Source organism: Herbidospora yilanensis (genome assembly GCF_001570565.1).
GTDB classification, from domain to species: domain Bacteria; phylum Actinomycetota; class Actinomycetes; order Streptosporangiales; family Streptosporangiaceae; genus Herbidospora; species Herbidospora yilanensis.
In genome coordinates, this window is record NZ_BBXE01000021.1 from 169,775 (window position 1) to 252,257 (window position 82,483).

80 protein-coding genes, 2 tRNA genes and 1 pseudogene (1 of these 83 only partly in view) are annotated in these 82,483 nt (G+C 70.5%); 32 read left to right on the forward strand and 51 right to left on the reverse strand.

What is annotated here, in order from left to right:
* A protein-coding gene (locus AW273_RS15950) for a methyltransferase domain-containing protein (RefSeq protein ID WP_198168167.1) crosses the window boundary here: on the forward strand, nt 1–878 show its 3' portion. 193 nt of this gene lie to the left of the window's left edge; the window shows 878 of its 1,071 coding nt (coding positions 194–1,071); the start codon falls outside the window, past its left edge; its stop codon occupies nt 876–878.
* Here AW273_RS15950 and AW273_RS15955 read toward each other — a convergent pair whose 3' ends face one another.
* Nucleotides 879–1,508, reverse strand: a complete 630-nt coding sequence (locus AW273_RS15955; RefSeq protein ID WP_062349098.1) for a response regulator — start codon at nt 1,506–1,508, stop codon at nt 879–881.
* Entirely contained in the window at nt 1,505–3,409 is a 1,905-nt protein-coding gene (locus AW273_RS15960; protein WP_062349099.1) for a sensor histidine kinase, read from the reverse strand. The genes AW273_RS15955 and AW273_RS15960 overlap by 4 nt, the downstream gene beginning before the upstream one ends.
* A 244-nt stretch (nt 3,410–3,653) precedes the next feature.
* Between AW273_RS15960 and AW273_RS15965 the strand changes: the two genes are divergently transcribed.
* Nucleotides 3,654–4,487, forward strand: a complete 834-nt coding sequence (locus AW273_RS15965; RefSeq protein WP_062349100.1) for a CPBP family glutamic-type intramembrane protease — start codon at nt 3,654–3,656, stop codon at nt 4,485–4,487.
* Here AW273_RS15965 and ftsH read toward each other — a convergent pair.
* From ftsH to AW273_RS15980, 3 genes are read right to left on the reverse strand one after another with little or no spacing between them, the layout of a single operon-like run.
* Nucleotides 4,457–6,400 (reverse strand): ATP-dependent zinc metalloprotease FtsH, encoded by a 1,944-nt coding sequence (gene ftsH / locus AW273_RS15970; RefSeq protein WP_232327447.1) that lies wholly within the window; start codon nt 6,398–6,400, stop codon nt 4,457–4,459. The two genes, AW273_RS15965 and ftsH, sit on opposite strands and share 31 nt — an antisense overlap.
* Nucleotides 6,401–6,427: 27 nt before the next feature.
* Entirely contained in the window at nt 6,428–6,922 is a 495-nt protein-coding gene (locus tag AW273_RS15975) for a DUF1269 domain-containing protein (protein ID WP_062349101.1), read from the reverse strand.
* 56 nt (nt 6,923–6,978) lie between these two features.
* Complete coding sequence (locus AW273_RS15980) at nt 6,979–7,770, reverse strand: hypothetical protein (RefSeq protein ID WP_062349102.1); 792 nt, start codon at nt 7,768–7,770, stop codon at nt 6,979–6,981.
* 221 nt (nt 7,771–7,991) lie between these two features.
* On the opposite strand from AW273_RS15980, the gene AW273_RS15985 reads away from it, so the two are divergent.
* Nucleotides 7,992–8,984 (forward strand): DUF3616 domain-containing protein, encoded by a 993-nt coding sequence (locus AW273_RS15985; protein WP_062349103.1) that lies wholly within the window; start codon nt 7,992–7,994, stop codon nt 8,982–8,984.
* Here the strand turns inward: AW273_RS15985 and AW273_RS15990 are convergent.
* Nucleotides 8,975–9,667, reverse strand: coding sequence for an aminoacyl-tRNA hydrolase (locus AW273_RS15990; protein WP_062349104.1), 693 nt, complete (start codon nt 9,665–9,667; stop codon nt 8,975–8,977). The genes AW273_RS15985 and AW273_RS15990 overlap by 10 nt on opposite strands.
* A complete protein-coding gene (locus AW273_RS15995; protein WP_062349105.1) occupies nt 9,664–10,938 on the reverse strand; it encodes an MFS transporter in 1,275 nt (424 codons plus the stop codon). The genes AW273_RS15990 and AW273_RS15995 overlap by 4 nt, the downstream gene beginning before the upstream one ends.
* 72 nt (nt 10,939–11,010) lie before the next feature.
* Here AW273_RS15995 and AW273_RS16000 point away from each other — a divergent pair, with 72 nt between their 5' ends.
* Nucleotides 11,011–12,006 (forward strand): GlxA family transcriptional regulator, encoded by a 996-nt coding sequence (locus AW273_RS16000; protein ID WP_062349106.1) that lies wholly within the window; start codon nt 11,011–11,013, stop codon nt 12,004–12,006.
* On the opposite strand, the gene AW273_RS16005 is transcribed toward AW273_RS16000, so the two are convergent.
* From AW273_RS16005 to AW273_RS16030, 6 genes are read right to left on the reverse strand one after another with little or no spacing between them, the layout of a single operon-like run.
* A complete protein-coding gene (locus AW273_RS16005) occupies nt 11,961–13,502 on the reverse strand; it encodes a fused response regulator/phosphatase (RefSeq protein WP_062349107.1) in 1,542 nt (513 codons plus the stop codon). The genes AW273_RS16000 and AW273_RS16005 overlap by 46 nt on opposite strands.
* A complete protein-coding gene (locus AW273_RS16010; RefSeq protein ID WP_062349108.1) occupies nt 13,495–15,135 on the reverse strand; it encodes an ATP-binding response regulator in 1,641 nt (546 codons plus the stop codon). The genes AW273_RS16005 and AW273_RS16010 overlap by 8 nt, the downstream gene beginning before the upstream one ends.
* A complete protein-coding gene (locus AW273_RS16015; protein WP_062349109.1) occupies nt 15,132–16,094 on the reverse strand; it encodes an ATP-binding protein in 963 nt (320 codons plus the stop codon). The genes AW273_RS16010 and AW273_RS16015 overlap by 4 nt, the downstream gene beginning before the upstream one ends.
* Nucleotides 16,082–16,480 (reverse strand): ATP-binding protein, encoded by a 399-nt coding sequence (locus AW273_RS16020; protein WP_062349110.1) that lies wholly within the window; start codon nt 16,478–16,480, stop codon nt 16,082–16,084. The genes AW273_RS16015 and AW273_RS16020 overlap by 13 nt, the downstream gene beginning before the upstream one ends.
* Nucleotides 16,477–16,842, reverse strand: a complete 366-nt coding sequence (locus AW273_RS16025; RefSeq protein ID WP_062349111.1) for an STAS domain-containing protein — start codon at nt 16,840–16,842, stop codon at nt 16,477–16,479. Before AW273_RS16025 ends, AW273_RS16020 begins: the two co-directional genes overlap by 4 nt.
* Nucleotides 16,842–17,681 carry an STAS domain-containing protein gene (locus AW273_RS16030; protein WP_062349112.1) on the reverse strand — a complete coding sequence of 280 codons (840 nt, stop codon included), beginning with the start codon at nt 17,679–17,681 and terminating at the stop codon, nt 16,842–16,844. Before AW273_RS16030 ends, AW273_RS16025 begins: the two co-directional genes overlap by 1 nt.
* A gap of 132 nt (nt 17,682–17,813) precedes the next feature.
* Here AW273_RS16030 and AW273_RS16035 point away from each other — a divergent pair, with 132 nt between their 5' ends.
* Nucleotides 17,814–18,158: an STAS domain-containing protein gene (locus tag AW273_RS16035; RefSeq protein ID WP_062349113.1), complete on the forward strand. Its 345-nt coding sequence runs from the start codon at nt 17,814–17,816 to the stop codon at nt 18,156–18,158.
* On the opposite strand, the gene AW273_RS39335 is transcribed toward AW273_RS16035, so the two are convergent.
* On the reverse strand, nt 18,112–18,291 hold the full coding sequence (locus AW273_RS39335) for a DUF6203 family protein (protein WP_369409041.1): 180 nt from the start codon (nt 18,289–18,291) through the stop codon (nt 18,112–18,114). The two genes, AW273_RS16035 and AW273_RS39335, sit on opposite strands and share 47 nt — an antisense overlap.
* A 52-nt stretch (nt 18,292–18,343) precedes the next feature.
* Nucleotides 18,344–19,279: pseudogene (locus AW273_RS16040) on the reverse strand (helix-turn-helix domain-containing protein); the annotation flags it as partial.
* Nucleotides 19,280–19,350: 71 nt separating this feature from the next.
* On the opposite strand from AW273_RS16040, the gene AW273_RS16045 reads away from it, so the two are divergent.
* The 4 genes from AW273_RS16045 to AW273_RS16060 all read left to right on the forward strand — a co-directional run bounded on the left by AW273_RS16045 (nt 19,351) and on the right by AW273_RS16060 (nt 21,507).
* Nucleotides 19,351–19,812, forward strand: a complete 462-nt coding sequence (locus tag AW273_RS16045; protein ID WP_083949813.1) for a rhodanese-like domain-containing protein — start codon at nt 19,351–19,353, stop codon at nt 19,810–19,812.
* A 390-nt stretch (nt 19,813–20,202) separates the two neighbouring features.
* Nucleotides 20,203–20,275, forward strand: a tRNA-Ala gene (locus AW273_RS16050).
* 320 nt (nt 20,276–20,595) lie between these two features.
* Nucleotides 20,596–21,243, forward strand: a complete 648-nt coding sequence (locus AW273_RS16055) for a hypothetical protein (RefSeq protein WP_062349115.1) — start codon at nt 20,596–20,598, stop codon at nt 21,241–21,243.
* A gap of 72 nt (nt 21,244–21,315) precedes the next feature.
* On the forward strand, nt 21,316–21,507 hold the full coding sequence (locus AW273_RS16060; protein WP_062349116.1) for a hypothetical protein: 192 nt from the start codon (nt 21,316–21,318) through the stop codon (nt 21,505–21,507).
* 65 nt (nt 21,508–21,572) lie between these two features.
* Here the strand turns inward: AW273_RS16060 and AW273_RS16065 are convergent, their stop codons facing one another.
* On the reverse strand, nt 21,573–22,250 hold the full coding sequence (locus AW273_RS16065; RefSeq protein ID WP_062349117.1) for a class I SAM-dependent methyltransferase: 678 nt from the start codon (nt 22,248–22,250) through the stop codon (nt 21,573–21,575).
* 392 nt (nt 22,251–22,642) lie between these two features.
* Here AW273_RS16065 and AW273_RS16070 point away from each other — a divergent pair, with 392 nt between their 5' ends.
* On the forward strand, nt 22,643–24,370 hold the full coding sequence (locus AW273_RS16070) for a hypothetical protein (RefSeq protein WP_062349118.1): 1,728 nt from the start codon (nt 22,643–22,645) through the stop codon (nt 24,368–24,370).
* Nucleotides 24,371–24,720: 350 nt separating this feature from the next.
* Here the strand turns inward: AW273_RS16070 and AW273_RS16075 are convergent, their stop codons facing one another.
* Both AW273_RS16075 and AW273_RS16080 read right to left on the reverse strand, forming a co-directional pair.
* Nucleotides 24,721–25,536, reverse strand: a complete 816-nt coding sequence (locus AW273_RS16075) for a DUF4240 domain-containing protein (protein ID WP_062349119.1) — start codon at nt 25,534–25,536, stop codon at nt 24,721–24,723.
* 20 nt (nt 25,537–25,556) lie between these two features.
* On the reverse strand, nt 25,557–26,597 hold the full coding sequence (locus tag AW273_RS16080) for a helix-turn-helix transcriptional regulator (RefSeq protein ID WP_083949799.1): 1,041 nt from the start codon (nt 26,595–26,597) through the stop codon (nt 25,557–25,559).
* Nucleotides 26,598–26,660: 63 nt separating this feature from the next.
* Here AW273_RS16080 and AW273_RS16085 point away from each other — a divergent pair, with 63 nt between their 5' ends.
* Entirely contained in the window at nt 26,661–27,764 is a 1,104-nt protein-coding gene (locus tag AW273_RS16085; RefSeq protein ID WP_062349120.1) for an epoxide hydrolase family protein, read from the forward strand.
* A 5-nt stretch (nt 27,765–27,769) separates the two neighbouring features.
* On the opposite strand, the gene AW273_RS16090 is transcribed toward AW273_RS16085, so the two are convergent.
* A complete protein-coding gene (locus tag AW273_RS16090) occupies nt 27,770–28,108 on the reverse strand; it encodes a hypothetical protein (RefSeq protein ID WP_062349121.1) in 339 nt (112 codons plus the stop codon).
* A gap of 76 nt (nt 28,109–28,184) precedes the next feature.
* Nucleotides 28,185–28,712: a hypothetical protein gene (locus tag AW273_RS37900; protein ID WP_198168168.1), complete on the reverse strand. Its 528-nt coding sequence runs from the start codon at nt 28,710–28,712 to the stop codon at nt 28,185–28,187.
* Between the two features lie 147 nt (nt 28,713–28,859).
* On the opposite strand from AW273_RS37900, the gene AW273_RS16100 reads away from it, so the two are divergent.
* The 3 genes from AW273_RS16100 (at nt 28,860) to AW273_RS16110 (ending at nt 34,204) form a co-directional block, all read left to right on the forward strand.
* On the forward strand, nt 28,860–29,918 hold the full coding sequence (locus AW273_RS16100) for a sensor histidine kinase (RefSeq protein ID WP_198168169.1): 1,059 nt from the start codon (nt 28,860–28,862) through the stop codon (nt 29,916–29,918).
* A 38-nt stretch (nt 29,919–29,956) separates the two neighbouring features.
* Nucleotides 29,957–30,571 (forward strand): response regulator, encoded by a 615-nt coding sequence (locus tag AW273_RS16105; RefSeq protein ID WP_062349182.1) that lies wholly within the window; start codon nt 29,957–29,959, stop codon nt 30,569–30,571.
* A gap of 291 nt (nt 30,572–30,862) precedes the next feature.
* Nucleotides 30,863–34,204, forward strand: coding sequence for a 3-keto-alpha-glucoside-1,2-lyase-like domain-containing protein (locus tag AW273_RS16110; protein WP_062349124.1), 3,342 nt, complete (start codon nt 30,863–30,865; stop codon nt 34,202–34,204).
* Between the two features lie 124 nt (nt 34,205–34,328).
* On the opposite strand, the gene AW273_RS16115 is transcribed toward AW273_RS16110, so the two are convergent.
* The 4 genes from AW273_RS16115 to AW273_RS16130 all read right to left on the reverse strand — a co-directional run bounded on the left by AW273_RS16115 (nt 34,329) and on the right by AW273_RS16130 (nt 39,407).
* Nucleotides 34,329–37,019, reverse strand: a complete 2,691-nt coding sequence (locus AW273_RS16115) for an RICIN domain-containing protein (RefSeq protein ID WP_062349125.1) — start codon at nt 37,017–37,019, stop codon at nt 34,329–34,331.
* A gap of 255 nt (nt 37,020–37,274) precedes the next feature.
* Nucleotides 37,275–37,616 (reverse strand): hypothetical protein, encoded by a 342-nt coding sequence (locus AW273_RS16120; RefSeq protein ID WP_062349126.1) that lies wholly within the window; start codon nt 37,614–37,616, stop codon nt 37,275–37,277.
* Nucleotides 37,613–38,557, reverse strand: coding sequence for an ADP-ribosylglycohydrolase family protein (locus tag AW273_RS16125; protein ID WP_062349127.1), 945 nt, complete (start codon nt 38,555–38,557; stop codon nt 37,613–37,615). Before AW273_RS16125 ends, AW273_RS16120 begins: the two co-directional genes overlap by 4 nt.
* 121 nt (nt 38,558–38,678) lie before the next feature.
* Nucleotides 38,679–39,407, reverse strand: a complete 729-nt coding sequence (locus AW273_RS16130; RefSeq protein ID WP_063909976.1) for a tyrosine-protein phosphatase — start codon at nt 39,405–39,407, stop codon at nt 38,679–38,681.
* A gap of 181 nt (nt 39,408–39,588) precedes the next feature.
* Here AW273_RS16130 and AW273_RS16135 point away from each other — a divergent pair, with 181 nt between their 5' ends.
* From AW273_RS16135 to AW273_RS38635, 5 genes are all read left to right on the forward strand, one after another.
* Entirely contained in the window at nt 39,589–40,257 is a 669-nt protein-coding gene (locus AW273_RS16135) for a class I SAM-dependent methyltransferase (RefSeq protein ID WP_198168170.1), read from the forward strand.
* Nucleotides 40,258–40,279: 22 nt separating this feature from the next.
* Nucleotides 40,280–41,746, forward strand: coding sequence for an ATP-binding SpoIIE family protein phosphatase (locus AW273_RS16140; protein WP_062349128.1), 1,467 nt, complete (start codon nt 40,280–40,282; stop codon nt 41,744–41,746).
* Between the two features lie 18 nt (nt 41,747–41,764).
* A complete protein-coding gene (locus AW273_RS16145) occupies nt 41,765–42,259 on the forward strand; it encodes a hypothetical protein (RefSeq protein WP_062349129.1) in 495 nt (164 codons plus the stop codon).
* Nucleotides 42,260–42,412: 153 nt separating this feature from the next.
* On the forward strand, nt 42,413–43,147 hold the full coding sequence (locus tag AW273_RS16150) for a coiled-coil domain-containing protein (protein ID WP_062349130.1): 735 nt from the start codon (nt 42,413–42,415) through the stop codon (nt 43,145–43,147).
* Nucleotides 43,148–43,322: 175 nt separating this feature from the next.
* Nucleotides 43,323–43,457 carry an ATP-binding domain-containing protein gene (locus AW273_RS38635; protein ID WP_269750245.1) on the forward strand — a complete coding sequence of 45 codons (135 nt, stop codon included), beginning with the start codon at nt 43,323–43,325 and terminating at the stop codon, nt 43,455–43,457.
* On the opposite strand, the gene AW273_RS16155 is transcribed toward AW273_RS38635, so the two are convergent.
* The gene (locus AW273_RS16155) at nt 43,438–43,641 is read right to left on the reverse strand and encodes a ferredoxin (protein WP_062349131.1); all 204 of its coding nucleotides are present in this window, start codon (nt 43,639–43,641) and stop codon (nt 43,438–43,440) included. The genes AW273_RS38635 and AW273_RS16155 overlap by 20 nt on opposite strands.
* Nucleotides 43,641–44,852, reverse strand: coding sequence for a cytochrome P450 family protein (locus tag AW273_RS16160; RefSeq protein ID WP_063909977.1), 1,212 nt, complete (start codon nt 44,850–44,852; stop codon nt 43,641–43,643). Before AW273_RS16160 ends, AW273_RS16155 begins: the two co-directional genes overlap by 1 nt.
* Nucleotides 44,853–45,015: 163 nt before the next feature.
* On the opposite strand from AW273_RS16160, the gene AW273_RS16165 reads away from it, so the two are divergent.
* Complete coding sequence (locus AW273_RS16165) at nt 45,016–45,588, forward strand: DUF3885 domain-containing protein (protein ID WP_062349133.1); 573 nt, start codon at nt 45,016–45,018, stop codon at nt 45,586–45,588.
* A 108-nt stretch (nt 45,589–45,696) separates the two neighbouring features.
* Here the strand turns inward: AW273_RS16165 and AW273_RS16170 are convergent, their stop codons facing one another.
* The 5 genes from AW273_RS16170 to AW273_RS16190 all read right to left on the reverse strand — a co-directional run bounded on the left by AW273_RS16170 (nt 45,697) and on the right by AW273_RS16190 (nt 53,412).
* The gene (locus tag AW273_RS16170) at nt 45,697–49,473 is read right to left on the reverse strand and encodes a type I polyketide synthase (RefSeq protein ID WP_062349134.1); all 3,777 of its coding nucleotides are present in this window, start codon (nt 49,471–49,473) and stop codon (nt 45,697–45,699) included.
* 20 nt (nt 49,474–49,493) lie between these two features.
* Nucleotides 49,494–50,537, reverse strand: coding sequence for a ketoacyl-ACP synthase III family protein (locus tag AW273_RS16175; protein ID WP_062349135.1), 1,044 nt, complete (start codon nt 50,535–50,537; stop codon nt 49,494–49,496).
* Nucleotides 50,537–50,788, reverse strand: coding sequence for an acyl carrier protein (locus AW273_RS16180; protein ID WP_062349136.1), 252 nt, complete (start codon nt 50,786–50,788; stop codon nt 50,537–50,539). The genes AW273_RS16175 and AW273_RS16180 overlap by 1 nt, the downstream gene beginning before the upstream one ends.
* Nucleotides 50,785–51,822, reverse strand: a complete 1,038-nt coding sequence (locus tag AW273_RS16185; protein WP_063909978.1) for a ketoacyl-ACP synthase III family protein — start codon at nt 51,820–51,822, stop codon at nt 50,785–50,787. The genes AW273_RS16180 and AW273_RS16185 overlap by 4 nt, the downstream gene beginning before the upstream one ends.
* A gap of 288 nt (nt 51,823–52,110) precedes the next feature.
* Nucleotides 52,111–53,412, reverse strand: coding sequence for a cellulose binding domain-containing protein (locus AW273_RS16190; RefSeq protein ID WP_062349138.1), 1,302 nt, complete (start codon nt 53,410–53,412; stop codon nt 52,111–52,113).
* A gap of 468 nt (nt 53,413–53,880) precedes the next feature.
* Between AW273_RS16190 and AW273_RS16195 the strand changes: the two genes are divergently transcribed.
* Both AW273_RS16195 and AW273_RS16200 read left to right on the forward strand, forming a co-directional pair.
* Nucleotides 53,881–54,102, forward strand: a complete 222-nt coding sequence (locus AW273_RS16195; RefSeq protein ID WP_083949804.1) for a hypothetical protein — start codon at nt 53,881–53,883, stop codon at nt 54,100–54,102.
* A 150-nt stretch (nt 54,103–54,252) separates the two neighbouring features.
* Nucleotides 54,253–55,377, forward strand: coding sequence for a trypsin-like serine peptidase (locus AW273_RS16200; RefSeq protein WP_439648636.1), 1,125 nt, complete (start codon nt 54,253–54,255; stop codon nt 55,375–55,377).
* A gap of 3 nt (nt 55,378–55,380) precedes the next feature.
* Here the strand turns inward: AW273_RS16200 and AW273_RS16205 are convergent, their stop codons facing one another.
* The 3 genes from AW273_RS16205 to AW273_RS16215 all read right to left on the reverse strand — a co-directional run bounded on the left by AW273_RS16205 (nt 55,381) and on the right by AW273_RS16215 (nt 59,545).
* Complete coding sequence (locus AW273_RS16205) at nt 55,381–56,988, reverse strand: ABC-F family ATP-binding cassette domain-containing protein (protein ID WP_062349141.1); 1,608 nt, start codon at nt 56,986–56,988, stop codon at nt 55,381–55,383.
* A gap of 60 nt (nt 56,989–57,048) precedes the next feature.
* Entirely contained in the window at nt 57,049–58,671 is a 1,623-nt protein-coding gene (abc-f, locus tag AW273_RS16210) for a ribosomal protection-like ABC-F family protein (protein WP_062349142.1), read from the reverse strand.
* 406 nt (nt 58,672–59,077) lie between these two features.
* Complete coding sequence (locus AW273_RS16215) at nt 59,078–59,545, reverse strand: hypothetical protein (protein WP_062349143.1); 468 nt, start codon at nt 59,543–59,545, stop codon at nt 59,078–59,080.
* Nucleotides 59,546–59,925: 380 nt separating this feature from the next.
* Between AW273_RS16215 and AW273_RS16220 the strand changes: the two genes are divergently transcribed.
* The 4 genes from AW273_RS16220 (at nt 59,926) to AW273_RS16230 (ending at nt 62,147) form a co-directional block, all read left to right on the forward strand.
* Nucleotides 59,926–60,279, forward strand: a complete 354-nt coding sequence (locus AW273_RS16220; protein ID WP_157555842.1) for a hypothetical protein — start codon at nt 59,926–59,928, stop codon at nt 60,277–60,279.
* 557 nt (nt 60,280–60,836) lie between these two features.
* The gene (locus AW273_RS16225) at nt 60,837–61,499 is read left to right on the forward strand and encodes a neutral zinc metallopeptidase (protein ID WP_157555843.1); all 663 of its coding nucleotides are present in this window, start codon (nt 60,837–60,839) and stop codon (nt 61,497–61,499) included.
* Between the two features lie 25 nt (nt 61,500–61,524).
* Nucleotides 61,525–61,785 (forward strand): DUF1697 domain-containing protein, encoded by a 261-nt coding sequence (locus AW273_RS36270; RefSeq protein ID WP_083949805.1) that lies wholly within the window; start codon nt 61,525–61,527, stop codon nt 61,783–61,785.
* 122 nt (nt 61,786–61,907) lie between these two features.
* A complete protein-coding gene (locus tag AW273_RS16230) occupies nt 61,908–62,147 on the forward strand; it encodes a hypothetical protein (RefSeq protein WP_157555844.1) in 240 nt (79 codons plus the stop codon).
* A gap of 423 nt (nt 62,148–62,570) precedes the next feature.
* Here the strand turns inward: AW273_RS16230 and AW273_RS16235 are convergent.
* Nucleotides 62,571–62,643, reverse strand: a tRNA-Ala gene (locus AW273_RS16235).
* 376 nt (nt 62,644–63,019) lie between these two features.
* Between AW273_RS16235 and AW273_RS16240 the strand changes: the two genes are divergently transcribed.
* Nucleotides 63,020–63,679 (forward strand): slipin family protein, encoded by a 660-nt coding sequence (locus tag AW273_RS16240; RefSeq protein WP_062349147.1) that lies wholly within the window; start codon nt 63,020–63,022, stop codon nt 63,677–63,679.
* Here the strand turns inward: AW273_RS16240 and AW273_RS16245 are convergent.
* Both AW273_RS16245 and AW273_RS16250 read right to left on the reverse strand, forming a co-directional pair.
* Nucleotides 63,665–64,129, reverse strand: a complete 465-nt coding sequence (locus AW273_RS16245) for a DnaJ family domain-containing protein (RefSeq protein WP_062349148.1) — start codon at nt 64,127–64,129, stop codon at nt 63,665–63,667. The two genes, AW273_RS16240 and AW273_RS16245, sit on opposite strands and share 15 nt — an antisense overlap.
* A complete protein-coding gene (locus AW273_RS16250; RefSeq protein ID WP_062349149.1) occupies nt 64,126–64,908 on the reverse strand; it encodes a MarR family winged helix-turn-helix transcriptional regulator in 783 nt (260 codons plus the stop codon). The genes AW273_RS16245 and AW273_RS16250 overlap by 4 nt, the downstream gene beginning before the upstream one ends.
* 62 nt (nt 64,909–64,970) lie before the next feature.
* Here AW273_RS16250 and AW273_RS16255 point away from each other — a divergent pair, with 62 nt between their 5' ends.
* The 3 genes from AW273_RS16255 to AW273_RS16265 are packed head-to-tail and all read left to right on the forward strand — an operon-like array spanning nt 64,971 to nt 67,625.
* Nucleotides 64,971–65,582 (forward strand): hemerythrin domain-containing protein, encoded by a 612-nt coding sequence (locus AW273_RS16255; protein WP_062349150.1) that lies wholly within the window; start codon nt 64,971–64,973, stop codon nt 65,580–65,582.
* A complete protein-coding gene (sigJ, locus tag AW273_RS16260) occupies nt 65,579–66,442 on the forward strand; it encodes an RNA polymerase sigma factor SigJ (RefSeq protein ID WP_062349151.1) in 864 nt (287 codons plus the stop codon). The genes AW273_RS16255 and sigJ overlap by 4 nt, the downstream gene beginning before the upstream one ends.
* 22 nt (nt 66,443–66,464) lie before the next feature.
* A complete protein-coding gene (locus tag AW273_RS16265; RefSeq protein WP_062349152.1) occupies nt 66,465–67,625 on the forward strand; it encodes an FAD-dependent oxidoreductase in 1,161 nt (386 codons plus the stop codon).
* Between the two features lie 115 nt (nt 67,626–67,740).
* On the opposite strand, the gene AW273_RS37905 is transcribed toward AW273_RS16265, so the two are convergent.
* The 11 genes from AW273_RS37905 to nadD form a co-directional block, all read right to left on the reverse strand.
* Entirely contained in the window at nt 67,741–68,463 is a 723-nt protein-coding gene (locus AW273_RS37905) for an alanyl-tRNA editing protein (RefSeq protein WP_083949806.1), read from the reverse strand.
* Complete coding sequence (locus AW273_RS36275; RefSeq protein ID WP_083949807.1) at nt 68,354–69,772, reverse strand: CynX/NimT family MFS transporter; 1,419 nt, start codon at nt 69,770–69,772, stop codon at nt 68,354–68,356. The genes AW273_RS37905 and AW273_RS36275 overlap by 110 nt, the downstream gene beginning before the upstream one ends.
* 123 nt (nt 69,773–69,895) lie before the next feature.
* Complete coding sequence (locus AW273_RS16280) at nt 69,896–70,468, reverse strand: SRPBCC family protein (protein WP_062349154.1); 573 nt, start codon at nt 70,466–70,468, stop codon at nt 69,896–69,898.
* 30 nt (nt 70,469–70,498) lie between these two features.
* A complete protein-coding gene (locus tag AW273_RS16285; protein WP_198168171.1) occupies nt 70,499–70,891 on the reverse strand; it encodes a hypothetical protein in 393 nt (130 codons plus the stop codon).
* On the reverse strand, nt 70,888–71,238 hold the full coding sequence (locus AW273_RS16290; RefSeq protein WP_062349185.1) for a hypothetical protein: 351 nt from the start codon (nt 71,236–71,238) through the stop codon (nt 70,888–70,890). Before AW273_RS16290 ends, AW273_RS16285 begins: the two co-directional genes overlap by 4 nt.
* Before the next feature lie 195 nt (nt 71,239–71,433).
* Entirely contained in the window at nt 71,434–72,528 is a 1,095-nt protein-coding gene (locus AW273_RS16295; protein ID WP_232327450.1) for a carboxylate-amine ligase, read from the reverse strand.
* 39 nt (nt 72,529–72,567) lie between these two features.
* Entirely contained in the window at nt 72,568–74,352 is a 1,785-nt protein-coding gene (locus AW273_RS16300; protein WP_062349157.1) for an ABC transporter ATP-binding protein, read from the reverse strand.
* Entirely contained in the window at nt 74,349–76,010 is a 1,662-nt protein-coding gene (locus AW273_RS16305; RefSeq protein ID WP_232327453.1) for an ABC transporter ATP-binding protein, read from the reverse strand. Before AW273_RS16305 ends, AW273_RS16300 begins: the two co-directional genes overlap by 4 nt.
* A gap of 105 nt (nt 76,011–76,115) precedes the next feature.
* Nucleotides 76,116–76,757, reverse strand: coding sequence for a histidine phosphatase family protein (locus AW273_RS16310; RefSeq protein ID WP_062349159.1), 642 nt, complete (start codon nt 76,755–76,757; stop codon nt 76,116–76,118).
* Nucleotides 76,754–77,155, reverse strand: a complete 402-nt coding sequence (gene rsfS, locus AW273_RS16315; RefSeq protein WP_030454810.1) for a ribosome silencing factor — start codon at nt 77,153–77,155, stop codon at nt 76,754–76,756. The genes AW273_RS16310 and rsfS overlap by 4 nt, the downstream gene beginning before the upstream one ends.
* 80 nt (nt 77,156–77,235) lie before the next feature.
* Entirely contained in the window at nt 77,236–77,835 is a 600-nt protein-coding gene (gene nadD, locus AW273_RS16320; RefSeq protein ID WP_062349160.1) for a nicotinate-nucleotide adenylyltransferase, read from the reverse strand.
* Between the two features lie 65 nt (nt 77,836–77,900).
* Between nadD and AW273_RS16325 the strand changes: the two genes are divergently transcribed.
* Nucleotides 77,901–78,920 carry a M48 family metallopeptidase gene (locus AW273_RS16325; protein ID WP_083949808.1) on the forward strand — a complete coding sequence of 340 codons (1,020 nt, stop codon included), beginning with the start codon at nt 77,901–77,903 and terminating at the stop codon, nt 78,918–78,920.
* Here the strand turns inward: AW273_RS16325 and AW273_RS16330 are convergent.
* From AW273_RS16330 to AW273_RS37235, 3 genes are all read right to left on the reverse strand, one after another.
* Nucleotides 78,917–81,100 (reverse strand): protein kinase domain-containing protein, encoded by a 2,184-nt coding sequence (locus AW273_RS16330; RefSeq protein ID WP_232327454.1) that lies wholly within the window; start codon nt 81,098–81,100, stop codon nt 78,917–78,919. The genes AW273_RS16325 and AW273_RS16330 overlap by 4 nt on opposite strands.
* A 115-nt stretch (nt 81,101–81,215) precedes the next feature.
* Nucleotides 81,216–81,599, reverse strand: a complete 384-nt coding sequence (locus AW273_RS16335; protein ID WP_030454814.1) for a DoxX family protein — start codon at nt 81,597–81,599, stop codon at nt 81,216–81,218.
* Nucleotides 81,596–81,751 (reverse strand): hypothetical protein, encoded by a 156-nt coding sequence (locus tag AW273_RS37235; protein ID WP_157555845.1) that lies wholly within the window; start codon nt 81,749–81,751, stop codon nt 81,596–81,598. Before AW273_RS37235 ends, AW273_RS16335 begins: the two co-directional genes overlap by 4 nt.
* Before the next feature lie 86 nt (nt 81,752–81,837).
* Here AW273_RS37235 and AW273_RS16340 point away from each other — a divergent pair, with 86 nt between their 5' ends.
* Nucleotides 81,838–82,482, forward strand: coding sequence for a LuxR C-terminal-related transcriptional regulator (locus tag AW273_RS16340; protein ID WP_062349162.1), 645 nt, complete (start codon nt 81,838–81,840; stop codon nt 82,480–82,482).
* The last annotated feature ends 1 nt before the right edge of the window (nt 82,483 follow it).

The window sequence follows — 82,483 nt, forward strand, 5'->3', positions numbered from 1 at the left end:
CGCGCGGCCGGCCCACGTCGTCGTCGACGCTGCCGGGACTGGTGCTGAACATGTTCCGGCACGCCCGCATCGGCGCGGGCGACCGCGTGCTCGACGTCGGCACGGGCAGCGGATACGGCACCGCGCTGCTCTGCCGGCTGCTGGGCCACGGCCGCGTCACCTCGATCGACGTCGAACGCCGTCTGGTCGACGTGGCGACGGCCCGCCTCGCCGAGCTGGGCCACCGGCCCCAGATGGTGAACGGCGACGCCACGACGCCGCTGCCCGGCGAGTACGACCGGATCGTGGCCACCGTCGCGGTCCGGCCGATCCCGGCGGCGTGGCTGGCGGCGCTGCCGACCGGCGGCCGGTTCGCCACGACGATCACGAACACCAGCCTGATCGTCACCGGCGTCAAGACCCCCGACGGTGGCGCGGCCGGCCGGGTCGAGCGCGACTGGGCGATGTTCATGACCACGCGTACCGGCACCGACTACCCGCCCCGCCTGGCCGGGCGGGTGGCGGCGGCCCGGGTGGCCGAGGGCGATGAGGTGACGACCGCCCGGTTCCCGATCCTGAACCTCATGGACGCGTGGGAGATCCGCAGCATGCTGGAGGTCGGCGTCCCGGACATCGAACACGTCCACACCGAGGACGGCGGCGTCCGGACGGCCCTCATGGTGCACGAGGACGGATCGTGGGCCCGCGCCGAGTCCGCCGGAGGCGAGCCGGCCACGGTCCACCAGGGCGGGCCGCGGCGCCTGTGGGACGAACTCGACCGGGTGCGCGATTACTGGCTCCAGCACGGAGCCCTGCCCCTCTACGGCGCCGAGGCCGCGGTCTCCCCCGACGGGACGATCCACCTGAGGCGGGGACGGTGGTCGGCCACCATCGGGTGATCAGGTGCCGAGTCCGGCCTGCCTGGCCCTGACCACCGCCTGGGCGCGGTCGGCCACCTGGAGCTTGGCGAAGACGCTCGTCAGGTGGTTCTTCACGGTCTTCAGGCTGAGGAACAGCGCCCTGGCGATCTCGGCGTTGGTCTTGCCGTTGGCCAGCAGGTCGAGGATCTCGCGCTCCCGCTGGGTCAGCTCGGGGAAGGGACCGGTGCCGGGGCCGGTCGTCAGGAAACGACGGATGCGCCTGGCCACGGCGGGGCCGTAGACGGCCTCGCCCCTGGCGACCGCGCTGACGGCGGCGAGGAAGTCCTCGCCGCCCGTTCCCTTCAGCACGTAGCCCCGGGCGCCGGCGCGGAGCGCGGCGAAGACCGACGCGTCGTCCTCGGACATGGTCAGCACCAATACGCCCAGGTCGGGGCGCTGGTCGACGAGGCGCCTCGTGGCCTCCAGGCCGCCCACGCCGGGCATCACGAGGTCCATGACGACGACGTCCGGGTTCAGGGACAGCGCGAGCTCGACGGCCTCCTCGCCGTCGGAGGCCTCCCCGACGACCTCTGCGCCGCCCACCTGCTCCAGGAGGGCACGCAGGCCGTGTCTGAGGAGGGGGTGGTCGTCGGCGAGGAGTACTTTCACAGCGGGAGCACCGCCTTCACTGTCGTGCCGTTCGTCGAGGTCCGGCGCAGGGTGCCGCCGAGTTCGGCCGCCCGCTCGCGCATGCTGCCGCTGCCGACTCCCTCGACGAGGGGGTCGGGCAGGCCGCAGCCGTCGTCGGTGACGGTCACCGTCAATTGTCCGTCCTCGGCGGTCGCGCTGATGTCGATGTGGTCGGCCCGCGCGTGCTTCAGGGAATTGGCCAGCGCCTCCTGGACGATCCGGTAGGCCGCCACCTCCACCGCCGCCGAGAGTTCCGGCAGGTCGCACACGGTGACGGTGACCTGGGGGCCGATCGTGTCCAACGCCAGGTCTTCCAGCGCGCCGGCCAGTCCGAGTTCGTCCAGAGCCGGTGGACGCAGGCCCTGGACGATCCTCCGGACGTCCGCGACCAGCGTCTGGGTCAGCTCGCGCACGTTCCTGACCTCCTCGCCGGGGGTCGCCGCCTCGATGAGGTACAGGCCGATGCCGATCGCGGCCAGCCCGGGGCCGAGGCCGTCGTGCAGGTCGCGGCGCAGGCGGCGGCGCTCCTCCTCGCGGGCCTTGACCAGGTCGGCGCGTGACTCGCGCACCTCGCGCGCCAGCCGGGCCGCCGCCAGCGCGACCGCCAGGTGCCGGGCCAGGTCGGTGAGCACGGCCAGGTCGGCACGGGACAGCGGCTCCCCCGGCGAGCGCGGGGCCGCTCTCAACTCGCCCTCGTGGCGCCCGCTCGCCGTCAGGGGGAGCTGTACGGCTCCGCCCACCCTCCGGCCGGTCTCGGACACGGTCACCCCGTCGGCCGACACCACCGCCACCCACGGCAACCGCAGGGTCGAGGCGACCGTTTCGGCCGCGTCGTCGAGGAGACGGGTGGGGTCGGCGGCGGCCTCAAGGCGTACACCCAACTGGTTGAGCGCGGTGACCGGGTCGCCGCGGTGGCCGAACAACCACCGGCCCACCGCCTTCTGCAGCGCGGCCCGCAGCGGCGCGAACGCGACCGCGACCACGGCGGTGGCGACGAGGGTCTCGGTCGAGGCCACGAGCGCGTGGGCGGTGGCGACGACGCCGAGGTAGACAGCCAGCAGCAGGCCGGTGAGAAGGGTGTAGACGACGGTCCGGCGCAGCAGGACCTCGATGTCGAACAGCCGGTAGCGGAAGATCGAGACGGCCGTGGCGACGGGGACGAGCGGCAGCGCCACGGCCAGCAGCGCCACCCCGATCTGCGGCTCGGCGGCCAGCAGGGAGTCGGCGATCACCGCCGCCACGAGGGTCACCACGGCCGCGAAGACGGGCAGCAGCCGCCGCAGGTCCCGCCGCAGCCGGGTGGCCAGCGCCGCCGCGCCGCCGATGCCCAGGACCGTCACGACGACGGCGAAGGCGGTGCTGACGTAGGGATCGGTCGCGACGAGGCCGACGGGGTTCGGGCGCTCGCTGCCCCAGACCCAGATGTGGTCGCGCAGCATGAGCACGGCGTGCAGCCCCACGAGCGCGGCGATCATGAGGCCGGCCGGGAGGCGCCAGCGCCTCGACGGGAGGCGGCCGTCGGGCAGGTAGAGCGGAAGCAGCAGCAACGACCCGAACCCGGTCAGGAACACCCAGTTCGTGATCCAGCCCGCGACGAGGGTGCCGGGCCAGCCGTGCGCCTCCCCGAAGGCGGCGTAACCACCGGCCAGCGCCTGGAGCGCGAGCCCGGCGCCGCCGAGGCAGAAGAGCCAGCCGACCGGGTGGCGGGGGCGGGCGGTGACGATGAGCGCGCCGGTCAGGGGGTAGGTGAGACCGACGATGGCGTCCAGGACGAGGTAGTCGGTGTCGGCGTGCTCGACGCCGGCGGTCAGGACGACACCGACGACGACGGCGGCCGCGCAGAGCACGGGCACGATCCAGGGCCATCGGACGGTCGGCATGCGCCAATTGTCAGGGATATCCGCAGGTGAGGGAATGGGACCAGGGTCCCGTGGACCCCGGGACCCTGGGCGCTCCGAGGTGCGCTCGGCTGGGGAGTGCCGCGGATTCAATGCGCGGCCGGCTGCGGACTTCTCCGAACCTGAAGGTGCGGCCCGACCCACGCCGATCCGACCGCATGTCCGGGACTCTGACGGGACCGTGCGTTCAGGCGGCCGGGACCGGCGGCCGCGTCTGCTTGCTTCCGTGAAAACCGATGTATCCCGGCAGCTCACCACGTTCGCCGTCGTCCTGCCCGTCCTCGTGCTCCCCGCCGTCGCCTTCGCCGTCTCCCAGGGGGTCGACCTCGACCACATCGGGGAGGCGCCGATTCTCGTCCAGCTCGCCCTCTACGGTCAGGCGCTCGCCCCGGCGATCGCCGCCGCCGTCGCCTTCCGGGGGCGCGGGTTTCCGTGGGGGTTCGTCAAGGTCCCGCCGAGGACACTGCTGGCGGCCTGGGCGATCCCCGTCATCGGGGTCGGCCTCGCCTACGGCACGGGATGGCTCACCGGGCTGGCCTCGTTCGGCGCCGACGGGCTGCCGATGCCGCCCCTGCTCCTCGTGGTCGTGGGGCTCGTTCCCGGGCTGGTCCCGTATCTGGTGCTGGCGCTGGGCGAACAACTCGGGTGGAGTTCGTTCCTCGTCACGCGGCTCGGGGAGCGCCACTCCGCCGACGTCGTCGCGGTCGTCGTCGGGGTCGCGTGGGCGCTGTTCCACGTGCCGCTGATGCTGTTCGTGCCGGGGGCCGTGGAGCCGGGCGTGCCGCTGGCCTACGCGCTGCTCTGGTTCACCGTGCAGACGATCGTGCTGGCGTTTCCGCTGGTCTGGTTCCGGCTCCGGACCGGGTCGATCTGGCCGGTGCTGGTCGTGCACGCCACGCTCAACGCCGCGACCTACTTCGTCGGGCAGGCCATGACCCAGCCGCGGTCTCCCTGGCTGCTGGGCGAGGGCGGGGTGCTGACGACCGCCGGGCTCGCCGTGGGGGTGGCGGTGACCGCGCGGTGGTGGCGTCAGTCGCGGGTCAGCCCGGCCGCGGCGTAGGCGTCGGCCTCGTCGAGGGTCTCCTGGTCGAGCAGGGCCGCGACGATGCCCTCCAGGCGGTGGCGGTTGTCGGAGATGAGGCGCTGCGCGTCGGCGTAGCACTCGTCGACGATGCGCCTGGCCTCGTCGTCGACGGAGGCCAGGGTGGCCGACGCGGCCTGCGGCGGGCCCTCGGTCGGGAGGATGGTCAGCGGGCCGATCAGCGGGGACATGCCCCAGCGGCCGACCATGCCGCGGGCGATCGAGGTGACCTGTTCGAGGTCGTTCTCGGCGCCCGTGGTCACGATGCCGAACACCACCTGCTCGGCGGCCATGCCGCCCAGCGCGCCGGTGATGCGGCCGCGCAGGTAGCGCTCGTCGTAGGCGTACCTGTCGTCCTCCGGGGTCGACAGGGTCACGCCGAGGGCGCGCCCACGGGGGATGATGGAGATCTTGCGGACGGGGTCGGCGCCCGGCAGCAGCATGCCCAGGAGGGCGTGGCCCGCCTCGTGGTAGGCGGTGCGGGTGCGTTCCTCCTCCGGCATCACGATGGCGCGGGCCGTGCCGAGCTGGAGCTTCTCCAGGGCGTCGGCGAAGTCGGCCGGAGTGACGGCGTTGTGGCCGCGGCGGGCGGCCAGCAGCGCGGCCTCGTTGACGAGGTTGGCGAGGTCGGCGCCGGTCATGCCGGGTGTGCTCTTGGCGATGGCCGGGAGCTGCACCGCCGGCGACAGCGGCACGCCGCGGGTGTGGACGCGCAGGATCGCGATGCGGCCCTGCTGGTCGGGGGGCGCGACGACGATGTTGCGGTCGAAGCGGCCGGGCCGCAGCAGCGCCGGGTCGAGGACCTCCGGACGGTTGGTGGCGGCGATGACGATGACGCCCTCGTTGCCGGTGAAGCCGTCCATCTCGGTCAGGACCTGGTTGAGGGTCTGCTCCCGCTCGTCGTGGCCCCCTATGGTCGAGGCTCCCCGGGTCCGCCCGATGGCGTCGATCTCGTCGATGAAGACGATCGACGGGGCCACCTTCCTGGCCTCGTCGAACAGCTCCCGCACGCGGGAGGCGCCGACGCCGACGATCATCTCGATGAACTCCGAGGCGCTGGCCGAGAAGAACGGCACGCTCGCCTCTCCGGCGACCGCCCGCGCGAGCAGGGTCTTGCCGGTGCCCGGCGGGCCCGTCAGCAGCACGCCCTTCGGCAACTTGGCCCCCAGGCGGCGGTACTTCCCCGGCTCCTTCAGGTAGTCGACGATCTCGACGAGCTCGTTCTCGACCTCGTCGATGCCGGCGACGTCGCTGAAGTCGACCCGGACCTTGCCGCTCTCCACCGGTTTGGCCGCGCGGTTGCGGCCGATGCCGCCGAAGCCGCCGCCCCCGCCCATCATGTTGCCGGCCCGCCGCATCAGCCACACCCACACGCCCGCGAGCAGCAGGATGGGCAGCAGGGACAACACCAGGTTCCAGAAGGTGCCGCGCTGGTCGTCGGCGGGTTCGGCCTGGATGGTCACGTTCTGCTGGCTGAGCTGCTGGAAGATCTGTTCCTGGTTGGCGAAGACCGGCACCACCGTGGAGAACTTGGTGAAGGTGTCGCCCTGCTTGTCGCCGGGGATCGGCTGCGCCTTCTTCAGGTCGCCCTGGATGGACAGGCCGGTGGCGTAGATGTCCTTGACGTTCCCGCCGTTCACCTGCCGGGCGAACTCGGTGTAGGAGATCGTCTGCCGGGGCTGGCCGTCGAAGAACGAGCTGACGATGAAGAAGGCCGCGTAGGTGAGCGCCATGGTCAGCGCGAACCGCCACCAGTTGATCTTCGGGCGGTTCGGCTTGGGCGGGGGCAGTCCTTCGGACCGCCAGGGCTTCGCCTCGTCCCCGCTCTTCTCGGGACGGCTGTCCGGGCGGTCGCGGTCGCCCTCCCGGAAGTCGTTCGGCGGCTCACCCACGTCGGCTCCTCGGCTCGATGGCAGGCGTCAGTGGTGGCGGGCCGCCTCGATGGCCTCCTTGAGCTGGTTCTCGGCCTCCTGCGTCAGGGACGTGTGGATGATGCGGCCGCCCATGGGCGCGACCTGGGGCAGCACCTTGTCGCGGGTGCTGTCCTCGACGAGCAGGAACAGGGCGGCGCCGCCCGGCTTGAGGCCTTCGGCGACGTCCTTCATGAACTTGTCGTCGACGCCGATGTCGGTCTTCGCGCCGACCAGGGCGCCGGTGGCGGCGCCGACGGCCGCGCCGACCAGCGGCATGAAGAAGATGAGGCCGATCAGGCCGCCCCACAACGCGCCGCCGGCCGCGCCGGTCGCGGCCATGTTGACGGCGGGTTTCATCTTGATCTTGCCCTCGGCCGTGTGCTCGACGATGGCGGCGTCGGTGAGCGTGATCAGGTGCTCCTGCTGCAACTGGAACAGCTTGTCCCTGACCTTGACGGCGGTACCGAGGTCGTCATACGCGATGGCGATCAACGTGGCCATGATGGAACTCCCCCCGAAGTCCGGATAGGGGGATATTTCCCCAGATGGGACCCCGTCTAAAGCACCTTGATCTTGCTCATCACCGTATTGATGTCGCGGTAGCTCTTCTTCTGGCTGTCCGGGACGCTGATGAAGACCAGCGCGGGCTTGGCGCCGGGCACGTCCACGAGGGCGATCGCGGCGGTCGACTTCCGCTTGTCACCCTTGATCGTGTAGTTGACGTCGTAGCCGAGCACCCAGGCCGGGCGGTCGTCGATCTCGGTCAGGTCGGCGGACGTCCACTTGATGGTGGCGCCGGCCGGGTGGTGGTTGAGCGTCCACCGGGCGGCCAGGAAGGCGGTGTCCTTCAGGTCGTCCTGCACCTCGATCGGCACCGGGCAGGAGACCAGCAGGCCCCGGTAGGCCGAGCCCTTGACCTTGGGCAACTGCTGGCGGGACGCGAACGGCGAGGCCGAGGCCAGATCCCAGTCGCCGGCGAACCGGGGGAAGGCCACGCCCGAGCGCTCGTCCTTGATCGAGCCACGGATCTTGCTCGCCTTGCCCGCGAAGGTCCGCAGCTTCTCTTGGCCGTCGGGGAGTTCGGGGACGCGGGGGTCGTCGAGCGCGTCGGTCATCGCGGTCGACAGCGGGCTGACCGAGGGGGACGGCGACGGGCTCGGGAGCACCGGCGAGGGCGAGGGCGGGGGCGGGGCCGCGGTCGTCGCGGCGACCGTGACGGGGTCGGCCTTGGGGGCGGGCGCGGCGGCGGCCTCACCGGGCTCGTCGCGGGTGACGACCACCGCGGCGGTCACCACGCCCACGGCGGCCACGACCGTGACGACGGCGGCGGTCCGGTAGACGAGCCGCATGGGCAGATCGCCCAGACCTTTGGTCGACGGCGGCGGTGGAGGGTCCGGGATCGTGATCTTCGGTAACGGGCTGGTCTCCGCTTCCGCCGCAACGTACGAAGGAGTGGCCTTCGTCCCATAGTCCCCAGGTGGCACGTCGGCGAGCGTACGGCAAATCACGGCAATTGGGGTGCGATAGCCATCACACTTCGGGAACGAGGTTTGCGGCTCATAATGACTGGGTGCAGGTAGAGCTCCGGTTCGCCCCGGGATCGGCGATCCATCACGATCTTTCCGCCGTGCGACAGGACGGCCGGTGTCTCTGGGTCGCCGGAGACGAGTGGGCGGGGGTCGAACGCCTCACGTGGCGCGACGGCGCCTTCCAGGATCACCGGACGTTCCGGCTGGCCGAGTTCGTCGACCTGCCCGCCGGTCCCGACGAGGAAGCCGACATCGAGGGCCTGGCCCGCGCCGACGGCTGGCTCTGGGCCGTCGGCTCCCACAGCCTCAAGCGCAAGCGGGTGAAACCCGGCCAGAACGGCGACAAGGCCCGCAAGCGGCTGGCCACGGTCGTGCGCGAGGAGAACCGCTTCGTCCTGGTACGCCTCCCTCTCGTCGACCGCGACGGCCTGCCCGTACCGGTGCTGAGAGACGGCACACGGCGAGCCGCCATCCTGAGCGGGCCGGGACGCAACCTGGCCGACATGCTCGAACACGACCCCCACCTCGCGCCGTTCCTGCGGCTGCCGGGCAAGGACAACGGCGTCGACATCGAGGGCATCGCGGTCATCGGCGAGCGCGTGTTCGTCGGCCTGCGCGGGCCGGTCCTGCGCGGCTGGGCGGTCATCCTGGAGATCCGCCCCGAACCCGACCCCCACGACGGGAGCCGGTTGCGCTTCGCGCCGGTCGGCGACGCCCGTTACCGCACCCACTTCGTCGACCTCGACGGCCTGGGCATCCGCGACCTGTGCCCGATCGGCGAGGAGATCCTGATCCTGGCCGGGCCCACCATGACCCACGACGGCCCGGTGAAGATCGTGCGCTGGACGCCCGGCAACGGCTTCGCCGACCCGCCGATCCACGTCGCCGACCTCACGACGGGGGTCGGCGACGACCGTCCCGAGGGTCTGGCGCTGCTGGGCAACGGGCAACTGATGATCGTCCACGACAGCCCGTCGCCCCTGCGGCTGACGCCGGAAGGGGTCTGGGCCGACGTGCTGACCGTTCAGGGGTGACGCAGCGGGCCCCGGCCCGCCGGGCGGAAGCCGCCCTCGCGCAGCCACGGCGCGGTGGCGACGACCGTCACCGAGCCCGGCGCGATCTCGGTGAACCCGGCGTCGCGGACGGCCGGCAGGTCGGCCTCGGCCAGCTTGGCCCAGTCGTAGGGGCTGGCGGTCCGGACCGAAACCGCGAACCCGATCTCCCGCCAGGCCGCCCGGTCGGACGGCCCGGTCGCCCACCACGCGAGCTGGGCGGCGTGCCCGGCCTGGGCCATCGCCTTGCCTGCGGTCATCTCCAGGTGGGGGTTGATCCACAACACGCACGGCGCGCCGGGAGGCCCCGGCGGCTCGGGGTCGTCGAGGTCGGTGCCGGACACCTGCAGCCGCGACAGGTCTTTGGGCCAGCCGTCGAGCGGGATGGGCGGGTGGACGCGGACGAGAGCGGTTCCGGCGGTCACCGTCTCGCCGGGGAGCTGGAGCACCCGCGTCCATTCGGCGCCGCGGGCCCGGCGGACCACCTTGCGGATGCCCTGGCTCTCCCAGCCCCTGACGGCCTGGGCCCATTCGCCCTCGCCGCCCGATCGGTGGTCGTCGACCATGCGAAGCACGGCCAGCGCGGCGGCTTCAAGCGCGTCGGTACGCCGTGGCGGGGTCGCCCGTTCGATCCGGACCACCAGCGGCAGCACGTATTGGCTCACCTGCCAATACTGCCAGCCCCGCGCGCGATCCGTATCGACATGACGGCGGCGAGCGCGCAGAGCCCGCCCGACACGTACCAGGCGAGGTCGTAGGTGCCGAGGTGGTCGCGGGTCACCCCGGCCAGGGTCGCCGCGAAGGCCGCGCCGATCTGGTGGGAGGCGAAGACCCAGCCGAACACGATCGGCCCGTCGTCGCCGTAGATCTTGCGGCAGAGCGCCACCGTCGGGGGGACCGTGGCCACCCAGTCGAGGCCGTAGAAGACGATGAACACGATCATGCTCGGGTGGGCGGAGTCGCTGAACAACTGGGGCAGGACCAGCAGCGACGCGCCCCGCAGGGCGTAGTAGACGCCCAGCAGCACCCGCGCGTCGACGCGGTCGCTCAGCCAGCCCGACAGGATCGTCCCGGCGATGTCGAAGATCCCGATGACGGCCAGCAGCGACGCCGCGACCGGTTCGGCCATGCCGTGGTCGTGGGCGGCCGGGATGAAGTGGGTGCCGACCAGCCCGTTGGTCGACGCGCCGCAGATGGCGAACCCGCCGGCCAGATACCAGAACGACCGGGTCCGGGCGGCCTCGCGCAGGGTCCGCAGCGCCCGCGTGGCCGGTCCGACCGTGGCGGGGACGGGGGGCGGCGGGGGCTCGGTGGCGCCGTACGGAAGCAGCCCGACGTCGGCGGGGTGGTCGCGCAGCAGGAAGAAGACCAGCGGCACCACCGCCAGCGCCGAAGCCGCCACGACCAGCGCGGCGGTCCGCCAGCCGCTTCCCTCGACGAGCAGCGCGAGCACCGGCAGGAAGACGAGCTGCCCGGTCGCGCCGCCGGCGGTCAGGATGCCGGTCACCAGGCCCCGGCTGCGCACGAACCACCGCTGGGTCAGCGTCGCGGCGAAGACCAGCGCCATCGAACCGGTGCCCAGCCCGACGAGCACGCCCCAGCAGAGCACGAGCTGCCAGCTCGCGGTCATGAAGACGGTCACGCCGCTGCCGAGGGCGACCAGCGCGAGGGCGTAGGTGACGACCCTGCGCATGCCGAAGCGGTCCATCAGGGCGGCGGCGAAGGGGGCGGTCAGGCCGTAGAACATCAGGTTGATCGACACGGCGAACCCGATGGTGCCGCGCGACCAGCCGAACTCGTCCTGCAGCGGCGTGATGAGGACGCCGGGCGTGGCCCGGAACCCGGCCGCGCCGATGATCGCGATCAGGGCGATGCCGCCCACGATCCAGGCCCGGTGCACGCGTGCGGGCCGGGTCTGCCCCCGAGTGATGGTCATGCCGGACATCCTGCCGAGCGGGCCTCGAACGCCACTAGTGGCCGATAAGCCAATATGTGAAAGAATCGGGCCATGCCTCATCGTGTGGCCATGCTGGTGCTCGACGACTTCGCGACCATGGACGTCGGCGTCCCCGGGCAGTTCTTCGGCATCGCCGAAGACGCCGACCGCCGGCGACTCTACGACGTCAAGACGTGCACGCCCGACGGCGGGCCGGTCCGCTGCGCCGCCGGGTACGCCATCGTGCCCGACCACGACCTGTCGCTCCTCGACGACGCCGACACGGTGATCGTCCCGGGTATCCACGGCGGGCCCCCCTTCGAGGGCTCCCTCGACCCCGGCGTGGCCGAGGCGCTCAGGGCGGTGGCCGGGCGCAAGCGCATCGTGTCGATCTGCACCGGCGCGTTCGTGCTGGCGGCGGCCGGGCTGCTCGACGGGCGCGCGGCGACCACCCACTGGCGCAACGCCGGCCGCTTCCGGCGGCTCCACCCCCGCGTGCTGCTCAACCCCGAGGTGCTGTTCGTCGACGACGGCGACATCCTCACCTCGGCGGGCGTGGCGGCCGGCACCGACCTGGCCCTGCACATCATCCGGTCCGACTTCGGCACCGAGGTCGCCAACCGGGTGGCCCGCCGCTGCGTGACCGCGCCGTTCCGCGAGGGCGGCCAGGCCCAGTTCATCGAACGCCCGCTGCCGCCCGCCCAGGGGGCCTCGACCGAGTCGACCCGGGCCTGGATGTTGTCGCGCCTGGCCGAACCGCTCGACCTCAACGCGCTGGCCGCGCACGCCCGGATGAGCGTGCGCACCTTCACCCGCCGGTTCCGCGAGGAGACCGGCCTGTCCCCGGCCCGCTGGCTCAACCGGCAGCGTGTCGAACACGCCCGCCAGCTCCTGGAGACGACCGGGCTGCCGGTCGACGAGGTGGCCCGGCAGGCCGGGTTCGGCACGGCGGTGTCGCTGCGCCAGCACCTGCACGCGGCGGTCGGGGTCTCCCCCATCGCCTACCGCCAGACCTTCCGGCCTCAGGCCGCCCTGCGCAGCACCACCAGCGCGACGTCGTCTTCGTGATCGGGGCGCATCATCGCGTCGATCACCCGGTCGCAGTAGGCCTCCAGGTCGTCTTCGACGGTGCCCGACAACTCCTGGAGACGGGCCATGCCGTCTTGGATGGTCAGGTCACGGCGCTCCACCAGCCCGTCGGTGACGAGCACCAGCGCCTCCCCCGGTTCGAGGGTGAACCGCCCCTCGCCGGGCCGGTGCAGGCGGGCGCCGAGCAGCGGTCCGGGCATGCTCAGATAGTCGGTACGCCGCTTCGAGACCAGCAGCGGCGGCAGGTGCCCCGCGTTGCACATCACGATCTCGCCGGTCGACGGGGTGAGCAGCAGCAGCGCCACGGTGGCCAGCTCACGCGGCAGGAACCGGAGCATCAGCAGGTTGACCTGCCGCAGGATCTCGTCGAGCGGGTGGCCCTCGCTGGCGTAGGCGCGCACGGCGTGCCGGATCTCGGCCATCACGGTCGCGGCGTGCAGTGAGTGGCCCATCACGTCGCCGATCGCGACCATGAGCTTGCCGCCGATCTCGATGACCTCGTAGAAGTCACCGCCGATCTCGGCCTTGGCGCTGGCCGGGACGTATCGGGCGGCCAGCTCGACCCCCTCGACCTCGGGCAGCGATCGGGGCAGCAGGGCCCGTTGCAGGGTGAGCGCGATGCGCCGCTCCTCGTCGATCGAGCGCAGCGCCTCGACCGCCAGCGCCACCCCCATCGAGAACTGGCTGAGCACATGGGCGTCGTCGTCGCCGAAGGCGAGCGCCGCCTCGACGAGCACCCCGACCGGCGGCCGTCCCTGGACCCGGGCCAGCGCCACCTTGACCTCCTCCGCCGCGACCGACGGCGCCAGCACCCCGGCCCAGTCGGACCCGGGGGTGGTGCGCATCGTCGGGCCGCGCGGCACCCCGCCCGGGTCGAGCAGCGGCGAGTCGGCCGCGACCATCCCGTCGTGGTCGCGGATGACGTAGCGGCTCCCCGTCTCGGTCGGCGCGAAGACGGTGGCGGGCCCGCCGAACATCCGGAACGCGCCCTCGGCCGCCGCGCGGAGCAGTTCGTCGAGGGTGCCGGCCATGTTGATGGCCAGAGTGGTGTCGGAGAGCCCGGCCAGCCGCCCGGCCAGGCGCTCGGCCTGGCGGCGGGCGCGGGCGTACCGGAGGGTCGCGTTGACCGTCGCCAGCAGCACCTCGGGTTCGACCGGTTCGACGAGGTAGCCGTCGGCGCCGCGCGCGAGGCCCTGGGTCCGGTCGCCGACCTCGACCGCCGAGGCGGTCAGGTGGATCACCGGCACGGCCGCGCTGACCGGATCGGCCTTGATCCGCTCACACACCTCGAACCCCGACATGTCGGGCATGCGGACGTCGAGCAGCACCAGGTCGGGCAGCGACTCCTTGACCAGCCTGAGCGCCTCACCCCCGGAGGCGGCCTCGACGACCGCGTATCCCGAGTGCTGGAGCCAGGTCGAGATGACGTAGCGGTTGGCGCTGATGTCGTCGACCACGAGGATTCGTTCAGGCATCGCGTCTTCCGATCTCGCCGACCGCCCGGAGCAACTCCCCCCGGGTCAGGCGCGACTTGTCCAGGGCCACGCCGTCGATCCCGCCCGTGTCGGCCGAGGTGACCACGATGACGGGCGTGGCGGCCAGGCCGGGGTCGGCGCGCAGCTCCCCGATGACCTCCTCGCCGCTCAGGCCGGGCATGCGCAGGTCGAGCAGGAGCAGGTCGGGACGGGCCCGCCGCACGGCCGCCAGGGCGGCGTAACCGTCGGCGGCGTCCTCGATCTCCTCGGCGACCCCGTGGAGGAGGCCGCGCAACATGGTGCGGAAGGCGGCGTCGTCGTCGGCGACGACCACCCGGCCCAGCCGGACGCGGTCGAGGCGCGGGAGGCGTACCTCGAAGACCGTGCCCTCCCCCACCACGCTGTGGACCGACATCTCGCCCCCGAGGACGGCGACCAGGCTCCGGGCGTAGGGCAGGCCCAGGCCGGTGCCCGTGACCGAGGTCTGCATGGGGCCTCTGACCTGGTGGAACTCCTCGAAGATGCGCTCGATCTCCTCGGCCGGGATGCCGATGCCGGTGTCGGAGACCCGCAGCAGCACGTGGTCGCCGTCGGCGTGGGCGCCGACCCTGACCTCGCCGCGCTCGGTGAACTTCAGCCCGTTGGTGAGCAGGTTGCGCAGCACGTGGGTGAGCATCAGCTCGTCGGTCTGCAGGATCTCCACGCCGTCGGGGTCGTCGACGACCAGCGTGACCCCCTCGCGCGCCATCGGCCGCAGCGTCTCCCTGAGGCGGCGCAACACGCCGCGCAGCGACACGTCGACGACCTCGGGTTCGAGGCGGCCCGACTCGGCCTTGGCCAGGTCGAGCAGCTCGTTGACGAGGTTGAGCAGGTCGCGGCCCGACTCGCGGATCAGCTCGGCCTGGCGGCGCTTCTCGTCGTCGAGGGGTTCGCCGAGGTCGAGCAGCATGCGGGCCAGGCCCAGGATCGAGCTGGCCGGGGCGCGCAGCTCGTGGCTGACGTTGGCCAGGAACCGGGTCTTGGCCTCGCTGGCCTCCCGCAGCCGGGCCGACTTGTCCTCCAGCTCGGCGTAGAGGGCCACCACACCCTGGTTGGTGCGTTCGAGCTCCTCGGAGAGCTGGGTGTAGAGGGCCATCACGCCCCGGTTGGTCTCCTCCAGCTCGTCGCGCTGCGACTGGACGTCCTCCAGCGCCGCCATGAGGTCGTGGTTCTGGGCGCGCAGCTCGTCGAGCGGGCTCGTCTTGGCCAGCCCGGCCAGCCGGGCGCGCAGGTCGCGCAGCCACTCGCCGGTGTAGCGGCCGGGGGGCAACCCCTTGCTCAGGATGACGTCCTCCCCCTCGCGCGAGACTTCGTCGACCAGCCGGGCCGCCGCGGCGAAGCCCGGGGCGGAGGGGCTGAGCGGACCATAGCCCCGGACCCGCACCCGCAGGGGACCGTCGATGGAGAAGGCTATTCTCGCGCCCCCCGCATGGGTGAGCACCTCCCGGCCGACCTCGCTGAGCGCGGTCGCCAGGCGCACCTGGTCCTGCTGGTCGAGTCCGGCCGCGTCGGCCACCACGCGGGCGCGCTGCCGCAGCGTGAACACGTCGCCCTCGCCCCTGACCTCGATCGACAACAGCTCGCCGGATGTCATGACGGCATCCTGGCGACCAGCACACCGGCGTCGTCGCGGCGGACCCCGAGATCACGCAGAAGGGTGCCGGCGATCACCAGGGGCCGGCGGGTGACCAGGCCCGGGTATTCGCCGAAGGTCCAGCGCTGCCGCAGTCCGTCGGTGTGCATGACGATCAGTGCCCCGGGAGGAAGGGGGTAGTCGTACTGTCTGACGGCCGCCGCGCGGTGCCCGGCGATGCCCGGCAGGGAGGTCAGTCCGCGGTGGTCGCCCCGGTGGACGAGCGTCGCCGCGATGTTCCCCAGCCCGGCGAAGGTCAGCGTGCCGCCCCTGGCCTGCGCGACGGCCACGGCCACCCCCCGGGTGTGCGAGATCTCGCCGTGGACGTGCTTCACGAGCTGGGCGGGCGGCCCGGCGGGGGCGTCCTCGAAGGCCCGGACCGCCGCGACCGCCGCCGAGGCGGCCAGCGGCCCGTGCCCGAGCCCGTCGCAGACCATGAGGGTGAACGCGTCGTCGTCGGCACGCCAGGCATAGGCGTCGCCGCCCGCGTCCTCACCCGGCATCGGCCGGGTCAGGCCCGCCACCTCGAAGGGGCCGTCCTCCCCGATCCTGACCGCGAAGACGGTGCCGGACCCCGGCCGCGAGTAGACGTCGGACCAGTCGGAAAGGCGCCTGATGGCCCCCAGCCCGATGCCCAGCCCGCCCCGGCTCGACAGCCCCTCGACCGGCGGCGGGTCGAAGCCCGGCCCGGAGTCGACGGCCACGATCTCGACGTGCCCCGTGCCCCGGCGGACCAGGACGGTCCCGCTGCCCGCGTGCCGCCACACGTTGGCGGCCAGCTCGGCCGCCACGATGGCGACCTCGGCGACCCGCTGCTCCGGCAGCCCGGCCGCCGCCGCCCGGTCGACGGCCGCGCGGCGGACCGCGCCGACCGCGCTCTCCTCGGTGACGTCGATCCAGACGTCGGTCAGCGGGCCCACTTGACCACCGTCACGGTGGTCCCGTCACCGGGCGCCGTCTCGATGGCGAACTCGTCGACGAGCCGGCGGGCCCCGCCGAGCCCGAGCCCCATGCCCGAGCCGCTCGTGAAGCCGTCGGTCAGCGCCTGCGCGACGTCGGCGATCCCGGGGCCCTTGTCGCGGAAGACCGCCTTCACGCCCTTGCGCAGACCGTTGTCGACCTGCTCCACGAGGGCGCCGCCGCCCCCGCCGTAGGTCAGGGTGTTGCGGGCCAGCTCGCTGGCCGCCGTCACCAGCTTGGTCTGGTCGACCAGCGACAGCTTGGCCTGGACGGCCGCCGCCCGCACCGCCTGACGGACCCGGACGACGTCGGCGTCGCCGGAGATCGGAAGTTCCTGCGCGGTCATCTCGCCGTTCCGCGGGCCGAGCTCAGCAGCCGCATGCCACGCTCCACGTCGAGCGCCGTCTTGATCCCGTCGAGGGAGAGCCCCAGCTCCACCAGGGTGATCGCGACCGCCGGGCGCATGCCCACGACGACCGTCTCGGCGTCGAGCACCCGCGACAGGGCCGCGATCGTGGCCAGCATCCGGCCGGTGAACGAGTCGACGATGTCGAGCGCGGTGATGTCGATCACGACGCCCCGCGCCCCGGTCTCGACGATCCGGTCGGCCAGGTCCTCCTGGAGCGCGATGACCATGTCGTCGCGCAGGTCGACCTGGATGGAGACCAGCAGCATCTGCCCGATCTTCAGGATCGGAAGGCGTTCCATCACAGGCCGCGCTTGGACATCTCGGCGGTGACGTCGACCCCGATGCGGCCGAGGGCCAGCAGCAGCGCGTCGGCCAGCGTGGCCTTGGTGGCGATGTCGCCGAACTCGATGCCGAGCGCCACGATCGTCTGCGCGATCTGCGGGCGGATGCCCGAGATGATGCACTCGGCGCCCATCAGCCGGGCCGCCACGATCGTCTTCAGCAGGTGCTGCGCGACCTGCGTGTCGACCGCGGGGACGCCGGTGATGTCGATGATCGCGTACTCGCTGCCGGTGTCGACCAGCGTCTGCAGCAGCTTCTCCATGACGACCTGGGCGCGCGCCGAGTCGAGCGTGCCGACCAGCGGCAGCGCGACGACGCCCTGCCACAGCTTGACCACCGGGGTGGCCAGTTCGAGCAGTTGCTCGGCCTGGTTGGAGATCACCTCTTCACGGGTCTTCGCGTAGCTCTCGAAGGTGAACAGCCCGAGCTCGTCGATCACGTCGGAGAAGGCCGTGAACTCCGGTCCGGTCCCGACCGAGTCACGCACCGCCTTCTTCAGCGCGAACACGCTGATCGCCGTCTCACGCGGACTGAACCCCTGCAGGGCCCGCCCCCGGGACAGGTCGACAAGCAGCGCCCGCACCTCGCCGTAGGCAGCCGAGCGGGTGTCGGCCCCGTCGGCCGACGCCACCGCCGACAACACGGCGTCGAGGATCTCCCGCAGCTCCTTGTCGAGCTCGATCTCCGAGATCCGCCCGCGCAACGACGCCGCCACGTCGGCCCGCCAACGGCGGACGAGATCGTCCTCCGCCGCCCGGCACCTATCGATAAGGTCACCGAAGGGTTCCGAGGTCATGTGCCCTCCAAGTCGTACCGGATTCGCATTATTCGCGACCCCCACCCTAGAGAAGTCGCCGGTACTGCGACATGTTTCAGATTAGAGGCCTCCCTGTGGTAGGTCTTATGCGGTTACGAACAGAGGGAGATCATGGACAACCTCCGGGTTCACGTGGCTCCGTCGGGGGCCTATGCCGTGATCACCGTGGCCGGGGACGTCGACGCCACCACCACAGGACAACTGCAGCAGGCCGTCACCCGTGCCCGGGAGATCTCGGCCCACCTGGTGCTCGACCTGGCCGAGATGACCTTCATGGACAGCGCCGGCATCCGCGTGCTCCTCGACGCCTTCCACCACACCCAGACCCAGGGCGGCAGCGTCGCGCTGACCGGCCCCCGGCCCTCACCCCGGAAGGTGATGGAACTGGTCGGCCTGGCCGACCACATCCCTATCTACGACTCGCCCGCTGAGGCTGTCGCCGCCGGCCCGGTCTGAACCGGGCGTTCTCCTCGGCCTCCCGGGCCTTCCGGCGACGCCGGCCGAGGAACCAGCCGGCTCCGAGAACCGCGATCCCCAACGGGGTCTTCGACAACCAGCGGGTCACGAACACCTGCAGAATTCTCTTCATACTGACCGCCCCTGCCCGGGATTTCCGCAGGTAGGCCCGACGACGACAGATGGAACGCCCTCCGGTACGCCGAGGGCGAGGTCTTCATCGCGCGGGTGAAGTGGTGGCGGAAGGTGACCGGGCTGTCGAAGCCGCAGGCCGCCGCGATCTCCTCGACCGGCGTCGTGGTGCCCTCCAGCAGGGGCAGGCTGGCGGCGACCCGCTGTCCGATGACCCATTTGAGCGGGCTGGTGCCCGACTTCCGGGCGAAGTGACGCAGGAACGACCGCTCCGACATGGCGGCCTGCCGCGCCATCTCCCGCACGGAGATCGGCCCGGCCAGCCTGGTGAGGGCCCACTCCATGGCCCGGCCGACGGCGTCCTCCTCGGTCGGGGTGACCGGCGTCTCGATGAACTGGGCCTGCCCGCCCTCCCGGTGCGGCGCGACGACCAGGCGGCGGGCCACCGCGTTGGCGACCGTGGGGCCGTGGTCGGTCCTGACCAGGTGGAGCAGCAGATCGAGCCCCGCCGCGCTGCCCGCGCTGGTCAGCACGTCGCCGTGGTCGACGTAGAGCACGTCGGGAGTGACGGTCACGGCCGGGAAGCGGGCCTTGAGCAGGGGGGCGTACCGCCAATGGGTGGTGGCCGTGCGCCCGTCGAGCAACCCGGCGGCGGCCAGCGCGAAGGCTCCCGAGCAGATCGAGACGACCCTCGCCCCTCGCCGGTGAGCCGAGCGGACGGCCTCGACGAGGGCCGGGGAGACGTCGCACCGGACGTCGCGGACCCCGGGGATGACAATGGTGCCGGCCCGTTCGAAGGCGTCGAGGCCATGGGAGGGCGTCATCGTGAAACCGCCGACCACACTGAGCGGACCGGGCCTCTCGGCGCAGACGGTCAGGTCGTACCACTCGACGTCGTCGGGCCGGGCCACACTGAAGATCTCGACGACGCAGCCGAGCTCGAATGGGGCCATGCCGTCGAAGGCCAGGACGGCGACACGATGCGACATGACGGGATATTAGCGGAAAGGGGCGTTTCCGCCACTGCCGCCCGATGGGGAGGTGGGCCAGGCTTGGCGGCATGTCAGCGATTCTGCGTACCCCCGCCGCCTCCCCCGCCGTGGCGTTCGCCCACTTCGCGGCCCGGCTGGCCGTCGAGACCGACGTGGCCGACGTCGCCCGCGACCTGGCCGAGGGGGTGACCGGCGTCGTCGTGGTCGACGTGCGGAGCCCTGAGAGCTGGGAGCAGGGACACGTTCCCGGCGCCGTGCACATCCCCGTCAGCGAGATCCCCTCGACGACGCTGCCGTTCGAACAGACCGTCGTCGTGTACTGCTGGGGGCCCGGCTGCAACGGGGCCCAGCAGGGCGGGGCCGCCTTCGCGCGGCTCGGATACCGGGTGAAGGAGATGATCGGCGGGTTCGAGTACTGGGCGCGGGAGGGGTACCCCGTACAACTCGGGGACGGGACGGTCGTGAACCGGGAGGTGGATCGGCTGGTGGGTCCTTCACCTCAGGGTGCCGAGCGTCCGGTGAGGGCGTAGGGGCGGTCGGGAGCCTGTCCCATGGGGCGGAAAGGTGGTCATGGCGTGGCTCTTGAAGTCGTGTGACACGGGCAGGTGCTTCCACAGGTTGGGGCTTGCGATGTCGGCATGGGTTCCCCCCTCGGATCACGTGCATGCCGGTTTGGCCGGCGACACGGGTGGAACCCTGCGGGGCCGGTGGAACACCGGTCCCGCGGGGACGTCATCGCTTCGGTCGGGGCTCTGGGGTTCTCGCCTGCGCGGCGGGGTGTCGGCCGGGCACAGGCCGAGAACGGGGGCCGGAGCTTGGGGGAGAGATGGCCTCGACTTGACGACGACCAGGAGGGCCGGCGGGGGCGCTTCCACGTCCCAGGCACCCTCCCCCGTCCGATAGACTCTTCTCACACCTTCGGGGCTATAGCGCAGCTGGTAGCGCACCTCCATGGCATGGAGGGGGTCAGGGGTTCGAATCCCCTTAGCTCCACCCAAGGTTCGCTACTCGAACACTGCTCATCTAGAGCGGTGGCGAGTAGCGCAGTAGGTCCATTGACGGCGGTGTCTTCCGAGACACCGCCGTTTCTGTTTGCCCGGGTGACGTGAAGGAACGGCGCGATGGGTCTGTAGGTGCGTCGGATACGACGGCCGGACCTTCGAACTTCTCGCGAACGTTGAAGTGGCCCAGAGGCGCACGCCCGACCGTTCCGCCAAACGGCCCACCACAACCGCTCGGTCACGGCCGTTGCACACCCGTAGAGCACCTGCCCGTCGAACCCGCGTGGGCAGGATGGACAGAGAGGATCGACCTTGCCCACCGAGAGCGAGGCTCACTACACGGACCTGTCTAAAATCGGCGAATTCGGCGACCTGACCATCACCTGGTGCCGTGCCGTTTCGGCCGATTCCGTGATCGGCGCGATTGGCGGCGCCGTCTTCGATGTCTCCTCAAACGATCTGGGTGGCCTGATAATCGAGTCGGTCAAAGACCTGATGGATGGCCGACTGCCCAGGTTCATACTCCTGGCCGAAGAATCTCCCTGGTTCCTCTTGGTGGAGTACAGCAGAAGCAGAACACTCGAGGCGCTTGAGCTACTTTCCGACGACGAGGCCATCTGCCTGACCGCCAATGAATTCCTCGTCCGAGGCGACCTCCACTACGCCCGAGGTGGCGTGCGCCTGTGTACGTTCGTCTACGGAGGTGACGTCCGAGGCGATACGGCCGCCATTGAGGACCATCTCGATGGCCTGTTCAATCTGCACGAGAGATATGCCGACATAGACAAGGGTCTCGTGCCGGGCGAACAGTTCCTGGATGACTGGCGTGTCCACGCCCTCATCCTGATGGAGCGGATCACCGGAATCCGCCTGTCGGCCGAACTGCTGAATCGCGAAAGCGCGCTCTATCGTTTCCGGGAATGGGATGACCCGCCCCAGGGAGGAAACATCGGTAATTGATCCGGACCACGGCCTTCCGCCGGGAGATCAGGCGAAGCTGCCGGGAGAGCACGCCTGTTCCGCGGCCTCTGGGTGGAGAGCGACGATCCGGTGGAGGTGGCCCGGTCGCTCGGGTGGATCCGGGCTCGGCGCTGCTATGCCCTGACGCCACGCACCCGGCAGGACTTCGCCGTCTGCCTGCAGGAGAGCGGCGACCTCACCGTGCCGCTGCCCGCACGGGCGGCACGCGCCGGTTGCGGCCTCGAACTCCGTGAATACCAGTGATCCCGGCGGGCGTCGGTCAGGTCTCTCCATGTATCTGCCGCGCCATGACCCAGTCGCCTGGGGTGTCACTTCGGTCGTGCGGTGAACCAGGTGAGCTCGTCGTGTACGAGCCAACGGTCGAAGCGCAAGTCCGCGGCATCGAGGTCTGCCGCCAGTTCGTCCTCGATGATGGGGTGACGACTGAAGGTGTGCGTCCAGATTTGGTCGCCGACGTGGTAGTCGGCGACCACGTTGACGCGGGCTCCATTCCGGTGGACCTCTCTGAGGACGAGCCGGATGCCGTCGTGCGTGCGCTCGGACGGTTCCACGGTCTCGAACCAGCTCGGGTCGGTCTGCTGGACGATGGCGACGCCATCGGGTCCCAGGTGTCGTCGACAGGTTTTGAGGAATTCGCGCCGTTGCTCGGGATCGGTGTTGATCATGGTGCTGGCGAGCAGGACGGCATCGAAGACGCGGCCAAGGTCCAGGCCTTCGATCCGCGCCGCCACCGTGGGCAGGTCAGGGATGCGTGCGAGCATGGCCGGCGACTCATCGACGCCCACGACCGGGTGCCCGAGTTCGGCGAGAGGCCGCAGAATCCGGCCGGTACCGCAGCCGAGCTCCAGAATCGACGCGCCCTCCGGCACGGCGCCGTGGACGATCGATGGCTCGCCCATCGGGGGAAGGAGGCTGTAGAACTCGACAGAGCAACCGTCCGGCGTGATCACACCGGGGCCCGAGCCATGGTTGGTGCTCATCGCCATTCGTGACCACGATTCCTCTCAGCGAATCCCGTGTGCGGTGTGGCGTCTCGGTTCCGAAATGATTAAACACCATCCACAACCGACATGATGGGCGGCCGGAACGGCAAAGACATTCAGGGGCACCCTCGCCGAAGTGTGACCCCAGTGCAGTGAGCCTTTTCATCCTCTGTGGCGGGTGGGCTGGTCACAGCGTGATCGCGATGCCGAAGTTTGCCCCATGACATAGCGAAGCCCAGCCGGCATCAGACGGCTGCTCATCGTGCGGGCGAACCCTCACATTCTTGGGGGCGATGGGACGTTGATTGCTTCCAGATCGCAGGGTGCGGGGCCGTAGACTCCGGCAGTGAACGCCGACGACTGGCCGTTGCGCGTCCTCGCGGGTAGGAGATCGTATGCAGGACCGTTCAGACTCGATCGAGCCCGCCGAGCCCGAGGAAAATGGTCAGACCGATAACGGTGGATCACCTGTGGAGGATGGTCCGACGCCCGACCCAGATATCGATGCATCCGCGGTCTTAGCGGAGGTGCTCCCAGGGGTTGCCATCGTTTTTGGTGAAGTCCCGGCGGAGCTCAAACGCGGACTGATCGACTTTGGGCTCGTGCCGATCGCCGACCGTAAGCGGATCTCCGCAGCCCTCGCTGCGATTGGTAACACTGCGACCGTGGTCGGTCACCTCGGAAACGCATTTGCGGGCGCGCAGGGGATCTACAGAATCAGTGACGCGACACTTGCTCTCCTGAAGGCAGGAGGAGCGCTCGCCGTCAAGGACGGTGCGAACCTGGGAGCAGTGATGTCCTCGGGGCGCATCGTCGCTCAAGCCCGCTTCATCCCCTTGGCTTCGGTGAGCACGGTGCAGACTTTGGCCGCGATCGGGCCGGCGCTGGCCATGATCGCCCTTCAGATGCAGCTGGGTGAGATCTCTGGCTTGGTAAAAGCCAACATCGCGCTGACGACCCAGGTACTCACGGATATCCGCCACGGGCAGTGGGCCGAACTGACTGCGCTCGTCGCCACAGTCGATGAGGTGGTCGAGCAGGCGCGAGCAGTCGAATCGGTCCCGACTTCCCTGTGGGATACCGTCGCCGGCAAGAAGGCGGACCTGCGTAAGCAGCTCGACCTCTACCGGCTGAACGTCGGAGGGCACATCCGGCAGATCCATGGGCTCGACACGCGTGGCCGCCGTGAATATCTCGAGACGAATGCCGAGGCGATCGTCTTCGACAGCAACGCCCTCCTGTCGTCCGTCAAGGCGTGGATCGGTTATCAGGCGCTCCACGCCGCGAGGGCGAGAGCCGCCGGGCCTGAAGATGCCGGAGAGGCTCGGCTCGTCGAGGACATCGCGCGCCGGACCGGCAAGGAGCTCGAGTCTGTTCTCGCCGAGACGGCGAACCTCGTCGACTCGCTCACGCGGGAGTTACGCATCATCGTCGAGCTTCCCGGCCGCGCCACCCTTCCACTGCCGGGAAAACGGAAGGACGCGAGTTCGGCCCGCTTGACCTCCGCGCTGATTCTCGCGGCGATCGAGCCCCTCGCCGACGCACTTCATCCGCCAGCCCCTCCGCTGGAGGCTCCGGACGTCGTCTGCGCGTCCGAATCAGTGGCGCTGGAACCGTACCTTCGCATTTTGCAGTGGTTTCTTGAGGACGGTGAGACCCTGCGTGTCCTCGGCTTCCCCGATGAGCCCGACGCTCCCGACACCTTTTCGGCGATCGTCGGCGGAGTGAAGGGAATCTTCGCGACTACGACGGCGAAGTCACTTGTCGCCGTCACCGATCGCCGCATCATCACGGGCCGGACAAACGCGTTCCTCGAGCAGGGCGAGATTTGCCAGGTCATCCCAATCGACCAGGTGCGATACGTTCGGGTATCGATCTCACAGGAAAGAAGCACACGCTCGATGATCGACCTCATCACCCGCGAGGAGAACATCAAGTGGCTCTTTCCCACCGATATAGATAACACTCGAATAAATGCGCTCGCCGCCGTGCTCGCCGAGTCAATGGCAATTCCAGATGTCGAACGCGATGCACTCAAACGGCAGCGCCACTCCCCCATCGAGGCGGAAAAGAAGGGCGAGAGTATTCCTACGGACCCAACCGAACTCGAAACCACGGCCTGAGATGCAGCATTTTGTCGCCCAGCGATCGCTTTGTGGACAGCGCCTGCGCATGTCACGACGGCTCAACGCGACACCCAGAGCTGCAACAGAGTGTTCGAGTAGGCGAGCGCTAATTCCACGGGCTAATGGATGACTCGCGGTTGTCGGCCTTCGGGACGAACTGTTACGGGCCATTTTCCCTCTTGCATCGACCGGGACGACCCTCCTAACCCCAAATAAAAGATAGCTTCGCCCTCCTCGCGCTCCCCTGGTGCGCATTCACGCCCCTTGCTTAGCTCCGGCCCTCCCACTCCCCGGACAGGCCTCGCTTCACTGCAATTTGATTCTCAGGCTTGGTGCAGGGTGGCGTTTTATGCATGAGTGCTTGCCATATGCCACGCGAGATCCTGCGCGCGGCATATGACGGAGCGCTGGGGAGAGGTGCAGCCGCGCCATCGCCACGCGGTTCCGCGACGCCGGGCGAATGACACGTTCAGCTCTGGCGAAAGAAATCGTGTCCGTCGGGAATGGACGGTTCGCGGGAGGCGGCGGGCGAACTCCGCGTCATCCTCGAAATCCCAGTCCTCGCCATGAGGGATCGAGGGGTAGGGCGTCTCGATACCGGGAAGCAAGGGGAACCTTCCGTGCACTCCCCTGGATTCCACGCGGTCATACAGGTCGTCGCGTCCGGTCACTTTTTCATATGCGCGATAGGCGACGTACTGCATCAGCTCGAATGAGGGATGTTCGTCGTCGGTCCACGGATCACTGCGGTTCTTGGTGATCCTGACCAGCCGGAACGCTCGTTCCCTCGACCAGGATGTGCGCCGGTGGCCGTAGAAGTAGACGTGTTCCAGTTCCAGGACATGCCGGACCTGCGGGAGATCGATCACGGCGTCCGGATCGTCGGCGACGGTCTCGAAGGCGTCGCGGCCCAGGCTGATCAGCCAGGAGACGGCATATTCGAACCCGTGGGTCCCTGGCCTGCCCAAGGTCGACCAGCATGTCGCCCACATGTCGTATGAGCAGGCGCGATCGGCCATCGCGATCCACCAACACGTGAAGTCGACCATCTCTTCGACGGGAAGGGCGGAGAGGCGGTCTTCCAGGAGACGGAGTCGTTCGGCGCGGGTCGTGGACTCGCGGGCCGAGAGTTCGATCAGGTCCCAGAATCCATTGACGTCCATGGAACGGAATTGTGGGCCTGCTACGAGCCCCTCGTCGTGTCACCGGGCGAACCCTCCGGTGCGGGCTCCGCCCCTCGCGTTCCCTGGCCGGGCCCCTGAAGCGGCCTCTCCCCGCCGACCGCTGCCCGAGTGAACCGGGCGGCCAGCGTCCGCAGGTATTCGATCAGTTCCGGTGGTTCGGCCACGTCGAAGTCCAGATCCAGCAGTCCGAGGTGGACCGCCAGCGTCTGGATGCTCTCGGCGCCCGTGTCCAGCACGCACCTGTCATCGTCGATCGCCTCGACGACTCCGACAGCCGGATTGATCCGTTCCGTCACCACCTCAGCGGCCGCGTGCACGACGACCCGGGCCCGGTGCCGCCACGCAGCCGAGGAAACCCCCCGCGCCACATAGCTGGCCGCGCCGCCCTCCGGCGGGTCGCGGGGCGGGAACCGCGGCCCCGTCGGGGTCCGGGGAGTGAGCCGGTCGACCCGGAAGGTCCGCCAGTCGTCGCGGTCGACGTCCCACGCGACGAGATACCACCGCCGGCCCCACGACACGATCCGATGGGGCTCCACGCCGCGCAGGGTGCTCGACCCGTCGTGGGCGCGGTAGTCGAATCTCAGTCGTTCCCGGTTCCGGCAGGCGGTGGCCAGGGTGGCCAACACGGTGGGGTCGACGGTCGGGCCAGGGCGGTCGGCGGGTACCGGTTCGGTCGACGCCCGTAGCGCGTCGACGCGGTGCCGCAGGCGGGACGGGAGCACTTGTTCCAGTTTGGCCAGCGCGCGGGCGGAGCTCTCCTCCATGCCGCCTACGGCGGTGCGCAGGCCGATCGCGACGGCGACGGCCTCCTCGTCGTCGAGGAGCAGGGGTGGCATGGCGGCGCCCGCGCCGAGGCGGTAGCCGCCGTCGGTGCCTCGGCTCGCGTGGACGGGGTAGCCCAGGTCGCGTAGGCGTTCGACGTCGCGGCGGACGGTGCGGTCGCTGACGCCCAGGCGGTCGGCGAGGTCGCGGCCCGGCCAGTCGCGCCGGGCTTGCAGGAGCGACAGCAGGCGGAGCAGGCGTGCCGAGGTTTCCAGCATGGACGCCACTCTGCCGGCCCTTCCGGACAGAGGTTGACCGGAAGGCTCCGTAGCGTTGCGGTCATGAGCGAAGAGATCATCCCCTTCCGGATCGACATCCCTCAGGCCGTCCTCGACGATCTCCGCGACCGGCTCGGCGACACCCGGTGGCCGGACCAGATCCCCGACACCGGCTGGGACTACGGGGTGCCGGTGGCCTACGTGAAGGAGCTGGCCGAGCGCTGGCGGCACACGTACGACTGGCGGAAGTGGGAGGCGAGGCTGAACGCCCATCCGCAGTTCACGACCGAGATCGACGGGCAGAAGGTGCATTTCCTGCACGTCCGCTCCCCGCATACGGACGCGCTGCCGCTGGTGCTCACCCACGGCTGGCCGGGGTCGGTCGTGGAGTTCCTCGACGTGATCGGGCCGCTCACCGAGCCGCCGGCCGGGCAGCAGGCCTTTCACGTGGTGATCCCGTCGCTGCCGGGGTTCGGGTTCTCCGGCCCCACCCGGGAGCGGGGGTGGAACCGGTTCCGTACGGCGAAGGCGTGGGCCGAGCTGATGCGGCGGCTGGGCTATGACCGGTACGGCACCGCCGGCAACGACGCCGGGTCGCTGGTCGCTCCCGAGCAGGGGCGGATCGACCCCGAGCACGTCGTCGGCGTGCACGTCACGCAGATCTACTCGTTCCCGTCGGGCGATCCCGCGGAGTTCGCGAAGCTCACGCCGGAGGACCGGGAGGCGCTCAAGGTGCTCTCGTGGTTCCGCGACAACAAGATGTCGTTCAACATCCTGCACTCGCAGCAGCCGCAGACCCTCTCCTACGCCATCACCGACTCGCCCGCCGGGCTGCTCGGCTGGCACGCGCAGCTCATGGGCGAGGACCTCGACCCCGACTTCGTGCTCACCAACGTCATGCTCTACTGGCTGACCGGCACGGCCACCTCGGCCACCCGCTTCTACTACGAGGACGCCAGGGCCGAGGCGCCGGCCGGGCCGACCACGGTGCCGATCGGGCTGGCGATGTTCAAGGGCGACTTCGTGTCGATGCGCACCTTCGCCGAGCGCGACCACGAGGACATCCGGTCGTGGCACGCCTACGAGGAGCCCGCCGGGCACTACGCGGCGCACCTGGCGCCGGAGGTGCTCGTCCAGGATCTCCGGGGGTTCTTCGGGGGGTTGTGAGCGGGTCAGTTCTGGATCTCGATCGGGCCCTCGTCGAAGACGGTGATGTCGGTGACGATGGGGATCGGATGAGGCCAGTCCACGTTGACCACGAAGGTCACGCCCTGGTTGGCGTCCCAGGGCGGGCCGTGGGGTGCGATGTTGGAGACCGTCACGTTGGCGGAGCCGATGAAACGCTGGTGGTTGGCGTCGGCGAAGCCGCCGTGCGCGTCGGGGTCGGACTCCGGGATGTACTCGCTGGCGGCGACGTGCACGATCGAGTTGACGTTGATCGCACCCCAGTTGAAGTTGAGCGGGACCCGTCCCTTGAGCGGTCCCCAGTACTTGCGGATGTGCTGTGGCATGCCGTGTCCAATCTGTTGCCGCTGTGGCACCGAGACTGGCGGGAACGACGATGTCCGCGCATGAGTAGGGCCCTGCTCAATCGGGCGTGACGACCTCCCCGACGTCGGCGCCGTACACGGGCGCCTTGCCCAGCCGCTGCACGACCACCAGCCAGAAGACCCCGACGACGATGCCGCCGCCGAGCTGGGAGAGCGGGACCTCGCAGGCCCACACCACCGGCAGGGCGGCGGCGAGGTGGCGGGGGAACCGCCCGGCCCGCCAGAGGGTGACCGCCATGACGACCGACCCGGCCAGGACGGCCAGGTTGGCGGGCACGGCGACGTACGGGAACCAGGAGAAGTCGGCGCCGTTGACGTTGGACGAGGTCGCGCCGAACGCGAGCAGCAGATGGCCGGCCACGACGGCCCATGGGCCCCTGGCCCCGAAGCGGCGCAGCTCCAGCAGTCCGGGGATGCTGAGGACCAGACCGGCCGCGAACAGGCCGAGGATCAGATGTTCCTCGCCGAGCACCCGCGGGTCGGCGTCGAACGGGCGGACGGCCTGGAAGACGCCGGAGACGGCCATGGCCAGCGCGGCGGCGAGAGTGGAGATTCTTACGATCACCCCGGCGACGCTAGAGAACGGGCCGTCCCGGGCGAATCGGCCGCCGGTCGCCGACGGGTACATCCGTGGGCTGAGGCCCGTACATCCCCGGGTGGACATCGGGACACGAACCCCCAGAACACCCCGAATCCTGGATACCTTTTGTCCGTGCGACGCTCGTTGATGCCCGTGGCGGCGGCCGGTCTCGCCCTGTGGGCGGTCGCCGAGGCGATCCCGCTGGGCTGGGTCGCGATCGGGTTCGCGCTGGTCACCACGGTGCCGGTGGCGCTGGGCCGGAAGGCGCCGCTGCCGGTGCTCGGCGTGGTCGTGGCCGCGCTGCTGCTGCGGGCCGCGACGACCGACGCCGTGCCGGCCACCGTCGCCCCGTTCCCCTCGCTGCTGATCCTGGCGTTCTGCGTGGCGTTGTCCGCCGGCAGCCGGCCGGTGGCGGTCGCCGGATGGGCCGTCGCCGTGGGCGGGATGGCCGGGGCGATCACCTTGCGGTACTACACCGCGCCGCCCGACTTCGCCTCGTCCATGATCATGGTCTTCTTCGTCACGGCCGCCTGGGCGGCCGGGCTGCTGGTCGCGCACCGCGAGGCGCGGGCGGTGGAGAAGGCGCGGTCCGCCGTCGCCGAGGAGCGCCTGCGCATCGCCCGTGAGCTGCACGACGTCGTCGCCCACTCGCTGTCGATCATCGCGCTCAACGCGGGCGCCGCCCGCGAGGTCGCGCCGGAGAAGGCGGGCCCGCACATGGACGTCGTCGCGGAGACCGCGCGGGCCGCGCTCGGGGAGATGCGTCAGCTCCTGTACGCCCTGCGCACCGACGACCATCCCGCCCGCGACCCCCAGCCGTCCCTCGACCAGCTTCCCGACCTGCTCGACCAGGCCAGGGCGGGCGGCCTGCCGGTGACGTTCGAGGAGCAGGGCGACCGGCGCGTGTTCCCGGCGGGCCTGGAGCTGACGGCCTACCGGATCGTGCAGGAGGCGCTGACCAACGTGCGGCGGCACGCCGGCCCGGCGGCGACCCGGGTGCGCGTCGGCTACGGCGAGCGGCTCGACCTGGAGGTGGTCAACGCCCCCGGCACGTCCGGCCCGCCGAACCCGCCGGGCCACGGCCTGATCGGCATGCGGGAACGCGCCCGCCTCTACGGCGGCACCCTCCGGGCGGGCCCGGAGGACGACGGCGGCTACGCCGTGCGGATCTCCTTCGAGGTGGACCGGTGATCCGCGTCCTGGTCGCCGACGACCACGCGCTGGCCCGGATGGGCCTGACCGCGATGCTCGCCGCCCAGGCCGACCTGGAGGTGGCCGGCGAGGCCGCCGACGGGCTCGCCGCCGTCGAGGAGACCCGGCGGCTCCGCCCGGACGTCGTCCTGATGGACATCCGGATGCCCCGCCTGGACGGCATCGAGGCCACCCGCCGCGTCCGCGCCCTGCCGCACGCCCCCGCCGTGCTGGTCCTCACCACCTTCGACCTCGACCAGTACGTCTACGACGCCCTCCGCGCCGGAGCGGGCGGCTTCCTGCTCAAGGACGCGCCCCCGAGCCGGCTGGCCGAGGCGGTCAGGACGGTCGCCGAAGGCCAGGCCCTGCTGGCCCCGGCGGTGACGAGGCGGCTGATCGAGCGTTTCCTGACCGTCCCGGAGCGGGACACCGAGGTCCTCGACCGGCTCACCGACCGGGAACGCGAGGTGCTGACCCTCATCGGCCGGGGCCGCTCCAACGCCGAGATCGCCGCGGACCTCTGCGTTGCGGAGGCGACCGTGAAGACCCATGTGTCCCGCGTCCTGATGAAGGCCGGGCTGCGGGACCGGGTCGCTGCGGTGGTGTTCGCGTACGAGCAGGGGCTGGTCAGGGTCGGCCCGAAGACCTCCTGACGGAGCCCCTGACCGCGAGGGAGGCGCAGTCGCCCAGACGCGTCTGAATGTGGCTTCGTAAGGCCGACGTCGTGCGCGCGGCGCTTCTGCCGACAAGGTCACAACTTTTGTCGATCTGGGCAAAAGGCTATGGGCAAGTCGACGATCAAGCCCTATATTACGGCGCAGAGCAGCATTGATACGCCCGTGTTACAGCAACCGGCACCCGCCGTTTCAGCCGGCCATATCGGCGGTGCCGTAACCCCCCTGCGCCGCCCTGACCGCGGCTCCCTCATCGAGATGGGACTGGCCATGCGGAAAATACCCCTGTTATCCGTCTCAGTGCTCACCGCGCTGTCGTGCCTCGTCGTGCCCGCGCAGGCGCGGGCGGCGGTGCCGCCGCAGCAGCCGGGTGTCACCCTGCGGACCTATGACGTCCAGGTCGAGTTGTCCAAGCTCTGCACGCTCAAGCCCGGCCAGACGCCCAACGTGGACAAGCTGATGCCCACGATCGACTGGACGTCCGACGCCGACTTCGGGCTGACCGACATGTTCGTCACCGAGGTCGTCGGCAACATCTCCGTCGCCACCGCCGGGACGTACGAGTTCCGGCTCACCAGCGACGACGGCTCCCGGCTGCGCATCGACGACACCGTCGTGATCACCAACGACGGGCGGCACGGGGCGATCGCCGTGGACGGCACGATCAACCTGACCCCCGGCTACCACGCGCTGCGCATCGACCACTTCGAGCACCTGTACGGACAGCAGCTCAAGCTGGAGTGGAAGCCCCCGGGTTCCTCCCAGTTCACCCTCGTGCCGAACTCGGTGCTGAGCACCGACGCCGACGTCGTGCGGGTCACCGGCCCCGGCCGCAAGGAGTGCGAGAGCGGCGCCGACTCCCCCGGCGACGGGCTGCCGCTGACGTCGGTCCACCCCGACTTCACCCTCACCGACCTGCGGCCGAACGGGTTCCAGCCGCAGGTGAGCGCCATGGACTGGCTGCCCGACGGCCGGCTGGCCATCGCCACCTGGGGCGGCTCGGAGAACCGGCTCGGCGAGGTCTACCTGCTCGGCAACGTGACCGGCGCGACCTCGGCGGCGCAGGTGACCACGAAGAAGATCGCCAGTGGGCTGCAGGAGCCCATGGGCATCAAGTACGTCGACGGCAAGCTCTACGTGTCGGAGAAGTCGCGGCTGGTCGAGCTGAACGACACCAACGGCGACGAGGTCGCCGACAACCTGCGGACCGTGGCGACCTGGCCGTTCGGCGGCAACTTCCACGAGTTCGCGTTCGGGCTGCTCTACCGCGACGGCCACTTCTACCTGAACCTGTCCGTCGCCATCAACTACGGCGGCGCGACCACCGACCCCCAGCCGGCCGCCAACCGGGGCACCGCCATCAAGGTCAACAAGGACACCGGCGCGGTCGAGTACATCGCCGGAGGCCTGCGTACCCCCAACGGGCTCGGCTGGGGTCCGAACGACGACCTGTTCGTCATGGACAACCAGGGCGGCTGGTTGCCGGCCTCGAAGCTCGTGCACGTCAAGCCGGGGCGGTTCTTCAACCACTACACCAACCCCGACGGCCGGTTCGACAACAACGTCGTCACCAAGCCCGTGCTCTGGCTGCCGCACAACGAGATCGCCAACTCCCCCAGCACCCCGCTGCTGCTGAAGGAGGGCCGGTTCGCCGGGCAGATGTTGTTCGGCGACGTCACGTACGGCGGCATCCAGCGCGGCTACCTGGAGAAGGTCAACGGCGAGTACCAGGGCGCGGTCTTCCGCCTCACCCAGGGCCTCGAAGCGGGCGTCAACCGCATCAGCATCGGGCCTGACGGCGCCATCTACGCCGGCGGCCTCGGCGCCGGCGGCAACTGGGGCCAGCCGGGCAAGCTCAACTACGGCCTGCAGAAGCTGACCCCCGGCGACGAGAAGGCCTTCGACATGCTGCGGATGCGCGCGATCGCGGGCGGCTTCGAGCTGGAGTACACGCAGCCCCTCTCGGACGAGACCGCCGCGTCGCTGGCGACCAAGTACCAGATCACCCAGTGGCGGTACGCCGCCGCCTCCACCTACGGCGGCCCCAAGGTCGACGAGGAGCCGCTGACCGTCACCTCCGCCGACCTGTCCTCCGACAGGAAGAAGGTCACGCTGAAGATCACGGGCCTCAAGGCGGACCGCGTGGTGCACCTGCGCTCGCCGCGCCCGTTCGCCTCGGCGTCGGGCCGGCCGCTGTGGAGCACCGAGGCCTGGTACACCCTGAACACGCTGGTCGACGGCCCGGAGACCGACACCGTCTACGAGGCCGAGAGCGCCTCGCACAGCGGCGGCGCGAACCTGGCCACCGACCACCTGAGCTACACGGGCAGCGGCTTCGTCGCCGGATACGGCAACCAGGGCGCGGCCACGCAGTTCGCCGTGACCGTCCCGAGAGACGGCACCTACCACGTCGGCCTGCGCTACTCCAACGGCCCGAACCCGGCGCCCGGCAACAAGTCCGTCAGCGTGTACGTCAACGGCACCAAGATCAGGCAGGTGCCGCTGCCCAGCACGGTGACGTGGGAGCAGTGGGCCACCCGGGTCGAACCGCTGACGCTCACCGAGGGCACCAACCTCATCACCTACAAGGTGGACAGCGGCGACACGGGCCACGTCAACCTCGACAACATCACCGTGGCCGCGCAGCGCGTGTTCGAGGCCGAGAACGCCACGCTGGCCGGCGGCGCGAAGGCGAACAAGGACCACCCGGGCTACACCTACAAGGGCTTCGTCGACGGCTACTGGAACGAGGGCGCGAGCACGTCGTTCTCCGTGTGGTCCGACACGACCGGCCCGCACAACGTCGGCCTCCGCTACGCGGCCGACACCGTCAGGTCGTTGAGCGTGTACGTCAACGGCGAGAAGGTCAAGCAGTCGCGGCTGGCCTCCTCGGGCGGCTGGAACTCCTGGGCCGTCCAGACGGAGCAGCTCAACCTGGTCCGCGGCACGAACCAGATCACGTACAAGTACGACTCCGGCGACGGAGGGAACGTCAACCTCGACCACATCTCGGTGTCGCTCGCGCAGCGGATCACGCTGTTCGACGGGTCGAACCTGGCGGCGTGGGAGAAGCGGGCCGGCGGCCAGGCCACCTGGCCGATCGCGAACGGCTCCGTCGAGTCCCTCGGCGGCGACATCCGCACCCGCCAGACGTTCGGCGACTTCAAGCTCCACGTCGAGTGGCTGGTGCCCAACTACCCGCCGGAGGTCACCGGCCAGCAGCGCGGCAACAGCGGCGTCTTCCTCCAGGAACGCTACGAGGTCCAGGTCCTGGAGTCCTCGGGTGACCCCGCGCCCCTGATCAACGGCGCGGGCTCGATCTACAACAAGCGCGCGGCCTCCAGCAACAGGGCCACCGCTCCCGGGACGTGGCAGACCTACGACATCACCTTCCGCGCCGCCCGCTACACCAGCACGGGAGCCAAGGTCGACAACGCCCGGGTGACGGTCGTGTGGAACGGCGAGGTGGTACACGACAACGTGTCCGTCGACGGCGGCACGGGCGACCACATCGCGGAGAGCGTGGCGTCGGGCGGCATCCGCCTCCAGGACCACGGCGACGCGGGCGAGAACCCCCGCTTCCGCAACGTGTGGATCGAACCCGTCTCCTGACGTGACGTCGGTTTAGCCACCGCAGAACAGAAGGGGCTCCGGTCTGACCGGAGCCCCTTTTTTCCTGCGGCAGGCCGCGGACGGCCCGGGAGTGACCGTCCGCGGCCCGGTCTTGAAGATCACCTCAGTTGCGCAGGCTCCACTGCTGGTTCGGGCCGCCGTTGCACGCCCACAGGATGATCCGCGTGCCGTTGGCGGTGCCGCCGCCGAAGGCGTCGAGGCAGAGCCCCGACTGGACGCCGGTGATCGTCCCGTTGGAGTTGACGTTCCACTGCTGGTTGGTCTGGTTGTTGCAGTCCCAGATGATCACCTGGGTGCCGTTGGTCGTGCCCTGGCCCGAGGCGTCCAGGCACTTGTTGCCGAACACCTGCAGCTGCTTGCCCGAGGTGTACGTCAGCCGCTGGTTGGTGCCGGTGCCGCAGTCCCACAGCTGGGCCTGCGCGCCGTTGGTCGCCGAGCCGCCGGTGATGTCGACGCAGCGGTTCGACTGGGCGCCGACGATCTGCTGGCCGCCGCCGCTGCTCCCGCCGCTGCCCTGCCGGACGAGCGACGCCGACGCCGCCGAGCGGTTGCCCTGGGCGTCCACGACGAAGAGACGGTATTCGCCGTTGGTGGTCGGCACGCCGATGGACGTCGCGGTGCCGCCCGCCCTGGTCATCGTGGCGCCGGCGGTGAAGGTCGTGGTGCCCGCGGGGGCCAGCCAGACGCTCTTGGACGCGTCGCCGGTGCTGCGGATGGGGATCGAGGTCTGGCCGCTGCCGGTGTACGTGCTGGCGGGCAGGACGTAGTCGGGCAGGGACAGGTTGCTCTGCGGGATGATGCCGCGGTAGGCGTCTTCGAGGCCGGAGTTCACGGCGATGTTGTAGGCCGGGGCCGGCCAGACGTAGTCCGACGACACGAGGATGTCGTGGATCGTGCTGTTCGGCAGGTTCTTGTTGGAGACCTTGTTGATCGGCCCGTAGGTCTGCGTGATGCTCAGGTCGTGCTTGCGGCCGAAGTCGTCGGAGTTGACGAGCCACGTGATGTTCTTGTCCACGCTCAGGACGTTGTCGCGGAAGACCATGTTGCCCGAGCCCTCGTCCGGGTGCAGCCCGTACTTGTGGCCGGACGGGACGCCCTGCATGTAGTTGTTGGTGATCGTGGTTCCCGGCTGGTTGCCCAGCGTGTAGACGGGAGCGGTGTCGCTCAGGCGCTGGACCGTGTCGATGAAGTGGTTGTGGCTGATGGTGTTGTTCTTCGCCGTGGTCGTCGGCCGGTTGGGCGCGATCGACCCTGACGAGCCGTCGAAGTTCCACCATCCCCAGCCGAGCGTGACGCCCGACCACGGGGCCTTCTCGATGCGGTTGCGCTGAACGGAGAGGCCGTCGGCGAAGTAGGCCGAGATGGGGCTGTGCCCGTAGAACAACACCGCGCTGTCGTAGAGGTAGTTGTTCTTGATCTCGATGTTCTTGGGCGCGCCCTCGACCGCCACGGGGTACTTCTCGCGGTTCGACGAGGTGTAGTCGCCGATGTAGACGTGCTGGGGATGGCCCACGACGACGGCCGATCCGGCGACGTCGTTGGTGTAGTTCCCGATGAGCTGCGAGTTCACCACGTCGTTGGCCATGGTGATGCCGTCGACGCCGGTGTGCTGGATGCGGTTGTTCTGCAGGAGCAGCCCGTCGGCGTTCTCGATCTGGATCATGCCGGGCGCCATGTCCACGTTGCGGTAGTAGTAGGCGTGGAAGTTCTGCTTCGCGTAGGCGAGCGCGCCGAGGTTGCCCTGCTGGGCCTGCTTGAGCACCGAGCCGGCCACGTTGAACAGGTTCCAGTCGGAGTGCTGGACCGTGAGGCCCGAGAAGGTGATGTTCCGGGCGCGGGCGCTGGTGGAGGTGCCGGCGACCTTGATGAGGGTCGTCACGTTGTTCGGCGCGACCACGCTCGCGGTCGACATGTTCTCCGCGCTGGCCTTGTAGTAGTACAGCGTCTTGGTGGTCTTGTCGAAGAAGAACTCACCCGGCTGGTCGAGGAACTCGTAGGCGTTCATGACCTTGTGGGTGCCGCCGACCTGCGCGTTGCCGTTGAAGGCGCCCTGCGCGATGGCCGCGCCCGGCTGCTGGAACGTCGCGATGCGGTTCGAGCCGTCGGAGGTGACCGTGCGGACGCCGACGATCGCGGTGGTCCAGGTCGTGCCGGTCTCGATCTCGATGTCGTCCTGGTTGGTCGCCACGGCGGGGAAGTCGTTCAGGCTGTACCGCGACCCGGCGCACTGCGAACCCGACTCCCACGCCCACGACGCCTGGCCGGCCGTGATGTTGTAGGTGCCGGTGCACCCCCCGGAGCCGATGGTCTTCGAGGCCATGAACACGCGCTTGTCGTTGACGTAGAGCGCGCGGAGCTTGTTGCTCCGGTTCAGCGGGGCCTTCCAGATGTTGCCGCTGTGCTGCGTCCAGCCCGTCACCGGGACGCCGCCGGTCAGGATCGGCGTCTCGTTCTGGTAGGCGGCGTAGATGACCCGGTAACCGTTCGTGCCGGAGTCGGCCGGCGTGAAGTCGATGGTGCCGCTGACCGAGTACGTCCCGCCGCGCAGGTAGACGTAGATGTCGCCGGTCATGCTGGAGTTCACCGTGCGGACGACGTCCCTGGCCCGCTGGAGGGTCTTGAACGGTGACGCGATCGTGCCGGGGTTGGAGTCGTTGCCGTCCGGGGCGACGTAGTAGGTGGCCTGGGTCGCCGCCGAGGCCACCCCGCCCGTCAAGCTCGGGAGCACCACGGCGGCGGCGAACACCGCGAGCGCCGCCAACACCTTCCCGGTGGTGGATAAGACTGACTTCACGCTCTTTTCCTTTCGCTGGTTCATCACCTGTCGCGAGGTCGTCCGCCCCGTGCCACGCCGACGAAGAATCCGCAGCAGATGGAATGTGGTCACCTGACATCCCAAACGTATGACGTATGCCGACTGACGTCTGAGGTAATGTTGCATCAAGAGGGCTGTCTGGCAACAGTGGTGAAATCGCCCGCGTGAGGGATCAGCCGCGTTGCGGGGAGGGCCGCCGGCGCCGATGAAACTTTCACGACGGCCGGCTCCGGTTCAGTAGCTGTCGCTCCAGCGGTACCACGGGCCCTGGATGTGCTCGAACGACGAGGCGACCGCCGGGTCGGAGTCGTCGACGGGTCGGCGCACCGGGCTCCAGACATAGCCGTAGGGGTCCACGTGCGGCCCGTCCTCACCCACGACGCAGTGGACGCGGTCGCCGTCGCGGTAGACGGACTCGAACTCGACCTGGCCGACCTTCCGCGGGCGGAGACCGTCCGGCCCTGCGGTCCGGGCCACCCGCTCCATCTCGGCGAAGGACCGCACGACGCGTTCCTCGAGAGCGGCCCCGCAGGCCACCAACGTCATCATCGCCGCGCAGACGACCGCCTTTCTCATGGTGAGATCGTCCGGCTTCGCAGCCCTTGACCGAGCCCGTCGGCGAGGTCCAGGAGTTCCGGTAGGCGCAGCGTCCGGCCGCCGCTCCCGGGGAGGGGGACGTGCAGGAGCGCCGTCCAGCGGGCGGGGATGGCCTGCAGGCCGTAGACGGCTCCGGCCAGGGCGCCGGTGACCGCGGCGACGGTGTCGGTGTCGCCGCCCAGGTTGATCGCGGCTCCCACGGCCGCCTCGTAGCCGGTGGTGGTGCGCAGGGCCCACAGGGCGGAGCCCAGGCACGGCCAGACGGCGCCGTTGAGCTCCGTCGCCCGGCTCGGGTGCCACTCCGCGGCCGTGACCGTGGCGTATCGGTCGCGGTGGGCGGGGTGGACGGCGGCGAGGGTCCACGGCAGGTCCCGGAGCGGGTCGGCGCCGGTCAGGGCCACGCGCAGCAGATCGTGGAAGACGGCGACGCCCTCCCCTGCCGCCGGGTCGCCGTGGGTGAGGGCGGAGAGGCGACGGCCTGCGTCCATCGTGGCCTCGCGGCCGGCCGGGGCGAAGTAGACCGCCGAGGTCGTGGCCCGCATGAGGGAGCCGTTGCCCGCGGCGCGAGGGCTGGTGCGGTAGTGAGCCGCGGCGGCCTGGTCCCAGGGCAGGTCGCGGGTCAGGACGTCTTCGGTCTGCAGGCCGATGTCCTTCGGGTCGTCGGCGGCCCAGCGCCGGAACCGGGCGAAGACGTCGGGAAGGTCCAGGCCGCCCCGTTCCAGCAGCGATTCGGCGACGTGGAGGGCCATCTGGGTGTCGTCGGTTGCCTCGCCGGGGTCCCAGCCGCCGCCTCCGCGCATCTCGTTTCCGCCGCCCGGGGCCGGGAACGCGCCCGGAGGGCCGAACTCGAAGGGGGCGCCGAGGGCGTCGCCCACCGCCGAGCCGACGATCGCGCCGGCGACGCGCTCCCTGCGATCCATCTGTAGCGCCCTCCACCGGTTTCGCACATGATCCCCCATCATCATCGCCACCTCCCGCCGGTCGGCGGATCGAATGGCGGCGTGAGGTTCTTCGTCGCGCAGGTGGCCCGGGAGCGGCGGGTCACACCCGGGTGAGGCGGGTCTTCAGCGCCCGCACGTCATCGGGGTCCATGCCTCCCGCCAGGAGGTACCTCTCCGCGTCGAAGCCCTTCAGGGCTTCGTACACGGCGGCTCTCAGGGTCGTCCCCTTGGCGCGGAGGATCTGCTCGATCTCCGCCGTCTGGTCGTCGATTCCCAGGGCCGCGTAGAGCGGGACCAGCCGTGGTGTGCTCTCCTCGTAATCGGCCGCGATCGCGTCCCGGGTGACCCCGGCCAGCGACAGCAGCAGCATGACGATGAGCCCGGTCCGGTCGCGTCCCAGGCCGCAGTGGACCAGCACGCCGCCTTCCGGCGCCCGGGCGACCGCGGTCGCCACGGCCACGCACTGGGCGGGCTTGGACTCCAGGAAGTACCGGTAATAGAGCGGCGACCCGTCGAGCTCGTTGTCGCGGATGTGCCGCCAGACCTGCTCGTCGGCCATGTCGTCCAGGTCGATCCTGATCGTCATGAGACCGGGAGGCCGGAGGTCCGGCGAACAGGACTCGCGGAGGTCGACCACGGTTCGTACTCCATGGGCCACCGCGGCCGACCACCCGGCCGCCGTCAGGCGTTCGGGATTGTCCGAGCGGACCAGCGCGCCGAACGGTGTTTGGCCGCCGTCGTGAAGTGGGAGACCTCCCAGGTCTCTCGTGTTGTGACAGCCTTCCCAGGACAGATGGCGCACGAAGGGTCCTTTCACGTCAAGAGGCATTGCCGACCATAAACCGACATTTATCTGACTCGCAGCATTGACGTGCCCGACACGTCAAGTCAACCTTGTTATCGCAGGTCGCTTGCGTGAAATGTCAATTTAACGCAGATATATCTTGACTTGTGAGCCAGGAGGGCCTATCACTTGGTGGGCAGAAGTCGGCGATCTCCCATATGGCGGCATGATGACAACTGAATCCGGTTCGGCTCAAAGTCGCGACGAATACCGGGCTATGCAGGCCGAGGCGTTCAACCGCATCGGGTCACGGTACGACGACGCCTTTCCCCACAAGGAGGGGCAGATCGCTGCCGGGGAGTGGCTGATCAAGCAGCTCCAGCCGGGCGCCCGCGTGCTCGACGTCGGATGCGGCACCGGAGAGCCGACCGCCAAGCAGTTCGCCGACGCGGGTTGCGAGGTCACCGGGATCGACATCTCGCCCGTCATGCTCGACCTGGCGCGCAAGAACGTGCCCGAGGGGACGTTCCTGGAGCGCGACGTCACCGAGATCGACGCGTCGCTCGGGCGCTTCGACGCGGTGGTGGCGTTCTTCTCGCTGCTGATGCTGCCGCGGGCCGACATCGCGACGGCGTTGCAGAAGATCCACGACGTGATCGTGCCCGGTGGGCTGCTGGCGCTTAGCATGGTCGAGATCGACCTCGACGACGTGCCGTTCCAGTTCCTCGGCGCTCCCGTCCGCGTCACCGGTTACCTGCGTGAAGACCTGCGGGCCCTGGTCGAGGAGACCGGGTTCACCGTGGTCGTCGAGACCGACATCTCCTACGCGCCGGCCACCACGCAGGCGCCGCCGGAGATCCAGCTCTTCCTCAACTGCCGGCGGAACCAGTTCTGAAAGACACAGTGACTCAGACACAGTGATCGACACCGAGGGTCTGGCTTTTCTCGGTGACACGGCACGGGCGATCGGTGACTGCCTCGATCCGGAGCAGGCCGCACGGCTGCTCTGCGAGGCGGCCGTGCCCCGGCTGGCCGACGCCGCCGCCGTCTACCTCGACGGGGGTGCCGTGCACCGGCTCGATCCGCGGGGGCGGCTGCCCTCGCGCTGGTCGGGCGATCCGGCGGCCACGGTTCCCGAACTGGTGGGCGGACGACTGCTGACCGTGCCGCTGCGGGCCTATGGCGAGGCCATCGGGTGCGCGGTGCTGGCGCGGGATCGTGAACGCGGCGAGTTCGACCAGGACGACGTGCTGGTCATCGGGCAACTGGCGGTTCCGGTGGCGCTGACGATCTTCCACGGGCGATTACACCGCCGGCAACTGGAGACGCTGGAGATCCTGCAACGGGGGATCCGGCCCGGGCAGCCTCCCTCTCTGCCCGGTCTGGAGATCGCGTTCCGCTACCAGCCCGCCGCCGCGCGCGTCGGCGGCGACTGGTTCGACGTCATCCCGCTGCCCGGCTCCCGGGTGGCCCTGGTGGTCGGTGACGTCATGGGCCACGGCCTCGACGCGGCAGCGATCATGGGGCAGTTGCGCATAGCCGTACAGACACTGGCCTCTCTGGACCTTCCGGCCGAGCAGGTGCTGCAGTCGCTCGACGAGATGGCGCAGCGGCTGGCCGCCCAGACGATCACGACCTGTGTCTATTGCGTGTACGACCCCGTCCTGCGCCGCTGCACCATCGCCAGCGCCGGTCACCTGCCCCCGATCCTGGTGAGCGCCGACGGCAAGGCCGAGGTGCTCCAGCCGCCCGCGGGCACCCCGATCGGGCTCGGGCGCAACGCGTTCGAGACGGTGGAGATCGCGGCCGACGACGACAGCATGCTCGTCCTCTACACCGACGGCCTGGTCGAGGAGCGCGGGGAGGACATCGGCGTCGGGGTCGAGCGCCTGCGGCGCGGGCTGGCCGGAGTGCGGCCGGTCGAGGAGGTCTGCGCGAGCGTGGTCCCGGCCGCGCCGGCGCGCGACGACGTGACCATGCTGGCGATCCGGTTCACCGGCATCCCCAGCGACGACGTCGCCCAGTGGCTGCTGGAGCCGCAGGCGCAGACCCCGGCGCGGGTGCGCGGGCTGGTGCGGCGCACGCTGGCCGGATGGGGGCTGCACACCCTCATCCCGACGGCCGAGCTGCTGGCCTCCGAGCTGGTCACCAACGCGGTGCGGGCGACGGCCCGGCCGATCACGGTACGGCTGCTGCGCACCGACAGCCTCCTGTGCGAGGTGAGCGACGACGACCACCGCCTGCCGAGGCTGCGCGAACCCGGCCGCTACGACGACGACGGGCGCGGCCTGTTCGTGGTGAACCAGCTCGCCGACCGATGGGGCACGAGCCGCGTGGCGGGCGGGAAGACGGTCTGGTTCAGTCTTGCGGTGAAGGGGATCTGATCGCGCCATCATGTACGGGTGAAGCGCCTGACCCGGCTCGTCCGCGACGAGAACCTCGACCTCTACCTACTCGGGCTGGTCGCGCTGGCGTTCACCCTCCTCGGTGTCGTCGGGCTGGCCGAGACCTCGGTGCTGATCTCGGCGACCCTGGCGCTGCTCGCGATGATGGTCGACCCCGACGACGAGCCGGTCATCGCGGCGGCAGCCCTGATCGGCTACAGCGGCTCCGATCCCGCGCTGCTGGCCGGGCGCATCCGGGGCGTCCTGGCCGAACTCGACCATCTGCGCTCGCTCACCGGGGGGAACCTGGAGATCCGGCTGACCCGCCACGTCCCCACGGTGGGCCTGCAGGTCATCGACGGCGGGTACGTCTGCGCGCAGCGCTTCGAATACCGTCCCCCGGCCGAGAGCGGGCCGATCCTGGCGCTGGAGCCACGCGACGGCCTCTGGTTCCACCGCTTCGCGGCCGAGGCCGAACGGATGTGGGACGACGGGGTCCCCTGGCCCGGATAGTCAGGGCAAGGTCCTGCTTACCCAGGGCACCCGCCTCGTGACCGTGGACGCCGATGGTGTATGGGTTCTGCGACGAAACTGGTACTGATTCCCCACTCGATCTGAGTACGAAAACGGTGCTGGGGAGCGCGCCGATGGAAGATCCTTTAGGGCATGAAATGGTGGATTTTCCTGGTTTCTCTGACTTTCGCGATATTCGCCGCCTGGTTGACCTTCTCGACCGGCGTGGCCCCCAGCACCGTCCTGGCGATCGGCGTCGGCGCGGTCAGCCTGATCTGGTTGCTGATCCTGCTGACCGTGCCGTGGAACCTGTACTTCTCGGCCCGCCGGGTCGTCCACGAGACCAGGTTGTCGCGGGAGCGCGGCATCGAGGTGCCGCAGGCCCGTGAGGACGAGGCCCGGGGCATCGCCAAGCGCATGTTGCGGCTGGCGGTGCTCGGGCATGTGGTCTCGGCGGCGGTGATCGCGGTGGTCACGTACTTCTCCGGGGAGTACGTCGGCTACTACTTCTCCGGCTTCTACCTGCTGGCGACCCTGTTCCGGCCCACCGGCGCCTACCTGACCCACCTGAAGGACCGGGTCGGCACGCTGATGGAGGAGCTGCACTACCCGCGCCAGGACGTGGCGACGCTGCGCAACGACGTCAAGGACCTGGTCGAGGCCCGGACCACGCTGGAGGCCTCGATCGAGACGCTGACCGAGGAGCTGCGGCAGGTGCGCAACGAGCTCGCGGCGGCCCGGTCGGTCCTGGAGGACGCCGACCACGACCTGAACCGGCGGATCACGACGATGACCAGGAAGTTCGACGAGACCGTCGACGGGCTGAGCGACAACCAGGAGCTGATCACCGGCCTGAAGGCCTTCCTCCGCCTGGTGCGCGCCGGCTGACGGCCGGCATGGGTGGGCGGGGGCCGACATCGGCGAAGAGCTCCGGCGGGCCGCCGGGAGTCATCCTGACCAGACGGCCGTCGACGGCCTGGTCGGCGTCATCGCCCCGCCCGGCCGGACCGAGGCGCTGGAAGGGAGCGGCGCGATCGTCGTCGCCGCTCCCGACGCCCGGGGGCTGGAGTTCGACACCGTGCTCGTCGTCGACCCCGCCGCCGTCGAGGCCTACCGCGAGTCGGGCCCCAGGGATCTGTACGTCGCCCTCACCCGCGCCACCCGGCAACTGATCGTCGTCACGCCGGCCGCAGGCTGATCGCCTCGCGCGGGCAACACTCCGCCACCTCCTCCGCCAGGGTGATGTCGTCCGGATCGGTCAGCTCCCCCGTGGTCACGGCGGCGACGTGGTCGGCCCCGAGGGTGAACAACCGCGGCGCGGTCGCCGAGCAGAGCCCCGTGCCGAAGCACAACGCCCGGTCGACCTCCAGACGCCGGCCCATCAGAGGATCACCGGCAGCGCGCGGTAGTCGTTCAGCGCCCAGACCTCGTGGCGGCGCACCTCGTCACGCGGGATCGCCAGCCGCAGGCCCGGGAACCGCCCGATGAGCGTGGCCAGGGTCATCTCACTGATCAGCCGGGCCGCGGCCGCGCCGAGGCAGTTGTGGATGCCGTGGCCGAGCCCGAGATGCCGCACACCGGTCCGGGTGAGGTCGAGCCGGTGGGGGTCGTCGAAGACGCCGGGGTCGCGGTTGGCCGCCGCGACCATGACCATGACCGGCTCCCCCGCGGCGATGACCTGGTCGCGGATCCGGACGTCCTCGGTCGGGAACCGCCAGGGCGTCGAGGCGACCGGCGACTCGTAGCGGAGCAGCTCCTCGACGCCCGTTCCGGCCAGGATCGCCGGGTCGTCGACGACCAGTTTGAGCTGGCCGGGATGGTCGAGCAAAGCGAGCATCGCGTTGGTGAGGAACATCTTGGTCGTGCCGACCCCCGCGATGATCATGATGATGACCATCGCGTCGAGCTCGTCCTGGGTGATCCGCCCCTCCTCGTCGGCGGCCCGGATGAAGGCGGAGGTGAGATCGTCGCCCGGCTCGGCCCGCTTCAACGCGACGAGGTCACGCCCGTAGGCGATGATGCGCTCCCGCGCGCCGGGGATGCGCGGGAAGTCGGCCGGGTCGGTCGAGATGAGCAGATCGACGTCGCCCGCGAGCTGCTCCCGGCGCTCCAGCGTGAACCCGAGCCGCGTCGAGATCACCTGGGAGGGGATCAGCGCCGCGAACTCCGCGACCAGATCCCTTTCCTGGCCCGCCGCCCAATCTTTCATGGTCTCGTCGACGATCCGCCGGACGTCCTCCCGCCACCGGTCGACGCTGCGCGGCGTGAACGCGCTCATGGCGCACCGGCGCACTTTGGTGTGCTGGGGCGGGTCGAGCCCGGGAATGGTCTGGGAGAGAACCGTGCCCGCGCTCACGGAGAGCCCGGACGCCTGGAATTCGGCGCTGCCGCGCCACTCGGCCGTGCTGAAACGGGTGTCGCCGAGGATCGCCATCGCGTCGTCATACCTGGTCACGACCCACATGGGCACGTTTCCGACGGGGAAGACGTATCGGTGGACGGGGGAGTTCGCCCGCAACCAGTCGAGCACCGAATAAGGGTCACGGAAATAGTCGGGACTGAACAACTCGAATGGGACGACCGTATTCGACATGCGGTTTCCTTTACGTTGATCAGGTCGCCCGCATCGTACATTCGAAATTTCGCCCCGAGAACTCAGCGGACCGAGAACTGAAAACAGCCGAACACGACCGCCCTGACGTGCACGACCGCGACCCCGTCTCCGGATCTCCCTTTCGCCCTCCTACGCTGGCCCGGTGACGTGGACGTGCGTGCTCGACTCCTGGCCGGAACTCACCGCGACCTGGCGGGCGAACCGGCCGGAGTGCCTGCCGGTCGCCTATGAGCTCAAGTGGGCGTGCCGCCCGCGATGGGTCCGTTTCCACAGCCCGCCCGAATCCAAGCGCTACCCGGACACAGAGGACGAGTACGCCATCCTGCTCAACCGGCACGAGACCGTGTTGTCGGAGCTGTTCGGCGACCAGGACGTCTACGTGATCACCACCGCCTTCACGGACGAACCCTCGTTCGGCGAACCCCTGCGCCATCCCGAGCCGGTCGCCCTGAACCCCGGGGCGCGACTGTGGATGACGGTCACCGACGACGCCCCCGACGAGGAGTTCCCCTCGTACTCCCATCTGCTGGTGACCCGGCGGACCCGGCGTCCGGGTTCCCTCGACGCCCTGCTCAGGGCCGTGGCCGACGACGGCATCGGCAACGTCATGATCACCGACCTGGACATGCGGCGCGTGTTCCACCCCTACGACGGCGGCGCCGACCGCATCCTGGAGGACTCCGCGACGAGGGCCGGCCTCAAGGCCTGTAGATGACCCGGCCACTGGCGGCCACCCTCGGCGAACCGTTCCCGGGCAGGTCGGAGAAGGAGCTCACGCTCAAGTGACGGGCCCGGAGGGATCGAACCCCCGGGCCGCCGCTTCTCAGCCTCCGAACACGGGCACGATCTCGGGCTCCCTCTTCGCCTCCGGTACGGCCGCCAGGAGGAGTTCCACCAGGTGGTCCGCGATGGCCGAGATGGTCGGCTGCTGCCACAGCAGGGTGGCCGGCAGGCGGCAGCCGAAGCGCTTCTCCAGGCGGCGGCGGACCATGATGGTCATCACCGAGTCGAGCCCCTGCTCGACCAGGGGACGCCGGACCGACAGATCCTCCGGCCCCAGTCTCATCACGGTCGCGATCTCCGCCCGGATCTCCGGCAGCACACGTTCGCGCAGGTCCTCCGGCGCCACGCCGGCGAACGACTCCGCCGGGCCTCCGAGGTCCTCGTCCGCCTGGAGGGGGGCGTCGATCACCGGGTAGCGCAGGCCCGTCAGGTGACCCACCACCCGGCCGTCCACGTCGGCGATGACGGCTCTCGCGGTGTCCTCCGCGGACGGGTCCACGGCGGCGTCGATGATCACCGTGGTGGGGGGTGTGCCGGTCAGCACCATCTCGTCGATGTGGACGACCATGCGCAGCACCGGATCACCGGGGAAGACGCAGGGGGCGACCGACATCACCGCGTCCAGGGCCGGGGCCCAGCTCCGCGTGCCGTCGGTGCGGACCGTCGCGCGGAGGGCTCCGTCGCCGCCGAGGAGCGTCTCGATCGTCCAGTCGAAGCCCGTCGAGGGGACGCCGACGGTGGCCAGGCGCTGGTGCACGAAGCCGGGGTCGATCGGGGTCAGCGCGTCGGCGTCCGGCAGGACGTCGGGCTTGACCTGGCCCGGGGCGGCCACGTTCGCGGTGACGTGGACCAGCCAGGCGGGTTCGGGCTCGCCGGGGGCGGCGGGGGTGCGGGCGGCGAGCCGGACCGAGGGGGGTTCCAGGACGACCTGGATCTGGCGGCGTTCCGCCGTCATCAGGGGGTGCATCATCTCGACGTCGGTGAGGGTGACGTCCTCGTCCTCGGCGGCGTGCAGGAACGTGTTGACCAGCACGGCGGCCGGCACGATCTCGACGCCGTTGAGGGCGTGGCTGCCCGGGTAGGGGCGGTTGGCGTCCTGCACGCTGGTCCGCCACACCCGGGTGCGGCTGCCCGCGAGGGAGGTGCCGGCGCCGAGCAGGGTGTAGGAGTCCACGTCGTGGCCGCGGTTGTCGGTCTCGGTGTACGACTCGCGCCAGTGGCGGCGGTGCTGCCACGCGTACGGCGGCAGGTCGGCCAGGCCGCCCGACGGCTGCAGCCGGGTCCAGTCGACGTCGACGCCGTGGCAGTGCGCGGTGCCCACCGAGGCGAGGAAGGTCGGCAGCTCCGGCTGGTTGCGGCGCAGTGACGTGCCGACGAAGACGTCCTCGAAGCCGTTCTCCGAGAGCGTCTCGGTCACCGAGTGGGCGACCACCGGGTGGGGGGAGATCTCCAGGAACACGCGGTGGCCGTCCTGCGCGGCGGCCGTGGTGGCGGCGGCGAGCCTGACGGGGTCGCGGAGGTTGGCCGCCCAGTACGCGCCGTCCAGGACGGCGGTCGAGCGGGGGTCGGCCAGCGCGGTCGTGTACATCGGGATCTTCGCCGGCCCGAACGAGAGGTCGGCGACCCCGGCGGCCAGCGCGACGGCCAGCGGCGTCATCTGCGGGCTGTGGAAGGCGACGTCGGAGGCGACCCGCCGGGTCACGATGCCCTCGGCCGGCCAGTCGTTGAGCACCTCCTCGACCGCGTCGACGTCGCCCGACAACACGGTGGAGCCGGGGGCCGACGAGATCGCGGCCACCAGGTCGGCGCGGTCGGCCAGCCGGTCGGCCGCCTCCTCGAAGGACAGGTCGACCATGACCATGGCCCCCTTGCCCTCGGCCTGGCGCAGCAGCGCGGAGCGGCGGCAGATCAGGCGGGCGCCGTCGGCGACGCTCATCGCGCCGGCCGTCACCGCGGCCGCGAGTTCGCCGACGGAGTGGCCGATGACGGCCGCCGGGGTGACCCCGTGGGCGGTCCACAACCGGGCCAGGCCGAGCTGCATCACGAAGATCATGGTCTGGACGCGGTCGATGGTGTCGAGCTCGCCGTCGGTCAGGACCTGGCGGGGGGAGAAGCCGATCTCCTCGACGAAGATCGGGTCGATCTCGTCGACCAGGGACGCGAACTCCGGCACGCCGAGCAGTTCCCGTCCCATGCCGCGCCACTGGCAACCCTGCCCGGAGAACACCCAGACCGGCCCGGGGCCGAGGTCGGGCAGCACGTCGCCGGTGATGACCGACTCGGCCGGCACGTCGTCGGCGAGCCGGCGCAGCCCGGCCGTCAGGTCGTTCCGGTCGGCGCCGAGCACGACGGCGCGCCGGGGCAGGTGGGTGCGGCGCAGCGCGAGCGTGTGCCCGGCCGAGGCCAGGTCGGCGCCCTTGTCGAGGTGGTCGGCGAAACGGCCCGCGTACTGCCGCAGCGCCTTCTCCGAGGCGGCCGACAGCGGGAACAGCCGCTCTCCGGTCGTCTCGGCCTCGGGGGTCTCCGGGGCGGCGGGGGCCTGTTCGAGCACGATGTGGGCGACCGTGCCGCCGTAGCCGAAGCTGGAGACGCCCGCACGGCGGGGGTGGTCGCGGGCCGGCCACTCCGACTGCTCGGTGACCACGCGCAGGCCCGAGGTCTCCCACGGGATGGCCGGGTTCAGGCTGGTCAGCACGTTGGGCGGGATCGAGCCCCGGTGGAGGGCGAGCACCGCCTTGATGACGCCGGCGATGCCGGCCGCGCCTTCGAGGTGACCGATGTTCGACTTGACCGAGCCGATGAGGCACGGGTCGCCGGGGGGCCGCCCGGTTCCGTACACGGCGGAGAGCGCGCCCGCCTCAAGGGGGTCGCCGAGCCGGGTGCCGGTGCCGTGGGCCTCGATGTAGTCGACCGTGGAGGGCGCGACGCCCGCCTGCTTGCAGGCCCGGTTCATCACGTGTTCCTGGGCCTCGCCGCAGGGGGCCATGATGCCCTGGGTGTGGCCGTCCTGGTTGACGGCGCTGCCGATGACGAGGGCGAGGATGCGGTCGCCGTCGCGCCGGGCGTCCGACAGCCGCTTGAGCACGACCACGCCGACGCCCTCGCCCCGGCCGTAGCCGTCTGCCGAGGCGTCGAACGACTTCGACCGGCCGTCGGGGGCCAGCGCGCCGGCCGTGCCGAGCGTGAGGGTCTGGCCGGGGGTGACCACCAGGTTGACGCCGCCCGCGAGGGCGACGTCGTTCTCGCCGAGCCGCAGGCTCTGCGCGGCCAGGTGCAGCGCGACCAGCGACGCCGAGCAGGCGGTGTCGATCGCCATGCTGGGCCCGCGAAGGTCGAGGGAGTAGGAGATGCGGTTGGCGACGGCGCAGGTCGCGGCACCGATCCCGGTCCACGCCTCGATCTGGGGCAGGTCCTCCAGGAGGCGGGCGCCGTAGTCGCCGGTGCAGACGCCGACGAACACGCCGGTGTCGGTGCCGCGCAGCCCGTGGGGCGGCAGGCCGGCGTGCTCCAGTGCCTCCCACGCGGTCTCCATCAGGATCCGCTGCTGGGGGTCCATCAGTTCCGCCTCGCGGGGCGACAGGCCGAAGAACTCCGCGTCGAAGCCCTCGATGTCGTCCAGGAAACTGCCGTGACGCACGGCGTCGCGCAGCGCGGCGGCGTTCTCGGGGCTCCGGTTCTCGTCCCGGCGCCAGCGGTCGGCGGGCAGCGGCCGGGTCGTGTTCCGGCCGGCGCACAGCAGGTCCCAGAACTCGTCCGGTGAGTGGACGTCGCCGGGAAGGCGGCAGCCTATCCCGATCACCGCGACTGGTTCGACCATCTGCGTTGGTTCCCTTCGGTTCAGACCCACGGAGGATTGTCAACGATCTTGATCACGGCGCTGGAGACGGTCACTCCCGGCCCGGTCCCGAGCATCAGCAGGTGGTCGCCGGGAGCCAACTGGCCGGTCAGCAGCAGGTGGTCGAGGGACAGAACCTGGTCGCTGGCCCCGCAGTGGCCGATGGTGCGGCCGTAGTCCCAGGTCGAGCGGGACATGGGCAGGTCCAGCATGGTCATGCAGCGCTGTTCGACGATCTCTTCCGAGTAGTTCATGAACGCCACCCGGGTGAGGTCGGCGGGTTTGATCCCGCTCTCGTCCAGGGCACGCTCGACGACCTCCATCAGCGCCCGCTGGATCTTGAACAGCGCCGCGGTGGCCTCGCCCTTGGACATGACCTGCTGGCGGAACTGCTCGTTCCTGGCCGCGAAGCTCATCTTGCGGCCGACCGTGACGCCCGGCGGGAACAAGGGCTCGCTGCCCCGGTGCAGTTCCTCGGCCTCGGTCACCGTCGTCGTGCAGACCGACGTCAACCGGGCGAAGCCGGGCTCCCTGGTGAGCACGAGCGCGCTGGCGGCGTCGCCGCCGATGTAGCCGGGGCCCATCCGCCACCGGTCCATCAGCGGGGTGCCGTAGTTGTCGGCGGCGACCAGCAGGGCGGCCCGCCGGCCCGGCACGGCGGCCAGGTGGCCGGCCGCGAGTTCCAGGGCGAGGAACATCCCGTTGCAGCCCTGCCGGATCTCGGTGGCCAGCACGTCGCCGCCGACGAGCTGACGCTGCAGGTAGGAGTGCGGGGGCCAGCCGTCGGGTCCCTGGTGCCAGGAGGAGGCGTACAGGAGGAGGCCGACGTCGGCGGGCGCGCGCCCGCTGCGCTTCAGCGCGCTGCGGGCCGCGTGCAGGGCCATTTCGGGCGCCGGTACGTCGCCCGCCACCACCGCCCCGGCCAGGTTGTGCAACTCGGCCTCTTCGGCCGGGTACCACCCCTTGGCCACGGCCTTCTCGACGCTGACGACGGTCCGGGGGACGAAGGCGCCCACCCCGCCGAGGTACGTGTCCGCGTAGCGCATCAGACGGTTTCGAGCTCTCTGACCATGGCCGCGATGGTCACGACGTCCTGGAAGTTCTCGGAGTCGAGCTTGGCGGCGGGGATCGGGACCCCGACGTCCTTGCGGAGGAAGTTCAGCAGCCGCGCGGTGCGCAGCGAGTCGAGCAGGCCCGACGTGAGGAGCGGGGTCGTCTCGTCGACGACGATGTCGTCGCCGTCCTGGACGAGGTTCTCCTGGATGAAGTCGACCAGTCTCCGGTTGAGGTCGGTCATGCGCGCGGCCCTTCCTTGATGACCTTGAACACCGCGGCGGCGCAGGACGTCCCGGAGCCGAACCCGACCATGAGCAGATGGTCGCCGGCCACGAGACCGCCGGTCGCGAGCAGGTGCTCGAAGGCGATGAACTGGTCGACCGCGCCGCAGTGGCCCACGCGCCGGCCGTAGTCCCAGGTCGTCTGGTCCTCGTCGATGCCGAGCCAGGACATCTGGCCGTCGAGGTCCTCGCGGCGGCCGTGCGGCAGCGCCACCTTCGTGATGTCCGACAGTCCGATGCCGGCTTCGTCGAGGGTCTGCTCGACCTGCTGCATCATCGTCTTCTGGATCGTCAGGTGGATGCCGGTCCCCTGCTTCTTGAGCAGCCGCTGGCGGAACTCCTCGTGCCGGTCGCCGAAGCTCAGGCCGACGCCGACGGTGGCGTCCGGGGGGAAGAGGGGGTAGGCGCCGTCGTTGACCGCGTCGGCCTCCGGGATCACGGTCGCGTTCACCGACAGGAGCTGGGCCATGCCGTGGTCCTTGCCGAGGAGGAGCGCCGCGGCGGCGTCGCCGATCAGCGCGCCGGGGGTCATCCGCCAGCGGTCCACCAGCGGGGTGCCGTGGTTGTCGGAGGAGACGACCATCGCCGTCTGCCGTTCCGGCAGGGCCATCAGGTAGCTCGCCGCGAGCTCCAGCGAGCTGATCATCCCGACGCAGCCGCTGCGGATCTCGAACGCGGGCACCGGCCCGCCGAGGAGGTGCTTCTGCAGGTAGTGCTGGGGCTGCCAGCCGTTCGGGCCCTGGTGCCACACCGACGGGTAGAGCAGCAGGTCGAGTTCCTTCGGGGACGACTCGCCCCAGCGCTCGTAGGCGTCCACGACCGCGAGCCGCGCCATTTCGGGCGCCGGCATGTCACCGGCCACCGCCGCGCCGATCTGCCGGAACTTCTCGGCCTCCTCGGCCGGATACCAGCCTTCGTGGACCGCGTGCTCGACGCTCACGCTCTCCGGCACGTAGACACCGAGACTCCTGACGAACATGTTGGGTGTACGCACACGTCCCCTAACTCATGAAAGGAAGCGTCCGAATTAATCGCGGGCCCGGGATATCACGCACCTCGGCCGTTCAGCGAAAAAGGCGGGAAATGGGCCGGCGGGCCGCCAGGGCAACACTAGGGGCGCGCCCTCGGATAAATCAATGATTCTGGTCGGCGACATTCCGTTAGCTGAACCCGACAGTACGTGTTGAGTTTCGGAAATGCGTCCGCGACTTCACGACGTGGTTTTTCCGAAATCAAAGGGCGCCGGGCCGTCGCCATTCGGGTCGGGCCCGGCGGGATCGTCTCAGGGCACTCGCGTGCAGACGATGTTGTTCATCTTGAACTGGGCGGGAATGGCGTTCGTGCCGGTCGCGGTGGCCGCGAAGCCGAAGCTCTGGCTGTTGTTGTTGGGGCCGATGTAGGCGTTGTGGCCGGCGTCGCGGGCCGTCACCTGGTTGCCGACCTGGGTCACCGTGGCGTTCCAGGCGCTCGTGATCTGCTGGTTGCCCGACCAGGTCCACGTCACGGTCCAGCCCTGGACGGGGCTCGCACCGGTGTTCTTGACCACCACGCTGCCGTTGAAGGCGCCGTTCCAGGCGCCGGTGGAGTAGGTCACCTCGCAGGCGTTGCCCAGCTTGAGCCCGCTGCGCAGCCACGTCGTGAAGTTGGGCCAGCTCGGGTTCAGCGTGCCGGTGCTGACGGTCTCGCCGCAGTTCGCGGTGGTGCGGACGGTCTCGTTGCCGTACTGGGCGGGGTCCATGATCTGGACCATCATGTGGTCGGCCGCCGGGACCGAGACGAACGTGGCGTTGCCGCACTGCGCCTTGATCCGGTTGAAGAGCAGCACGCTCTGGCCGTGCGGCACCAGGAAGTCGGCCTGGCCGTGCAGGAACAGCAGCGGCGGATCGTTGGCGTCGACGTAGGTCATCGGGTTGGCGGCGGCCACCGCGGCCGGGCAGGTCTGGATCGGGCAGCCGACCAGCAGCGACTCCGGCGAGGCGGGCGAGTCGTGGTCGAGCCCGCCGGTCGGCAGGTTCTGCGCGTTCATCTGCAGGAAGTCGGTCGGCGAGTAGAAGGCCAGGCCTGTGCTCACCGCGCTGGAGACGCCGGTCGTGCCGAGCGTGCCCTCCAGCGCCGCCACGCCGCCCGAGAAGACGGCCATCTGCGTCAGCCAGGCGCCCGAGGAGTCGCCAGCCATCGCGAAGCGGTTGGGGTCGAGCTGGTAGGTGGCGGCGTTGGCGCGCAACCAGCGGATGGCCGCCTTGATGTCGTGCACCTGCGCCGGGAAGATCGCCTGGGCGCTCGACCGGACGTTGACACCGGCCACCGCGAAGCCCAGCGGGTTGAAGATCGCCGCGATGTCGGCCGCCCCGGGCTTACTGTCGTCGCTGGTCCACGCCGAGCCGCTGTGCCAGATGATCAGCGGCCGGGGCGTGATCCCGGTGGACGGAAGGTGAAGGTCCAGCAGGTGCCCCCTGCTACCGGCCGGCTGTGCGGGCGCGTAGGCGATGTCGGAGATCACCTGCGCGTGAGCCGGCGGCGCGAGGGCCACCGACACGCCAAGGACGGCCAGCATGGTCATCACCATGCCGGCGACCGTGGCCATATGTATTCGAGCTTGCATAGTGCGACTCCGGTCGGTCGGATGATCGCCGCTCCCCCGGCAGCGACGTCCTGCACGAGTGTCGCGGCTTCCATCGATATGGGCGGGGAGACGATATGACACATAAGTCGCGATGGTCAAAACTTTCTTAACCCGTTTTTCATAGCGGCATGAACCGGACCATACGCATCGACACGGCGCGAAGACGTACAGATCATGCATGCGCTGCACGGCCCGTCGGATACGCACCTGCGAGGCCCTTCAAGGCCGCCGTGTACGGAATTGGACAGCCCCCGGAAAGTAATATCTGTTTCACCGAACGTGAATGCGCGCGAACAAACGCCACTTCAACGCCCCCGCCGATGAAACTTTCACGGCGGCGGCCGCCCCGATTCAATCGTGACAATTCTCCCTAACGCGGGGTGAGTGATAATGTCCGCCGTCATGATCTCCACAGTCACAGGAGGACGAATGCGAAAGGCACGCGCTGTTCTCGTCTCGGCCGTCGTGGTTCTCGGAGCGTCCGTGCTGATCGGCTCCACCCCGGCCCACGCCGCCGACCGGTTGTCCGGCGTCTTCAGGACGTCGGCCGAGTGCGAGCGGATCGGCGCCCACGGCATCGCCCAGGGCTGGTGGGACGACTACTCGTGCGTGTGGGAGGGCCGCTACCGCTACTACTTCCTCTACGCGTGACCCGTCACGACGACCGGTAGCGGCGGTGCCGGGAAGGGCACCGCCGTCATCTGAACGGCGGAAGCCGGGTCCCCCTCCAGGCGGACGACGTCCGTTCAGCATGATCCCTAGGTTTCGTCGCGTCCACGTCGCGCGTTCCGAAGGGCCATCGTGTTGAGAAACTCGGCATTCGCCGTCGGCATCGCACTCTCCCTGCTGATCTCCGGTCAAGGAACGGCCGCGGCCACCGGCGGGTGGGCGGCCGACACCCTGGCCGCCGGCCCCGCCGAGGCGGTCGCGGTCGCCGGTTACTGGAGCGTCGGCAACGGGGCGGCGCTGCGACGGGCCACGGCCTTCGGCCCCGGAAACCTCCGGCCCGCGTTCACCAGGACCGGCCCCATCGTCCCCTCCGGCGAACAGGGCACGGTCGAGCCCGGACACGAGGCGGGTTACGAACCCCCCGCCGAGAGCCCCGGCACGGTCACCCACCCCAAGACGGTCGGCAAGGTGTTCTTCGTCGACCACGAAGGCCGGGAGCGCTGGTGCTCGGCCACCTCGGTCGAGTCGGCCCACCGCAACGTGGTCGCCACCGCCGCCCACTGCGTCCACGACCCCACGCGGGTCGGCACGCCGATGGACAAGTGGGTGTTCGTGCCCGCCGCCTACACGGGCAAGACGCCCTACGGCGTCTACGTCGGCATGCGGGCCTGGACGCACCACGATTACGACACCGCCGGGGACCTGGACGCGGACTACGCCTTCGTCAACGTCTACGACGGCGTGCGCCTGACCGCGATCACGCAGGTCACCCCGGCCCAGTACGACGCCCACACCGGCCCGAAATGGATCCAGGGCGGCCTTTACCACACGGCCGCCGCGCAGAACGTGGGCCGGCTCGGCGACGTCGTCGGCGGCCAGGGCCTGCGGTACAACACACGCCCGGACGCCGAGGTCTACACCTTCGGCTACCCCACGGGCGACTACAGCGGCGAGTCGATGAGGTACACCTACGGCCGCCTCTCCTCCCGGTACGTCACGGCCGACCCGGCCACCAACAACGCGGACTCCCATGTCGGGGTGTTGAGCGGCTGGGCGGCGGGCGGCGACGGCGCGCCGATGCTGGGGTCGTACAACAACCGGCTCCGCGCCGGATACCTCCACGGCGTGGTCGGCCTCTTCGTCGACCAGGACCGCGACGGCAGGTACGACCTGATGACCTCCGCCTACTTCGACGGCGGCACCGCCGAGGTCTACCGCAGAGCCGCCGAGGTCGCGACCGGCCCGGTGACGGGCTGAGGTTCACAACCGGAGCTCACCGCCCGGCCAGCGGGACCGCAACCACCGGTCGTGGCTGGCGACCACGATCGCGCCGGGTCCGGTGCCCAGCGCCTCCTCCAGCTCGTCGCAGAGCCGGGGAGAGAGGTGGTTGGTCGGCTCGTCGAGCAGCAGCAGCTCGGGCGGGTCGGCGACGAGCAGCGCCAGGGCGAGCCGCCGGCGCTGGCCGACCGACAACTCCCCGACCCGCCGTCCGAGGTCGCGGGGGCCGAGCAGGCCGAGGGAGTCGAGCGGCACCGACGCGGCACGCCCGGCGCCGAGTGCCTCCTCGTAGGTCTCCCGCACGGTGCGGCCGGGCCGGTCGAACTCGCTGTCCTGGGCCAGCAGGCCGACCCGCAACCCACCCCGCCGCCGCACCTCGCCGTGGGCGTCCAGCCGCCCGGCCAGCACCGCGAGCAGGGTCGACTTGCCCGCGCCGTTCGGCCCGGTGACCAGCAGCCGCGCGGTGGCCGGCACGTCGAGGCGGTCAAGCGTGAGCCGGCCGGGCACGTGGACGCCGCGCAGCGACACCAGGATCCCGTCGGCGGACTCGGTGGCGAGCGCGGCGACGCGGAACCTCAGCGGCTCCGGCGGCGCGGGGACCTGGTCGCGCTCCAGCTCGGCGAGCCGCCGAGTCGCGTCGCGCACCCGCCGGGAGATCTGGTTCTGCACCCGGCCGCTGGTGTGGCCGTAGCCCATCTTCTCGTTGTCGCGCCTCACACCGCCTGGCGCGACCTGGTGCGCGGTGACGGCGGCCGCCCGGCGCAGCGCGGCGAGCTCCTCCTGCTCCTCGGCGAAGCGCCGCTGCCACCGTCGCCGCTCCGCCCGCTTCTCGGCCTGGTAGGCGCTGTAGTTCCCGCCGTACCGGACGGGCCCGCCCACCGCGGGATCGAGGTCGATCAGGTCGGTGCAGACCGCGTCGAGGAACGCCCGGTCGTGACTGGCCACCACGACGACGCCCGGGAGACCGCGGAGTTGCTCCTCCAGAAAGGCCGTCGCCGCGTCGTCGAGATGGTTGCTGGGCTCGTCGAGCAGCAGCGCCGAGGGCCGCCGCACCAGCAGCGCGGCCAGCGCGAGCCGCCCCCGCTGCCCGCCGGACAACGACCCGAGCGCACGATCGGGCCGCACACCCCCGAGGCCGAGCCCGTCGAGCACGATCGCGGCCCGCCGGTCGGCGTCCCAGGCGTCCTGGTCACGCGCGTGGTCGAGGCGCTCGCCGTACCGGCCGAGCAACTCGCCGTAGCCCGGCGAGTCCGGCGGTACGTCGGCGAGCGCCCCGGCGAGCCGGTCGAGTTCCGCCAGGACGTCGCGGGCCTCGCGCAGGGCGTCGTCGAGCACGTCGGCGACGGTCGCCCCGGCGTCGAACGGCGTCTCCTGGTGCAGGAAGCCGAGGTCGGCGGGCCGGACGACCTCGCCGGAGTCGGGTTCGTCCACCCCCGCGAGCAGCCGCAGCAGGGTGGACTTCCCGGCGCCGTTCTCACCGACCAGCCCGATCCGGTGACCGGGGGCGGCGGTGAGCGAGACGCCGTCGAGCACCCGCCGGGCGCCGAGCGTGCGGACGAGATCATGGGCGAGCAGGGCTGAAGGAGGCATGCGACACCACCAAGGGGATCGGACGTGCGGGCACGGGCAGGCCGGGGCGACCCGGCCGCACTACCGCGGGGTCGTCTCCAGCAGCCGGCCCTCGGAGAGCCGCAACCAGCGGTCCACCCCGATCTCGGCGAGGAACCGCTCGTCGTGGCTGACCACCACGAACGCCCCTTCGTAGGCGGCGAGCGCGCTCTCCAGCTGGGCGACGCTGACCAGGTCGAGGTTGTTGGTCGGTTCGTCCAGCAGGAGGAGCTGGGGCGCGGGTTCGGCGTACAGGACGCAGGCCAGGGTGGCCCGCAGCCGCTCCCCACCCGACAACGCCCCGACCGGGAGGTGGATGCGGGACCCCCGGAACAGGAAGCGGGCGAGCAGGTTCATCCGCTGCGCCTGCGGCATCCCCGGCGCGAACGCGGCCAGGTTCTCCGCCACGGTCCGGTCGAGGTCCAGCAGGTCGAGCCGCTGGGAGAGGTAGGCGACCCGCCCGTCGGCCCGCCTGGTCTCGCCGCCCTCCAGCTCGCCACCGATCACCCGCAGGAGGCTCGACTTGCCGACCCCGTTGGGCCCGGTCAGGGCGATGCGCTCGGGCCCCCGGATCGTCAGGTCGGCGCCCTCCCCGGCGAAGAGGGCCCGCCCGTCGTAGCGGACCTGCATGTTCTTCCCGAGGAACACCGTGCGCCCGGCCGGCACGTTGGTCCCCGGCAGCTCCAGCGTGATCTTCTGCTCGTCGCGCAGCGCGCGGCCCGCCTCGTCCAGCCGCGCCTTGGCCTGGTTCACCCGGGCGGTGTGCGTCTCGTTGGCCTTCCCCGCCGACTCCTGGGCGTTGCGCTTCATCGTCCCGGCGAAGATCTTCGGCAGCCCGGCGTTCTTGAGGTTCCGGGAGGCGTTGCCGGCCCGGCGCTCGGCCCGCTCTCGGGCCTGCTGAAGCTCGCGCTTCTCCCGCTTGACCTCCTGCTCGGCGTTGCGGACGTTCTTCTCCGCGACCTCCCGCGCGGCCCGTACCGCCTCCTCGTAGTCGGTGAAGTTCCCGCCGTGGAACTGGACGTCGCCCCGGTGGAGTTCGGCGATCCGGTCCATGCGGTCGAGCAGCGCCCGATCGTGACTGACCAGCAGCAGACAGCCGCTCCAGCCCTCGAGCACCGAGTAGAGCTGCCGCCGGGCGTCGAGGTCGAGATTGTTGGTCGGCTCGTCGAGCAGCAGCACGTCGGGCCGCTTCAGCAACTGCGCCGCCAGCCCGAGCGAGACGACCTGCCCGCCGCTGAACGTGCGCAGCGGCCGGTCGAAGGAGACGTCACCGAGCCCCAGCCGGTCGAGCTGGGCACGGGTGCGCTCCTCGACGTCCCAGTCGTTGCCGATCGTGGTGAAATGCTCCTCGCCGGCGTCACCGGACTCGATGGCGTCCAGAGCCTCGATCACCGGCGCGATCCCGAGCACCTCGGCGACGGTCAGCTCCCCGGCCAGAGGCAACGTCTGAGGCAGATACCCCAGCACTCCCCCGACCGTGACCGACCCGGCCGCCGGCTTCAGTTCCCCGGCGATCAGCCTGAGCAGCGTGCTCTTCCCGGCGCCGTTGGGCGCCACGAGGCCGGTCCGGCCCGCCGGCACGGTGAAGGAGAGATCCTGGAACACCGGGGTGTCGTCGGGCCAGGAGAAGGACAGGTTGGAACAGACGACGAACGCATCGGACATGCGAAAACCTCATGCGTGAACGCGGGCGCGCAGGGGCCGCCCAGCAGGAAACAGGGGAACGACGAGACGGCCACGGCGGCAGCGTCATCGCGCGCCTGCCTGCGGCCGATCAGTTCCGGTCTCACCCGGAGATGTCGTCGTCAACCACCATGTCTGGTCTCCTGGTTCCTGATCACGTAGAGGTCCGGCTCCCGGAGGGGTGTCGATGGGCACCATTGCCGAAAGGCGATTCGGGGACGGACCGCCAACAGGCTGCCAAAGACCCGAAGCTCTGTCAACACGGGTGCCCGGCCTCCGCCGCGCGGGCGCGCACTGGCCGGAGAGCCCTTCACCACACCGATACGCAGTCACCTCGACAGCAAGAGACCTCACCTTCTGAGGCAGCGGAGGGCAGGTGCGGGCCGCCTCAGATGTGAGCGCGGATCTGCCGCACGGGATGCCCGAGGGCAGCCCCAAGCGCCGCCAGCTCATCGTCGTCGAATGACGCGCGGTCCGGATTCCAGATGGCGATCTCGAACCGCGCGAAACCACACGGCCAGTCGAACCGCAGATCCTCCAGTGAGGTCGACCCCGAACAGCAGGGCACCCGGACCTCCAAGGTCGACAGCCCCTCATCCGCGTGAGCGTCGCCGAACTCCTGCCACCATTCGAGATCGATGGAGCTCCCGCACAACGGACATGTGATCCGCATCAGGTTCGAGTAGCTGTCGACGAACTGGATGGTCTCGTGCCAGCTGACGTCGATCTCGACCTCCTCGTCATCGATCAGCCCGGGGGCCAGCTCGGCCGCGAGCGCAGCGGCCCGGTGGGCCGCCTCCTGCCCCGGCCGCCACCACGGATCCGTCGGAATGACGGAGAGCACGTCATCACTCACAAGTTCCTCACCCGTTTCCCGGCAACAGATCAGCTGAGATTGTGGCCGCCTCCAGCACGCGGAGGCCCTCTCACATCAAGAGGGGCCATGACCGGAGGCCGCCGATTCCGGTAACGACCTCAATAACCTGGGCCGGTCAGAAGTTCATCGCGCGCCATGATTCTCTCGCAGCGGGACCCCAGAACAACACGAGTATCAGCGAGCAAGGGCCGTGATCAGGCACATTGAGGCCACGGCTGGGTCCCATATGGCGAATATAGGAAACATATAGATCTCAACGGCAGGCTCGGTCGAGTCCCGCAGCAACGTCGAACCGGAAAGTCCGGCGCCAATTCTGACCGCGTCAGAAAACATGGCGAACAATCACGAAGGAGACCCCGTTGAGAACGGTAACCTCTGCCCTGGCCGCCCTCAGCGCCATCGGAGTGCTGGCGCTCGCCGCGCCGGCATCCGCCCATGTGACGGTCGCCACCGTCTACGACGACCGGAACATCAAGGCCGGAACGGCCTCGGTCAACTCCACCCACACGGTCTTCTACGCCTGTGACATGCTGCCCGACAACGTGGGCGTCTACGGCCGCATGAGACTCTCCAACGGCCAGATCAAGGACATCGCCGACAGCAACGGCCGCGCGGACGGTTGTGGCATAGGCTACGCGCCCTCCGGCACGACGATCGTGGCGATCGAGGCCGTCTGGCGCGGGGGGAAGAGCTCCGGCTGGAGGACCACCTGACATATAGCCCTCTGGCGCGGTTAGGGACTATGCGGTCCCTCTCCCACATCGATGAGGGCGGCTCGGACTCCACCTTTCGAGTGAAGTGAGCGTAGCCAGAAAACGTGATCGGCAAAAAGAACGGCCCGTGACAGCCGCCCGAAGGGTGTCGACCACGGGCCGTTTCCAGTAAGTGAAGCCAATCCATCCCTAATCGAACGCAGTCGTGAACCAAATCGCCGTCGCTGAAGATGTCGTGCACCGGGCACCGCATGGCGACGAAAGAAGCTCGCACAAACCGAGTTCCGGAAGAAATCCCTGACCAGGGACCCGATTGCTGCACTTCTCAACTGTAGGCCTGTTATGGCTCACGCGTGATCTACCGGACACGCCCCAGAGCTTGAGTCGCTCTGGGATCACGTGAGAGGGCCCTAGACGGAGCTACGTCAGGTCAAGCCGGGCGTTGAAACCATTGATGCGCATCCGTCATCGTTCCCGCGTCTATGAAAAACGCCATATTCGCCTCTGTTGAGGTCGTTTGCAATGGAGTCCCATCCCCCACCGACACCGGGACCTCCATGCGCATCCGATCGGCGGCCCTTGCCGCACTCCTGACATCGTCCCTGCTCATAGCCACTCCAGCGAGCGCGGCACCGCGCGTTCCCGACGACATCAACGCCGACATCACCACCGCGATCAACGTGACGAACGCCTACTGGGCCCGCAATTGGACCACCTTCTTCACCGGTACCTATCAGCCTCCCAGGGTCTTCGGCTCCTTCCGGCGCGGCGTGCGACAGCCGCCGGCCTGCGGTGGTAGCCGCACCGGCTTCGGCAACGCCTTCTACTGCCTGCCCGGCGATTTCATCGCCTGGGACTTCGACCTCATGGCCGGCGGCTACCGATCCGGTGATGCCTGGGTCTACCTCGTCATCGCCCACGAGTGGGGGCACGCCGTCCAGGCCAGGATCCAGCGCTCCCTGGTGCCCCGCGCCCAGGAGTTACAGGCCGACTGCTTCGCCGGCGCGGTACTGTTCGGCGCCGCGGCCCAGAAGACGCTCCTCTTCGAGGACGGAGACGTGGCCGAACTCCGCGCCGCCCTGCGCCGTATGGGCGACCGCACCCCGTGGACCGACGTCGGCGACCACGGCTCCGCCGAGCAACGCATCTCCTTCTTCACCCGCGGCGCCGAGGGAGGCGTCCGCGCCTGCCTGCCCACGGCGTCCCGGCTGTCGAGGTAGACAATCGGGCGTGACCCCATGTGTGATGCTGCTGCGCGCGGTGAACCTCGGCGGCCACAAGAACATCTCCATGCCGGACCTGCGCGCAGTGTGCACCGATCTCGGGTACGCCGACGTCGAGATCTATCTGCAGAACGGCAGGCGGGACGGCCGCGAGCTCCGCATGAACGGCTCCGCGCACGGATACCTGTTTGAGGGCACGTCTCCCGCTTCACAACTCGCGAGAGGCGGGCTTCCAGAACCACCACCGCTCGGCCAACCCTCAGAGTCTCACGAAAGACAATAATGGCACTCACGGCGTCATGGGAACGAGAGTTCAGGCTCTGGGCCTACTCGGTCAGCTATTCGAGGATGCTGTTTCGAAGCCTTCCCCGGGAGGATCGCGGATATGGCCGACGAGTCGACCTGATGTTCGAGCACATCAGATACACCCGGATCAGACATGAATACGAGAGCCTCGCACTGCAAGAGGTCAGCCCCGGTGATGAGAGAATCGCCAGGCTCGATCTCCCAGCCTCACCGGAAAGCCGATTGTTTCTCGTCAATGACGGACCGGATTTCATCCAGGCGCTCATCTGCCACTGGCATGAAGACGACGGCCACGCCCACACCCCATCCAAATTCGGATTCATGCGCGGCAGCGAATGAAGATCCTGCGATAATCATCAAGATGTTCAGCGCAGCGGGTAAACCGATCGAGCAAGGCAAGCAGACCAAGGAAAAGCATTCACGGGGTTAGCGCGGAAATGCAGCAACAGAAACCCCCTTTGGCCCAGCCACGAATCCGCGGACCAGGCTTGTTTTGAAATCCCATCCGAGCGAAGCGAGAACAGCCCGAGCGAAGCGAGGCCTGCCCAGGGAGCGCGAGGGGCGGAGCCCTTCGCCAGGAGCGACAGCGACCCGGAGCGAAGCGACGCCAGGGCCGCGAGAGCGGACCAGGGGGAGCACGAGGGGGCGACAGCCCTCTCGTATCGGGGGGTTCGGGGGGTCGTCCCCCCGTGTGCAGAAATGGCGAATGGCCCGTGGCAGGCACCCCGAAGGGGCGACAACCACGAGCCATTCATTCGCCAGTGGAGCTATGGGGATTCGAACCCCAGACCCCTTCCATGCCATGGAAGTGCGCTACCAGCTGCGCTATAGCCCCGCCACACTCGGTGGTGCGTGAGTGCTGTGCCAGCATAGCGGATTCCGGAACGAGGGGTGAACGCGAGCGCGGCCCCCCGAAATCCCTTCGCATACGCCGCATCCCGCCCCGTACCGTTGATCGTGGTGCCGGCAGGTCAGGGGCGCCCCGGGTATCGCCGGGTCGCGTTCCCCGCATCGCGTCGCGCACCTCCTTCTCTGGTAGGTCGTCAAGACCTTGGGGTTCGATTCCCTGCGGCGACCTCCGGCGGGTCGTGTTCGATGCGGTCGCCTGGGCTCTGCGGGCTCCCGTCCTGGACGGGGACGCCCCCGCCCGTGGCTCCGTGACGCCCCGCCGGAGGCCGTCCTCTCGAAGCGAAAAGGGGTGAGCGGGCAGAATGGCGAAGATCACGGTGATGGAGTGGCAGCGTGTGCTGGCCTTCCACGACGGGCGGTTCGAGCGGCTCCTGGGGCCGGGCCGGCACCGCTACAACCCCCGCCGCACGACCCATGTCACGGTCGACGTGCGGCCTCAGCTCGTGCACGTCCCCGGCCAGGAGGTCCTGACCCGTGACGGTGTCTCGATCCGGGTGTCGGCGACGGCGTCGTGGCTGGTGAGCGATCCGGTGGCGTTCACGAACGGGGTCGCCAAGCCGGTTCCGGTCCTCTACGCCGCGCTGCAGGAGGGGCTGCGCGCCACCGTGGGCGGGGTGGAACTGGAGTCGCTGATCGCCGAGCGGGCGACGCTCGATCTCGACGCGGTACGCGCGGAGGTCGCCCCTCTCGGCATCGAGGTCACCGACTTCCGGATGCGTGACCTGATGCTGCCGGGTGAGCTGCGGCGGGCGGCGATGGACGCGGTCGTGGCGCGGGAGCGCGGCAAGGCCGTGCTGGAGGAGGCGCGGGCGGAGGCGGCGGCGCTGCGGTCGCTGGCGAACACGGCCCGGCTCCTGGAGGAGCACCCGGCGCTGCTGCAGCTCCGGACGCTGCAGGTGGCGGCGGAGCGGTCGACGACGCTGGTCATCGATCCCCGCGTTCAGCGGTCAGCGGCCGAGTAGGCGTCGCCACCACGTTCGTGCCGGTGGCGGCGCCGCCGCGGCCTTCGGGGGCGCGGGCGGGTGGGCGGCGCGCCAGGCGGCGACGACCTCGTCCTCGTCGATGAGGGGGACGACGACGGGCGGTCCGGCCATGGGGTGGCGTACCGCGTCTTTGATGCGGTCGTTCATCTCGGCGACGAGGGTGCGGGCCTGGTCTTCCGACCGGGCGGCGACTGCGGCTGCCCTGACCTTCTCGGCTTCGCGGCGCAGGCCGAGGCCGCCGGGCAGCGGGAACTCCAGGCCTTCTTCGTCGAGTTTGCGTTTGATCCAGCCCATCTCGTCGTCGCGGCGGCGGGGCAGCGGTTTGCCCGTGCCGGGCAGGTCGTCGAACTCGCCGCGCGCGGCGGCCTCGCGGATCTGCCGGTCGATCCAGATCTCGAAGTTCATCCCGACGGGCTTGCGGTCGGTCACACCAGCCTCCGGAGCAGTTCCCTGAACTCCTCGCCCTCGGCGGGGCCTCCGAGAGCGGCGATCACCTCTCCTTGCAGCGTATCGGCCGACGCCTGGGCCGTTTCCAGCCGCTCCATGCCGAGCGGGGTGAGTTCGAGGGCGTATCGGCGGCGGTCGAGCGGGTCCTGTCCGCGGGCCACCAGGCCGGCTTCGGCGAGTTCGTCGACGACCTGGGCGGCGGCGGCCTCGGTGTAGCCCATCGTCTCGGCCAGCCGCTGCTGCGGGCAGGGGCCGAGCCGCCCGATGGTCATGAGGGGGCCCAGGTAGCGCATCTTCATGCCGGTGTGGGCGAGCAGGGCGTCGCCCCGGCGCCGCAGCTGGAAGTGGGCCCGGGAGACGAGGTGTTCGGTGCTGCCGGCGGAGCCGACGAGCCGGGCGAGCAGTTCGGTGAAGCGGTCGCGTTCGGCGGGGGTGAGGGCGGCGGTGAGCTCGCTGTCGCGGGCGGCCATGGTGGCGCGCAGCCCTTCGAGCGCCTCGCGGCCCTTGGGGGTGACGGAGATCACGTGGGAACGCCGGTTGGCCGGGTTCACCGTCCGGACGACGAGGCCCTCCTCCGACAACCGGTCGATCAGCTTCACCATGATCGTCCGGTTGATGCCGAGCCGTTCGGCCAGCTCCTGCTGCGACCCGGCGGCCTGGTCGGCGAGCGTGTCGAGGATCACGTAGTCGCGCGGGCCTGAGCCGTCGGACGCGAGGCGGGCGTACAGGCTCCGCAGCAGATAACCGATGTACTCCCGCACCTCGACAGCATAAGACACTTAACTCATTGACGGTTAAGCATGTTGATAATAAAGTCCGCGACATGAGCATCGACATGACGATGATGTACGCCCTCCACGACGCCCTCAGACGCGAGCTCGATCGGGTCGCCCGCCTGACCGAGACCCCCGACGGCCTGCTCAAGGCCACCGTGACCTGGGATCTGTTCACCACCTACCTGCACATCCACCACACGTCGGAAGACGACGCCCTGTGGCCCGCCCTGCGGAAGGTCGTCCCGGAGACCGACCTGGCCCTCCTCGACGCCATGGAGGCCGAACACGCCGTCATCGACCCCGCCCTGGCCGCCGTCGAGTCGAGCGCCGCCGGCGACCTGGCCGAGAACGTGGCCGTCCTGCGCGACCGGCTCACCGCCCACCTCCGGCACGAGGAGCGTGAGACCCTGCCCCTGATCGCCGCCACCCTCCCCCAGGAGGAGTGGGCCCGCTTCGGCGCGCTCCACCGTCAGCGCGTGGGCGGCGACACCGGCCGCTATCTGCCCTGGATGCTCGACTCCGCCGCCGACGACCTCGCCGACCGTGTGCTGAGCTCCCTGCCCGACTCCATGAAGGCCGCCTACCGGGACGAGTGGCTCCCGGCATACCGCACGATGCGTGTCACATCCGGTCCAGGTGGTACGTCTACGGGGTCATGACTTTCAGTGAGCACCGGAAGGTCCTGCTCGGGGTCGCCTACCGCGTCCTCGGCAGCGTCACCGACGCCGAAGACGTCGTCCAGGAGGCCTGGCTGCGCTGGTCTCAGCTCCCCGAGGGCCACGCCGACGACGAGCGCGCCTATCTCGTCCGGGTCACCACGAACCTGGCCATCGACCGGCTCCGGCACGTCAAGACGCGCCGGGAGTCCTACGTCGGCCCCTGGCTCCCGGAGCTCGTCAGCACGCCCGACGTCGCCGAGGAGGCCGAGCTCGCCGACTCGGTCGAGCTGGCGCTCCTGGTCGTGCTGGAGACGCTCTCGCCGCTGGAGAGAGCGGTCTTCGTCCTGAGGGAGGCGTTCGGCTACAGCCACGCCGAGATCGGCGCCGTCCTGGGCCGCGACGAGGCGGCCGTCCGGCAGCTCGCCAAACGCGCCCGCGACCACGTCAGGGAGCGGCGGCCCCGCTACGACGTCGACCGCGGCGAGCGCCGCGAGATCACCGAGCGGTTCGTCAGCGCCGCCGCCGGGGGCGACCTCGACGGGCTGACCGCCCTGCTGGCCCGAGACGTCACGCTGGTCGGCGACGGCGGCGGCAAGGCCAAGGCGCCGCGGAACATCCTCGCCGGGGCCGTGAACGTGGCCAGGTTCCTGATCTCCATCGCCTCCGAGCGCGGCGTCAGCCGCTTCCTCGGCGGTCTCGACGCCGAGCTCTCCATCGAGATCGCCAGCGTGAACGGGGGGCCGGCGGTCGTCGTCCACGCCGACGGGCGGGTGGCGGCGGTTTTCTCGCTGGTCGTGGCCGACGGGCTGGTCCAGACGGTGTTCGTCGTCGCCAACCCGGAGAAGATGTCACATCTGTGAGATCGCGCCCGTCCACGGGTGCATGACACAGATCACCATCATCGGCGGCGGGCTCGCCGGCCTCACTGCGGCCATCGCCTGCGCGGAGGAGGGCGCGGACGTCCTGCTCCACGAGGCCCACCGGACCCTCGGCGGCCGGGCCCGGTCGACCGCCGAACCCTACGTCGCCAACGACGGCACCCACGTCCTCTACTCCGACGGAGCGCCGTTCCGCTGGCTCGACCGGCGCGGCCTGGCCGGGCCCTGCCGGTCGCTGACCCTGAAGGAGTTCCGGAAGTTCCGGGTCCGGTACGACTCCCGTCTGCTCGCCCGCCCTCCGCGCCCCCTGGTCAGGGCTCTGCTGAAGCGGGGCCTCGACGCCCCCGTCCACGAGAGTTTCGCGAGCTGGGGACAGCGCCACCTGGGCGAGGAGGCGACGAACGCCGTGGCCGGCCTGCTGGGCGTGGTCACCTACGAGGCCGACCCGGGCCGCCTGTCGGCGAAGTTCGTCTGGGACCGGTTCCGGCGCGTCTCGCGACCCGGCTTCCCGTCCCCCCGCTACGTCGTCGGCGGCTGGGGCCGCATGATCGGGCGCATGGCCGCGCGGGCCCGCGACCTCGGCGTCACGATCGAGACCGGTTCGCGGGTCACCGAACCGCCCTCGGGCCCCGTCATCGTCGCCACCGGCCTGGACGCCGCCCGCACCCTCCTCGGCGACCCGGCCCTGACGTGGGAGAGCGGCCGGTCGGCCCTGCTCGACCTCGGCCTCACGCGGGACCCCGCCGACGCCTTCGTGGTCTCCGATCTCGACGAGGGCGGCTTCTTGGAACGGTACTCCTCGCCCGATCCGACCCTCGCGCCCGAGAACGAGAGCCTGATTCAGCTCCAGATGCCCCTGCGTCCCGGCGAGGGCAAGAACGAGGGGATCGCCCGTCTGGAGCGGCTCGCCGACCTCGGTCTCCCCCGCTGGCGCGACCGCGTCACCTGGCGCAGGGAGGCCCTCGCCTCAGGCCGCACCGGGGCCCTTGACCTGCCCGGACTCACCTGGAGGGACCGTCCGGCCATCGACCGGGGCGACGGCGTCCGGCTCGCCGGAGACAGCGTCGCGGCGCCCGGCCTGCTGAGCGAGGTGGCGGTCAACAGCGCGCTGGAGGCGGCCCGCCGGGCGGTCGCGTCGATCGGGAAAACCCGGCAGATGAAGTAAAGGATGGGGGCAGATTGGCCCGATCCACCTCCCATGGCCTAGGCTTAATGAGTGGTCGCCCGAGGCGAGGTCAGGTCGCCTCGGGCGGCCACCCTTATTTCCCGCCCGAAACCCGCTATCCGCGGGCGACCCGCGTCGTCATCGCCAGTTCGTCGCCGTCGAGGGCGAACTCCACCGCGACCGCGTTGAGCTCCCCCGTGCTGGTCAGATGGGTGCCCCCGCAGGGAATCGACGCCTCGGTCCCGGGCAGGAGGCAGCGCCACGTCCGGCGGGCGGTGAGGTCTTCGTCGGGGCAGTCGACCCAGACGGGCGCGTCGGCGGCGATCCACTCCTTGAGCCGCTCGCCCACCTGCGCGGTCAGCGCGGGCAGATCGAGCCCCGCGGGGTCGAAGCCCTTGCGCCGCAACGACTTGCCCAGCCGGTAGACGTCGCGGCTGCCGTGGTTCAGGATCCGCGACGACGTGATCGCGAGCTGGTCGAAGTCGGGGTTGCCCAGGCTGTCGGCGCGGGCCTCCTTGCGCCAGAGCGGCGCCAGCGCCTCGTTGAGCGCCAGCGCCGTCAGGTGGCAGGCGGTGTGGCCGGCCGAGAGGCCGTGGCGGCGGTCGGGGTCGACCCACAACTCGACCTGGCCCTCGATGGGCTCCTCCATGATGTGGACGACGAGCCAGTGCCACCCCTCGGCGCCCCGCTTCACGGGGATCTCGTCGCCGATGTAGAGGGTCTGGCCGTCAGTCGCACCGGTCTGGCAGTCGACCACCCGGGCTCCGGCGAGCAGGCCGGTGTCGGCCGGCTGGTCGGGCCACGCGTGGTCGAGTGGGTGGAACGGGGTCCGGGCCACGATCACTCCGTGCCCGCCCCCCAGCGGCACCCGCGCGACCACTTCCGACGATCCGGTCAGCCCGCCCTTGGGATAGGTGACCTGGGTCGATGCGCGAAGGTCCATGACTGTCATTATCGGGCACGTCGTCCAGGACCCGGTCGCCGCCCACGTACCACCCGGTGACCGCCTGGGCGGCGACCACCACGAAGAGCAGGGCGAACGGCAGCGTCCAGCCGCCGGAGACCTGGTAGAGCAGGCCGACCACGAGGGGCCCGGCCCCGGCGATGAGGTACCCGGCGCTCTGCCCGAACGCCGACAACGCGGCGGTGGCCTCGGCGGTCCGGGTGCGCAGCCCCAGCAGCGCGAGGGCCAGCGGGAACGACCCCATGGCCAGCGACAGCACCAGCGTCCACACCACGATCGCCTGGCCGGTCATCAGCCCGGCGAAGCCGATCACGTAGATGGCGGCGAACCCGAGGATCAGGGGCCGCTGGTCGCGCATCCGGGTCGCCAGGGCGGGCACCACGAGCGAGACCGGGATGCCGACCGCGGCGAAGATCGCCATGACGGTGCCGGTCTGCTCGCCGGTGAACCCGTGGTCGAGCAGGAACTGCGGGAACCAGCCGAAGATGACGTACGCGATCAGGCTCTGCGACCCGAAGTAGCCGGCCATGGCCCAGGCGAGCCGGTTGCGGAGCAGGTCCCCCGGCCGGATCCCGCCGGCGGCCCCGCGCTCGGGCTCGGTGCGCAGCAGCGCGAGCCACGGGATGACCGCCACGGCCGCCAGCGCCGCCCACACCCCGAGGGCGACGTGCCAGTCGCCGTCGGCGGCCTTCTGGATCGGCACGGTCGCCGCCGCCGAGATCATCGTGCCGAACGCGAGCCCGACAGAGTAGAGCGTGGTCAGCGGCCCCGGCCGGGCCGGGAAGTGCCGCTTGATCAGCGTCGGGATCAGCACGTTGCCGATCGCGCCGCCCGAGAGCGCGACCGCGCTGGCCAGCAGGAACACCGCGACGTCGTCGACCATCGACCGGACCAGCAGGCCCACGCCGGTGAGCACGAGCGCCGCCACGAGCAGCCGGTGTTCCCCGGCCCGTCGGGACAGGGCCGGCGTCACCGCGCCGAAGGCGGCGAAGCAGAGGACCGGCAGCGTGGTGAGCACCCCCGCGGTCACCGCCGACATGCCGAGAGAGTCTCTGATCTGGTCGAGCACCGGGCCGACGCTGCTGACCGCGGTACGCAGGTTCAGCGCGGCCAGCACGATCCCCAAGGCCACCAGCCAGGCGATCGATCCGGTACGACTTCGGCGGGCGGCGATCGCTGCCATGCCTAACTCAATCCCCCACTCATCGAATCATCCTATGATTCGACAAAGTTTAGGACTCCTTTGTCCAGTTAGGCAAACTGGTTGTAATAAATGTGGGCGGCCCGGAGGCCGCCCACGGGTGGATCAGGCCACCGGAGGGGTCAGCGGCGGGCCTTCGTCGTGGCGGGGGTTGCCGTAAGGGCGGGGCGTCGGCCCAGGCGGGGGCAGGGTCGTGTCGCCCGGCAGGGTGCCGCCCGGCTCGTGCCGGTCGCCGACGTCGCCGCGCCAGCCGCCGGTCGCGTGGCCCCGCGACTCGATGAACTCCTTGAACCGGCCGAGGTCGCCGTTGACCCGCATGCGGACGATCTGCAGCGCGTCGCCCATGGTCTCGGTGAACCCCTCGGGGTCGTACTCCATCCGCAGGGTGACCCGGCAGGCGGCGGCCCCGAGGGTCTCGAAGGTCACCGTCCCGGACTGGCGGGGACGCTCCAGCGACCGCCATTCGATGCGGTGGTCGGGGGTCTGCTCGGTGATCTCGGCCTCGAACTCGCGCCGGATCCCGGCGATCTCGACGACCCAGTGCGTACGCCGGTCGTCAAGCTGCTTGACCGACTCCACGCCTTCCATGAATTCGGGGAAGGACTCGAACTGAGTCCACTGGTCGTAGGCGGTACGGATCGGCACATCCACGTCCACCGTGTGTTCGATCGTGCTCACTGCCGTTCCTCCTGAAATGTCGGGGAACGGTCACCCCTGCCCGCGTCGGCGGGTTCCGAACAACCAGAGAAGCCCGATCACGGGCAGCACGAGCGGGATGAACAGATAGCCGCTGCCGTAGCCCGACCACACGGTCGCGTGCGGGAAGGCCTGCGAGTCGACGACCGACAGGGTCCCGACCACGAGCACACCGGCCAGCTCGATCAGGCACGCCGCCACCGCCAGCCGCTCGTTCCCCCTGGCCAGCGCCACGGTCAGCACGATGTAGACGACCGCCGCGAACGCCGACAACGAGTAGGCCAGCGGCGCCTCGGAGAACTTGGCCGCGATCTGCACCCCGGCCCGCGCCGAGGCGGCCAGCGCGAAGATCCCGTAGACCGCGACGAGCACCCGGCCGGGCCCGGTGTTGACCCCGGTGGTCACGGCATGTCCCACAACTGCAACAACCGCCCCGTCATCACCCCGGCCGTGAAAGCGGCCACGGCGATCACCGCGGGCCCCCAGCGGGTGCGCTCGGCCCGGCCCCACCACAGGGCCGCCGGCGGGATGACGATCGTGCCGATGAGGTAGCCGACGAAAGTGGCCTGCTCGGTCACCTGACCGGCCTTCGGAAGGGCGATCACGGCCTGCACGACGAGGGCCAGCTCGACCAGGACCAGCCCGGCCAGGATGAGCGCCCCCATGGGCCGGTTCCGGATCGCCGTGACGAGGGAGACGACGGCCAGCAGCAGGGCCGCGCCGATCACCCATCCGGAATAGGCGGAGAACATGCCCAGCAGGGTACCGGTGGCCAATGCCGGTCCGTGCGCCACGGCCGACACCGCCGGCCTGATCCGGTTCGTGCAGCTCACAGGCGATGGCGCGCGTCCTGCGGCCGGTCGCGGCCCTCGGCACAGGTCACCCACCGGCGCGGCCGGCAGGACCGCCGGCCGCGCCGGGATGTGGACCGGCTGGTGCGGGGCCCCTCAGCCTTCGGCGGTCTCCCGCACCAGCAGGTCCACCACATCGGTGGCCTGCCCCTTCTTCCGGTACGCCGCCCGCTGCCGCGCCGCCGACCCGCCGAGCCGCACCGCCTCCAGGGCCAGCGCCGACACCGTCTCCCAGTCGCCGAGCGCCTCCAGGGTCGGGCGCAACTCCTCCAGCAGCGTCTCCACCAGCAGCCCGGCCGGGCCCGGTTTCCCGGTGAGCGGCGAGATGAGGTCGCCGCCCAGCCCGGAACGGGCCGCCCGCCAGGTCGCCGCGCGCAACATCGCGGGCCGCTGGTCGAACCGGGGCGGCGTCCCGGCCTCCACCGCGTCGGTCTCCCGGACGACCAGGGCCCGGAACAGCCCGGCCAGCAGGACCATGTCGTCGACCCGGGGAACCGCGTCGCAGACCCGCAGCTCCATCGTCGGCACGTGCGCCGACAACCGGATGTCGAAGTAGACCATCCCCCGGTCGTCGATCACCCCGGAGGTGACCAGGTCGGCGACGGTCTGGTCGTATTCGGCCGCCGACGCGAACGGCCCGAGCGGCCCGGCGGTCGGCCAGCGCTGCCAGGCCAGGGTCCGGCTGCTGGCGTAGCCGCTGTCGGTCTCGAACCAGTAGGGCGAACTCGCCGAGACGGCCAGTAAGACGGGCAGCCACGGCTGCACCCGCTGTGCCACCAGCACGGCCAGATCGCGGTCGGTGATCTCCACGTGCACCTGGCCGCCGCAGATGAACTGCTCGCGGGCGATGTACTGGTAGGTGTCGAGCAGGTATTCGTAACGTTCGTCGGCGGTGAGCTCGAACCCGCCGGAGCCGTGCAGGGGGGCGGTGCCGGAGCCGACGATGCCCAGGCCGTGGGGTTCGGCGCTGGCGATCAGGCGACGGCGCAGCTCGACCAGGTCGGCGCGGAGCGCGGCCAGGTCGGGGGTCGGGGTGCTGTTGGTCTCGACGACGGCCTGCTGGAGCTCGGCCGAGAAACTCTTGCCGGGAAGGCCGTCGAGGACGACATGGGCCTGTGGGGTCAGCCGGCGGCTGACGAGGTCGACGACGTGGAATTCCTCTTCCACGCCCAGCGCCACCAAGCGAGTCATAAGACGTGATCTACCCATCATCCGGTGAATGAGTGCGAACTAGGTCAAGCTGTCGAGCCATGCCTGGTGCAGGCCCGCGAACCGTCCCGCCGCGGCGATCAGCTCGCCGGGCGGGCCGTCTTCGACCACCCGGCCGCCGTCGATCACGAGAACGCGGTCGGCGATCTCCACGGTCGACAGCCGGTGGGCGATGATCAGGGCGGTCCGGCCCGTCAGCACGGTCCGCAGAGCACGCTGGACGAGCCGTTCGCTCGGCACGTCGAGGCTGGAGGTGGCCTCGTCGAGGATGAGCACGGCCGGGTCGGCCAGGAACACCCGGGCGAACGCGACGAGCTGCCGCTGCCCGGCCGACATGCGGGCGCCCCGTTTCCCGGCCTCGCCGTCGAGTGAGGAGACGAACCCCCGCACGCCGACCACCGCCGCGGCCGCCTCGACCTCGGCGGTGGACGCCGACGGCCGCCCGAACCTGATGTTGTCGGCCACGCTGCCGCCGAACAGGTAGTTCTCCTGCGTGACCATGACCACCGCCCGGCGCAGCTCCTCCTCCGCCAGGTCGCGCAGGTCGACGCCGTCGAGGGTGATCCCGCCGGTGACGGGGTCGTAGAACCGGGCGATCAGCTTGGCCAGCGTCGTCTTCCCGGCCCCGGTCGCCCCCACGACCGCGACGGTCTGACCGGCGGGGATGACGAGGTCGAGCCGGTGCAGCACCGGGACGTCGGGGTGGTAGTGGAAACGCACGTCCCGGAACCTCACCTCCCCCCGGGCGGCCGGCAGGGGCGCCGGCACCAGCGGCTCGGGCACGCCCGGACGCTCCTCCAGCACGCCCGACAACTTCTCCAGCGCCGCGCCCGCCGACTGGAGGGTGTTGTAGAACTGGCTGATCTCCTGCATCGGCTCGTAGAACTGACGGAGATACAGCAGGAACGCGGCCAGCACCCCGACGGTGACCTCGCCGTGGACGGCCAGCCAGCCGCCGTAGACCAGCACCGCCGCGATGGTGACGTTGCCGAGCAGCTTCACGCCCGGCTGGAACAGCGCGATCAGCCGCATGCCGGCCAGGTTGGCGGCCCGGTAGCGCTCGTCGAGCTCCTCGAAGATCTCCTGGTTGCGGTCTTCGCGGCGGAAGGTCTGGGCCGCCCTGATGCCGGTCATCGACTCCACGAAGTGGACGATCACCCCGGCGACCGCCTCACGGCTGCGCCGGTAGGTGACCAGGGAGGCCCGCCGGAACCAGCGCGCCATCAGGAACAGCACCGGGAACGGCGCCAGCGCGACCAGCCCGAGCCGCACGTCGAGGACCAGCAACATCACGGCCGTGCCGAACAGCGTCAGCACGGCCGTGATCAGCCCGTCGAAGCCGCCCGCGACCAGTTCGGCGATGGCCTCCACGTCGGAGGTCAGCCGCGAGATCACCCGCCCCGAGGTGTACTTCTCGTGGAAGGCCGGAGAGAGCCGCTGGAACTGCTCGAACACCCGCCGCCGCAGCTCCAGCAGCGTCTCCTGCCCGATCTGCCCGGAGAGCCGGAGGAAGGCCTGCCGGGTCAGCGCCTGGGCGAGCGCGCAGCCGAGGATGGCCGCCACGATCAGCAGCAGGGTGCGGGGACCCTGCGGGATCCCGGTGTCGATGCCGACCTTCACCAGGTAGGGAATCGAGAGCCCCGCCGCGTTCGCCACCACGATCAGCACGACGAGCAGCCCGATCGCCCGGCGGTGCGGGCGCAGCAGATCGCCGAGCAGCCGCCGTGACCGGGCCCGGAGCAGGACGTTCGCCTCCTCGTCGAGGTCGTCGCGGTTCTCCGCCGCGACGCCGCGCCAGTCGGTCAACTCAGCACCTCCTCCGCCGCCAGGAGCGCCCGGTACCCCGGCACCCGGGCCAGTAACTCCCGGTGAGTGCCGACGTGGGTCACCGTGCCCCCGTCGAGGAGGGCGACCCGGTCGGCGAGCAGCACCGTGGAGGCCCGGTGGGCGACCACGATCCCGGTCGCGTCGGCCAGCACGTGGCGCAGGGCGTCCTCGACCAGCGCCTCGGTCTCGACGTCGAGCGCCGACAGGGTGTCGTCGAGCACCAGGACACGGGGCCGCCCGAGCACCGCGCGGGCCAGCGCGAGCCGCTGCCGCTGCCCGCCCGACAACGACATGCCCTGCTCGCCGATCCGGGTGTCGAGCCCCCACGGCAGGTCGTAGGCGAAGGTCGCCTGGGCCACCTCCAGCGCGGCCCGCACCTCGGCGTCGGAGGCGTCGCGGTGACCGAGCGTCACGTTCTCGCGCACGCTCATCGAGAAGAGCGTCGCCTCCTCGAACGCCGTCGCCACGATCGACCGCAGGCACGGCAGGGTCAGGTCCCGCACGTCGTGGCCGTCGATGGTCACCCGGCCCGAGGTGACGTCGAGGAGCCGGGGCACCAGCGCGGTGAGCGTGGTCTTGCCCGAGCCGGTCGCCCCGACGACGGCGAGGGTCTCGCCGGGCCGGACCTCCAGCCACAGGTCGTCGAGCACGGGCCGGTCGGCGCCGGGGAAGCGGAACCCCGCGCCCTCGAACCGCAGGTGCCCGCGTGGCCGGTCGAGCACGAGCGTGCCGCCGACGATGGCGGGCTCGGTGTCGAGCACCTCGAGCACCCGGTCGGCGGCGGTCATCGCCTCTTGGCCCATGGCCAGGATGAACCCGAGCGAGGACACCGGCCAGACGAGCTGCAACACGAAGGAGGTGAACGCCACCAGGGCGCCCAGCGTCAGCGCTCCCCCGCCGACGGCCGTCGCCCCGAGCAGCAGCACCAGGGCCAGGGTGACGCTGGGCACGATCTCCAGGAAGGTGAAGAACCGGGAGGAGAGCCGCACCTTGCCCAGCGCGGTCTCCTTCACGGTCACCGCGAGGGCGTCGTACCGGGAGAAGACGTGGGCGCCGCGCCCGAACGCCTTGATCGTGCGGATGCCGAGCGCCGACTCCTCGACGTGGGTGGCGAGGTCGCCCTGCCGGTCCTGGAGCGTGCGGGAGATCGCCCGGTAGCGCCGCTCGAACCGGTTGGACACCAGGATGATCGGCACCGCCGCGAATGCGACCAGCAGGCCGAGTGGCCAGTAGAGGTTCAGCAGCAGGACCGTCACCACGACGAGCTGGATGACGTTCATGACGAGGAACAGCGCGCCGAACCCGAAGAAGCGGCGGATGGTGCCGAGGTCGGTGGTGGCCCGGGAGAGGAGCTGTCCCGACTGCCACTCGTCGTGGAAGCTCATCGGCAGCCGCTGGAGGTGGGCGTAGAGGTCGTCGCGGAGGGCGGTCTCCACGCCGAACACCGCGACGCCCTGCGTCCAGCGGCGGAACCAGATCATGACCGCCTCGACCACGCCCAGCGCGAGGGCGAGCAGCCCGAGGGGGATCAGGGCGGCGAGGTCACCGCGGGCGATGGGCCCGTCGATGATCTCCTTGCCGACCATGGGGATCGCGAGCCCGGCGGCGATGCCGGCGACCGCGGCGAGCCAGCTCACGATGACGACGGTTGCGAAGGGCCGGAGGTAGGACTTGAGTCGCCAGAGGGACAACAAGTGCATAGTCCCAACGACTACAGGCTCAGCCCGTTTCCCGGGAGGCCACTATCGCGTGCCGTCGTCCTGGAACTCCGGTTTGTCGTCGCTGCTGACGGGTTCGGGGAGGGTGCCGGCGTTGTGCTCGCCGACCCGCCAGCCCTTGCGGCCCTGCTTGAGCACCGACCACGAGCAGTTGCCGAGCCCGCCGAGCGTGTGCCACGACTCGCGCGGCAGCCCGAGCACGGCGAGCATGCCCAGGCGCAGCGCGGCGCCGTGGGAGACGACCACGAGCAGCCCGTCGTCGTCGATCTCCTCGACCCAGCGGAGCATCGCCGCCGACACGCGGGTGGCGACCTCGACCTCGGTCTCGCCGCCCGGAGGCTCGAAGGCGGCGTATTCGGCCGGCCAGCGGGCCGCCATGACGTCGCCCGTCAGGCCCTCCCACTCACCGCCGCCGCGTTCGCGCAGCTCCTTGTCGACGGTGACCGGCAGGCCGGTCACCCGCCCGAGCGCGAGGGCGGTGTCGTGGGCCCGGCTCAGATCGCTCGACACGATCTTCGTCGGCTTGAGCGAGGCCAGCAGCGACGCCGACCGGGCCGCCTGGGCGATCCCGGTCTCGTCGAGCGGGATGTCGGTGTGGCCCTGGAACCGGTGTTCGACGTTCCAGCGGGTCTGGCCGTGCCGGAGGCAGACGATCCGCCGGCTCACCCCTCACCCCGCGCCCGCTGGGCGGCGGCCTGGGCGACGCTCTCGGGCAGCGCGATGGCCGGGCAGTCCTTCCAGAGGCGCTCCAGACCGTAGAAGTGGCGCTCCTCCTCGTGCTGCACGTGGACCACGATGTCGATGTAGTCGAGCAGCACCCAGCGGCCCTCCCGCTCGCCCTCACGGCGGACGGGCTTGGCCTCGGCGTCGACGCGCAGGCGCTCCTCGATCTCGTCGACGATGGCGCGGACCTGGCGGTCGTTGGAGGCCGAGCAGACGACGAATGCGTCGGTGATCACCAGCCGGTCGCTCACGTCGTAGGCGACGATGTCGTCGGCGAGCTTGTCGGCCGCGGCCTCGGCGGCGACCGAAACGAGCTGGATCGATCGTTCAGATGCGGTCACGATGTGGTCTGTTCCTCCATGACGGGGATGTGATCCCAGAGTGCCCACCCCTCGGGGGGCTCTTCAAGCCTATTGCCGCCCTATCGGTAAAGACCCCGCTTGCCGATGTACTGGACGATGCCGTCGGGGACCAGATACCAGATGGGCTGCCCGGCGGCCACGCGCTCCCGGCACTCCGACGACGAGATCGACAGGGCCGGCACCTCGATCAGGCTGACCTTGCCCGTCGGCAGGCCCGGATCGTGCAGGGGGTGGCCGGGCCGGGTGCAGCCGACGAAGTGGGCGATCGTGAACAGCTCCTCGGCGTCGCGCCAGCCGAGTATCTGGGCCAGGGCGTCGGCGCCGGTGATGAAGTAGAGCTCCGTCTCCGGCCCGTACGCCGCCGCGACGTCACGCAGCGTGTCGATCGTGTAGGTCGGGCCCGGCCGGTCGATGTCGACCCGGCTGACCGAGAAGCGCGGGTTCGACGCGGTCGCGATCACGGTCATCAGGTAGCGGTCCTCGGCGGCCGAGACCGTGCGGTCGGCCTTCTGCCACGGCTGGCCCGTCGGGACGAAGACGACCTCGTCCAGGTCGAAGTGGTGGGCGACCTCGCTCGCGGCCACCAGGTGGCCGTGGTGGATGGGGTCGAAGGTGCCGCCCATGATGCCAAGCCGCCTGGTGGTGGCCCCGTTTCTCATAGCACGGACGATAACGTCCGCCCTCTCACCGGGTTCATGCGCGGCGCGGGAAACACCGACGTAGCATGCCGAGCATGACCACTCCCGATCGCACCCGCACGCCGCTGCCCGGCATCAGCTCCCGCGCCTACGAGCATCCCGCGGACCGGTCCGCCCTGGTGGCGATGCGCTCGCTGACCGGGTTCGACTCGGTGCTCAAGCGCACCTCCGGGCTCTTCTCCGAGCGGCGGCTGCGCCTGATGTTCCTCGCCTCGGCGGTCCGCACGTCGGAGACCCAGTTCCGGGGCCTCTACGACATGGGCCGCGACAGCGCCTACATCCTCGACCTGGCCCGGATCCCCGAGGTCTACGTCCAGCAGGATCCCAAGGTCTACGCGATGGCGATCGGCTTCGACGAGCCCTTCATCGTCGTCTCGACCGGCTGTCTCGACCTGCTCGACGAGGAGGAACTGCGGTTCGTCATCGGCCACGAGACGGCCCACATCCTGTCGGGGCACGCGGTCTACGGCACGATGCTGCAGATCCTCACCCGGCTGGCCACCCGGGTCGCCTGGATCCCCCTCGGCTACATCGGCCTGCGCGTGATCGTCGCCGCCCTCGAAGAGTGGGCCCGCAAGGCCGAGATGTCCGCCGACCGTGGTGGTCTTCTCGCGGGTCAGGACCCCGAGGCCGCGCTGCGCGCCCTGATGAAGCTGGCCGGCGGCTCGCGCCTCCACGAGATGAACATCGAGGCCTTCCTCGACCAGGCCCGCGAATACGACACCGCCGGCGACGTCCGCGACGGCCTGCTCAAGGTGCTCAACCTGCTGGGCACCACCCACCCGTTCGCGGTCACCCGGGTCGCCGAGCTCGACCGCTGGCGCCGAAGCGGCGACTACGACCGCGTCCTCACCGGCGACTACCCCCGCCGCACCGACGACCACAACGCCAAGATCTCCGACGAGGTCAAGGCCGCCGCGGCGTCCTACCGCGAGTCGTGGTCGCAGTCGCAGGACCCGTTCATCGGCGTGCTCCGCGACGTCGCCGAGGGCGCGGTCAACGCCGGAGAACGCATCTTCAACCGCTTCTCCCGCCGGGAGAACTAGAAGAGCGAGCCGACGATCCTGACGGCGGCGGCGCAGATCGCGACGAACCCGCCGAGCACCGCCAGCGCGCGCAGCCCCTCCCTGCGCAGCTCCGGCAGCTCGGCGCCGACCTTCTCGACCTCGCGGCCGATGATCGCGCCGCAGACCACGCTGAAGACCAGCCCCGCGACCGTGACGGGCACGGCCTGATTCCACCAGTCGGGGGCCAGCCGTCCCCCCGCGGTCGCCCACAACGCCCCGAACGCCAGCGCCCCGGCGGGCAGCCCCGGCCAGGCGACCCCGGCGATCAGCGCACCCGAGAACGACACCGGGAACAGCCCGATCCGCAGGGCCTTCTTCAGCCGTCCGGGCCGGCGCTTCCTCGTCAGCCAGTGCCCGACCCAGAGGGCACGGGCCAGCACGACGAACACCCCGGTCACCGCGAACGTGGCGACCGGGTAGACCACACACGCGATCACACAGGGCACCGCCACGGCGGCCAGCATCAGCAGCGAGGTCCCGCCCGTGGGCACCGCCTCGGGCGGCGGCTTGACGCTCCGCCTCCGCCGCGTCTGCACCGCGGCCTCGGCCCCGAGCCGCGACTCGGCCTCTTCCCTGCCGGCCTTGTCCTTCGTACGCCGCGACTCGGCCGACGGCGCGGCGGAGTCGGCCGGGCCGGCGTCCCGGGCCCGGCGGCCACCTTCGGCCGGACCGGCACCGGCGGCGTCCCGCGTGCGACGGCCGCCCTCGGCGGACCGGGCAACGCCGGACTCCCGGACCCGGCGGCCACCTTCGGCCAGACCGGCACCGGCCGTGTCCCGGGTGCGACGGCCACTCTCGGCCGAACCGGCACCCGCGGCATCCCGAGCCCGGCGATCACCCTCAGGCGACCCCGAACCGCTCGCGTCCCGGCCCCGGCCGGCCGCAGCCGATTGCGAACCGCCCGCGTCCCGGCCTCGGCCACCTGCGGCCGAACCGGAATCACCCGTGTCCCGGCCGCGACCACCCGCCGCCGAACCGGAACCGGCGGCGTCCCATGCGCGACGACCGCCCTCGGCCGGCCCCGCGCCGGCCGCGTCCCGGGTACGGCGCGCACCGTCGGCCGCCCCGGTGCCGGCGGCATCCCGGGCACGACGGCCACCGTCAGCCGCCCCAGCAGCGGCCGCGTCCCGGCCGAGACGCCCGCCGTCAGCCGGACTCGAACCGCCGGAGTCCCAGCCCCGACGCCCGCCGTCAGCCGAGCTCGGACCGCCGGATTCCCGGCCGCGGCGCCCGCCGTCAGGCGAGCCGCCTCCGACACCGTCTCGGGCGCGGCGCCCGTCGGGGGTGCTGCCGCCGTTCTCGCGGTTTCGGCGGCCTCCGTCGGTTTCCCGGCCTGCGGGCTCGTCCACGCTCTCGCGGCCGCGGGAACGCCGGGTGGTCTCGCCTTCGGCCTGGGCCTCCTTCTCGCGGGCGTCGTGTTCCTCCGCGGCGCGGACCAGCCGGGTCATCCGGTCGGCGAGGATCGCGGCGGTGGGGCGTTTGGCCGGGTCGCGGTTGAGGGCGGCCCTGATCTGCGGGAGCAGGGCGGGCGGCACGTCCTTGAGGTCGGCCTTGCCGTGGAGGATGGCGTACATCTGGGACTCGGCGGAGCCGCCGCCGAAGGTGGGGCGGCCGGTGGCGGCGAAGGCCACGGTGGCCGCCCAGGCGTGCAGGTCGGCCGGTTCGCCGACCTGTTCGCCGGCGAAGAGCTCGGGCGCGGCGTAGCCGGGGGTGCCGAGGAAGGTCCCGGTCTGGGTCATCCGGGTCGCGTCGAGGACCTGGGCGATGCCGAAGTCGATCAGCACCGGGCCCTCGTCGCCGATCAGCACGTTGGCCGGTTTCAGGTCGCGGTGGACGATCCCGGCGGCGTGGATGATCGCCAGTGCGGTGGCCAGGCCGCGCGCGAGGCGGATGACCTCCACCTCGGGCAGCGGCCCGTCGCGTTTCACCGCGTTGAGCAGGGTGTCGCCCGCGATGTGCTCCATGACCAGGTAGGGCCGGTCACCGGAGAGGTCGGCGTCGAGGACCCGCGCCACGTAGGGACTCTCCACCCGCCGCAGCGCGCGGACCTCGCGATCGAGCCGTAATCGGGCGTCGGCGTCGCCTTCGATGGCTTCGCGGAGCATCTTCAGGGCGACCTGCTCGCCCCGTTTGGTGGCCGCGAGATAGACCTCACCCATGCCACCACGGCCCAGGCGCTCCAGGAGCGCGTATGGGCCGACCCGCCCCAGACGTCCACCCATAGGTGTGGTCACGATAGTGGAGCGCCACGACATTTCCCCGGAGGCACGCCGGTCATCGTCGGAAGACGTACCGATCCAGCGAGATCCGGCCGGGACCGGCCACGGCGAGCATGACCGCCACCGCGCCGAGGGCCGTGACGAGTTCGAACGAGCCGTCCTTGACGTGCACGAACAGGAACGCGCCCGACATCACCGCGAACAACATGGCCCCGGCGACGGCGGTCAGCAGGCCGAGCACGAGCATGATCCCGCCGCCGAGTTCGGCGACCGTGGCGAACCAGGCCGACGCGCGCGGGGCGGGCACGCCCGCCTGCGTCATCGCCTGGGTGGTGGCGTCGATGCCGCCGCGGGCCTTGGCCCAGCCGTGCTGGATGAACGTGACTCCCAGCGCGACCCGGCCGAACAGGGCGGCGGCGTCGTACAGGGCGGGCCTCACCGGAGCAGGTGGTCGAGGCGGGCGCCGCGCTCGGCCGGACGGGGGGCGGAGAGCCGCCAGCGAACCAGCCCATGCCGCTCCAGGGCGAGCAGCAGCCGGTCGGCGCCCGCGACGACGGCCACGATGAAGCTCAGCGTGACGAGAAGATCCATGTGTCCAATGATTCACCGGCGGTCACTCAGAGTGACTGAAGTGGTCGCCAAGTCATCCTCAAGAGCCTTAAGCCACTCTTTGACCCATGAACGAACCCGTTACCGTCGTCGTGGCCGGCGAGACCTACCTCTACACCGAAGGAGTCCGCTGGGCCCTGGCCGAGGCCCCCGGAATCACGCTGCTGGCTCTGGCCCACGACGGTCCGGACGCGCTGAAGGCCGCCGTCAAGCTCGGTCCCGACATCCTGCTGATCGACCTGACCCTCCTGCACGAGGTCGACTACATCGCCCGCCGCTGCCCCGACGTCAAGATCATCGTGGTCAGCCAGCACGCCGACGAGCTCAGCCTGATGGCCGCCATGCGGGCCGGCGCGCGGGGCTACGTCATGACGAGCGCCCACCCGGCCGAACTGGCCGCCGCGATCCGCGCCGTCGGGGTCGGCCACCTGGTCTTCGCCCGCGAGGTGGCCGCCGGCTTGCGGGAGAAGCTGACCACGCGGTCGGCCCGGACCACCTTCCCCGAGCTGACCACCCGCGAGCACGAGGTGCTGGAGCACCTGGCCGACGGCCGCAGCAACGCCGAGATCGCCAAGGTGATGTGCCTGGCGCCGAAGACGGTCCGCAACCACGTCAGCAACGTGCTGACGAAGCTGGAGGCCGAGAGCCGGTTCGACGCCGCCCTGCGGGCCCGCGACGCCGGCCTCGGCACCAGGATCCTCGTCAGGGCCTAGC

Bases quoted from the DNA above. Each gene is read 5' to 3' on its own strand.
- AW273_RS36270 (WP_083949805.1), top strand. From the start codon at position 61,525: ATGCTGCTGCGCGCGGTGAACCTCGGCGGCCACAAGAACATCTCCATG.
- AW273_RS16325 (WP_083949808.1), top strand. From the start codon at position 77,901: ATGCCGAGCATGACCACTCCCGATCGCACCCGCACGCCGCTGCCCGGC.
- AW273_RS39335 (WP_369409041.1), bottom strand. From the start codon at position 18,291: ATGAAGAGAATTCTGCAGGTGTTCGTGACCCGCTGGTTGTCGAAGACC.
- AW273_RS16065 (WP_062349117.1), bottom strand. From the start codon at position 22,250: ATGGCGATGAGCACCAACCATGGCTCGGGCCCCGGTGTGATCACGCCG.
- AW273_RS16020 (WP_062349110.1), bottom strand. From the start codon at position 16,480: ATGACCGCGCAGGAACTTCCGATCTCCGGCGACGCCGACGTCGTCCGG.
- AW273_RS16035 (WP_062349113.1), top strand. From the start codon at position 17,814: ATGGACAACCTCCGGGTTCACGTGGCTCCGTCGGGGGCCTATGCCGTG.
- AW273_RS16180 (WP_062349136.1), bottom strand. From the start codon at position 50,788: ATGACCGACCTCAACCGGAGACTGGTCGACTTCATCCAGGAGAACCTC.
- AW273_RS16000 (WP_062349106.1), top strand. From the start codon at position 11,011: ATGCCTCATCGTGTGGCCATGCTGGTGCTCGACGACTTCGCGACCATG.
- AW273_RS16135 (WP_198168170.1), top strand. From the start codon at position 39,589: ATGATGACAACTGAATCCGGTTCGGCTCAAAGTCGCGACGAATACCGG.
- AW273_RS16110 (WP_062349124.1), top strand. From the start codon at position 30,863: ATGCGGAAAATACCCCTGTTATCCGTCTCAGTGCTCACCGCGCTGTCG.
- AW273_RS16075 (WP_062349119.1), bottom strand. From the start codon at position 25,536: ATGGACGTCAATGGATTCTGGGACCTGATCGAACTCTCGGCCCGCGAG.
- AW273_RS16190 (WP_062349138.1), bottom strand. From the start codon at position 53,412: ATGGCCACGGTCGCCGGCATGGTGATGACCATGCTGGCCGTCCTTGGC.
- AW273_RS16230 (WP_157555844.1), top strand. From the start codon at position 61,908: ATGTTCGAGCACATCAGATACACCCGGATCAGACATGAATACGAGAGC.
- AW273_RS15960 (WP_062349099.1), bottom strand. From the start codon at position 3,409: ATGCCGACCGTCCGATGGCCCTGGATCGTGCCCGTGCTCTGCGCGGCC.
- AW273_RS16330 (WP_232327454.1), bottom strand. From the start codon at position 81,100: ATGGGTGAGGTCTATCTCGCGGCCACCAAACGGGGCGAGCAGGTCGCC.
- AW273_RS16120 (WP_062349126.1), bottom strand. From the start codon at position 37,616: ATGAGAAAGGCGGTCGTCTGCGCGGCGATGATGACGTTGGTGGCCTGC.
- AW273_RS16170 (WP_062349134.1), bottom strand. From the start codon at position 49,473: ATGGTCGAACCAGTCGCGGTGATCGGGATAGGCTGCCGCCTTCCCGGC.
- AW273_RS37235 (WP_157555845.1), bottom strand. From the start codon at position 81,751: ATGGATCTTCTCGTCACGCTGAGCTTCATCGTGGCCGTCGTCGCGGGC.
- AW273_RS16085 (WP_062349120.1), top strand. From the start codon at position 26,661: ATGAGCGAAGAGATCATCCCCTTCCGGATCGACATCCCTCAGGCCGTC.
- AW273_RS16080 (WP_083949799.1), bottom strand. From the start codon at position 26,597: ATGCTGGAAACCTCGGCACGCCTGCTCCGCCTGCTGTCGCTCCTGCAA.
- AW273_RS16160 (WP_063909977.1), bottom strand. From the start codon at position 44,852: ATGTCGAATACGGTCGTCCCATTCGAGTTGTTCAGTCCCGACTATTTC.
- AW273_RS15975 (WP_062349101.1), bottom strand. From the start codon at position 6,922: ATGGCCACGTTGATCGCCATCGCGTATGACGACCTCGGTACCGCCGTC.
- AW273_RS16225 (WP_157555843.1), top strand. From the start codon at position 60,837: ATGCGCATCCGATCGGCGGCCCTTGCCGCACTCCTGACATCGTCCCTG.
- AW273_RS16290 (WP_062349185.1), bottom strand. From the start codon at position 71,238: ATGTTCTCCGCCTATTCCGGATGGGTGATCGGCGCGGCCCTGCTGCTG.
- AW273_RS16240 (WP_062349147.1), top strand. From the start codon at position 63,020: ATGGCGAAGATCACGGTGATGGAGTGGCAGCGTGTGCTGGCCTTCCAC.
- AW273_RS16195 (WP_083949804.1), top strand. From the start codon at position 53,881: ATGCGAAAGGCACGCGCTGTTCTCGTCTCGGCCGTCGTGGTTCTCGGA.
- AW273_RS16025 (WP_062349111.1), bottom strand. From the start codon at position 16,842: ATGGAACGCCTTCCGATCCTGAAGATCGGGCAGATGCTGCTGGTCTCC.
- AW273_RS16265 (WP_062349152.1), top strand. From the start codon at position 66,465: ATGACACAGATCACCATCATCGGCGGCGGGCTCGCCGGCCTCACTGCG.
- nadD (WP_062349160.1), bottom strand. From the start codon at position 77,835: ATGAGAAACGGGGCCACCACCAGGCGGCTTGGCATCATGGGCGGCACC.
- AW273_RS15995 (WP_062349105.1), bottom strand. From the start codon at position 10,938: ATGACCATCACTCGGGGGCAGACCCGGCCCGCACGCGTGCACCGGGCC.
- AW273_RS16130 (WP_063909976.1), bottom strand. From the start codon at position 39,407: ATGCCTCTTGACGTGAAAGGACCCTTCGTGCGCCATCTGTCCTGGGAA.
- AW273_RS16030 (WP_062349112.1), bottom strand. From the start codon at position 17,681: ATGACCTCGGAACCCTTCGGTGACCTTATCGATAGGTGCCGGGCGGCG.
- AW273_RS36275 (WP_083949807.1), bottom strand. From the start codon at position 69,772: ATGGCAGCGATCGCCGCCCGCCGAAGTCGTACCGGATCGATCGCCTGG.
- AW273_RS15980 (WP_062349102.1), bottom strand. From the start codon at position 7,770: ATGCGGCTCGTCTACCGGACCGCCGCCGTCGTCACGGTCGTGGCCGCC.
- abc-f (WP_062349142.1), bottom strand. From the start codon at position 58,671: ATGTCCGATGCGTTCGTCGTCTGTTCCAACCTGTCCTTCTCCTGGCCC.
- AW273_RS16010 (WP_062349108.1), bottom strand. From the start codon at position 15,135: ATGACATCCGGCGAGCTGTTGTCGATCGAGGTCAGGGGCGAGGGCGAC.
- AW273_RS16255 (WP_062349150.1), top strand. From the start codon at position 64,971: ATGAGCATCGACATGACGATGATGTACGCCCTCCACGACGCCCTCAGA.
- AW273_RS16295 (WP_232327450.1), bottom strand. From the start codon at position 72,528: ATGACTCGCTTGGTGGCGCTGGGCGTGGAAGAGGAATTCCACGTCGTC.
- AW273_RS16175 (WP_062349135.1), bottom strand. From the start codon at position 50,537: ATGCGCTACGCGGACACGTACCTCGGCGGGGTGGGCGCCTTCGTCCCC.
- AW273_RS16155 (WP_062349131.1), bottom strand. From the start codon at position 43,641: ATGGGCCGGCGTCTGGAGGTCGACCGGGCGTTGTGCTTCGGCACGGGG.
- AW273_RS16125 (WP_062349127.1), bottom strand. From the start codon at position 38,557: ATGGATCGCAGGGAGCGCGTCGCCGGCGCGATCGTCGGCTCGGCGGTG.
- AW273_RS16205 (WP_062349141.1), bottom strand. From the start codon at position 56,988: ATGCCTCCTTCAGCCCTGCTCGCCCATGATCTCGTCCGCACGCTCGGC.
- sigJ (WP_062349151.1), top strand. From the start codon at position 65,579: ATGACTTTCAGTGAGCACCGGAAGGTCCTGCTCGGGGTCGCCTACCGC.
- AW273_RS16045 (WP_083949813.1), top strand. From the start codon at position 19,351: ATGTCAGCGATTCTGCGTACCCCCGCCGCCTCCCCCGCCGTGGCGTTC.
- AW273_RS16070 (WP_062349118.1), top strand. From the start codon at position 22,643: ATGCAGGACCGTTCAGACTCGATCGAGCCCGCCGAGCCCGAGGAAAAT.
- AW273_RS16105 (WP_062349182.1), top strand. From the start codon at position 29,957: ATGGGCCTGACCGCGATGCTCGCCGCCCAGGCCGACCTGGAGGTGGCC.
- AW273_RS16150 (WP_062349130.1), top strand. From the start codon at position 42,413: ATGAAATGGTGGATTTTCCTGGTTTCTCTGACTTTCGCGATATTCGCC.
- AW273_RS16005 (WP_062349107.1), bottom strand. From the start codon at position 13,502: ATGCCTGAACGAATCCTCGTGGTCGACGACATCAGCGCCAACCGCTAC.
- AW273_RS16340 (WP_062349162.1), top strand. From the start codon at position 81,838: ATGAACGAACCCGTTACCGTCGTCGTGGCCGGCGAGACCTACCTCTAC.
- AW273_RS16090 (WP_062349121.1), bottom strand. From the start codon at position 28,108: ATGCCACAGCACATCCGCAAGTACTGGGGACCGCTCAAGGGACGGGTC.